Below are 109,904 nucleotides of genomic sequence, written 5' to 3'. Positions count from 1 at the left end.
GCCGACCGTCCTCAACATGCTCGGCGACCACTACGCCGAACACGGCGGCGAGACGACCGGCGACAACGACGTGCGGGTCGCCACCGCGGGCGCGGCGCCGCCGGAGGCGACGATCCGTACCGTCGAAGAGGAGTTCGGGTGGGATCTCAAACACGTGTACGGCGCCACCGAGACGGGCCCGCTCATCACCACCTCCGACGCGAAGCGCCACTTCGACGAGGGCGCCGACGACCGCTTCGCGGTGAAGAAGACCCAGGGGATCGGCTACCTCGGCACGGACGTGCGCGTCGTCGACGAGGACGGCGAGGACGTCGCCGCCGACGGCGAGACGATCGGCGAGATCGTCGTCCGCGGTAACCAGGTGATGGACCGCTACTGGAACAAGCCCGAGGCCACCGAGCAGGCGTTCTCCGAGCGGTTAGAGGGGTACTACCACATGGGCGACCTCGCCGTCGTCGACGAGGACGGGTTCGTCTCGATCCAGGACCGCAAGAAGGACATCATCATCTCCGGCGGGGAGAACATCTCCTCGATCGAGTTGGAGGACACCCTCTTCGAACACGACGTCGTCTCCGACGTGGCCGTCATCCCCGCCCCGGACGAGCGCTGGGGCGAGACCCCGAAGGCGTTCGTCGTCCCGGAGGGCGGCGACCCGAACGACGCGGCCGCGACGCCCGAGGCGCTCAAGGCGTTCGTCCGCGAGCGCGTCGCGGACTACAAGACGCCCGGCGAGGTGGAGTTCGTCGCGGAGCTCCCGACGACCGCGACCGGGAAGATCCAGAAGTACGAGCTGCGCGAGCGCGAGTGGGACGAGGAGGAGCGGATGGTCGGCGAGGGGTAGCGGTCGCTCGCCGCGGTCGGGAGGCGTTCGGCCCGGACTCAGTCCTCGCCTTCGTCGATTTCGTCCGTGTCGCCCGCCTCGGCGTCGTCCGCTCCGCTCGCCTCGGCGTCGTCCGCTCCGCTCGCCTCCTCGCCGCCGGAGTCGCTCAGGCGGTCGGTGTCGATGCTCACGCCCGGCGGCGTGACGACGAGGAAGCCCCGGAAGTGCATCAGCTCCCCGTCCATGTCCTTCACGTCGCGCGCGAAGGGGGCGGCGAGCTCGTTGAGGTCGCCGTCTATCGACAACACCAGGGTGTTCCCGTAGTCGACGCTGCGGACCCATTCCTCCGGGTCGGTCGTGCCGTCCAAGACGCCGAGGACGACGTCGCCCGCCGCCGCGAACGCCTCGTCCATCTTCGCCTCGGCGTCCCGCAGGTCGAGGTCCCAGTCGCTCATACGTGGGGGTCGACAGGCGGCGGCAAAAGCGTTCGGGAGCGGGGCGGCCTCGCCCCACACCGACCGCCGCCCGGTCGCGGAGCGGTTAAGTGCGCGCCGATCCCAGCAGACGATATGAAACGCACGCGGCGGTCCCTGCTCGCGAGCGCGGCGTCGGTCGGCGTCGTCGGCGCGGCGGGGTGTCTCGGCGGCGGGGGGACGACCCTCGACCTCAGCGGCGTGGAACTCGACACCGGCGAGTACGACTGCGACTTGACGGAGCCGTCGGACCCGGACCTCGACTACCGGCCGACCCTCGGAGACACGGACGCCGACGTGGTCGTTCAGGCGTTCGAGGACTTCACCTGCGGGCACTGCGCGAGCTACAAGCTCGACCACTTCCCGGTCATCCGCGACGAGTACATCGACCCCGGCGACATCCGGTACGAGCACTGGGACTTCCCGATCCCGGTCGACGAGACGTGGGCGGTCCCCGTCGCGAGCGCGGCCCGCGGCGTCGGCGCCCGGAACGGTGACGAGGCGTTCTTCGAGTTCGCCACGGCGGCCTACGAGTCGCAGCAGAGCTACAGCGGGGAGACGCTCGGCGCCGCCGCGGAGGCCGCCGGCGCGGACCCCTGTGCGGTGCTGTCCGACGCCCGGTTCGCGGCGTTCGGCCAGGCGTCGGCCGACGACCGGGCGGAGGGCGCGTCGATGGGCGTCGAGGGGACGCCGAGCATCTTCGTGAACGGCAGTCCCGTCGAAGAGGGCTACGGGGCCCAGTCGATCGCCGCCGCGATCGAGTCCGAACTCTGAGGTGCGGCCGACCGGCCGGAGAGCGCCGCGAGCGGCCCGTCTCCGAGTGGATCTTCCCAGAGCGTCGGTCTTTTGACCGTTCGACCCGTTTTATACGCAGATGAGCGACCCCGACCCCTCCCCCGCGACCGAGGCCGCCGCCGGCGACCGCTCGGTCGACGCGGACGCCGTCGGGGGCGACGCGGACGCCGCCGACCGCCGGCGGCTCGGCGCGGTCGTCCTCGCGGTGCTGATCTCGCAGGTCCTCCTCTACCCGGGCGTGCCCGACCTCGTCGTCGCGCTCGGGGCGCCCGCCGGCATCGACGCCGGGATGTGGTTCCTGGTCGCCGAGTGCGGCGCGTTCGTGTCGTTCGCGGTCGTCTGGGGCGCGCTCTCGGACGCGCTCGGGCGGCGGGTCCCGCTGATCGTCGTCGGGGCGCTCGGCGGCGCGGGGTCGTACGTCGCGCTCGCGTCGCTGCCGGCCCTGGGGCTCGGCTTCGGTGCCGCGCTCCTCGTCCGCGTCGTCGGAGGGGCCCTGACGATCGGGGCGTTCTCGCTGTCTATCACCCTCCTGATGGACTTACGGGGCGGCAACGGGCGCAACATGGGCGCCGCCGGGCTCGCGATCGGCCTCGGCGCGGCGGTCGGCTCGGTCGTCGGCGGTTGGCTCGCCGACCTCGGCGCGCTCTACCCGGTGTACGCCGGCGGGGCCGTGCTGGCCGCGGCGGGGCTGCTGTCGGCGACGGTCGACGACCGGGCCCCGACCGGCCGCGGCAGCGACGCGGGCGCGGCCGGCGACGGCGGGGATACGGCGGGCTTCGCCGACGTGCTCGCGCGCGCTCGCCGGACCCCGGGGCTCCTCGTCCCCCTCGCGTTCGGGTTCGTCGACCGGCTCACGGCCGGGTTCTTCGCGCTCGTCGGCGTGTACTACTTCCAGGACCCGGCGACGTTCGGCCTGTCGGCGACCGGCGCGGGCGCGACGCTCGCGCTCTTTTTCGTGCCGTTCGCCCTGCTACAGTCGCCGTTCGGCGCGCTCTCCGACCGGATCGGACGGTTCCTACCCGTGGTAGCCGGGTCGCTCGCGTACGGCGTCGTCACCGTCGGCGTCGGCGTCGCTCCGGTTTACCCGGCCGCGGCCGCGCTGATGGTCCTCGTCGGCGTCTGCGGGGCGCTGATGGCGCCGGCGACGATGGCGCTCGTCACGGACCTCGTCGAGCCGGAGGTCCGCGGCGCCGCCATGGGCCTGTTCAACGTCTTCGGGTCCCTCGGGTTCCTCGCGGGCTTTTTGATCGGCGGGAGCGCGACCGACGCGTTCGGGTACACCCCCGCGTTCCTGGCCGTCGGCGGCCTCGAACTCCTGATCGCGCTCGCGCTGCTCCCGGCCGTCCGGTCGATCGCGCCCGGCGCCGGAGCCCTCGGGCGCGTCGGCGCGGAGGGGTGAGCGACGACCGAGGGGCCGCGCCCTCGCCGCGGCGAGCCGAGTCCTTTTAACCGACTCGCCGCCTGCATGTTCGTAACCGATGGACCTCCTCGTCGTCGGCGCCGGTGAGATCGGGCGCTGGGCGGCCGACACCGTCGCGGCCGACGCCGCGCCCGTCGACGCGAGCGTCGCGTTCGCCGACCGCGACCCGACCGTCGCGGCCGACGCCGCGGCCGGGCGCGACGCCCGGACGGTCGAGGCCGACGGGGACTCCGTCCACGACGCCGTCTGCCTCGCGGTGCCGATGTCGGCGGTGCCGGCGGCGGTCGAGGCGTACGCGCCGCGCGCCGAGCGGGCGATCGTTGACGTCTCCGGCGAGATGACCGACGCGCTCGCGGCGATGCGCGAGCACGCTCCCGGCCTCGAACGCGCGAGCTACCACCCGCTGTTCGCGCCGCCGCGCGTCCCGGGCAACGTCGCGGTCGCCGTCGACGAGGCCGGCCCGGCGGTCGAGGCGTTCACCGCGTCGATCGAGGCCGGCGGCAACGAGGTCTTCGAGACGACCGCCGCGGAGCACGACGGCGCGATGGAGACCGTTCAGGCGGGCGCGCACGCGGCGGTGCTCGCGTGGCGGCTCGCCGCGGAGCCGGTCCGCGAGGAGTTCCACACCCCAGTGTCGGCCGCGCTCGACGACGTGGCCGACACCGTCACCGAGGGGTCGCCCGCGGTGTACGCCGAGATACAGCGCGCCTTCGACGGCGCCGAGGACGTGGCCGACGCGGCGGCGGCGATCGCGGACGCGGACGACGAGGCGTTCGCCGCCCTGTACGAGCGCGCCCGCGGCGACCGCGAGGGGAGAGAGCGGCTGGAGTGAGACGACGCGACGAGACACCAATGATCGACAGAACCGCGGTCCGGAACAACGCGAACTACCTGCGCAACGTCAGACCGATCGACCCCGAGGAGATCGCGGAGTACATCGAGGGGACGCCGCACCCGGCGGTCGTCCGCGAGACGCTCCGCGAGGAGGCGTTCGACCTCCGGCTCCGCGAGCGCGAGGACGGGGCGTTCGTCCCCGTCGAGGAGGCGCCCGTCGACCCGCCGGGCTGGGCGCCCGAATCGCTCCCGGACGAGTACTCGTTCGCCTTGGAGGACCTGCTGGTCCGCGAGTACGGCGCGAACTGGCACCGCGGGGAGTCGGGCGCCGAGCTCCGCGAGCGCGTCCGCCGGATGAAGACGGACTACCTCTACGAGAACGAGGTCGAGTACGACCGCGTCGCGGCGCTCGGCTACGCCGTTTACCACCTCCCGGCGTACTACGCGACGGTCGGGTACGTCCTCGACGACCTGACCGAGAACGGCCTGCTCGACCGCACGCTCCGCGTCCTCGACGTGGGCGCCGGCGTCGGCGGGCCCGCGCTCGGGCTTCACGACTACCTCCCGGACGACGCCGTCGTCGACTACCACGCGGTCGAGCCGAGCGCGGCGACGGAGGTCCTCGACCGGCTGCTGGAGGAGACCGGCCGGAACTTCCGCGCGACGGTCCACGAGACGACCGCCGAGTCGTTCCTCGGGCTCGAGGGGGGCGAAGAGCCCGCCCCGGCGACCGACGAGCCGTTCGACCTCGTGCTGTTCGGCAACGTCCTCTCGGAGCTCGCCGACCCCGCTGCGGTCGCGGGCGCCGCGGTCGACGCGCTCGCGCCCGAGGGCAGCGTCGTCGCGTTCGCGCCGGCCGACCGGAACACCGCGACCGGGCTCCGCCGGGTCGAGCGCGAGGTCGTCGCGTCCGGCGGCCACCCCGGTCGGGACGCCGAGATATACTCGCCGGCGCTCCGCCTGTGGCCCGACGCGGTCCCGACCGACCCGGGCTGGTCGTTCGACGTGGCCCCCGACCTCGCGGTCCCGCCGTTCCAGCGCCGGCTCGACGAGGCGGCGGCGCGCGGCGAGACCGACGAGCCGGGCGAGTTCGTCAACGTCGACGTACAGTTCGCTTACTCGATCCTCCGCCCCGACGGCCGTCGGCGCGTCGACGTCGAGGCGAGCGCGGAGCGGTGCGCGCGCATGGCCGAGTCGGAGCGGCACGTCACCGACCGGGTGAACCTGCTCGCGGTGAAGCTCAGCCACGACCTGAGCGAGGGAGACAACGCCGTCTACCGCGTCGGCGACGGCTCCCAGGCGACCGACCACTACCTCGTCTGTACCCGCGAGACCGCGCTGAACCGCGACCTCCGCGAGGCCGGCTACGGGTCCGTCGTCTTCGTCGAGAACGGGCTCGTCCTCTGGAACGAGGACGAGGGCGCGTACAACGTCGTCGTCGACGACGAGACGGTCGTGGACCTGGTCGCCCGCTGAGCCGGCGGAGGGCGTGGGGAACGGGCGCGCAGCTTCGTCACCGGGCGCCACGGGCGACCGTCTCCGGTGTAGACTTATCAACCCCCCCGTGTTATCGCTGTCAGATGGCGGTCGAAATCACCGAGGCGTTCGTCCGTATCGCCGGTACCTCCTCGGTAGCACAGGCGTTCGTCGGCGGCGTCATCATCGCGCTGCTGAACCTCGCCGGAGCGTCGCTGGTCCTCGTCTGGCGGAGCCCGTCCGAGCGAGCCCTCAACGGGATGCTCGGCTTCGCCGCCGGCGTCATGCTCGCCGCCGCGTTCACCAGCCTGATCATCCCCGGCGTCGAGGAGTACTCCGGCGGTAACCCGATCCCGACGCTTATCGGCGTCGGGGTCGGCGCTCTGTTTCTGGATCGGGCGGACGCGCTGATTCCCCACGCCCACTTCCTGCTGACCGGTTCTCGTCGCATGGACGCGGCGAACCCCGGAGAGACGCTACCGGTCAGCGACGACCGGGTAACCGGGGTGGTCCTGTTCGTCCTGGCCATCACGCTACACAACATGCCCGAGGGGCTCGCGGTCGGCGTCGGGTTCGGCGCGGCCGCCGGCGATCCGGCGCAACTCGGGAGCGCGCTGTCGCTGATGCTCGCGATCGGTATCCAGAACATCCCCGAGGGGCTGGCCGTCTCCGTCGCGGCGATTAACGCCGGCCTCGACCGCCGAATCTACGCCGCGTTCGCGGGGATACGCGCCGGTGTCGTCGAGATTCCGCTGGCGGTGCTCGGAGCCGTCGCCGTCGCGGCGGTCGCGCCCCTGTTGCCGTACGCGATGGGGTTCGCCGCGGGGGCGATGCTGTTCGTCATCTCCGACGAGATCATCCCCGAGACGCACCGAAGCGGCCACGAGCGCGTGGCGACCCTCGGACTCATGGTCGGCGTCATCACCATGTTGTACCTGGACATCTCGTTGGCGGCCTGACCGCGCCTCCGTTGAGGCCGTCCCCCCGGACGGCGCGTCCGTACCCGACGGACCGACTCCGGCGGACGCGACTCACCCGACCGGCTCGATCAACTCCGGCGCGTCGACCGCGGGGGAGTTCACCCGCGTCGACACCGGGTGCGCGGTCAGTTCGTCGCTCGGGTAGGGGTCGAGCAGGGCGGCGGCCTCGTCCGGATCCCCCCGGAGCCACGCCTCCTCCTCGCCCGGCTCCAGCATCACCGCCATCCGGTGGTGGAGGTCGGCGACGAGGTCGTTCGGCTCCGTCGTCACGATCGCGAACGTCTCAATCGGTCCGTCGTCGCTCTTCTCGTTCTCCCCTCCGCCCGACCCCCCGCCGAACGCGCCGAGCCCGGTCTGGGTCGTCTCCGGCGTCGGCGGCTCCCACCGCTCGTAGATGCCGGCCATCGCGAACGGCCGGTCGTCCTCGAAGGCGACGCGGTAGGGGGTCTTGCCCGACCCGCGGTCGCCGCCGACCCACTCGTAGAAGCCGTCCGCGGGGACGAGGCAGCGCCGGCGCTCGAAGGCGTCCGTGAAGCTCCGCTTCTCCCGCACCGTCTCCGCGCGGGCGTTGATGAGGTCGAACGACTCGTCGGCCCACGAGGGCGTCAGCCCCCACTCCATCCGCGTCGCCGCCGACGGGTCCGCGTCAGGGATGACGGGGAGCGACTGCCCGGGCGCGCAGTTGTAGCTGGGTTCGTGGTCGCCGAACGCCGCGCCGAACCTGTCTTCGAGGTCGGCGGCGGGGGTGAAGAGGGTGTAGCGGCCGCACATACGGATCGCTTGCCGCGAGACCACTTAATTCCGCGACGACCGGTCGGCCTCCGGCAGCAGGTCCCACCGGTCGGCGATGACCCCGTCGACGCCGGCCGCGACCAGTCGCTCGGCGTCCACCCGATCGGCCGCGGTCCACCCGTTCACGGCCAGCTCCGCCTCGTGCGCCCTCTCGACGAAGCCCGGTTCGGTCGCGAGGTCGATCGGCGGGTGGACCGCGACGCACCCGAGTTCCGTCGCCCGCTCGACCGCGCGCTCGGGGGCCGCGTCCGCGACGAGCAGCGCGCGGTCCGTCGCCGGGTCGCGGTCGCGCAGCGACGCCAGCGCCTCCGGGCGAAACGACGAGAACAGCACCTCGGTGTCGGTCCGCCGCGCGAGGGCGAGCGCGTCGAGCGCGGTCTCCGGCTCCTTGATTTCGACGTTGACGCCAATCCCCTCGGGGACGGCCGCGAGCGCCTCGCCGAGCCACGGGATCGGTTCGCCGGAGTCGAGCACCGTCAGTTCGCGCAGCGCCTTCCAGTCCGTGTCCGCGACGCGCCCGGAAGCGCCGGTCAGCCGGTCGAGGTCCGCGTCGTGGAAGACGACGAGCTCGCCGCTGGCGCACCGGCGCACGTCGACCTCGACGGCGTCGACGTGCGGCGCCGCGCGCTCGGCGGCCGCGACCGTGTTCTCCGGGTACTGGCCGGCGCAGCCACGGTGGCCGATCAGCGCGACGCCGTCGGGGCCCGCCCGCTTCATCGGGCCCCCCTCGGCGTATCGGTCGCCTCGTTCGATCGGTCGTTCACGGGCTCGCATCGGTACCGCGGCGTGTTAGCTCTTCGCTCGCGGTCGGCCGCGCGGCCGCTCCCGTCGGCTTTTTGCCCGCGCGCCGCTCGGGGACGGACATGCGCATCGAGAACAGCTTCATCCCCGTCGAGGGGGTGGGCGAGACGACCGAACGGCGCCTCTGGGAGCGAGGGGTCACGACGTGGGAGTCGTTCGACCCCGCCGTCGACGTGGCGGGCGTGGGCGCGACGACCGCCGACCGGATCGAGTCGTTCATCGCGGAGGCGCTCGCGCGGCTCGACGACGGGGACGCCGCCTACTTCGACCGGGCGTTCCCCTCGGGCGAGCGCTGGCGGCTCTACGAGAACTTCCGCGAGGAGACCTGCTTCTTCGACATCGAGACGACCGGGCTCGACGAGCGGCGCGACCGCGTGACGACCGTCAGCTTCCATCAGGGCGGCGAGACGACGACGCTCGTCGCGGGCGAGGACCTCACCGCGCGGCGCCTCCGCGAGCAGTTCGCGGACGCCAGCCTGCTCGCGACGTTCAACGGCGCGCGCTTCGACGTGCCCTTCCTGGAGACCTCCTTCGACGTCGAGATCGACACCCCCCACCTCGACCTGATGTACCCCGCGAAGCGGATCGGCCTCTCGGGCGGGCTGAAGCCCATCGAGAGGGAGATCGGGATCGACCGCGACCGCCCGGACATCTCCGGCCGGGACGCGGTCCGGCTCTGGCGCGAGTACGAGCGGGGGAGCGACCAGGCGCTGGAGACGCTCGTCTCGTACAACCGCGAGGACACCGTGAACCTTCGGACGCTCGCCGACACGGTCTGCGACCGCCTGGACGACGAGGTGTTCGTCACCGCCCCGGACGGAGACGGCGACTGAGAGGGACCCGATAGGTCGCGAACGGCGGGTATGGACCGTCGCGATGGGAGCCGCCGCCTCGGTCGACGCCGGCGGGGTCGACGCCGACGCGGTCGGAGCCGCCGAAGCGGTTACCGGCGCAGGACGATCCCGCCGTTGCCGACGACGACGGCGTCGCCGTCCACGTCGACCGCGTTCAGGTTCTCGCCGGTCGGCGTGTCGAGCGCGAACCGATCGTCGGCGGTGAGCTCCTGGACGACGCCGCCGCTCCCGACGACGTAGCCGGCCTCGCCGTCCGTCTCGACGTCGACGAGATCGGCGTCGCCGAGCGCGTCGGGCGTCCAGTTCGCGCCGTCGTACGTCAGCACGGCGCCGTTACCGCCGGAGACGGCGACGTCGTCGGGCGCGTCGCTGTCGAGGCCGTAGAACGTCACGTCGGCGTCCTCGATCCCGATGGCGTTCCAGGTGACGCCGTCGTCGGTGACGAACACGCGGCCGTTCGTGTCGACCGCGTGCCCGCTTCGGGGGCCGTGGAAGTCGATCGCGGGGAGCGCGGAGCCGCTGCCCGGCGTGACGTAGTCCCAGGTCCCCGCCGCGCCGTTCTCGAAGCTGTAGTAGATCTTCCCGGAGTCGCCGGCGACGTAGACGTTCGCCTCGCCGGCCCGCCCGGTGACGGCGACGGCGTTGTAGTTGTTCGTGTTGTCCATCGGCGCCGAGTGGTCCACGAGGGTGTCCGTCGCGGGGATGTACTCGCCGATGGCGCCGCTCGCGCCGACGAACCAGACGCGCTCGCCGTCGTCGGTGACGGCGGCCCCGTAGAGGTTGCTGCCGTTCCCGGTCGGGCCGCCGGCGCGAAGCGTCCGCCAGCCATCGGCCGCCGGCGCGGTGAGGACGCCGCCGCCGCCGACCGCGAAGCGGCCGGCGCTCGCCGACACCACGTCGTGGAGCGTGCTGTCGGTCTCGGTCGCCTCGACGGTCCAGTCGCTCTCCGCGGCCGCGGCGACACCCGTCACGCTTCCCGATGCGACGATCGCACCCAGTCCCGCCAGCGTCGCGCGGCGGGTCGCCGTCAGAGGTCGGCTCATGACGCACCCGAGGCTTTCGGTGCCTGTTGTAAGTGCCTTGTGTCAGTTTAGAACTGGCGTGAAATTAAATCGGATAAAACCGCGTTAAACGTCGATCGCCGCGGGGGTTCCGGCATAAACTGTCCGAAAAATACCTGCGGGAAAAGCGCCGCTTTCGTCGCTAAGAACCGCATTCTGAATTGCGTCCCCGGCGGGTAAAACACGTCCGGCGCAACGGGTCAGGAGTCGTCTGACTCGACCGTCCCGGGCGCCGCGACGGCGTCGGTGGTCACCGTCGCGGCCTCTTCGGCGTCCGCGGCGTCGGTCTGGGCTTCGGCGGCCGCCTCGTCCGGTACATCGGACTCGACCCCGTCGTCTTCGCTCGCCCGCTCCGCTTCTTGGATCAGCTTCATTTCGCCGCGCGCCCGGAGGGTGCCCTGGATCTCCGCGCCGTCGTACACCACGAGATCGCCCGCGGAGACGTCACCGAGGACGCGCGCGCCGCTCTCGACGGTCACGGTCCCGCCGCGGGTCGTCACGTCGCCGTGGATGATCGTGTCGGCGCCGACGGTGACGTCCTCGCGGGCGCGCAGCGAGCCGAACACCTCGTTGCGCTCGCCGACGCGGATCGACGCCGCGCGGAGGTTGCCGTGGAGGCGGCAGTCGTCGCCGACGGTGGCCGGCGTCGACACGCGCCACGCGTCGTCGGATATCTCGGCGTTCCGCGGGACCAACAGCGGATCCCGCACGTCGTCGCCGTCGGCGAGCGCCTCCGCCAGTTCGTCGGCGGCGTCGGTCTCGCCGACGCGCAGCAGCTGCGAGAGGACGATGAAGTAGAAGACGATCGTCGGCACCGGGTTGCGGATGACGATCCAGCCGTTGGCCTCGAACCCCTCCTCGACCGTCACGTCGTCGCCGATGTCGAGGTCGCCCGACACCATCAACCGGCCGGTGACGGTGACCCGCTCGCCGAGGTACGCGTCCTCGCCGACGAGCACGTTGCCGTCGACGGAACACCAAGTGTCGAGCCGGCAGTCGCCCTCGGCCTCGATGTCGTCGCCCACGCGCACGCGCTCGCCGATCGCGACGTTGCGGCCGCGGACGCCGAGCTCGACGGTCGACTGCCCGCCCACGAGCACGTCGCCGTCGACGACGACGTCGTGCTCCTCGACGGTCGTCTCCGAGGGGATCGCGAGCTCCTCGATCGGGCCGTCTCCTCGCAGCGACACACCGGGAGCAGTCGCCCCGAGCGTATAAACGGTGCGGGGCGTCGGACACGCGTCGGACGACGCGAGCGCCGCGCGGAATGTGAACGCCTCCCGCGGCGGCCCCCTGTCGCCGCGCTTTTCAGTGCGCCGTCGGTATCTCGCCCATGGGATTCGGATCGTACGACGAGAGCGAACAGACGGATCAGGACGTCGACACCGACGAGGACGACGCGGTGAACGTCCACGAGAACGACCACGACGGCGACGTCACCATCGAGGGCGACGCCGACACCGACGACCTCGTCGGCCGCCTCTCCGAGATGCGCGACGACGACGACTGAGTCCCCACCTCTCCTCAGCTGCGCTCCTTGGGCCGCGGGCGCGAGTCGTCGTCGCGGGTGTGCGTGTCGTTCGCACGCCCAGTTCGGATTTATGATCCTCCAGCTGCTTCGGTACCATATGGCACGGAACCGCAACCGAGTGGGTCGGGTCGGCCGCCGGACGCGCCGCGGTCGCCGGAACCGACGGCGACGCGGGGACCGGTCCGAGACTGCCGACACCGACCACGGCGACGAGGCCTCCACCGCGACGGTCGCGCTCGCGCGTCGACTCTGCGCGAGCGGGAACGGACAGGCGTGTGAGATGCTCGAACGACTCTGCGAGGCAGGCCACGACGCAGCCTGCGACGCCACCTGAGATCCGCGCGGCGCGCGGTCGATACCGGTGTCCCCGACGTGCGACGACCGCCTCCGGCGGTGCGCGTTCCTTATCACCTCGCGCGGAGTACTCTGAACCGATGAGCACGGACCTGACGTTCACGGACCGCGGGGTCGACGTCGTCTACGAGGGCACCGAGTTCGAGTTAGAGAAGACGCTGATCGAGGAGGCGACCGGGAAGTCGTACCGCGACGTCACGGACCACGAGGTGCTGACGATCGTCGCCGAGGATCCGGACCTGGACGGCGAGCCGGTCCGGATCGGCGACGTGCTGTAGCGGAGGCCGGCTGCTCGTTCGCCGGGCCTTCCTCTGACGACACCGAGTCGGTACCGCTTCGTCGAATCCGCTCTCGTTGTGTGATCTGACCTGCCCCTCGCGAGCGACGGTGCCAGTCTCGCCGATCGGAGTAAGAAATATATAACGTTAGATCGAACTAACACATAGAGGTGACAACCGAATGCGACCTCGCACGAAGTACCGCATCGGACGGGCCGTTCACATGCTCGTCACGGTGCTGACGCTCAACCTCGGACTGGCCCGGGAATCTGCTCCGATCATCGCCAGCGGCGCGGTGCTGTTCGTCGCGTTCTTCCCGGTGAGCCGGACGGTCGCCGACCGCGTCGGGTACACGCCGACCGACGAGCGCACCCGAGCGATCACGCGGACCGCCGCGAGCCGCGCCGCGATGCTGCTGTTCGGGGCCTCGCTCGCCGTCTTCCTCGTCGGGTCCGCGCTACAGGCGACGGGCGGGCTCGACGGTATCGCACAGACCGCCTACGCGCAGGCCCGCGTCGTGGTCGTCTGGGCCGCCGTCGCGATCTGCGTCTCCTCCGTCGCTCACGGGACACGGGCCTGGGTGCGGCGGCGGGGCGTGGAGGCGTAACCGTGGAGTTCGACACCCGCGTCCGCGAGCTCCGCGAGGAGGCCGGCCTGACGCAGGCCGAGCTGGCCGACCGCGTCGACGTGACTCGGCAGACGGTCCTCTACGTCGAGAAGGGCGAGTACAACCCCTCGCTGGAGCTGGCCTGGCGCATCGCACGTGAGTTCGACGCGCGCGTGGAAGACGTGTTCGACCTGCCCGACGAGCCGCGATCGTAGCGCCGCCGTCGCGCGGTCCGACCGGACGACTTTTTCCGACGCCCGCCGAAGCAAACGACATGGACATCGGATTCGATCTCGGAGTGAACGTCCCGTCCGGCGTGTTCGCGCTCCACGCCGTCATCGCCGTCGTGTTCCTGGGCCTCGCGGGCGTGAACGGCGCGAACGGCGAACTGATCGGGCTGGGACTCTACCTCGCGATGGCGGGTATGATCGGGCTCGTCGGCCTCATGGCCGGGCGGATCGTGGCGCGTCGCTGACCCGGGTCGACTCGCTTTCGTCGTCGGTGTCGGTCGCCTCGCCGGACGCGGCAGCAGAGTTTGGGGCCACAGGGACCTGAACCGCGGTCGTCGTCATGAGTCGGCGTCCTCCTCGCCGGTCCCGGCGATATCGAGGTCCGCGGTGTACTCCTCTCTACGTTCTGCGACTTCCGGTGCCGGTCCGCCTTGTGGTAGTAGCGCTTGAACGTGTCCGGGTCCGCGTCGGCGCGCTCGCTGACCACGCCGATCGGGAGCCCGCGGTCGCAGTGCCACGTGAGCGACCCCGTCCGGATGTGGTAAGACGCCCTCTGCCTCGAAGGAAACTATTTGATCGCTCGGAGAGAAATCCCGACCATGGCCCCCACTCTGCCGGACGATTTTGAAGAACGGTTCTGGCGTCGTCACTCCAATCCGAAGAGCGGCTGGAGTCGAACGGTCCTGCTGCCGGCGCTCCTCTTCGCTGTCTATCACCGAAAGTGGCGACTCGCGGGCGCCGCACTCCTGTTCACTGTGGCGAATCCGATCCTCTTCCCGCCGCCGGACGACGACGACGCGTGGATGACCCGCGTGGTGTTAGCCGAACGTTGGTGGACGCGCGAACAGAAGGCGGGCGTCTTCGACATCACGTACCCGAACTGGCTCAACCTGCTCAACGTCCCCGTCTCGGTGTACGCGTTCGTCGCCGCGTACCGCCGGCGCCCCTTCCGGGCCGGCCTCGCCGGCGCGCTCTCGATGGCGCTGAAGTTATGGTATGTTGGCGCGCTGGTCCGGCGGTACGACGCCCGTGACCGACCGGAGGAGCGATAGCGGTCGTTGGTCAGCGTCGACGACCGCGAGCGAGTAGCATCTGCTGCCCCTCGGTCACTCCTGCCGGTACGGGTCGGCCGCGACGTCGAGGCGGTACACGTCCTCGGCGGCGTCGAAGTCGCCGTCGAACGCGTAGCGGTAGCCCAGCCCCTCGACCTGCATGTACGCGACGATACAGGCGTCGACGAACGAGGATCGCTCGTGCTGCCGGAAGATGTCCTTCGCGGTCGCGAACGCGTCCGCCGTCAGCGATTCGACGTGGAGGCGCGTGCTCTCCTCCCCGGCTACGGACCTGTTTTTCCTCGAATACCTATTACTAAGAAGTGATACGTTAAAGTGGAGACCGCTATGGGGCCGGAGGGATTTGAACCCCCGATCGACTGATATCTCCGGTGCGCCTCGGAACTCCAGAGGGTCGTCAACACGACCGATGATCAGTCGGCCGCTCGGTATATCAGTCTGGAGTGTCGTCCCGGGCGCAAGCCTCTGGAGTCAGTCGCCATGCCTGGCTTGGCCACAGCCCCGCGTGATCTCGCATCAACAGTTTGCTGAAACGCAGATAAAGGGGTTTCGATCGAGAGCGATCGAGGGACGGCGGGGAGCTTCCGCTCCGGACGCCCTCGGCCCGTCCCGCCGCTCGTCGGGTGGGTCGGGTCGAGCGTTTCAGTCGCGGTCGTCGGCGCTCCAGTCGCAGTCCTGGCACTTGTAGCCGGTGACGAACTCCGTCACGCTCGGCATGTATCCGACCGAGATGACGTCGCCGCCGCAGTCCGGGCAGTCGCGGTCGGCGTCGGTGATCGACTCGGCCTCCAGCACCGGCTCCCCTTCGACCAGCTCTGCGAGCTTTTCAGGCGTCACCATCCGCCCCTGAACGACGCGGTTCGACATACCGGTCGTTCGGGGCCGAGTGCCTAAACCCCGGCGACACGCGCGGCGATCGGAGCGACGGGAGAAGCGCTCAGGCGGGCGGCCGTCCGCGGGCGGCTACCCGCCGGTCACAGCCACGGCGCGCGGGAGTCGTCGTCCGCGAACGGGTCCGCGCCGTCGTCGTCGGTCTCTCGCCCGTCGCCCCCGTTCGCGAGGACGGCGACGTCGTCGTCGACGATGGTCGATGGGCCCTCCGGCGGGGCGTCGAGCGGCGGATCGCTCGGGGCCTCCGCGTCCGACTCCCCGCCGACGTCGGCCGCGTCGCCCTCGTCCGACTCGGAGGGGTCGCTCGTCGGCGCGTCGTCGTCGGGCGCGTCGTCGCCGGCGACGCTCGCCTCGCCGTCCGCACTCGGGTCGTACGCGAACAGGGTCGTCACCGCCAGCACCGCGAGCGCGATGGGCGCGTCCGTCTGCATGAGGTCGAACGGGCCGAGCAGGATCGGTAGGGCGAGCACGCCCAGCGCGACCGCGGAGCCGAACCGGAACCGGTCGATGTCGACGCGGCCGCGGAGGTGCGGCGAGAGCAGCGCGATCGACAGCGCGAACGCCACGCCCACGGCGGCGGCCGCGGTGCCGTTGACCACGTACTCGGTCGAGGTCTCGACGGCGAATCCGGACGGGTCGAAGCTCGCGACGAGACCCAGACCGATGATGACGCCGGGGCTCGGCAGGAACTCGCCGACCTCCGAACTGGCGGTCTTGGCGGCGATGGTCAGGATGACGAGCCCCGCGAACCGCTCGAAGACGGACAGGTCGAGGAGCCCCTGGAGGGTCGGCGCGAGGGCGGCCTCGACGGCTGCGACCGGGATGATGACCGCGCCGATCAGCAGCACGGAGGTCGCCATCTCCCGCCGCGAGCCGTCCATCTCGGCGAGGATCACCGCGGCGGTCGCGGAGCCGCCGAAGATGAGGATGCCGGTCTCGACGACGCCGGTGGCAGATCCGAGGACGCCGGCGACGACGAGCGCGGGGAAGATACCGTCGACGAGCGGCAGGGCCATGACCGTCGCGAGCAGCTTCGTCGCGCTCCCGACCTGCTGTTCGAGCCGCAGGGCGACCGGGTGACGTGAGGTGCTCATTTAGGGACGATAGCCCTGACCGACGGGGTGGCGGTGGGACGCGTGCGACTCGCGATGGTCTGAGGACCAGCACGCGGAGTCCACGCCGCGAAGGGTCCGACGAGCCCATGTAAAGGATTTGCGCGGATTGCCGGCTGTAAAGCGGGCGCCGAGAGCGGCGTTCGGCTGGCCGGCGATGCGCGCGTTCACGGGACTGTCGGAGTCCATACCTAATATATGAGTTTTGGTCGCGTTAAAGGTTGTGTGAGACGTGTCCGCACGACACGATGATTCGACGGCGATGGTAGCGCTTCGATGACGATACGTCGACGTTCTCCGATCATCACCGATCATCTCTCGGTTCCCGAACTGCGGCCGTCGGGCGGACCGAACGATCGGGGTCACCGCCTCCGATCCGACCGCGGTCGCAGCCGAATCCGCCGAAATAGGCACGATTCTGTATATAACGTGGATTTGATTGTGAGCAACCACCACGTCCGTGCCGTCTCGCAACGCTTTTCATCGGGCGCTTGTGACGGATTATATGGCGACAGATTCTGGCCGGTTCTCGGCGAAGCTCGATGTTCCGGAAGCGCTGACGTTCGACGACGTGCTGCTCCGACCGAAGGAGAGCCGCGTCGAGCCCGACGACGCGGACCTCTCCACCCGCGTGTCGAAGAACGTCGAACTCACCGTTCCCGTCCTGTCTGCGGCGATGGACACCGTCACGGAGAGCGACCTCGCCATCGCGATGGCCCGAGAGGGGGGGCTCGGCGTCCTCCACCGCAACATGACCGTCGAGGAGACCGCCGCGGAGGTCGAGCGCGTCAAGCGCGCCCACGAGCTCGTCATCCGCCGTGAGAACGTCGTCACCGTCTCGCCCGACGACACCGTCCGCGAGGCCGACGCGGTGATGGAGCGGCAGGGCGTCTCGGGCGCGCCCGTCGTCGCCGAGGACGACACCGTCCTCGGGATCATCTCCGGCACCGACATCCGCCCGTACCTGGAGGTCGGCGAGGACGACGCCGTCCGCGAGGCGATGACCGACGAAGTCATCACCGCGCCGGAGGACGTGGACGCGCGAGAGGCGCTCGAACTGATGTACGACCACAAGATCGAGCGCGTCCCCATCGTCGACGGCGACGAGCGGCTCGTCGGCCTGGTGACGATGCAGGGAATCTTACAGCGCCGCGAACACGAGGAGGCCGCCCGCGACGAGCGCGGCCGCCTGCTCGCCGGCGTCGCCGTCGGCCCCTTTGAGGAGGAGCGCGCCGTCGCGGCCGACGAGGCCGGCGTCGACGTCATCTTCATCGACTGCGCCCACGCGCACAATCTCAACGTCTTGGACTCCGCGGAGGCGATCAAAGCGACCGTCGACGCCGACGTGGTCGTCGGCAACGTCGGGACGCGCGAGGCCGCCGAGGCGGCGGTCGACTTCGCCGACGGCCTGAAGGTGGGAATCGGCCCCGGGTCGATCTGTACCACGCGCGTCGTCAGCGGCGCGGGGATGCCGCAGATGACCGCGGTCGCGGAGGTCGCGGACGTCGCGGCCGAGCACGACGTGCCCGTCATCGCGGACGGGGGCATCCGCTACTCCGGCGACGCGATCAAGGCCATCGCGGCGGGCGCGGACGCGGTGATGCTCGGCTCGTACTTCGCCGGCACCGACGAGGCGCCCGGCCGCGTCATCACGATGCAGGGGAAGAAGTACAAGCAGTACCGCGGGATGGGCTCCGTCGGCGCCATGAAGTCGGGCGGCGGCGACCGCTACCTCAAGGAGGAGGACGAGGACGAGGAGTTCGTCCCGGAGGGCGTCGAGGCCGCGACGCCGTACAAGGGGAGCCTCGCCTCCGAGCTCCACCAGCTCACCGGCGGGATGCGCTCCGGGATGGGGTACGTCGGCGCCGCGACCGTCCCCGACCTCCACGAGCGCGCGGAGTTCGTCCGCGTCTCCTCGGCGGGACAGAGCGAGAGCCATCCGCACGACGTGATGATCACCGACGAGGCGCCCAACTACAGCCCGGGCGAGTAACCGCGGAGGCCGCGCGGCGGGCGAGACCGGCTCCGAGGCCGGACCGGACGGAGTCGCGACCGGCCGCGCCGCCGATCGACCCCAGCGTCGAAGAGGTATTTTAATATAGCCAGCGGCGAGACGAAACGTGTGAGCGAACACCCCCTCGCTCCCGTCACCCATGAGTGAGCAACCGCCGCTGGTCCTCGTGGTCGAGGACGAACCCGACTTGGCCGACCTGTACGCCGCCTGGCTCGGCGACGAGTACCGCGTCCGAACCGCGTACGGCGGCCGCGAGGCGCTCGATCAGCTCGACGAGGCCGACAACGAGGTCGACGCGATCCTCCTCGACCGCCGGATGCCCGGCCTCTCGGGCGACGAGGTCCTCACCGCCGTCCGCGACCGCGGCATCGACTGCCGGGTCGCGATGGTCACCGCCGTCGAGCCCGACTTCGACATCCTGGAGATGGGGTTCGACGACTACCTCGTCAAGCCCGTCACGAGCGACACGCTCCGCGAGACCGTCGAGGGGCTCCTGCGGCGCGGAGAGTACGACTCGGAGGTCCAGGAGCTGTTCTCGTTGACCTCGAAGAAAGCGATGCTGGAGTCCGAGAAGAGCGCCAACGACCTCGCCGACAACGAGGAGTACCAGCGCCTCACCGACCGGATCGAGGAGCTGCGCGAGCGGGCCGACGAGTCGCGCGACGCGGTCGCGAGCGACGACGAGGACTACGAGAAGCTCTTTCAGGACTTCGACGCCGACGCGTAACCCGCGGCGGCCGAGGGGGATTCCGCCGACTCTTTATCACCGGTCCCGCCGAACGAGCGGTACATGCGCGTCCGGGACCTGCCGCTGTCTCAGCCCGTCGTCGACCACTTCGCCGATCGGGGCGTGCGCGAGCTGTACCCGCCCCAGCGCGCGGCGGTCGACGCGGGCGTCTGCGAGGGGGCCGACGTCGTCGCGGCGGTACCGACCGCGTCGGGCAAGACGTTCGTCGCCCAGCTCGCGCTGTTGACGGCCGGCGGCCCCGGCCTGTACGTCTGTCCGCTCCGCGCGCTCGCCCGCGAGAAGTACGAGACGTTCGCGGCGCTGCCCGGCGTCGACGTGGGCATCTCCACCGGCGACTTCGACGCGACCGGCGAGGCGCTCGCCGGCAACGACGTGGTGGTCGCCACGAGCGAGAAGGTCGACTCCGCGATCCGCAACGGCGCCTCCTGGGTCGACGAGCTCGCCTGCGTCGTCGTCGACGAGGTCCACCTCCTCGGCGCGAAGCGGCGCGGCCCGACGCTCGAAGTGACGCTGGCGACCCTCCGCCGCCGGAACCCCGACCTTCAGACGGTGGCGCTGTCGGCGACCGTCGACAACCCCGACGCCATCGCGGACTGGCTCGACGCCGCCCTCGTCGAGTCCGAGTGGCGCCCGGTCGACCTGCGGACCGGCGTCGCGGTCGGCGGCGAGGTCGGGTTCGACGACGGCACGAGCCTCTCGGTCGACGTCGGCCCCGACGAGACCGCCGGCGACGGTGACGGCGGCGAGGCCCGGGACGGGGATGCCGACGACACCGACGACCCCGACGCGACCGAGGTCACCGCCGCGCTCGTCGCCGACGCGGTCGCGGACGGGGGCCAGTGCCTCGCGTTCGTCCGCTCCCGGCGCGAGGCGGTCGACCTCGCGGAGCGGCTCGCGGAGGAGGGCCTCGCCGCGGCGCTGGGCGTCGAGGACGCGGCCGCGGCGGCGGCCGAAGAGGCGACCGGCGTGGACGGCACCATGACCGGCCGACAGCTCGCGGACTGCCTGCGCGCCGGCGTCGCGTTCCACCACGCCGGGCTCCGCTCGGGCCACCGCGCGGTCGTCGAGTCGGCGTTCCGCGAGCGGGACGTGGCCTGTATCTGCGCCACGCCCACGCTGGCGGCCGGGGTCAACGTCCCCGCCCGCCGCGTCGTCGTCCGCGACCAGCGCCGCTACGGGGAGGGCGGCATGTCGTGGATCCCGACGCTCGAGGTCCACCAGATGTGCGGCCGCGCGGGCCGGCCGGGGCTCGACCCTCACGGCGAGGCGGTCCTCGTCGCCGACGCCGACACGCGCGAGGCGGTCCGCGAGCGCTACGTCGAGGGCGATCCTGAGGCCGTCGAGTCGCAGCTCGCCGACCCCGGCGCGCTCCGCACGCACGTCCTCGCCGCGGTAGCGACGGACTTCGCGGCGACCGAGACGGAGATCCTCGACGTGTTCGAGGGGACGTTCTACGCGCGGGAGACCGGGGCGGGCGGCCTCGCCGACGCGGTCGCCGTCGCGGTCGACGACCTCGTCTCGGCCGGGATGGTCGCCCGGGAGACGGGCGGCGTCGAGGACTACCGGCTCGTCGCGACGGCCGTCGGGGAGACGACCTCGAAGCAGTACGTCCGCCCTGAGACCGGCGAGCGGATCGTCGCCGGGCTCCGCGCCGCCGCCGACCTCCCGGAGGCGACCACGCTCACCGCCTTCGAGGTGATCTGCGACACGCCCGACATGCAGGACACCTACCTCGGCAACGCCGAGCGCGCCGACGTCTACCGGTTCGCGCGGCGGAACGCCGCCCGCCTCACCACGGACATGACCGACCCGGACGACTTCGAGGGGTGGCTGGAGTCGGTGAAGACGGCGCGGATCCTCGACGAGTGGATCGGCGGCGCGACGGTCGAGGAGCTCGTCGACCGCTACCGGATCGGTCCCGGCGACCTCGACTCGCGCGTCGAGCGCGCGGAGTGGCTGCTGAGCGCGGCCGAGGCCCTCGGAGAGACCATCGGGGTTCGCGTCCCGGCGGTGTCGCGGGCGCGGTCGCGCCTGTGAGTGCGGGACGATAACGAGACGACGACCCCCGTTCGGCGACGGCCCGGGGGAGTTCAGTCCGCCGACCCGACCGCGCGGTGGAAGGGAGTCCGCGCGATGGTCTGTCGCAGCTCCGCCAGCGAGTCGCGACCGACGCCGCTCGCGGCCGACATCACCGCGAACACCTCCTGTCTGGACACCTTCACGCCGGTCTCGGTGAGCGCGTCCTCCGGGCGGCTCCCCAGCTCGCGGAGGGTGCCGACCGCGAGCAGGTACGGGACGGTCCACGCCTCCATGGTGTTGCCGTTCGAGAGGGGCATCGTCTCCAAGTACGCCTGCGCGTCGTCGAGGAACGAGCGAGCGTAGTCGGCGGTGCGGTCGACGACGCGCGCGGACGACTCGCGGTTCTCGGGGTGGACGACCCGCTCCTGGTCGACGCCCTCCGCCTCCAGCCACTCGGCGGGGAGGTAGACGTTGTTCTCCTCGGTGTAGTCGTCGTACACGTCCTTCGAGACGTTCACTAACTGGAGGAGGAGGCCGAACTCCTCGGCGGTCTCCCGCAGCCGCTTCGCGCGCTCCTCGGCGACGTCGCCGCGGGTGAGCAGGTTCGTGATGAGGTTGCCGACCGTGCCGGCCGCGTAGTAGCAGTACTGCTCTAACTCGTCGCGGTCGTCGATGCGGAGCCCGCCCTCGGTGGCGTGGCGGTCGACGAACATCGCCATCCCATCGACCATCTCCAGCACCGGCGGGACGATGGCCGCCTGCGCCTCCGGGTCGAGCTCCTCGAACGTCGCGGCGATCGTGGGCGCCTCGGCGACGACGGTCCAGTCGTCGTCGCGCTCCGCGGGCAGCCACTCGTCGACCGTCTCGCGGAACTCGGCGATGTCGGTCTCGTCGTCCGGGTCGATCGCTCGCCGGTACGTCCGCAGCACGTGGCTCTGGGCGTCCGGCGGGATGTGCCCGGCGTCCTCGACCGTGTCGGCGACGCGACAGAGGAGGTATCCGACGCAGATCTGCGACGCCATCGGTTCCTCTAACACGTCGACCGTCAGCGCGAAGGTCCGCGAGACCCCCTGGACCGCCTCGTGACACCACGCGAGGTCGGCCTCGGCGGGGGCGTGTTCTCGTCCGCTCATTCAGTTGCCAGTGTTTACGGCACAACGCATAAAAACCCTCGTGGAACGGCGGCCGTGCGCCGATCGCCGCTCGGGGCGCCGAAACCGCACGACTCGGTCCCCGTCCGCGCCGACGAACCGCCGACCCGTGTACAACCGTGTGGAAACGGCTAAGTCCGCCCGGCCGAACGCTCCGACATGGAGTTCACGCTCACCGAAGAGCAGCGTCAGATCCGCGACACCGTCGCGGAGTTCGTCGACGAGGAGGTCGTCCCGCGCGCGGCCGAGATCGACGAGACAGACGAGTTCCCCGCGGACCTGGTCGAGGAGATGGCCGACCTCGGGCTGATGGGCATGCCGTTCCCCGTCGAGTACGAGGGCGCCGGCCTCGACTACCACAGCTACGCCATCGGGCTCGAAGAGATCTCCCGCGGCTCCGGCGGGCTCGGCACCGTCGTCGCGGCCCACACGTCGCTGGCCGGGAACATGCTCTACGAGTTCGGCGACGAGGCCCAGAAGGAGGAGTACCTCACCGCCCTGAACACCGCCGAGGACATCGGCGCGTTCGCGCTCTCGGAGGCCGAGGCCGGGTCGGACGTGCCCGCGATGTCGACGACCGCGGAGCGCGACGGGGACGGCTACCTCGTCAACGGCGGGAAGCTCTGGATCTCGAACGGCTCCGTCGCCGACACGGTCACGCTGTTCGCCAAGACCGATCCCGACGCGGGTCGGAAGGGCATCTCGTCGTTCATCGTGCGTCCGGAGGAGGACAACGGGTTCGTCTTCGAGGGGACGGAAGACAAGCTCGGCGACAAGGCGTGTCCGACCGCGGAGCTGCGGTTCGACGACATGTGGATCCCGGAGGAGCGCCGGCTCGGCGAGGAGGGCGAGGGGTTCGTCCACGCGCTGAAGACGCTCAACGGCGGGCGGATCACCATCGCCGCTCGGTCGGTCGGGATCGCGCGCGCCGCGCTCGACGAAGCGAAGTCGTACGCCCAGCAGCGTGAGCAGTTCGACCGCCCGATCAGCGACTTCCAGGCCATCCAGCACAAGCTCGCGGACATGGACACGAAGGCCCGCGCCGCGGAGCTGCTGATGCACGAGGCGGCCGACCTGAAGATGCGCGACGACGACTACATCAAGGAGGCCGCGCAGGCGAAGCTGTACGCCTCGGAGATCGCCCGCGAGGTCGCCAACGAGGGGATCCAAATCCACGGCGGCTACGGCTACACCAAGGACTTCCCCGCCGAGCGCTTCTACCGCGACGCGAAGCTCTCGGAGATCTACGAGGGGACGAGCGAAGTGCTGCGCAACACGATCGCCCAGCAGCTGCTCGACGAGTAGGACCGCGAATCGGTCCCGTCGGTCAGGTCCGCGAATCGGCGCCGTCGCCCTCGGGGTCGTCCCCATCACCCTCAGGATCGTCGCCGTTGGCGTCCCTCCGACCGACCTCCGTGTCGTCGCGGTCTCTTTTCCCATCCCCGTCGCGGTCGTCGTCCGCCTTCGTCCCGTCGCGACCGCCGTCCGCGTTCGGCCCGTGAGCCACGTCGGCGTCCGACGGGTTCTGGTCGACCGCGTACTCGCCGGTGTCGATGCGCTCCGCGGGCTCCGAGTAGTCGCGGTCGCTCGGCGAGAAGTCCGGGCGGACGACGCCGTCTTCGGGGACGTCGTGCGCGTCGCCGTCCGTCGTCTCGTCGGCGTCCGGTACCGCCGTCGTCGGGTCGGACGCCGCCTCGTCGACGTCCGCGTCGGGCCCGTCGGCGCCGGGCTCGGCGGGGCCGTCGATGCCCGCGTTGCGCTCGCCGGCGTCCCCGTCGAGGCCGCCGTCGCCGTCGCCGCTCTCGTCGGCGTCGACGTTTCCGTCGACCCACTCGAAGCGGTCGGTCCCGGCGCCGCGCCGCTCCGCGACGGCGGTCGCGAGGCGCTCGGTGAGCGTCTCCTCTAACGCCTCGGCCTCGGCCACCTCGAAGTCGACAGCGGCGGCGTCGCTGCCGGTCAGCGAACCGGTCCCCGCCGTGTCGGCGACGACCGTCGCGACGCCCCACCGGCGCTGGAACACGGTCCGGCTGTCGATCACGTTCTGGATCCGGTAGTACGGGACGACGGCGACGGTCCGGCTCCAGAAGCCGTTCCGCGTGAGCAGGTGGTCCTCGCCGACCCAGTAGCCGCGGTGCTTCCACTTCAGGTGCGCCGCGGGGGGCGCGACGAGGAGCAGCGCGGCGACCGCGTACCACGGCAGCGCCGCCGAGGCGTACCAGTTCACGCCGTACGCGATCCCCGTGAGGACGCCGACGATCAGCGCGTACCGGATGACGTACCGCCACCGGATCCGCTTCGGCGGCCGCTCGAACTCGGGGGTGCCGAACGACTCGATCTCGTGTGCGAGCCGGTAGACGCGGTCGGTCGCGGCGATCGGCACCGCGGACTGGTTGCCAGACTCCGCGCTCTGTCCGGGGGCGTACCCCGCGGTCTCGATCGAGAGGCTCGCGTAGCCGAGCGCGCGCTTGGCGGGGTTGTCCGTGATCCGCAGCGTCTGGACCTTCTCGGTCGGGATCGACCCGCTGTACCGCCGGAACAGTCCGCGCTCGTACCGGAGTTCGTCGCCGGCGCGCGAGAGCCGGAAGCCGTAGTAGTTCGAGAAGGCGACGCCCGCGCCGATGAGCCACGACGCGATGAACAGCGCCGCCACGCCGACGAACGCCGTCGCGGTGAGCGCGGCGGCCGACGTCTCCGGCAGGAAGCTCGACAGCACCGGGAACGACCCGGAGCTCAGGAACGCCAGGAGCCCGATCAGGCGCCCGTCGAACGAGAGCGCCCCGACAAGGGCCAGCTCGCCCGGCGTGATGGCGAACAGCTCCTCCTCGTCGGGTGCGAACGCGTCCTCGCGGCCGGCCTCGACCGCGTCGACGTCGGCCGCCGCTTCCTCTCCGGCCTCCTCGGGCCGCGCGCCTCCGGCCTTCCGGCGCTGGACCTCGCGCCGGAGCCGGGTCGCCTCGTCGGGCGTGACGAACCGGATCGACCCCTCGGTGCTGGAGCCGCCGGCGGTCTCTAAGTCGACCGCGGCGACGCCGATTGCGCGCTGGATCACGCTCCGGCTCACGTCGACGTTCTGGATCCGTCGGTACGGGATCTCTCGCTCGCGGCGGGAGATGACGCCGGAAGAGATGTCGAGCGTGTCCTCGGTGAGGACGTACTCGAACCGGCGGTAGTACGCGACCTCGTAGGCGAACATCGCGAGGAGGATGGCGGCCCCGCCGCCGACCGCGAGCGGGAGGCCGAACCCGCCGCTGTTCACGATCACGAACAGCGCGACGGCGGTTCCGGCCGCCTTCTGGAGCGCGCGGTACGGGACCGACTGCGGCGCCAGCTTCACACCGCGTCCTCCCCGTCGGCGCGGATGGCCAGCCGCTTCAGCTCCTCGCGGAGGTCGCTCGCGCCGTCCGGCGTCAGCCCGGGGATCCGCACGTCGGCGCCGCGCGACCCGGCGGTGTACACCACGCAGGAGGCGAGCCCGACGGTCCGCTCGATCGGCCCGCGACGCGAGTCGACGTGCTGGATGCGCACCAGCGGCACCGTCGTCCGTACCTGCGTGAGCACGCCGCGGTCGAGGTAGATGGCGTCCTCGCGGATCTCGTAGCTCCAGCGACGGTACCGGAGCAGCGCGTGTCCGACGGTCAGCGTCAGGACGACGGCGCCGACGGCGACCGGCGCCCATCGCGGGAGGTACTCGAGGTACGCGCCGCCGGCGAACGGGGCGGTCACGAGCGCCGAGAGCAGCACCGCGCGGAGGACCCACACGATCTGGATTCGGGGGTGGAGCGTCTGTGCCGTCATCGACGGTCCCCCGTCGCACGTCCGTGTGTCATGGGAGGCGATTGCGGGGCCCGACGTATAAGTCCGGTCGGAACCGCCCGGTGGAACTCGGCCCGACGACCATGCGAGAGGATCTCTTCCGAAGGCGATACTTGCCGAAACCGATATCACGGGCGACGGAGTCGTGCCGGCCATGGCCGACGACCCGTTCCAGAACATGCTCGCCCAGATGGACCGCGCCGAGGAGTACGCAGACGTGGACCACGGGGTGTTCGAGCGGCTCAAGCACCCGGAGCGCACGCTGAAGGTGACGCTCCCCGTGGAACTGGAGTCCGGCGAAGTCGAGGTGTTCGAGGGGTACCGCTGTCAGTTCGACAGCGCCCGCGGCCCGTTCAAGGGCGGCGTCCGGTTCCACCCGTCGGTCACCCAGCGCGAGGTCGAGGCGCTCGCCGGCTGGATGACGTGGAAGACGGCGCTCGTCGACCTCCCCTACGGCGGCGCGAAGGGCGGCGTGATCTGCGAGCCGAAGGACCTCACCGACCGCGACCTCGAACGGCTCACCCGGCGGTACACCGAGGGGATCCGCCGGATGATCGGCCCCGAGATCGACGTGCCCGCGCCCGACATGAACACGAACCCGCAGACGATGGCGTGGATGATGGACACCTACTCGATGTACGAGGGGTACTCCGTCCCCCAGGTCGTCACCGGGAAGCCGCTGGAGATCGGCGGGACGCCGGGCCGCGTGGAGGCGACCGGCCGCGGCGTCTCGCTCGTCACCGAGCGGCTCTTCGAGTACCTCGACCGCGACCTCTCCGACGCCTCCGTCGCCATCCAGGGGTTCGGCAACGTCGGGTCGAACGCGGCCCGGCTCCTCGACGAGGCCGGCGCCAACGTGGTCGCGACCTCGGACGTCTCCGCCGCGGCCTACGACCCGGACGGCCTCGACGTGGCGGCGCTCGGCGCGCACGTCGACGCCGGCGGCCTGATCGAGGAGTACGTCGCGGGCGAGTACCGGGGGAACGCGGACGGCTCGAGCTGGGACGACCCCGACCGGATCACCAACGCGGAGCTGCTCACCCTCGACGTCGACGTGCTCATCCCGGCCGCCGTCGAGGGCGTGATCACCGCCGACAACGTCGACGACCTCCGGGCCTCGGCGGTCGTCGAGGCCGCGAACGGGCCGACGACGGTCGCCGCCGACGAGGTCCTCACCGAGCGCGATATCCAGGTCGTCCCGGACATCCTCGCGAACGCGGGCGGCGTCATCGTCTCGTACCTGGAGTGGGTCCAGAACGCCCAGGAGTTCTCGTGGCCGCTGGAGACCGTCAACGCCGAGCTCGAGCGCCGCATCGGGAGCGCGTTCGACAAGACGATCGACCAGTACGACGAGAAGGATCTGCCCGACCTGCGGACCGCGGCGTACACGCTCGCCTTGGAGCGCACGGCGAAGGCGCACGAGTACCGCGGGCTCTTCCCGTAGCGAGTCGCGCGCGGCCGAGACGGACGCCCCGCGACCCTCAGACCCGGCGGATCCGGTCCGCGGCGACCGCGATCGGCTCGGCGTAGTGGAGCAGCGGCTCGCCGTCCGGTTCGTCGAACCCGTTGGCCGCGAACAGCGTGTTCGCTCGTGTCTCCGCCGCGGCCGGGCGCAGCGTCCACGGCTCGTGTTCGATCTCGCCGACGTACAGCCGCCCGCCGGAGCCGGCGGTGTAGAAGCGGTAGTTCTCCGTGAGGAACGCCGGCAGCGACCCCGGTTCCGGCGTGAACGCCTCGCCGGCCGGCGCGTACGTCGCGTCGAACCGCGCGTGCGGGGCGCCGTCGTGGACGCGCCGGCTCGCGAACCGCACGGCGCGGTCCGCGTCCGCGCCCCCGCCGCCGACCCCGTCCCACGCCCCCGGGCGTCGAACGTCCGTCTCGGCGCGGTAGTAGGGGAGCCGGAACAGCCCGCGGGCGACCGCCACGCCGAGCCGGTCGTCCGCGTCGAGGCTGTGGAAGTAGACGCCGGGCCCGTTCGGGCCCTCCACGTAGGTCCGGAGGTTGAGTTCGGGGAACGACAGGCCGACCGGCACCCCCCGCGGGCGGATGTCGTCCATCACGAACGGGACGACCCCGAGGTAGGCGTCGCCGTCGCGGGTCGCGACCGACAGCCCGTCGGGCAGCGCCGCGGCGACGGTCGACGGGTCGACGGCCCAGTGCGCGAACAGTCCGTCCCGCCACGTCATCTCCAGCCAGCGGCGTTCCAGCATATCCGATCGTAGGGGACGAACGGGCAAAACCCGCACGCCCCCGGCGCCCCGGGACTCCAGACCGACCACGCGGTCGGCCCGCGTCACTCCGCCGGCGCGTCCGGCTCCCCCGACGCGTGCGACCCGTCCGCCGCGTCCTCCCACTCCGGCGCGTCCTTCCACTCCCCGAGCCCGGACGGGTCGAGGTGGACGTGGACGTCCCCGACGTCCTCCAGCGCGCGGAGGCTCGTGACGAGCTCCGTCTCCACGTCGTGGGCCGCCCGGAGCGTCATCTCCCCGTCGACCTCCACGTGGACCTCGACCTCCAGGTCGGTCCCGTCGTAGTAGACGGTGAGGTCGTGGACCCCCTCGACGGCCGGGTGGTCGCGGAGCGCGGCGACGACGCGCTCGCGGTCGCCGGAGGGCGGCGCCGCCCCGACGAGGTACGTGACGTTCTCGCGGCCGATCTCGACACCCTGATACACGACGAGGAGGCTGACGAGCGCGCCGGCGACCGGGTCAAGGATCGGGACGTTCAGGAACACGCCGAACACGCCGACGAGCGCCGCGATCGTCGTGTAGATGTCGTTGAGGCAGTCGACGGCGAGCGCGTTGAGCGCGGTCGAGCCCAGGTCGGCGTTCACCAGCTCCGTGTACCGGTACAGGAGGTACATGTCGGCCATCGCGAAAAGCAGCGCGCCGACGAGGAGCGGGCTCGCCGTCACCTCGGCCGACCCGACCAGCCCGCGGACCGACTCGCGCAGCAGGAGCAGCCCGAGGATCGCGACCGTCGCGCCGACGAAAAGCGCCGTCAGCGGCTCGATCCGCTGGTGGCCGTGCGGGTGCGTCTCGTCCGCGCTCTCGTACCGCGAGCCCCCCCAGACGAACACGACCGCGCTCGCGACGAGGTCGGCGACCGAGTGGGCGGCGTCGGCGACCAGCGCGACGCTGCCGAACGCGAGCCCCGCCGCACCCTCGACCGCGATCTTCACGGCGTTGCCGGCGACGTTCACCGCCGCCGCCCGCTGGAACCGAGCGCGGTCGTCGTTCCCGAAGGGACTCAGCATAGACGCCGGTGCGCCCCCGACCCTGTTAAGCGTCCCGCGTCGCGCCGCCGCCGCCCGCCCGGGGCGCCGCCGCGACCGATCGGTCGTCGCGTCAGCGGCCGGATACTCCGTCGTAACGCCTAAGACCGAAACGCTCCTCGGTGACGGTAATGAATCACGAGTTTTTCGCCCGAGGTGGTCCCGGTGGGCGTCGAAATTAAGGAAACGGAGGTGAGCGACGAGGACTTCGAGGAGATGAAGGGGTTCGTTCGCGACTACCTCGCGGCCAGCGTCGAGAGCGAGGACGACGGCGGACGGATGCGCTGGTACCCCTGGCACTCCGCGTCGTACCGCTTCAACCACATCCTCAACGTCGTCGACCTCGCGACCGAGATCGCCGAGGCCGAGGGCGCCGACGTGGACGTCGTGCGGGTCGCGGCCGTCTTCCACGACGTCGCGAAGCTGGAGGCCGAACAGGACGTCCACGCGGAGGCCGGCGCGCGCGTCACCCGAGAGTACCTCCAGAGCCGCGGCAACTACCCCGAGTCGTTCATCGAAGAGGTGTGCGGCGCGGTCGTCGACCACTCGTACACGGGCGACCTCGACGACGTCCCCCTAGAGAGCCGGTGCCTGATCGAGGCCGACGTGCTCGACAAGGTCGGGGCCAACGGCGCCGTCCTCATGCTGTTGCGCATGGGGTACGAGTCGCGGACGCACATGGACGCCGCGAAGATGGTCGACCGCGTGCTCCAGCGCGCCCGCGACCACACCGACCGCGTCGTCTCCGACACCGCCGAGAGCATCGCGCACCAGCGGATCAAGCGCGTGAAGTGGCTCCGCGAGTGGCTCGAAGAGGAGGTCTCGCGGATGGACGCCGAGGGCGTTACGGACCGCTGAGAGCGGCTCCGGCCGCTATTCTCCCGCACCGCTCGCGTCGACGAGCGGGAGCATCGCCTCCAGGTAGCGGTCGATCCCGGCGCGCGAGCCCGCGACCCAGGAGCCGCCGTTCGCCGTCGCCCAGCGGAACATCCCGCCCGTCGCGAACGTCTGGAGCGTCACGGCCACCTCGGCGGCGTCGACGCGGTCGGGATCGCGCCCGGGTGAGTCGTCCGCGGTGCCCGGTGACCCGTCGTCGTCGGTCTCGGCCGCGGCCTCGCGGACGAGTCGTTCGAGATACTCGCCGAAGACGCGGTCGCTGCGGTCGAAGTGGTCGCGGTACGCCTCGTCGCTCGCGGCCTGCGCGCGGAGCTCCGTCATCACCGTGACGAACCGCTCGTCGGGGGCGTACGGGTCGTCGAGCGACGCGGGGTCGACGACCGCCGTGAGGTAGTCGTCGAGCTGCTCCCGGGCCGAGCGATCGAAGGCCTCGGGGGGCATCTCCGGCACCTCGTCGGCCGCGGCCGCCGCGGCGTCGTCCGCCGGCTCCGCGAGGGACCCGTCCGCGACGGACGCCTCGAACTGGTCGAGCAGGAAGCCGAGGAGGTCGAGCAGCAGGTCGTCTTTCCCGTCGTAGTGGTGGTACACGAGCGACGGGCTCTTGTCGAACTCGTCGCCGATCCGCTGGATCGTGACGTTCGCGTACCCGTGTTCGCAGAGCGCGCGGAACGCCGCGCCGAGGATGGCCTGCCGGGTGTTCGAGGGCTCCGCGAACGGGTCGTCCATACCCGACGTATTCGCCCCCGGTATATACAGCTCTTGATTGAACGTTCATTCAACACGCTTATGTCGCGGGGCTCGCTCGGGGACGTATGACTCGTTCCGACGCGTCACGGTACGACCGGCCGCTCCGCGCGGCCAGACCCTCGCGCGGCCCCGCCGGAGGGGACCGATGAGCCGACCGGCGCGACTCGCCACCGCCGCGCTCGCCCTCGCCGCGGCGAGCGCCCTCCTGGTCGGCGTCTCGCTCGCCGGCGCCGCGGCGCCGAGCGGGGGCGGATCGCCGGCGGACTCGGCCGCCCTGTCCGGGGCCCCGACCGCCGACGGCGTCGTCGCGCAGACGAGCGATCCGACCCCGCGACAGGTCCGCGGGTCGCCGGTGCTGGAGGTCTTCGCGTCGCAGCGAACGGTGCCGGCGGGCACGGAGTCCTCAATCACGCTCGACATCGTCAACACCGGCGAGATGGAGATCGGTAACCAGCTCGACTCCCGGGTGACGACCGCGCGCGGGCTCACCGTCGAGGTCGACGACGGCGGCGTGCCGATCGACGTCGAGGACGGCGAGATCCCGGTCGGCGACGTCTCGACCGCCGCGAGCCCGGTCGCCGTGCCGCTCGACGTGACCGTGCCCGAGGACGTGCCGGACGGGCGATACGAGGTGGAGGCGACCCTCCGTTACCGCTACACCTTCGAGATCATCCCAGAGTTCAACGACCACAAGGACCGCCGCGGCATCGACGACTTCGACGTCACCATCGTCGTCGACGACGGCGCGCGGTTCGCGGTCTTGGAGACCGACACCGACGCGCAGGTCGGCGGGGGCGGCGACGTGACCGTCACGCTGGCGAACGTCGGCGACGAGACCGCCCGCGACGCGGTCGTCTCCGGGAGCACGACCGCGCCCGGCGTCACCCTCGGGCAGGGCGGCGGACAGTCGTTCGTCGGCGACTGGGCGCCTGGCGAGAACCGGACGGTGACCTTCGACTCGACCGTCGGGCAGTCGTTCGCCGGCGGCGCCTACGCGCTCTCCTCGACAGTCGACTACCGCGACCCGAACGGCCTCGACGAGACGGCGGCGCCCGCCCGCGCCGGGGTCGTCCCGCTTCGCGAGCAGTCGTTCTCCTTAGACGACGTCTCCGGCACGCTCGAAGTCGGCTACTCCGGGACGGTCACCGGCACGATCACGAACGAGGGGCCGCGTACCGTCGAGAACGCGGTCTTGGTCGCCGACTCCGGGAGCAACCGCGTGAGCCTCGGCGAGAGCCGGTACGCGCTCCCGCGGATCCCGCCCGGGGAGTCGGCGGAGTTCACCTTCGACGCGGACGTGAGCGGGAGCGCCGACCCCGGGCCGCGGCAGTTCCGGTTCACCACGGAGTACGAGAGCGGCGACGCGACCCTCACGGCCGAGCAGACCCGGCGCGTCGAGGTCGCGCCGCGACAGCCCGAGTTCGAGTTAGCCGTCGAGAACGCGACCGTCCAGGCGGGCGACACCCGCCGGATCAACGCCACGATCACGAACCAGCGGCCCGAGACCCTCTCGTCGATCAACGCCGGACTCTACGCCGACAGCCCGTTGACGGCCGTCAACGACGAGGCGTTCGTCGACGAGCTCGAACCCGGCGAGTCCGCGCGGATCTGGTTCGAGGTGGCCGCCGCGGGGAGCGCGAGCGTCGAGGACCACCCGGTCGAGCTCGACTTCCGCTACGAGGACGCCCGCGGGAACGACCGCATCTCGGACATCACCCAGGTCCCGGTGACCGTGACCGAATCGGTCGACGACGGCGGGCCGCCGCTCGGCCTCGTCGCCGTCGCCGCCCTGCTCGTCGCCGCCGCGGTCGGCGGCGCCGTCTGGTACCGACGACGGTGATCGGATGAGCGGACGCACCACCGCGCCGGGTCGCCCGCCGAGGGGCCGCCCGCCGACCGACCGTGGGACAGCGGGGCACCGGTGACCGCGGCCGACCGGCTGATCGAGGAGATCGACCGCGTCGTCACGCAGCGGCCGCTGGCGGTCGTCGCGGTGTTCCTCGTCGTGACGGCCGGCTTTGCCGGCGGGCTGACGGGCATCGAGACCAGCGCCGGCGCGGACCAGTTCACGCAGGACATTCCCGCCCAGCGCGCGCTCGACGACATCGACGAGGAGTTCGAGACCTCGATCGGCGGCTCCGCGACGTCGGCGCAGGTGATCGTCTCAGACGACAACGTCCTCTCCCGCGACGCGCTCGTGCGGACCTTGGAGACGCAACACCGCCTGGAGTCGCGCTCGACGCTCCGGGTCGCGTCGACGTCGAGCCACGCGGACGCGGTCGCGCGGCGGTTGGACCCGAGCGCTTCGACCGCGGCCGAGCGGCGCGACGCCGTGACCGAGGCGACGCCCGCCGAACTGCGAACGGCCATCGCCGACGCCGACGCGACGGGCGCGATCGCGGCCCAGGTGTCGGTCGACTACAACCCCACCGCGCAGGCGGCCGACACCGCCATCGTCGGGATCACCTACGACCTGCCCGACGCGGCGACGACGGCGCGGGTGACCGAGCTACAGACCCGAAGCGTCGAGGTCGTCGACTCCGTTCCGGGTAACGAGGCGGGCGAGAACGTCATCCTCTTCGGGGACGGCGTCCTCCAGTCGGAGATCACGGCGCTGTTGACCGACACCGCGATCATCGTCTTCCCGGCGGCGCTGATCCTGATCGTCGGGTTCCTGATCTTCTCGTACCGCGACCCGTTCGACATGGCGATCGGGATCGCCGCGCTGCTCCTGTCGCTCCTCTGGACGTTCGGCTTCATGGGGTACGCCGGGATCCCGTTCTCGGACTCGCTCGTGACCGTGTTCCCGCTGTTGCTCGCGGTCGGGATCGACTTCGGGATCCACATCGTCAACCGCTACCGCGAGGAACGGGCGACGGGGACCGGCATCGAGGCGTCGATGCGGACCACCACCGACCAGCTGCTCATCGCCTTCCTGCTGGTGACGATCACCACGGTGTTCGGGCTCGTCTCCAACGTCGTGAGCCCGTTCGATCCGAACCGCGACTTCGGGATCGTGGCGGCCGCGGGGATCACGTTCACGCTCGTGATATTCGGCGTCTTCCTCCCCGCGGCGAAGGTGCTCGTCGACCGGCTGCGCGAGCGGTTCCCGATCCCGACGTTCGGGACGAGCGCCCTCGGCGCCGGCGGCTCGCGGCTCGCGCGCGTCCTCCACGTCGGCGTCGACCTCTCGCGGATCGCCCCGGTCGCGGTCGTCGCGCTCCTCCTCGTCGGCGGCGCGGTCGGCGGCGCCTACGGGACCGGCGTGAACACGGAGTTTTCCGAGGAGGCGTTCTTCCCGGACCAGGACCGGCTGGAGACGTACGCGGACCTCCCGGAGCCGTTCGCGCCGACGGAGTACACGTTCCTCGACGTGTTGACCCTCTTCGAGGAGGAGTTCGAGCAGGACTTCGTGGGGTCGGTGACGCTGTACATCGACCAGTCGATCAGGGACGACGACTCCCTGGAGCTGATCCACCGCACGACGCGGAACCCCCCGGACACCTTCGCGACGACCGACGAGCGCCGCGCGCAGGCGACGAGCGTCGTCACCGTGATCGGGGACCGCGCGTCGCGCGATCCCGAGTTCGCGGCGCTCGTCGAGCGCAACGACCGCCTCGGCAACGGCGTGCCCGACCGCAACGTCGACGAGGTGTACGACGCGCTCCTCGACTCCTCCGCGGACGGCCGAGCCCGCGGGTACGTCGCCGCCGACCGCGGCAGCGCGCGGATCGACTACACGATCCGACCCGGCGTCGACAACTCCGAGGCGGTCGCCGACGTGCGCGAGCTCGCCGAGCGCACGCCGCTCAACGCGGTTCCGACCGGATCCCTCGTGGTCAACGAGGCGGTGATCGACCTGCTGACGGAGTCGGCGATCCGCAGCCTGTTCGCCGCCTTCGGGCTCACGGCGCTGTTCTTGGCGCTCTCGTACGCCTACCTCGAAGGGAAGGCGGTCTACGGCTTCCTCAATCTGGTCCCCGTGCTCGTCACCGTCGGCCTGCTCGTCGGGTCGATGCGGCTGTTCGACATCCCGCTGACGCCGATCAACGCGCCGATCCTCTCCGTCTCCATCGGGCTCGGCGTCGACTACACCGTCCACTTCGTCCACCGGTTCGTCGACGAGTACAAGGCGGGCCTGCCGATAGACGAGGCGCTCGACGTCACCATCGCGGGGACGGGCGGCGCGCTCACCGGCAGCATGCTCACCACGGTCTCCGGGCTCGGCGTGCTGTGGCTCGCGGTCATCCCCCTGTTGCGCGACTTCGGCGTCCTGCTCGCGCTCGGCGTGTTCTACGCCTACCTCTGCTCGATCCTGCTCGTCCCCTCGCTCGTCGTCGTGTGGGACCGGTACGGATCGCTCGTCGGCCTCGGGCTCGACGACGGGCTCCGCGGCGCCGGCGCCGAGCGCTGACGCTGCGTACCACGCGACTTTCGACCGGACGGCAGAGACAGAAGAGACCGAGTCAGCCGACCACGCCGACGACCAGCTGGACCGTGACGAGGACGAGGAACGCGGCGCCGGTGGCCAGGGTGCCCGCGGCGACGCCGTGCGCGTTCCCGAGTCCGCGGCTCCGGGTCGCGAAGTAGGCGCCGAGGAAGACGAAGCCGACGAGCAGCAGCCCGACGGCCAGGAAGGCGACGTTCACCAGCGTCCCGGCGAGGCCCTCGGGGATCCCGAAGCTCCCGACGCCGAGGAGGATGCTCCCGCCGACGAGGACGGTGATGCCGACGAACGAGACCGCCCACACGACCGGCGTCCGGACCACGTCGCCGAGCGTCTCGACGACGGCCTCGTAGCGTCCGCCCGTCTCGTCGCGGCCGGGAGCGACTCGCTTCGCCCCGATTTCGGCGACCGCGACGAACGTGGCGACGACGAGGAGGCCCATCAGCCCCGTACTCAAGAGGGTGAGTGATGTCATGGATTTCCGTTGTTAGGGGCTCCGTTCGCGCGTACAAATACCCTTCGACGCGCCTTTGACGCGGGGTCTCCGCACCGATCGGTCCCCTCGACCGCGGCACCGTTCGACCGGTCGGCGGGGTCCCGCTCGGGGGGCGAAACGGACCCGTTCACTCCCTGATGGCCCGCCCCGCTACACAAGAGATAAGTGTACCATCGCTAAGGGTGGTACAAGAGCAGACAGACGAACATGATAGATCCAGTTATCCTACAACAAGGGGGCGACTGGCGCGCACAGGCGGAGGTCTTCGACGAGATCTTCTTCGTCTTCCTCGCGCTCGGCACCCTCGTCGGTACCATCGTCGTGGCGTACACGCTGTGGAACGTGTACAAGTACCGCGACGACGGGAACCGGTCGGACGAGGAGTTCGACGCGCCGGTCGTCGGCGAGCTCCCGACGGGACAGGGCGGTCCGAAAGCCAAGAAGCTCTTCCTCTCGTTCGGGTTGAGCGCGATCGTGGTCATCAGCCTCGTCGTGTACTCGTACGGGCTCCTCCTCTACGTTGAGGAAGGGCCGGACACCGATGAGGAAGGCGACATCGAGATCATGGTCGAAGGCTACCAGTACGGTTGGGAGTACGAGTATCCGAACGGGCACACCGAACGGGGTGAGCTGATCGTGCCCGCCGACCAGCGGATCGACATCAACGTGACGTCGAGGGACGTCTGGCACAACTTCGGATCGTCGGACTTACGCATAAAGACAGACGCCATTCCCGGGGACTACAACGATAACTGGTTCTCCGTGAGCTCGGCGGAGGTCGAGGCGCAAGGCGGCGAGGCGACGTACCCCGTCGAGTGCTTCGAACTGTGCGGCCCCGGTCACTCGCAGATGAAGGGTCAGATCACGGTCATTCCGCAAGACGAGTGGGAGGAGTGGTACGCTAACACCGGAAACAGCTCGGAGAGCGCCAGTATCGAGACCTCCGCGCACGAGTCCGGAGTACTCAGCGGGGTGAACGCATGAGCGAACTCCCGCCGACGACCTCGGTCAAGCGCTGGTTGGTCACGACCAACCACAAGGACATCGGTATCCTGTACACGATCACCGCGCTGTTCTTCCTGCTGTTCGGCGGCGTGATGGCGCTGCTCATCCGCCTCCAGCTGTGGGACCCGACGAGCCAGATCCTCTCGGGGTTGGCGTACAACGAGGCCGTCACCGCGCACGGGCTGATAATGGTGTTCTGGTTCCTCTCGCCGTTCGCGTTCGGGTTCGCGAACTACTTCGTGCCGCTCCAGATCGGCGCGGACGACCTCGCGTTCCCGCGGCTGAACGCCCTATCGTACTGGATGTACCTGTTCTCGGGCGTGCTGCTCGGGATCAGCTTCTTCCAGGGCGGCACGCTCACAGCCGGCTGGACGATGTACGCGCCGCTCAACGTGCCGATGTACACGCCCGGTATCGGGTCGACCGGCGCGATTCTCGCGCTCACGATGTTCATTATCGGCGTCACCGCGTCGACCGTGAACTTCCTCACGTCCATTCATCACTCCCGCGCCGAGGGGATGGGTATCATGGACATGCCGCTGTTCTCGTGGTCGATCCTCGCGACGGTGTGGATGATGCTGTTCGCGTTCGCGGCGCTGCTCGGTGCGCTGTTGATTCTCGGTTCCGATCGGGTGCTCGGGAGCGTCTACTTCTCCGCTACTGAGGGCGGTGCCCTGCTGTGGAGCCATCTTTGGTGGTTCTTCGGCCACCCGGAGGTGTATATCGTCTTCTTCCCGGCGCTCGGGGTCATGCTGGAACTGTTCCAGACGTTCTCCGGCCGCCGCCTCGTCGGTCGCAAGTGGGTCATCATCTCCATCTGCTTGATCGCCGTCCAGTCGTTCCTCGTGTGGATGCACCACATGTTCCTCACGACGATTAACCTGGAGATCAAGACGCTGATGATGGCGACGACGATCGGTATATCCCTCCCCTTCGACCTGATCGTCTTCTCGCTGATCTACACGCTGATCAAGGGGCGGATCCAGTTCACGACGCCGTTCCTGTTCGCGTTCGGGGCGCTGCTCCTGTTCATCCTCGGCGGTATCACCGGGGTCTTCCTCGGCGCAATCGTGCTCGACTACGAGTTCCGCGGCACCTACTGGGTGGTCGCGCACTTCCACTACGTGATGTTCGGCGGGGCGACGGCGCTCGTTGGCGCGATCTACTACTGGTTCCCGAAGGTGACCGGCAAGATGTACAACGAGTTCCTCGGGAAACTCCACTTCGTCACGTTCTTCCTCGGCTTCAACGCCGTCTACTTCTCGATGTTCCTCGCTTGGGAGACCCCGCGCCGGGTGTTCGAGTACAACCCCGAGTTCCAGATCTACCACCAGTTCGGGACGATCGGCGCGTTCGTGCTCGGACTCTCCTTCTTCATCATGTTCTACAACCTGGCGCAGTCCTACGTCTCCGGCGAGCCGGCCGGTGCCAACCCGTGGGACTACTCGCGGACGGCGGAGTGGGCGGTCTCCTCGCCCCCGCCGCTGGAGAACTGGCCGAACAGGCCGTCGTACGCCTCCGGAAAGCTGGAGTTCGTGAAAGACTACGTGCCGGACGGCGGGCCCGCGGTGAAGACGGACGAGGACGGTAACGTCGCCACCGACGGCGGCGACACCCACTCGTCGCACATCTCGAGCTACGCTCACTGGGACAAACATCCGAGTCACGCGAGCATCTGGCCGTTAGCACTGTCGCTCGCCCTCGGCGTCCTGCTGTTCGGCCTCTCCGGCTTCGCCAACTCCGTGACCGTCGAACTGGGCGAGACGGCGCTCCAGAGCGACGTCGTCATCTCCAACCTGCTTTACCCGACCGCGATCCTGGCCGGGATCGGCGGACTCCTATACACCGGCGTGAAGTGGGGGACGGAGGACTTCTACGCTCCGCCGACCGAGTTCGCCGAGCGGTGGCCGTTCAACGGCGTCGAGAAGGTGAAGCTGGGGATGTGGTTCTTCCTGGCGTCCGACGTGCTCGTCTTCGGCGCGCTGCTGTCTGCGGCCATCTTCATCCGGTACAACGCCGGCTGGATGACGTGGGAGCCGCTGACCGACCCGCTACCCGGACTGATCAACACCTTCGTGCTACTCACGTCCTCGTTCACCGTGATCTTAGCGCTGGTCGCGGCCCGCCGGAAGAGCCGGCAGGGCCTGCTGGCGTCGCTGGGGTCGACCATCCTGCTCGGGTTCGTCTTCATGGCGATCAAGATGTGGGAGTGGAACCACGAGGTCTTCGACAAGGGCGTGACCATCTCCGCGAACGCCCACGGCGACCCGATCCAGGCGTCGATCTACTACGTCACGACCGGGCTCCACGGGATCCACGTGCTGCTCGGTCTCGTGGTCGCTATCTTCCTGTTCGTCAGGGCGTACCAGGGTCACTACCTCGACGACGAGCGGCCGATCGAGTACTTCGGCCTCTACTGGCACTTCGTGGACATCGTCTGGGTGTTCGTGTTCCCGCTGTTCTACCTCTTCTGAGGCGGTTCGCGGCCCCGTTTTTTCGTCGTCACGCGTCGCCCTCACCGACCGGTTCGGCGCACCACTGACAGAAGTCGAACGTCGGGTCGGTCTCCCTTCCGCACTCGGGACAGCGGATCGTCTCGCCGGACTCCGGTTCCGCCTCGCCGCCCGCAACCTCCGCGGACGCGGCGCCGGGACCGGGTACCGTGTCCGGCGAGCCCGTCGCTCGGGACGCGTCGGAGTCCCGCTCTGACGTCCGGTTGTGTCGGACCGCCACGACGTACGCGTCGACCACGCTGGCGACCACGACCGCGGCGGCGGGCGCGACCTCCGAGACCGCCGGCGGGTCGCCCGCGAGCGCGCCCGAGATCGCTGACTCCGGGACGAACACGAACACCGCCGCGGCGACCGTCAGGTACCAGCCGAGCCCGCGGGCCCACCGGCGGAGGTACGCGTGACCCAGTCCCGAGACGACGAGCGCGAGCAATGCGGCGAGCCAGGGCCGCCGACGAGTGCGTTCCGACATGGGCGCCCGTACGACCTCCCGCCCCGAGAACCTACCTCTCTCGGAGCGTTTATGTTGCGGACGCGCCGAACTCCGGTATGTTCGGCGTTCCGCTCGGCGAGTTCCTCTCCGGGGCCGCGGTCGCGGTGTTCGGCGTCGGCACCTGGGGGATCGGCCTCGGCGTCGTGTACCTCCTCTACCGCCGGTGGCGCGGCGACGGCCCCCGCGGCGACGGCGACTGAGCCGGACGGCTCGAATTCCGGTTCGGCCACGCTTTTCACGTCGCTCGTCCGATCTAGCGTATGACAGACACGGCGCTCGTCGTCGGCGGCACGCGGTTCATCGGCCGACACACCGTCGCGGAGCTGCTCGCACACGACTACGAGGTCGCGATATTCAACCGCGGGAACCACGAGAACCCCTTCGCGGACGACGACCGGGTGACCCACGTCGAGGGCGACCGGAAAGACGAGACCGCGCTCCGGGCCGCGAAGCTGTCGGTCGAACCGGACGTCGTGATCGACTGCGTCGCGTACCACCCGGCCGACGTGGCGAGCGCGACCGACGTCTTCGCCGACGTCGACGGCTACGTCTACATCTCCTCGGGCTCCAGCTACGCCGCCGAGGAGATCCCCAAGCGGGAGGGCGAGACGCCGCTGGAGCCGTGTACCGACGCGCAGGCGGTCGACGACGGCCACGAGACGTACGGCAACCGGAAGGCTGAGGGCGACCGCGAGGTGTTCGCGGCCGCCGAGGCGGGCGTCAACGCGATGGCCGTCCGCCCGTGTATCGTCTACGGCCCGTACGACTACACCGAGCGGCTCGACTACTGGATCGACCGCGTGCTCACCCACGACCGCGTCGTCGTCCCCGGAGACGGACAGAACCTCTGGCACCGGGCGTACGTCGAGGACGTCGCGAGCGCGCTGCGGATCGTCGCCGAGCGCGGCGAACCGGGCGCGGCGTACAACGTCGGCGACCGGCGGGCGCTCACCCTGCGGGAGACGCTGGAGACCATCGCCGACGCGGCGGACACCGAGGTCGACGTCGTTCCCGCGAGCGCGGACGCGCTGGCGGCCGGCGGGCTCGACCCGGAGGAGTTCACCCTCTACCGCGAGTACCCGCACCTGCTCGACACGTGCGCGCTCGCCGATTTGGGCTGGGAGTCGACGCCGGTCGACGAGGCGATGTCGCGGACCGTCGAAGAGCACCGCGAGTCGGACCGCGACGGGAGCGAGTGGGACCCCGGCCGCGAGGCCGAGGAGCGCGTCATCGGCGTGAAGGAGACGCTCTGAGGCGGTCGCGCCGCTCCGGGCGGCGACGCCCCCTCAGTACGCCGCGTCCCACCGCGCGGGCTTCCGCCGGTTCCCGCAGTCGCGGCACTCCATCCGGTCCATCGTGTCGATGGCGATGTCCGTCCCCTCGCAGTTGCCACAGAGGTAGCCGTAGCGGCGCTCGTGGCCCGGGTCGACGTACGCGACGTAGAACGGGGCCTGTGAGCCGCGGTCGCTCTCGTCGAACGCGACGTGGACGGTCTCTCCGTCCTCCGTCTGGTACGTCGCCTCGGAGATGCCCCTGAGCCGCCCGACCTGCTTCCGGAACTCCCGTTCCGCGAACAGTTCGCCGCCGATGTCCACCTCGCGCTCGCCGGCGAGCTCGTACCCCTCGCGCTCGTAGAACTCCGTGCCCGCCTCGTTGTCGGCGAGGACGCGCGCCTCGATACGGTCGACGTCGGCCGAGCGGAGCGCCGACTCGACCCGCTCTAGCAGCGCCGAGCCGATGCCCGAGCCACGGTGGTCGGGGTGGACGTGGAGCCAGTCTATCTCGCCGACCCGCTCGCGGCGCCCGACGACGTAGCTCTCCGCGAACCCGACGACGACCCCGTCCACCACGGCGACCGGGAACACCGCGTCGTCGTCCTCGACGTCGTCGCCGAGGTCTCCGGCGTCGTACCACTCCTCGACGGCTTCGTCCAACAGCGCTTCGTCGACGGCGTGCCCGTACGACGCCACGAGCGACTCGCGGGCGACCGACCGGACCGCGTCGACGTCTTCGGCAGTTGCTTCGCGTAGGTCCATGCGTGTAGATACCACCCCGACTACTAAAAACTCGGTCGAGATTTCCGTCGCACGCAACGGGTCCCTCTATCCGGCGTGAGCCGCGCGAGTACCCGTTCTGCGCCGACCGCGCCGTCGGTGCGACCGCTGGCCGGCGCGCTCCGTCGACACGCCGCGTCAGACGCGCCACTTCTCTTCGGTGTAACACATCTCCTAGAACGCGTGTTCGAGCCGCGCGCTCCGCAGGAACGCCGCCCGCATCGCGTCGCGCTCGCCGGGGTACGCCTCGGCGTGCCGGTCCACGAGGTCGCGCATCCAGGCGACCGTCTCGCGGAAGGCGTCGCTCGTGTACTTCTCGATGAACGGGGTGTAGCGGTGCTCCTCGGTCGCGCGGTCGGCCATGTGGTCGGCGACGTCGAGGTAGCCCTGCCCGCACGGGTAGACGGCGGCGACGGTCTCCGCGATCGACCCCTCGTGGGCCGTCCGGACGAGGAAGTCGGTGTAGGCCGCGCAGGTCGGCGCCTTCTCGACCGCCTCCAGATCCGCGGCCGAGAGGCCGTAGTCTGCGGCGAACGAGCGGTGGAGGTCCATCTCGTCGTCGAGCGTGGCGTGCGCGGCCGCCGTCAGCCGCCGGGTCGTCTCCTCGTCGTCCGCCTTCGTCCCCGCGATCGCGAAGACGCGCGCGTAGTCGAGCAGGTACCGGTAGTCCTGTCTCACCCAGTGTCTGAACGCCGCCTCGTCCAGTTCCCCGTCCGCCAGTTCGACGACGAACGGGTGCTCCTTCTGTGCGTCCCAGATGTCCGATCCGGCCTCAAGGAGTCGATCGCTGAACGCCATCTCGTCCGAGAGTCCGTTTCGGACTGTGTTATAACTAACTAATATTAGCAAGTAATATCGTGCGGCGGCAACGAGAACGGCGGCATCGCTCCGCGGAAAGCGAGAGGTGTCGAGAGGAGGTTCGGGAAGGAGAGTCCGCGGCCGTCGCGGGGACGTTACGAGATGGAGTACGTCGCGGCCGCCATCAGCAGCATGGTGAGCGCGAGCGCGAGGCCCATCAGGTAGGTCAGCGAGCGGTTCTCCCACCGGAGGTGCTGGAAGTACGCGACGATGAGCAGCGTCTTGACCGTCGCGATCACCAGCGTCCCGGCGATCGCCGTCGTGTACGAGAACTCGATGAACGACGTCTCGAAGAGCGCGAAGTTCAGCGTCGCCGCGACGAGGAGGGCGACGTATATCGCCGAATACAGTTTCACGGAGTCGTGCGCCATCTTACGCCCCACTTCGTCCCTGCGCTTAAAGAATTAACCATCCGGGGGTCCCGGATCCCGAAACGCCTATCCGCGCGACGACCGGACCTGCGGTCGGTCGCAGCATACGACCGGTGCTCCCGTGACTCCGCTGGAACCGACGGACGACCTGCTCGAATCGCTGTACGTCGTCAACAAGGTCGCAAAGCAGTTCGCCGACGAGGCCACCGCGGCCTACGAGCGCGGCGACGTCACCGAGAGCAACGTCCGCTCGGCCCGCAAGGACGCCCTCTACCGGCTCAAGACCGCCGTGCTCTCCCGTGTGGTCGCGTACGACGCCGACGGGGTCACCGGCGAGTACCACGCCATCAACGGCGACGTGTGGCTGTTCCTCACGGTCGGCGACTGGCACTTCCACCAGCCGCCGCACGCGATCGGCGGCGACCTCACCGACGCGATCGCGGTCTCGAACTCCCGGGCGAACCCGATCGACGCCCCCTACGAGCGCGACGCCGCCGTGCGGCGCTCGGACCGCACGCTCGAAGAGGCGCTGTCGCGGCTCGCCGAGGTCGGCGCCAACGCCAACGACCACCTCGCGCGGCCGACGGTCACCAGCGAGCACGACCGGATCGTCGACGTCCGGTGGCCGTTCCTCTCTTGAGTTCCGCACGCCGCAGAAAAACCGCGTCTCTTCGGACCGCCTACCGGGCCCGCTTAGGCCTCGACGACTTCGATCGCGCCGAGCATCCCGTTCGCTTTGTGGGGCGTACACTGGTACAGCTGGATGCCCGTGTTGTCGAACGACTGCTCGAACGTGTATCCCTCCTCGGCGATGGTCTCCCCGTTGTCGAAGTCGGACTCGGACCCCTCGACCGAGGCCACGTTGTGTCCCCCACCGACGCCGGTCCACTCCCAGACGACGGTCGTGCTCGAGTCGATCCGGACCGCGGCGGGCGCGAAGGCGAACCCCACGTCGCCGGCGCCGACCTCGATGGTAATCTCGTCTTGGCCCGTGAGATCCGCCATGGTCCCGTCGTACATGCGGGCCTCCGACAGGTAGTCGTCGATCTCGCTCGGGACGTCTTCGATGACGTTCCCGCCGTCGCCGCCGTCGCCGCCGTCGCCGCCGTCGCCGCCGTCGCCGCCGCCGGAACAGCCGGCGAGCGTTCCGATTGTCAGCGCTGCGCCGGTTCCGGCGAGATACCGCCGTCTGGACAAGTTATCAGGCATCACCTAACGTAGGGTTTCGAGCCATACAAACCCCGCGATACGTTTCGATTTTCGGGAACGCACGACGGTGTGTGGCTCACGTATTCCCCCGCCGAATCGGGTCACGAAGCCCGGCTTTATCGCGCTCCGACGCTTCCCGAGAGACATGCGCGAAGACGCGCTGGCGACGCGGCTCGTCGAACACTACGAGGCGACGGGCGACGACCCGGCGATCCGCCTCGAAGAGCCGTACGACGCCGACGGGCGCGAGGGCGTCGTCGACCTGTTCGTCCGGACGCGGACGCCGGAGCCGGTCGACCGCGTGATCGAGCTCAAGGCGGACGCCGCGGTCCGCCGCGCCACCGGCGCGAACGAGGTCCTCCGACAGTACCGGCGGATGGAGCGGTACTTCCACGCCGACGAGCGCCACGCGCTGCGTCCCAAGCTCGGGCGGACCGAGCCGGGCGCCCGCTACCTGCTCTGCTTCGCGCCGACGCCCACCTGCGTCCATCACGTCGCGACGAACCGCACGCTGTACGGCTCCGTCGACCGGGATGCGTACGCCGGCGACGTGCCGGCGGTCCGCACCGTCGCGTTCCTGACGGGGCTGGAGGGCGACCCGGCCGACCTCGGCCTCGTGTCGGTCAACGGCGACGCGGCGTTCGGGTCGGCGCCGTTCGTGCGAGCGGTGCCGGACGGGTCGCGGCTCGCCGAGAGCTTACGCGGCGTCGACGACGACCTGATCGAGTTCCCCTGAGACGGCCGGCGGGCGGCTGAGGGCGGGAGACGGTCCCTTCAGAGGCCGAGTTCGCGCCCGATGACGACGTGTTGGATCTCGCTCGTCCCCTCGCCGATCTCCATCAGCTTCGCGTCGCGGTAGAAGCGCTGCGGCGCGAAGTCGGTGGTGTAGCCGTAGCCGCCGAGCGTCTGGACCGCCTCCTCGGCCACCTCGCGGGCGGCCTCGCTGGCGTCGAGCTTGGCGAGCGCCGACTCGCGCGTGACCGACTCGCCGGCGTCGTACTTCGACGCGGCCCGGTGGGTCAGCAGGCGGGCGCGCTCGATCTGCCGGTGCATGTGGACCACCTTGTCGCGGACGGCGTCGAACTTCGATATCGGCTTGCCGAACTGCTCGCGCTCGCCCGCGTACCCCTTCGCGGCCTCGTAGGCGCCCTGCGCGAGCCCGACCGAGAGCGCGGCGATGGAGATCCGCCCGCCGTCGAGCGTCTTCATCGTCTGCGTCCAGCCGTCGCCCTCCTCGCCGAGCAGCCGGTCCGCCGGGATCCGCACGTCGTCGAAGGCTATCTCGCAGGTCGGCGAGCTGTTCAGGCCCATCTTGTCCCAGACGGTCGTCACCTCGAACCCGTCGTCGGCGTCGGGGTCGACGATGAACGTCGAGATGCCGTCGTACCCGGCCTCGGGGTCCGTCACCGCCTTCACGAGGATCGAGTCGGCGACGTTCGCGTTCGTGATGAACTGCTTGGTGCCGTTCAGCACGTACTCGTCCGCGTCGGCGTCATACTCGGCGGTCGTGTCCATGTCGGAGGCGTCCGAGCCGCTGCCGGGCTCGGTGAGCGCCCACGCGCCGAGCCCCTCCCCCTCCGCGAGCGGGCGGAGCCACCGCTCCTTCTGTTCGTCGGTCCCGAACAGGTCGATCGGCTTCGCGCCCAGCGAGGTGTGGGCCGCGTACGAGAGCCCGATCCCGCCGGAGACGCGGCCGAGCTCCTCCGTGACCAGCGCGTACATCAGCTGATCGCCGCCGAGACCGCCGTACTCCTCCGAGACCGGGACGCCCATCATGTCCAGGTCCGCGAGCGACTCGAACACCTCCTCGGGGAAGCGGTGTTCGTCCTCGATCTCCTGTGCGATGGGCGCGATCTCCTCCTCGCAGAACTCCCGGACGGTGTCGCGTATCATCCGGTGCTCGCCGGGTACCTCGAAGTCCATGGGCAAGGATTGCGACCCGCGGGCATAAACGATGCGAACGACCGTGATAAACCGCGGCGCCGGACGGTCCGCGAGCCGACGACTTATGCCGCGTCGCCGCGTTCCGACGGTATGGAGTTTCGGGAGCTCGTCCGCGGTCGCGTCGACTGGCCCGACATCGAGCGGGTCGCGCGCGAGCTGGCGGCCCGGTACGACCGCGACGAGATGCGGGTGCGCTTCCTCGACGCCGACAACTGGCTGTCGACGCCGATGGTCGTCGACGAGGACCTCTTCGTGAAGGTGATCACGCGACAGAACACGCTCGTCCACGCGCTGTTCACCACCGGGCGGAATCTCGGCGCGTTCTCGGCCGGCACCGAGGGGTTCTTCGAGCGCCACGAGACGCCCTACGAGATGGCGCGCCACGAGCTGGAGGCGACCCGGCGCGTCCGCGAGCTCGGGGTCAACGCGCCCGAGCCGGTCGAGGCGTTCGAGGTCGGCGACCTCGGCGTGCTCGTGTTGGAGTACCTGCCCGAGTTCCGCACCTTAGGCGAACTCGACGCGGCGGCCGTCGCCGAGCTCGCCCCCGAGCTGTTCGAGACGCTCCGGGCCATCCACGACGCCGGCCTCGCGCACGGCGACCTCCGCGCCGAGAACGTCCTCGTCGCCGACGGCGAGCTCCACGTCATCGACGCGACCCGCGTGAGCGAGGACGGCCGCGAGGCGGCGCGCGCCTACGACCTCGCGAGCGCGCTGGCGGCGCTGGAGCCGCTGGTCGGCGCCGCCGAGACGGTCTCGGCCGCGCTGACGAGCTACTCGACGGACGAGCTCCTCGCGGCGCGGCGGTTCCTCGACTTCGTCGCGATCCGGCCGGACCACGACTTCGACGCCGCGGAGCTGACCGGCGAACTCGAAAAGCGGACGACGTGACCCGGAGCCGCGCGGCCGAACCGCTCCTGTAGCTCCAGGAGGTTGCCGGCGCGGTCGGAGTCGCGGATCGCGTCGAGGAGCGCCTCGACCTCGTCCGTGGTGTCCGCGAAGGCGGTGAACAGCCCGTTCACAGAGTCGGGCGCGTCGGCGTCGGTCCGCGGCGAGTTGTAGATGGCGTGCGCGAGCACCCCGCCGTCCGCCCTGCCCGTCGCCTCGATGGCCCAGCAGTTCGGATGCCACAGGTCGAGCGTCAGCCTGGTCCCGCCCCAGTCCTCCCGCCCCTCCGCGTCGGTCGTCGCCATTATCCGACACAGTTGGTAGCGCACCACAAAGACCCGGCCGCCCATGGTAGGGTGGGTTATTTGGACGTGCCGACGGTAACCGCCACATATGGCGCAGCCCTACCAGCACTACATCGACGGCGAGTGGGTCGACGGCGACGGGTCCGAGACCTTCGAGAGCGCGAACCCCGCGACGGGCGAGTCCTTAGGCGAGTTCCGACGCGGGACTCCCGAGGACGTCGAGCGCGCGGTCGACGCCGCGGACGCGGCGTTCGAGGAGTGGCGGGAGCTCTCGCGGATCCAGCGCGCGGAGTACCTGTGGGACGTCTACCACGAGCTCCGCGACCGGACGGACGAGCTCGGCGCGATCGTCTCGAAGGAGTGCGGCAAGGAGATCAGCGAGGGGAAAGCCGACGTGGTCGAGGCCGCGCACATGGTCGAGTGGGCCGCGGGCGACGCCCGCCACCCGAAGGGCGACATCGTCCCCTCGGAGATCCCCTCGAAGGACGCGTACATGCGCCGGAAGCCGCGCGGCGTCACCGGCTGTATCACGCCGTGGAACTTCCCGGTCGCGATCCCGTACTGGCACATGGCCATCGCGCTGGTCGAGGGGAACACCGTCGTGTTCAAGCCCGCCGAACAGACCCCGTGGTGCGCGCAGATCATCGCGGAGATGTTCGACGACGCCGGGATCCCGGACGGCGTGTTCAACATGGTCCAGGGGTTCGGCGACGCTGGTAACGCGATCGTCGAACACGAGGACGTCTCCACGGTGCTCTTCACCGGCTCCGCGGAGGTCGGCCACCACATCCAGGAGAAGCTCGGTGGCGTCGCCGGCAAGCGCGCGGCCTGCGAGATGGGCGGCAAGAACGCCGTCGTGGTCACCGAAGAGGCGGACCTCGACGTCGCGGTCCACTCCGCGGTGATGTCCTCGTTCAAGACGACGGGCCAGCGCTGCGTCTCCTCCGAGCGCCTGATCGTCCACACCGACGTGTACGACGAGTTCAAAGAGCGGTTCGTCGAGGTCGCGGAGTCGGTCGCGGTCGGCGACCCGCTCGACGAGGACACGTTCATGGGGCCGTTGATCGAGCCGGAGCACTTGGAGAAGGTCACCGAGTACAACGAGCTCGCCCGCGACGAGGACGTGAATGTCCTCGTCGACCGGACGGAACTCGACGCCGACGAGGTCCCCGACGGCCACGCGGACGGCAACTGGATCGGCCCGTTCGTCTACGAGGCGGACCCCGACGCCGACCTGCGGTGTACCCACGAGGAGGTGTTCGGGCCCCACGTCGCCCTGCTGGAGTACGAGGGCGGCGTCGAGCGCGCCGTGGAGATCCAGAACGACGTGGACTACGGGCTGGCCGGCGCGATCATCTCCGAAGACTACCGACAGATCAACTACTACCGCGACCGGGCCGAGCTGGGGCTGGCGTACGGGAACCTCCCGTGTATCGGCGCCGAGGTCCAGCTCCCCTTCGGCGGCGTGAAGAAGTCCGGTAACGGCTACCCCTCCGCCCGCGAGGCCATCGAGGCCGTCACCGACCGCACCGCGTGGACCCTGAACAACTCGAAGGAGATCGAGATGGCGCAGGGGCTCTCCGCGGACATCAAGACGACCGACGACTGACGAGCCGCGATCGGTTCCGCGGCCTCGTCGCTCGCACCGTTCTCATTCCGTCACGTCGCGGACCGCCGCGACCGTCTCTTCGGGGGTCTCGGCCGCGGCGAGCGCGCCGCGGGGCGCCAGCCGCTCCCGCGGTCGCCCGACCGGCTGCGGCTCGGCGACCGTCTCGATCAGGTCGGCCGCCCGCAGGAGCCGCTTTATCCGCGTGAACGTCGAGGGGCTCCCGAGCCCCGCGTCCTCGCAGGCCCGCCGGAGGGTGCGGTCGAGGACGCCCTCTCGCGCGCCGACCGCGTAGGCGCGGACGCGGGCCGCTTCCGGGTCGGGCCCGTCCGCGCTCGCGTCGCCCGAACCCCCCGGCGTGTCGCCCGCGCTGTCTACCGTATCGCCGGCGTCGTCCCCCGTGTCGCCCGCGCCGTCCGTCACGTCGAGCGCGCGGAGGACCGCCGCCGCGACCGACTCGTCGCACCGCGCGGCGATCCCCTCGTACACCCGCCGCCGACTGGGCGTCCGGAGCCCGTACGGCTCCGCCTCGGCGAACCGCGACCCGTACCGCTCGCGGAGCGAGGCGTCGTCGCCGACCGGGTACCACCCACCCGGTTCCGCGGCCGCCCCGGCGCGCTCGCTGCCGATCAGGGCGAATCCGGTCTCCTCGCCCGCCAGCACCGGGTTGGGCTGCGGCGCGTCGAGGACGCGGAGCTCGACGGCGTCGGCGTCGACGAGCGCCGCGAGCCGGCTCGCCGACCGGAACCCCGCCGTCGCGTCGTCGACCGCGCTCTCGCCCGCGAGCACCTTCAGCGTCGGGATCTCCGACGGGTCGGGGTCGTCCGCGCCCGTGTCGCCCGCGCCGCCCGACAGGTCCGCGACGCTCGGCTCGACGAGCGCCGGCGCGGCCTCGCGGTACCCCGCGACGACGGCGCGGAGCAGCCGCGGTCCGGGGTCGACGAGGACCGGGTCGGCGAACGCGCCGAGCCGGAGCGGCTCGGGGGTCGAGGGGAGCGCCGGGCCGGTCGGCATCAGGCCACCCTACGGCCGCGACGGATTAAGCGTGCGGGACGGAACGTTGGACGCGGCGGCACCGGCCGGGGCGTCGGATCGCCGCGTGCCGGCTCGCGCGCCTTTTTCACTCCGCGCCCGGAACCGTCTCGCGTGCCACCGCTCGACCTGTCGATCGGGCTCGGAACGTCCGGGCTCGACGACCCCGAGACCTGTACCGACACCGTCGCCGCGGCGCTGGACGCCGGCTACCGCCACGTCGACACCGCGCAGATGTACGACAACGAGGCCGCGGTCGGCGCGGGGATCGCCGCGAGCGACGTCGACCGCGACGACGTGGTCGTCGCCACGAAGGTCCACCCCGAGAACCTCGCCCCGGACGACGTGCGGGAGACGGCGCGCGAGAGCCTCGACCGCCTCGGACTCGACCGCGTCGACCTCCTGTACGTCCACTGGCCGATCCGCGCGTACGACGCCGAGGCGACGCTGCCGGCGTTCGACGACCTCCGCGACGCCGGCGTGACCGACCACGTCGGCGTCTCGAACTTCACCCCCGACCTGCTGCGCGAGGCGCGCGAGATCCTCGACGCGACGATCGCGGCCCACCAAGTTGAGTGCCACCCGCGGTTCCGCCAGCCGGAGCTGCGCGGGCTCGCTGCCGAGTTCGACCACCGCCTCGTCGGCTACTCCCCGCTCGGTCGGGGCGAGATCCTCGACGACCCGGAGGTCGCCGCGATCGCGGAGCGGAACGACTGCTCGCCCGCGGTCGTCGCGCTCGCGTGGGCGCTCGACCGCGGCGTCGCCCCGATCCCGAAGGCGCGCGGCGACCACGTGCGCGAGAACCTGCGCGCGCTCGACGTCGACCTGCCCGACGCCGACCTCGACGCCATCGACGCGCTCGACCCGGGCGAGCGACGGATCGACCCGGACGACGCGGCGTGGAACCGCTGAGGCGGGCGGCCGAACCCCCGCCGCGGTCAGACGGCGTCGAGCCGCGCCCGTAACTCGGCGTCCGCGCGCTCGATCAGGGCGTCGACCGGCTCGTCGAGGTACGTCGCCCACTGGTCGACGAACCCCGACCGCCCGAGCATCCTGACGACCTCGTAGACCGGGCGGCGCCGCTCGAACCCCGCCGGGAGCCCCCCGGCCCGCTCGCGATACCCCTCGCGGAGGGCGGCGGCGAACCGCTCCGGGCCGGTCGAATCGAAGCCGTTGAGCAGTTGGTCCTCGGCGCGGACGAGGTCCCGCGCCGGGTCGCCCACGTGAGACAGCTCCCAGTCGATCGCCGCCACCGCGTCGGCGTCGACGAAGAGGTTCGGCTTCGTGATGTCGCCGTGGAGCAGCGCGGCCGGCGCCTCGTCGAGCGTCTCCCGGTTCGCGCGGACGCAGTCGATCACCGCGTCGTAGTGGCTCGCGAGCCGCTCGCTGGTGCCGATCTCGCGTGTCCGCTCGACCGTCGCGAGCAGCACGTCGGACCACGGCGCGAACGCTATCGAGAGCCCGGTCGGCCCGTCGGGTCCCGCGGACGTTTCTTTCTCCGCGGTCGCCGCGCGCTCCGCCGCGCTCCCGCGCTCCGTCCCCGCGCCGACGATCTCCCCGTGGTCCGGGAACCGGTCGGCGTGGAGCGCGGCGAGCGCGGCCCCGACGCGGCGGAGCAGTCGCTCGCGCTCGTCGCCGCTCGCCGCCTCGTAGGCGTCCAACAGCCCGCGACCGGGCGCCGGCGCCGTCGCGAGGTACGCCGGGTTGCCGTCGGGCTCGGCCGCCAGCACCTCGGGAACCGCGAGTGGCCCGTGTTCGGCGACGTAGCGGAGCACGGCGCGCTCGCGGGCGAGTCGGCGGCTCTCGTCGGCCAGCGCGACCTTGAGGAACGCCCGGCCGCCGTCGGCGAAGACGACGCCAACCGTCTCGTTGGCGCCGTTCCACGAGGGGCCGACGCCCGTCAATCGGTCCACGGCCCGGTCCGGAAACGCCGCCGCGAGTGCCCGTTCGATCGGCTCTGACCCGGCACCGTTCATACCCTTTTTCCGTGCGGGGGCGTGTTAATATTTTTGTCAGGACGGCATTTGCCGTGGTGCGTGAGCGCTCGGAATACGTTTCAGAATCCTGTTACCGCGTGATTATCGACACGCTCATACGTGTTGGCGAACCAGAATAAGCTCGTGAAAGACGGGGTTTCGGGCGAGCGCATCGGGTTCGAGGTCGACGGGACGACGCTCACGGTCCGCGACGTGATCGAGGGCGAAGAGATGGAGTTCCGCGCCGACCGCGAGCCGGAGCTCTCGCCGGCGCTCTCGGCCCTGTTCCCCTCCCCGGTCGACAACGCCGTCAGCTTCGAGGCGACGTCGCTCGCCGTCCCGGCGTACACGTCGATCGTCGTTCGCGACGCCGAGGGCGAGTTCGTCGAGCGCCCGAACGATCCAACGGAATTCCCGCGGGGATCGTACTGTGTCGAGACCACGGGCGCAGTGAAGTCGACCCTCAGAGTCGAAGACGCGGAGCTGTCGGTCAGCGGCGTCGAGGGACCGGAATCGGTCGAGATATCGCTGGACCGTCCCGCGACCGTCTCCCTCGGCGTCCGCTCGCTCCATACCCGGCCGGAGGCGACGACCACCGTCCCGGACGACCCGGAAGCCCTCGCGGAGGCGGTGTCGGTGCTGGGATCGTCCATCAGAGAGTTTTCCGCGGAGCGGTCCTGGCCGACGCTTCGGGGGTACCCGCCCCGCATCCACCGAGGGGAGTCGCTCGAAATCCCGAGCCCGCTGACCGTCCCGGACACGGGCGTCGAGGTGGTCGTCCGACCGACGTACGCCGACGTGTACCGCCTCTCGACGCTCGCCTACTACCTCGGGGCCCGGATGACGATCGGCGAGGCGCCGGCCGTCCGGCTCGACAACGGGTACACGGAGCGGCTTCCCACCGACGGCCACCGGCTCGAAGAGCGGGCAGCGGACCTGCTTCGCACGTGGTTCTTCCTCGACACGCTCGTGCGGATCGACGGCTACACGATCTCCGACAGGGCGGAGTACGACCTGGTCGGCCCGCAACTGCCGTTTTACCCGCCGAACCTAGCCGATCTCCCGCTGAGCGAACGGCTGATAGAGTTCCTCGAGGTCGACGCGGAAACCGTTGAGCCGTACGCTCCCGAGTGGGCGGCGGAAGCGGTGCTTCGTCCCGGCCCCGAAGGGGCCGAGCTCCTGCCGCACCTGGCCAACATTCTCGCGCCGATTCGAGTCCGTGGCTCCGCCGAGGGGGTTCGCTCGGGAGATCCGGTCGGAGTCACGACGGCGGACCGGCCGACCGGCAGCCGATCGCTCTCCTCCTGCGAGGGCGACTCGGTTCCCGTCCCGGACTCGATACCGGAGTGGACCGCCGCGGCGCTCCCGGCGGCGTACGAACACGAGCTTCGGCGGACGCCCCCGGACGCCGGAGGCGCGAACGTCACCCTCCTCGTTCGGTCCGAAGAGCGAGCGCGGCGACTGCGCGAGGCGCTCACGAGCCCGTCGACGCCGGCCGGCGTCGGGTCGCTCTCGATTCTCGAAACGCCGACGACGGACTCAGTCGCGGACGCGCTGTCGGACCCGTCGATCGACCTGTTGTACTCCGATCTCTCCGTTCGCGAAGGCCTGCCGGTCGCGGACGACCTCCCTCGTTACCCGGCGGCCGACGACCGATCGGCTCCGGCCGTCAGCGTCTTCGAGGGAAGCTCACGTCCCGCCGTCGCCGTCGACACGGTCCGCCGCGGCGGCACCGGGGCCGCGGTGATCGACGGTCACATCCCGGCGGACCAGATTCGAACCGCGATCGAACTGCTCGCCGCGGAAGGCCTCCCGCTCGACACGGCCCTCGCGACGCTACGGCTTCCCAGTCACCCCCCGGTCCGCTTCGCGGGCAACTGCTCGACCAACGTGATGCCTCCGAACCCTCCGACGCCGAGGCTCATCTCCGTCGAGTCGGTCTCGGAGTCGCAACACCGAGTCACCTGGCGAACGGTGCTTTCCCCGGCTTCGTGGCTCGGGGCGGAGTATCAGATCGTCTACGACTGTTTCGACGAGAAGACCCGGCTCGTGGGACGCGACCCGACGGAGCGGCCGATTCTCTCCTCGGAAGTGGTGGCAGACTGGTCGACCGAGCCCGACACCACGCTGTTCCTCAACGGTCAGTTCGTGCCCCCGACAGTCGATCTCACCGTCGAGGACGTCGAAGCATCGGCTCAGAAGGCGCTCGCGACCGACGAGTCCGGCGCCGGCGATCCGACCGAACTCCGCAGCGAGTCCGAGTGACGCGACTGACGCTGCGCCGAGCGCCGCGAACCGAGTCCGCCTCGGCGACGCCGTCGCGGATCACGCCCGGCGACATTTTTTATCCCTCGGCCGACCAATCTCCGCGTATGCCCCAGATCCACCTCGACGAGGAGACGGTCGAGCGGCTCGACGCGCTCCGGGTCGACGACGAGGAGTACGACGAGATCGTGAGCGAACTGATCAACATCTACGAGGCGGAGGAGCTGACGCTGTTCCGCGGCAGCGACCTGAAGTAAGTCCGGCGTCGCCCCCGCGTCCCGGGCCGCCCCGCTACTCCTGATACGCGACGCGGACCTGTTCCCACTTGCCGACCTCCTCTAGGTGCGCCTGTAGCTCGTCGGCGTACTCCTGGACGAGCCGCTCGGCGGCCTCCAGTTCCTCGTCGGACGACCCGCCGCCACCGCCGAGCCCGAGCGCGCCCTTGATCGAGTCGACGACGCCGCCGCCGCCGCCGGAGCCGCCCGAGTCGCCCCCGGGGGCGCCGCCCATCCCCGCCATCTGCGACCGGAGGTTCTCCAGTTCGGGCATGATCGCGGGCAGGCTCGACGTGTCCGCGACGACGCGGGCGGCCTCCGGGTCGTCGGCGTTCTCGATCTCGAACTCCGTGGCCGTCATGATCAGTCCCCACTCCTGGCTGGAGAAGCGCGACGCCGCGACGCGCTCGTTGAACTGGTTGTCGACGGTCATCCGCTCGCCGACGATGGCGTCGGTCCACTCGCTCATACCCCCCGTTCGCCGGTCGCGGTGAAAAGTCCGTCCCCCCGCGGCGAGCGCCGGGTCCGCCCCCGTCCCGCTACCGCCGCAGGTCGTCGAACGCGCCCCCTGCGAGACCGGGACCCGTCGGGACCGCGATCCGGCCGCCCTCGACCGGACAGGGGTCCGGCGCCAGGTCACCGTCGAGCAGCGACGCGGTCGCGAGGCCGCAGGGCGACACGTCTGGGACCGCGGCCGCGACGTGGACGGCGGCCGTCCGGGCGACCACCGCGTCGATCGTGGTGGTGACGACCGGGTCGACGCCGGACTCTCGCGCCCGCAGCGCGGCCGCGAGCGCGCGATCCGGCCCGCCGAGCGCCATCGGCTTGAGCACGACCGCGTCGGCCGCGCCCGCGTCGAGCACCGCGCCGATCCCGCGGGCCGCGACCGACTCGTCGGCGGCGATCGGGACGCCGCCGCCGTCGTCTCTCCCGTCGTCGCCCTCGCCTCCGCCGTCGCTCCCGTCGCCGTCGGCCGGGTCGCCCCGGCGAAGCGCCGCCAGGCCGTCGAGGTCGTCCGCCGGGAGCGGCTGTTCGACGTACGCGAGGTCGAAGGCGGCCAGCGCGTCCAGCGCGCGGGACGCCGTCTCGCGGTCCCACGCGCCGTTCGCGTCGGCGCGGAGCGCGACCGCGTCGCCGACGGCCTCTCGGACGGCGCGGACGCGCTCGATGTCGGCGCCGACGCCGCGGGCGCCGACCTTCACCTTCAGGCAGTCGAACCCCGCCTCGACCGCGCGCCTCGCGTCGGCGGCGGTCTCCACCGGAGAGCCGTCTCCGACGGTCGCGTTGACCGGGACCGCGTCCGCGGGGGCGACCCCGGCGCCGGCCGTGTCCGCGAGGTGAGCGGCGAGGCGCCGTCCGCGCTCGCGGGCCGCGGCGTCGGCGACCGCGAGGGAGACGCCGTGGCGCGCGGCCGGCGTCGACGCCGCGTCCAGCGCCTCCGCGGGCGAGTCGACTTCGCTCCGGTCGCCGAGGCCGTCGAGCGCGGCCTCGCAGGCCTCCCGCGACTCCGTCCAGCCCGGGAGCGGCGTCGCCTCGCCGAGGCCGGCCGCGCCGTCCTCTGCCGTCTCTCGTTCAACGGTGACCACGAACCCCTCCCGGCGGCCGATCTCCCCGCGGGCGGTGCCGAGCGGTCCGGTCAGGTCGAGCGCGAACGGCCGGTGTCGAACGGTCCGGGCCGGCCCCCCGCCGCGCGGGTCGTCGTGGGTCACACCGCCAGTCCGACCGCGAACGCGACGGCGTACGCGGCGAGCAGTTTGCCGGTCGATTCGAGCGCGGGGTTGAGGGCCTCGCCGGAGGTCTCGGTCAACACGGTCCGCGCGACGGTCGCCGCCAGCGGGAGCGTGACGAGCGGGAGCAGCGTCGCGAGGCCGTCCCCGCGCGCGACGAACCACAGCGGGGCGAGGTACGCGAGGGCGAGCATCGCGAGGTACTCGCCGCGGGCGAACCGGTAGCCGAAGCGGACGGCGAGCGTGCGCTTGCCGGTCGAGGCGTCCTCCTCGCGGTCGCGGAGGTTGTTGACGACGAGAATGTTCGTCGACAGCGCGGCGATCGGGAGGCTCGCGACCGCGGCCCCGACGGTGACGGCCTCACCGGGCACCCCGACCGGGAACCACCCGGCGAGGAGCGCCGCGGCCTGGACGTAGTACGTCCCCGTCACGGCGATCACGCCGAAGAAGACGAACACGAAGAGGTCGCCGAGCCCGTGGTAGCCGAGCGGGTACGGGCCGCCGGTGTACGCGATCCCGGCCGCGACGGAGGCGAGTCCGATCACGAGGATCGGGACGCCGCCGACGGCGACGAGGTAGGTGCCGACGCCGATGGCGGCCGCGAAGGTGAGCCACATCGCCCGCTTCACCTCGGCCGGTTCGATGAGGCCGCTGGCGACGACGCGGGTGAACCCCTCGCGGTCGTCGGTGTCGGCGCCCTGGATCGCGTCGTAGTAGTCGTTCGCGAAGTTCGTCCCGACCTGGATCAGCGCCGCGCCGACGAGCGCCGCCAGCGCGGGCAGCGGGGCGAACACCCCGTCCGCGAGCGCCAAGCCGACGCCGACGATCACCGGCGCGGCCGCGGCCGGGAGCGTCTGCGGCCGGGCGGCGATCAGCCACGCCCGCCGGCGGGTGACCTCGGTGCTCATTACCCTCGGTTGGTGCGTGGCGTCCCTTAAGGTTGCCATCGCGGATCGCCGCCGCGCCCCCGCGGCCGCTCGCGGCGAGCGATACCGAGTGGCACACACCTATGCTCCCCGAGCGCGACCGGGCGCCATGGCCCGCGTTCCCTACGCCGAGGCGTCGGACGTGCCGGACGAGCACGAGGACCTCCTGGAGTCGTCGCTTCAGGGAAAACCGCTCCGCGTGTACCAGTCGGTCGGCAACAACCCCGAGGTGTTGGCGGGGCTGCGGTCGTTCCTCGGGTCGCTGTGGACCGACAGCGGCCTCACGGAGCGGGAGCGCGAGCTCGTCATCCTGGCGGTCGCGAGCGAGGTCGGCAACCGCTACGAGTGGCACCAACACGTCAACATCGCCCGTGGGGCTGGGGTCGACGACGACGCGATCGCAGCGCTCGGACGCGGTGACACCGGTCCCTTCGGCGACGGCGAGACGACCCTGATCGAGTACGCCCTCGCGGTCGTCCGCGGCGAGGTCGACGCGGTGGCGCACGACGAGGTCGCGGCGCTGTACGACGACGAGGCGATCGTCGGTATCGCCGCGACCGCGCGGGGGTACGACGCGCTCGGCGGGATGATCGACGCGTTCGACCTCGAACTGGAGCCCGGAACCGAGTTCCACGGGTGGGACCCCCGGTAACGACCGACAGGTTCGACAGGGTCCGGCCCGTATCGCGGGTATGACCGACACGGAGGCCGCGTCGGCGAACGGGATCGAGGCGCGGTACGAGGAGACGGACGGCGAACGACGGCTCACCTTCTCGCGGGACGGCCGCGAGGCGACCGTCGCGCAGAACGTCGAGGGGTACGCCATGCTGAAGGTCCGGCCCGGCCCCGACGGCGACGAGTTGGAGCGGTACTACGGGCTCGACATGGCGCTCGATCACGCCGCCGAACTCCTCGGCGTCGCCGTCCCCGACCTCCCGGTGCCGGACGCCGCCGCCGACATGGGGATGTAATCGCGGAGGAACTCGTTTCCTCAGTGGATGCTCTTCGCGGCCGAGACCGGACGCCGCGAGGACTCCGCAACATGATCCGGTACCCGGAACGCGAGCCGAACGCCTTCGAGCGGTCGAGCGACCGCGAGCGAACCGCGCGTCCGGGCGACAGCGCGAGCGACGCCGCGGTCTGTTCGCGTGTGAACCGTCGCCACTGATGAAAATAAATAACCATAGGGCATCATAGTCGTGGATGAATATTCTCAATAGCCATATCGGTTTATGAGCGGCACCGGTACGAGGAGTCACGATGGAGCGAAGACAGTTCTTGCGCGGTACCGGCGCGGCGATCGGCGGCTCGCTCGCCGCGGGCTGTGTCGGGGGCGGGAGCGGCTCGGGTACGGTGACGGTCGACTACGCGTACTACAACCCGGTCAGCCTCGTATTGCGCGAGAAGGGCTGGCTCGAGGCGACGTTCGCGGACACCGGCACCGACGTCGAGTGGGTGTTGAGCCTCGGCAGCAACCAGGCGAACGAGTACGCGCAGAGCGGCGAGGCCGACGTCTCCTCGACCGCCGGCATCGCGGCGCTGATGGCGCGCACGAACGGCGTGCCGATCACGACGCCGTACGTCTACTCGGAGCCGGAGTGGACGGCCCTCGTCACCTTCCGGGAGACCGGGATCGAGTCGGTCGCAGACCTGGAGGGGAAGCGGGTCGCCGCGACCCGCGGGACGGACCCGTACTTCTTCCTGCTCCAGGCGCTCGGTGACGCCGGGCTGAGCGAGGACGACGTCGAGGTCGTCAACCTCCAGCACCCGGAGGGGCAGTCCGCGCTGGTCCGGGGCGACGTGGACGCGTGGGCCGGGCTCGACCCGCACATGGCCGAGCTCGAGCTCGAACACGAGGGGGCCGAGCTGTTCTTCCGCGAGCCGCGGTACAACACCTACGGCTTCCTGAACTTCCTCGACGGGTTCCTCGCGGACCGCACGGAGCAGGCGCGCCGCGTCCTGGAAGCCTACGAGCGCGGCCGCCAGTGGGCGGTCGAGAACCCCGAGGCGACCGCGGGGATCCTCGCGGACGCCTCCGAGATGTCCGCGCCGGTCGCGGAGCGCGTGTTCACTCGGCGGACCGACCTCTCCGAGCCGATCCCGGGCGAACCGCACCGCGAACTGCTCTCTGACCTCTCGCCGGTCCTCGAACGCGAGGGGCTCGTGACCGACGACGCCGACCCGGCCGGGGCCGTCGACGAGCTGATCGACTCCGAGTTCGCGACCGAGGTCGCCTGAGATGGCCGCGGACACCCCTCACGAGTCCGAGGCCCGCCGCGGGTCGGACGGCGACGGGTCGGCCCGGAGCGCCGAGTCGCGCGGTCTCGGGCCGGTCCCGCTCTCCGCCGCGAGCCGGCTTCGGCCGCTGCTCGGCCTGCTCGTCCCCGCCGCGCTGGTCGTCGGCTGGCACGTCGCGGTCGCGACCGGGGTCTTCGCGGCCCACCAGCTGCCGGCGCCGCTGCGGGTGGCGGAGACGCTCCGGGGGATGGCCGCCTCCGGCGAGCTGTGGGGCCACGTCGCGATCACGGTTCAGCGCGTCGTTCTCGGCGCCGGCCTCGGAATCGCCGTCGGAATTCTGTTCGGGACCGCGACCGGGCTCTCGCGGACCGCGAGCGACCTCCTCGACCCGCTCTTACAGAGCCTCAAGAACATCCCGTCGCTGGCGTGGGTGCCGCTGTTCCTCCTCTGGTTCGGCATCGGCGAGACCGCGAAGGTGCTGCTCATCGCCGTCGGCGCGTTCTTCCCGGTGTACCTCAACCTCTCGACCGGTATCGCCGCGGTCGACGAGGAGCTGCTGGAAGTCGCCGAGGTGTACGACCTCGGCCGCCTCGAGTCGCTGCGGCGGGTCGTGTTCCCGGCCGCGCTCCCGGACCTGCTCGTCGGGGTCCGCGGCGGCGTCGGGCTGGCGTGGATGTTCGTGGTCGCCGCGGAGCTGATCGCGGCGAGCCAGGGGATCGGGTTCCTGCTGAGCGACGGGCGGACCCTCGCGCGGCCCGACGTCATCGTCGGGTCGATCCTGCTCTTCGCGTTCCTCGGCAACTGCTCGGACCTCGCGGTGAAGGGAGTGAGAGACCGTGTCGTCGGACGCTGACGCCGACCTCGCGCCGCCGACCGCCGACGCCGCGCCCCCGGACGCGGACCCCGTCCTCGCGGTCGACGGCCTCCGGGTGCGGTACGACGACACCGTCGCGCTCGACGGCGTCGACCTCGCGGTCGTGGACGGGGAGTTCGTCGCCGTCGTCGGCCCGTCGGGCTGCGGCAAGTCGACGCTGCTCCGCGTGCTCTCGGGGCTCGAAGCCGAGTTCGGCGGGCGCGTCACGGTCGACGGGACGGACGTGCGCGACGGCGGCAGCGACGCGGTCGGGATGGTGTTCCAGGAGCCGCGGCTGCTCGACTGGGCGGACGTGCGCGAGAACGTCGCCGTCGGGCTCCCGGCCGACGTGGACCCGGATACCGAGGCGGCCCGCGAGCGCGTCGACGACCTGATCGAGACGGTCGGGCTCGACGGGTTCGCCGAGAGCCGCCCGGGCGAACTCTCCGGCGGCATGGCCCAGCGCGTCGCGCTCGCGCGCGGCCTCGCCTACGACCCGTCCGTGCTGCTGCTCGACGAGCCCTTCTCCGCGCTCGACCGCCTGACGAAGGCCGACCAGCAGGACCACCTGCTCGACGTGTGGGCGGAGCGGGGAACGACCGTCGTCCTCGTCACCCACGACGTCGAGGAGGCCGTCTACCTCGCGGACCGCGTCGCCGTCCTCGGCGGCCAGCCCGGCACGGTCGAGTCGGTCGTCGACGTGGACATCGACCGCCCCCGCGATCGGGCGGACGCCGACTTGGTCGCGCTCCGGCGCGAGGTGACGGCGGCGCTCGGTCGGTGAGGGCGCACCGCAGCGATCCCTGACGCGCACCGGCGGCGCCGCACGCCGATCCGCGGCGCCGCGCGCTGCCCGCCGCCTTCCGTCGCCTCGTGCCACCGCGTGTCGCGACGCGCGTTCCCACCGCGCGCCGGTTGCGGAGCGAAAGAAACGAACGTCGATCCGGCTTATTAATCGGCTTCCGGATCGGAATACGTCCCCGATCACCGGTGTGTGTATAATCTCCTTAAGGTGTAATGATGCCGGCGCTGTCCTGCGGTTCTTTCGGTTCCCCTCGCGGCGCGCCGAACTGCCGGTCCGCTCCGATTTTGCGATCGTCCAAACCGTTAAGTAGCCGACCGTCTTGTCGTGAGTCGATGACAGACATCACGGAGGCTTCGTCGGACACCCCGGCGGATCGAGTTCTTCCAGGGCACGATAGCTTCTAACGTCGACATAGGTCCGGTACGGATCTTCGACACGACCCTGCGAGACGGAGAACAGTCACCACGGACGTCGTTCAGCTACGACGAGAAACGCCGCATAGCGGCGACGCTGGACGACATGAACACCCACGTCATCGAGGCGGGGTTCCCGGTCAACTCGGACGCGGAGTTCGAGGCCGTCAGCGACATCGCCGCCGCGACGGACACCACCGTCTGCGGGCTGGCGCGGGTCGTCGAGGGCGACATCGACGCCGCGCTCGACTCCGGCGTCGAGATGGTCCACGTGTTCGTCTCCACCAGCGACGTCCAGCTGGAGGACTCGATGCACGCGACCCGCGAGGAGGCGAAGGGGCGCGCGGTCGACGCCGTCGAGCAGGTGAAAGACGCCGGCGTCGAGTGTATGTTCTCGCCGATGGACGCCACTCGGACGGACCCGGAGTACCTGATCGACATCGTCGAGGCCGTCTCCGACGCCGGCACCGACTGGATCAACATCCCCGACACCTGCGGCGTCGGGATGCCGACCAGCTTCGGCGAGACGGTGAAGGCCGTCGTGGAGGCGACCGACGCCCGCGTCGACGTCCACACCCACGACGACTTCGGGATGGCGGCGGCGAACGCCGTGGCCGGCTTCGAGAACGGCGCCGAGCAGGCGCAGGTGTCGGTCAACGGGATCGGCGAGCGCGCCGGCAACGCCGCCTACGAGGAAGTCGTCATGGCCGTCGAGTCGGTGTACGGCGTCGACACGGGCATCGACACGACCCAGATCACCAAGTTGGCCCGGATCGTCGAGGAGGCCTCGGACATCCCGGTGCCGGCGAACAAGCCGATCACCGGGCGGAACGCGTTCGCCCACGAGTCCGGCATCCACGCCGCGGGCGTCATCGAGAACGCCGACACGTTCGAGACCGGCGTGATGACCCCGGAGATGGTGGGCGCGGAGCGCGAGTTCGTGCTGGGCAAACACACCGGCACGCACAGCGTGCGCAAGCACTTGGTGGAGGCCGGCTTCGACCCGACGGACAGCGAGGTCCGGAAGATAACCAAGCGGGTCAAGGAGTACGGCGCCGGCAAGCGGCAGGTGACCGCCGGCGACGTCGAGCGGTTCGCCGAGGAGGCGGGCGTCGCGCGCGAGGAGGAGGTCCGGGTCTGATGGACCCCGTCCCGACCGGAGCGCCCCCCGAGCGACCGCGAGGACGGTCGCGGGAGCACCCGACCGAGGGGCCGCGCGCCGCCCGGCGCCGCGTCCCCCGACAGGAATTTATACCCCGGCCGCGTTGCCTCGGGCGAGATGCGACGGCGTTCCACGGCCGCGGCGCGCGCGAGCGTCCCGGGAGCCGTCGCGCCGATCATCGTAGGGGTCTGACCCCCTACACTACCCCTTCCTCACCGACGCGACGCACCGCCGAACGCCGGCGGCCGGACCGTTCCCGAACCCCGGAGTGCCGCGCTCGACGGGTCGAGGCCGCCCCCGGCCGCCCCGCGTTCGCAGCGACCGACACGACAACCCGCCAGATGCAACACCGCACACCACCACGACAATGAGCGACACAGCAGCACAGCCGCGATCCGACGCCGACGAGTCGGACGACGGCGCGACCGAGGAACCGACCGACCCGGACGACGGACCGGCCGCGGGCGCCGTCTCGACCGGCGCCGAGTCGGTCGTCGCCGCCCTCGAGGCCGCGGGCGCGAAGACCGCCTTCGGCGTTCAGGGCGGCGCGATCATGCCCGTCTACGACGCCCTGTACGACTCGTCGATCCGGCACGTGACGATGGCCCACGAGCAGGGCGCGGCCCACGCCGCCGACGCGTACGGCGTCGTCGCCGGCGAGCCGGGCCTCTGTATGGCCACGTCCGGCCCGGGCGCGACGAACCTCGTCACGGGCATCGCCGACGCCGACATGGACTCCGACGCGATGGTCGCGCTGACCGGCCAGGTCCCGACGGAGTTCGTCGGGAACGACGCGTTCCAGGAGACGGACACGATCGGGGTCACCCGCCCCATCACGAAGCACAACTACTTCGCGGGCGGGGCCGACACCGTCGGCGACACCGTCGGCGAGGCGTTCGAGCTGTCGCGGGCCGGACGCCCGGGGCCGACCCTTGTCGACCTCCCGAAGGACGTGACGCAGGACGAGACCGATCGGACGCCCGGGCCGGCGACGCCGCCCGCGGGGACCGACCCCGACCCGAACGCCGACGCCGACGCGGTCGAGGCGGCCGCGCGCGCCATCGAGGCCGCCGAGCGTCCCCTCTGTCTGTTCGGCGGCGGCGTCATCAAGGCCGACGCGAGCGACGAGGCGCGGACGTTCGCCCGGAGCTACGGGATCCCCGTGACCACGACGATGCCGGGGATCGGGTCGTTCCCCGAGGACGACGACCTCTCGCTCTCGTGGGCGGGGATGCACGGCACCGGCTACGCGAACCTCGCGATCACTCACACCGACTGCCTGATCGCGGTCGGGACGCGGTTCGACGACCGCCTCACGGGCGGCATCGACACGTTCGCGCCCGAGGCCGAGGTGATCCACGTCGACATAGACCCCGCGGAGATCAGCAAGAACGTCCACGCCGACTACCCGCTGATCGGCGACGCCGGGCGCGTGTTGGACCAGCTGACGGCGGCGGTCCGCGAGGCGCCCGACGCCGCCGCGTGGCGCGAGCGTTGCGAGGAGTGGAAGGAGACGTACCCGCTCACGTACGCGACGCCGGACGACGAGCCGCTGAAGCCGCAGTTCGTCGTCGAGGCGTTCGACGAGGCGACCGACGACGACACCATCGTGACGACCGGCGTCGGGCAACACCAGATGTGGGCCTCGCAGTTCTGGACGTACACGGAGCCTCGCACGTGGGTCTCCTCGCACGGGCTCGGCACGATGGGGTACGGCGTGCCCGCCGCGGTCGGCGCGCGCGTCGCCGCCGACACGATGGGCGAGGAGGACCGCGACGTCGTCTGCTTCGACGGCGACGGCTCCTTCCTAATGACGATGCAGGAGCTGTCGGTCGCGGTCCGGGAGGAGCTAGACGTCACCATCGCGGTGCTGAACAACGAGTACATCGGCATGGTGCGGCAGTGGCAGGACGCCTTCTACGAGGGGCGCCACATGGCGTCCGACTACACGTGGATGCCCGAGTTCGACAAGCTCGCGGAGGCGTTCGGCGCCCTCGGGCTGCGCGTCGACGACTACGACGAGGTCGCGCCCGCGGTCGAGGAAGCGCTCGACTACGAGGGGCCGGCCGTGGTCGACTTCCACGTCGACCCCGGGGAGAACGTCCTGCCGATGGTGCCGAGCGGCGGCGCGAACGGGAAGTTCGCGGCCGCGGAGGACCAGCTATGAGCGGCGACTCCCCGTCCGCCGGCGCGCCGGAGGCCGACTCGCGGCCCCTCCCCGACGAGCAGCCCGGGCCGGACGAGCGCGACCACCCCGAGGGGCGCCGGAATCTGGAGGGGATCCGGATCGACCCGGTCGTCGAGGCCGAACACGAGTCGCGGCGCGCGGTCATCTCGGCGCTCGTCGAGGACGAGCCCGGCGTGCTCGCGCGCGTCTCCGGACTCGTCTCCCGCCGGCAGTTCAACATCGAGAGCCTGACGGTCGGGCCGACGACCGTCGACGGCCACTCGCGGATCACGATGGTCGTCGAGGAGACGGACCCCGGCATCGACCAGATCGAAAAGCAGATGGCGAAGCTGAAGCCGGTCATCTCGGTCGGCGAGGTCGCGGGCGACGCGGTCACCTCGGAGCTCGTCCTGCTGAAGGTCGAGGCCGACGACCCCGCCGCGGTCCACGCCGTCTCCGAGATGTACGACGGCCGGACGGTCGACGCCGGCCCGGACACGATCACGGTCGAGCTCACCGGCGACAAGGCGAGCGTCGACAGCGCGATAAGCGCCTTCGACCGGTTCGGCATCGTCGAGATCGCGCGGACGGGCCCGACCGCCCTCGCGCGCGGCGACACCCCCACGGCGCCAGGAGAGAAACCCGGAACGGCCGGCGAGCCGACGACGCACGACGACTGACACGCGGACCCACGCGGACACAACACGATACACATGACCGAAGACGACACGCAGACGTTCGACTCGACAGTATACTACGACGACGACGCGGACGAGGAGGCCATCGCGCACAAGACGGTGGCCGTCCTCGGCTACGGCTCGCAGGGCCACGCCCACGCGCAGAACCTCGCCGACAGCGGGGTCGACGTGATCGTCGGCCTCCGGGAGGACAGCTCCTCGCGGGCCGCCGCCGAGAGCGACGGGCTCCGCGTCGAGACCCCCGCCGACGCGGCCGCCGAGGCCGACGTGGTGAGCGTCCTCGTCCCCGACACCGTCCAGCCGGACGTGTACGAGAACGCGATCGAACCGAACCTCGACGCGGGCGACACGCTGCAGTTCGCGCACGGGTTCAACATCCACTACAACCAGATCCAGCCGCCGGAGGACGTCGACGTGACGATGGTCGCGCCCAAGTCGCCCGGCCACCTCGTGCGCCGGAACTACGAGAACGACCAGGGGACGCCCGGCCTGCTCGCGGTGTATCAGGACGCGACCGGCGACGCCCGCGACGAGGGGCTCGCGTACGCGGCCGCCATCGGCTGTACGCGCGCCGGCGTCGTCGAGACGACGTTCCGCGAGGAGACCGAGACCGACCTGTTCGGCGAGCAGGCCGTCCTCTGTGGCGGCGTCACCTCGCTCGTCAAGCAGGGGTACGAGACGCTCGTCGACGCGGGCTACTCCCCCGAGATGGCGTACTTCGAGTGCCTCAACGAGCTGAAGCTCATCGTCGACCTGATGTACGAGGGCGGGCTCGGCGAGATGTGGGACTCCGTCTCCGACACGGCGGAGTACGGCGGGCTCACGCAGGGCGACGCGGTCGTCGACGAGCACGCCCGCGAGAACATGGAGGCGGTCTTAGAGAAGGTCCAGAACGGGCAGTTCGCCCGCGAGTGGATCGCCGAGAACCAGGCCGGGCGGCCCTCCTACACGCAGCTCCGGACCGCGGAGAAGAACCACGACATCGAGGCCGTCGGCGACGAGCTGCGCGGCCTGTTCGCGTGGGAGGAGTCGGCCGACGAGGACGAGGAGGAGTCGGCAGAGGTGACCGCCTGATGAGCGAGGGGACGCTGTACGACAAGGTGTGGGACCGACACAAGGTCACCGAACTCCCGAACGGGCAGGACCAGCTGTTCATCGGGCTCCACCTCGTCCACGAGGTGACGAGCCCGCAGGCGTTCGGCATGCTGCGCGAGCGCGAGCTCGACGTCGCGTATCCCGACCGGACGTTCGCGACGACGGACCACATCGCGCCCACCGAGGCCGACAAGCGCGAGCGTCCCCTCGCCGACGACCAGGCCGAGGAGATGCTCTCCGCGCTCGAACGCAACGTGAGCGACAGCGGGATCACGTTCTTCGGCTTCGAGTCCGGCAAGCAGGGGATCACCCACGTCGTCGCCCCGGAACTCGGGCTCTCCCAGCCCGGGATGACCGTCGCCTGCGGCGACAGCCACACCGCGACCCACGGCGCGTTCGGCTCCATCGGCGTCGGCATCGGGACGAGCCAGATCCGCGACGTGCTCGCGACCGGCTGTATCGCCGCGGACAAGCAGAAGGTCCGCCGGGTCGACGTCGAGGGCGAGCTCGGCGAGGGCGTCTACGCGAAGGACGTGATCCTGAAAGTGATCCAGGACCTCGGCGTCGACGGCGGCGTCGGGCACGTGTACGAGTACGGCGGCCCCGCCATCGAGGCGCTCGACATGGAGGGCCGGCTCGCGGTGTGTAACATGTCCATCGAGGGCGGCGCCCGCGCCGGCTACATCAACCCGGACGAGACCACCTACGAGTACCTGAAGGGCCGCGAGTACGTCCCCGAGGGCGAGGCGTTCGAGGAGCGCAAGGCGTACTGGGAGTCGATCGCCTCCGACGACGACGCCGAGTACGACGACGCGGTCACGGTCGACGCCGACGGGCTCGACCCGCTCGTCACCTGGGGGATCAACCCCGGACAGGTGATCGAGATCTCGGAGCCGGTCCCGCACCCGGACGACTTCGAGGCCCGGACCGACCGCGAGGCCGCGGCGCAGGCGCTCGACCACATGGAGATCGAGCCCGGCCAGTCGATGCTCGGCTACGACGTCGACGTGGCGTTCCTCGGCACCTGTACCAACGGCCGCCTCTCCGACTTCGAGGAGGCGGCGAAGATCCTGGAGGGGAACACGGTCGACGAGGACGTCCGCGCGCTGGCCGTCCCCGGCTCCGAGACCGTCCGCCAGCAGTGCGAGGAGCGCGGCATCGACCAGACGTTCATCGAGGCCGGCTTCCAGTGGCGCCGCGCCGGCTGTTCGATGTGCCTGGCGATGAACGACGACGCCCTGGAGGGCGACGAGGTGTGCGCCTCCTCGTCGAACCGGAACTTCATCGGGCGGCAGGGGTCGAAGGACGGCCGCACCGTCCTGATGAGCCCCGCGATGGTCGCCGCCGCGGCCGTCGAGGGCGAGGTCGCCGACGCGCGCGAGTACCTCGACGACGGGCCGACCGGGGGCGCCGGCGGCGTCGAGGAGGTGGCCGACTGATGAGCGCGAACGACGCGGACGACTTCCGTCGCACGACGGAGTCGCGCGACGACGCCTTCGCCATCGGTCTCACCGGGGGTGAGACGCGATGAGCGAAGACCAGCACATCACCGAGGTGTCCGGCACGGGGGTCCCGATCCCCGGCGACGACGTCGACACCGACCAGATCCTGCCGGCGAAGTTCATGAAGGAGGTCACGTTCGACAACATGGCGGACTACCTCTTCTACGACGCCCGGCGGGACGACGACGGCGAGTTCAACGACCACCCCCTCAACCGCTTCGAGGGGGCGTCGATCGCGGTCGTCAACTCCAACTTCGGCTGCGGCTCCTCCCGGGAGCACGCGCCGCAGGCGATGATGCGGTGGGGGATCGACGGCGTCGTCGGCGAGTCGTACGCGGAGATCTTCCGCGACAACTGCAAGTCGCTGGGCATCCCGGCGGTCACGACGGACCACGAGACGGTCGTCGAACTCCAGGAGTGGATCGAGGCGAACCCCGACGGCGACATCGACGTGGACGTCGAAAACGAGACCGTCACCTACGGCGACACCGTCATCGACGTCGACGTCGACGACGCGATGCGCGAGGCCTTGGTCGAGGGGATCTGGGACACGACCGCGCTGATGTACTCGAACCGGAGCAAGGTCGACGAGACGGTCGCCGACCTGCCGTACGTCGAGGGGGACGACTGACCGGATGCCCGACGAGATAGTCGTCATCGAGGGCGACGGCATCGGCCGCGAGGTCGTGCCGGCCGCCGTCGAGGTGCTGGAGTCGCTCGACGTCGAGTTCGAGTTCGTCGCCGCCGACGCTGGCGACGCGACGAAGGCGGCGACCGGCGAGGCGCTCCCCGCCGAGACGTACGACCGCGTCGCCGGCGCGGACGCGACGCTGTTCGGCGCGGCCGGCGAGACGGCCGCCGACGTCATCCTCCCGCTGCGCGAGGCGGTCGACTCGTTCGTCAACGTCCGGCCCGCGAAGGCGTTCCCGGGCGTCGACGCGCTCCGCCCGGAGACGGACGTGGTGTTCCTCCGCGAAAACACCGAGGGCGTGTACTCGGGCCACGAGGACCGGCTCTCCGACGACCTCTCGACGCTGACGCGGGTCGTCACCTCGTCGGCGTCCCGGGAGCTGGCCGAGTACGCCTGCGAGTTCGTCCGCGACGGGCGCGGCCCCGCGGGCGACCCCGACGAGGGGTTCACGGTCGCGCACAAGGCGAACGTGATGCGCGAGACCGACGGCCGGTTCCGCGAGGAGGTGCTTGACGTGGCCGCCGAGCGCGGCGTCGACGCGGACGAGGAGCTGATGGACGCGTTCGCGACGAAGCTCCCGCTCGACCCGAGCGGGTACGGCGTGGTCGTCTGTCCGAACCTCGCGGGCGACGTGCTCTCCGACTTGGCCGCGGGCCTCGTCGGCGGGCTGGGCCTGCTCCCCTCGGCGAACGTCGGCCACGACAACGCGCTGTTCGAGCCGGTCCACGGGACCGCGCCCGACATCGCCGGCGAGGGGGTCGCGAACCCCACGGCGGCGATCCTCTCGGCGGCCATGCTCCTGGAGTACCTCGGGCACGTCGAGGAGGGCCGGCGGGTGCGCGACGCGGTGGAGGGCGTCCTCTCCGACGGGCCTCGAACCGGCGACCTCGGCGGGTCGGCGACGACCGACGAGGTCACCGCGGCGGTCGTCGACCGCCTGTAAGGCGCGTTTCGCCGCCGATCGGTCCGGCTTCAGCGCTCGCGCCGCCGCGGGCGAACCACAAGACAAGAAACCCTGCGGCCCATCCGGCCGGATATGAGCAACTACGAAGTCGCGATGGAAGCCGCCTGGTTGGTCCGTGACGTCGAGGAGACCGACGACGCCATCGGCGTCGCGGTCAGCGAGGCCGGTAAGCGACTCAACGAGACGGACAAGCAGTACGTCGAGGTCGAGCCCGGCGTCACCGGCTGTCCGGCCTGCGGCGAGCCGTTCGACGCCGCGTTCCTCGCGGCCAACACGGCCCTCGTGGGACTCCTCTTGGAGATCGACATCTTCAACGCCGACAGCGAGGAGCACGCCGAGCGGATCGCGAAAAGCGAGGTCGGCGGCGCGCTCCGGGACGTGCCCCTCGAAGTCATCGACGTCTTCGAGACGGAGGCGGACGAGGACGAGGACGCGCCGGAGCGGTAAACGCGAGCGCGAGATCGGTCGGTGCCGAAAGCTTTTCTAATAACCTCGGGTAATTTAGCGGTATGGAACTGCCGACGCCCCAAGACCTCCGCGAGCGCCGGACCGCGCTGGAGCTGACCCAGAGCGAGCTCGCCGACGCCGCGGACGTCTCCCAGCCCCTCATCGCGCGGATCGAAGGCGGCGACGTCGACCCGCGGCTCTCGACGCTGCGCCGGATCGTCAACGCCCTCCAGGAGGCGGAAGGCGAGGTCGTCCGCGCGGCCGACCTGATGAACGAGACGGTGATCAGCGTCGCGCCGGACGACGCGGTGAGCGGGGCGGTCGAGCTGATGGAGGCGGAGGCGTACTCGCAGCTCCCCGTCCTCCAGAACGGCGTGCCCGTCGGGTCGATCAGCCAGGGCGACGTCGTCCACGCCGGCGAGAACGTCGGCGACCACCCCGTCAGCGAAGTGATGAGCGAGTCGTTCCCGACGGTCGCGCCGTCGGCGACCGTCGACGAGGTCCGGAACCTCCTCGACCACTACAAGGCCGTGATGGTCACCGACGGCGGCGAGACCGTCGGGATCATCACCGAGGCCGACATCGCCGCGCAGCTGTCGTAAGGCCCCGACCCGCGGCCGCGTTCACGACTCCAGACGCGGGGCCGCGCTCACTCCTCCCGGCGCTCGGAGAGCCGCTCCCAGATCTCCGTACAGCCCGCGCCGTCTTCCACGTCGTCGAGGTGTCCCCGGTCCGGTTCCTCCTCGTCGCCGTCGCGCTCGTCGTCCCGTCGGGAGCCGCCGCTTCCGTCTCCTCCCGTCTCGTCGTCCGCGGCGCCCCCGTCGGTCATCGTCATGAACTACGCCGACGGCGGTGATAAGGCGTCATTCGGCGGCACGCGACGCCGCCGCTCCGGGGCGGCCGCAACGCTCGCCGGTACCTCGGACGCGACCGTTCAGAGCTCCAGCCCGCGGATCGCGACCGTCGCCTCTCCGTTCCGGGCGTCGACTCCGGCCTCGACGCGGCCGATCACGCGGCCGTCCGTCTCCGCCGCCAGCGACTCCGCCGCGTCCGGCTCGACGGCGGCGACGAAGCCGGTCCCCATGTTGAACGTGCGGTGCATCTCCTCGTCGGAGACGTTCCCCTCGCGCCGAACGAACTCGAAGACGGGTTGGGGGTCGAACGCGTCCTCGACGACGTAGCGGCGGTCGCCGAGGCGTTCGAGGTTCGTCCAGCCGCCGCCGGTCACGTGGGCCGCGCCGCGCACGCCGTGGGCGCGCATCGGGTCGAGGAGGTCGGTGTAGACGGCGGTCGGTTCGAGCAGCGCCTCGCCGAGCGTCTCGTAGCCGTCGAACGGGCAGGGGTCGGCGTACTCGTGGCCGCGCGTCACGGCTTCTCGGGCGAGCGTGAGCCCGTTCGAGTGGATTCCCGACGAGCGCCAGCCGACCAGGGCGTCGCCCGGCTCCGCTCGCCCGTCGAACACGCTGTCCTTCGCGGCGAGGCCGGCGCAGGTGCCCGCCAGGTCGAGCCCGCTGACCACCTCCGGCATCACGGCCGTCTCGCCGCCGACGAGTTCGATGTCGGCGAGGTCGGCGCCGCGGGCAAGCCCCTCGCCGACCTGCTCGGCGAAGCGCTCGTCAGGCTCGTCGACCGCGAGGTAGTCGACGAACGCGACGGGGCGGACGCCGGCCGCGACGAGGTCGTTGACGTTCATCGCGACGCAGTCGATGCCGACCGTCGAGTAGTCGCCGAGCGCCTCCGCGACGAGCAGCTTCGTCCCGACGCCGTCGGTCGCCAGCGCGAGGTAGCGGTCGCCGATGTCGAGCAGGCCGGCGTACTCGCTCCCGGAGCCCTCCGCCTCGGTGTCCGCGCCGACCGCGCCGATCAGCGCCGCGGTCGCGGCCTCGCTCGCGTCGATGTCGACGCCCGCGTCCGCGTAGGTGAGTTCGTCGTCGGCGTCCGGTCCCCCGTCGTCGCTCCCGTCGCCCTCGGTCATGTCTGTGGGGGCACGCCCGCGGAGCAAAAACGCACCGTTCCGCTGGGCCCGTCGCGGGCCGGTCGCGTCGCCCGTCAGAACGGCCCGCCGAACCCGAGGCCGAGGACGAAGACGAGCCCGAACGCGAGCAGCGCGGAGGGGACGAAGACGGCGGCCCACACCGGCTTGCTCCACGACAGCACCGTTTTCCCGTCGAGCGGGCCGTACGGGACGAGGTTGAACGCCGCGAGGAACGCGTTGATCGCGATGCCGCGCGCGCCGAGGACCGTGACGATCTCGCTCCCGACGATCCCGCCGAGCGCGAACAGCGGGAAGAAGACGGCCATCAGCCCGAGGTTCACGACCGGCCCGGCCAGCGCGATGTGGCCGTGCTCGCGGGGCGTCAGCCGGCCGCGGTGGTGGACGGCGCCCGGCGCGGCGAAGATGAACCCGAGGAGCGAGCTCATCACGGCGAGGAACAGCATGCTGTTGTCCGCGCGGAACTCCGCGACCTGGTCGTAGTGGACGGCGACGACCTTGTGCGCGACCTCGTGGAGGAGGAAGGCGACCCCGGCCGTCGAGAGGGCGACGAACAGCGGCGGGACCACGCCCGCCGCGAGGATGCGGCCGATCCCGCCCGAGCCGCCGACGAAGAATAGCATGAACGCCACGCCGAGGGCGAGCCACGCGACGAGCAGGTCGCGGAGCTCGGTCCCGCTGAAGTACAGGCCGGCGATCCGGCGCCCGGAGACCGCGCTCCCGCCGCTCATGCGATCCCCCCCACGGCGCCGCGGACGAGGTCCGCGCCGTTTATCGCCCCCTCGACGAGCAGCCGGCCGACGTCTTCGACGCCGCCGACCTCGGCGCCGAACATCGCCGGGATGACGTACGCCGCGAACAGGAAGCTGGCGACGATGCTCCCGACGTTCGTCATCGCGACGACGACGATGAGCCGGAACAGCGGCACGTCGAGCATCGCGGAGACCAGCTCGGCGGCCGACCGCGTCTCGTCGGCGAGCAGGTCGTTGAGCGCGCCGATGTCGGCGACGTTGACCGTCAGGCTGCGCAGCTCGACGTAGCCGGTGAACCAGCCGGGCGCGAGCAGCGGGTTGATCGAGGTCAGCCACGCGACCGCGCCGCCGACGCCGGCCGAGAGCCAGCGCGCGCCCGCGACCTTCGCGAACGCGAACGCGAAGACGCCGTTGATCAGGAACCACGCGCCGAACAGGCGGAGCAGGAAGGCGTTCCCGGCCCCGCCCAGCGCGAGCAGGAGGAAGAAGCCGACGAAGCCGACGGTGATCGCGTAGCCGATCGCCTTCTTCCACGGGAGCCCGCGCCCGGACTCCTGGCCGACCAGGCTCTCCATCGGCGGGAGCGTCGCGGGGTCGGCGAGGTAGCCCTCAATTCCCGCCTGATGGCCGGCGCCGACGACGGCCACCACGTCGTGGCCCGCCTCGCGGAGCGCGACGAGCCGGTGGGCGATGAACGCGTCGCGCTCGTCGATGAGCGCCTCCGCGCCGCCCGGGGAGAACTGCCGGAACTCCTCCATCATCATCGTCACCACGTCCGTGTCGGTGAGGTCGGCCTCGTCGAGCTCCTCGATCCCGCCGGCATCGGGGTCGACCTCGCCGCCGGCGAACGCGCCGACCGCAAGCGCGAGGACGGCCCCGACGACGAGCCCGAGGCCGATCCCGATCCCGAAGCCGCCGATGGCGGCCACGGGGAACCCGCCGAGGTACGTCGAGACGAGGCCGTTCGCGACGCCGGTGACCCCGGCCGCGACGCCGGCGGCCAGCCCGGTGCCGGCCGCGGCGTAGAGCCGCTGGTCCGGCGAGAGCGCGAGCGTACCGACCTGATCGACGGCGATGCCGACGACGAGCGCGACGAGGACGCCCGCGGCGACGCTCGTCAGCACCCCGGTCGTGATCCCGACGGCGCCGCCGAAGAGCCCGATCGCCGGGCCCGCGAGGATCCCGACCATGAGCCCGCCGATCACCCCGGCGACGCGGGGGTCGCTGACGCCGAACGCCAGCCCGCCCACGAGCCGGAGCTTCTCGGGTATCGTCATGCGCGCCCAGAACCGTTGGATCGTCGTCTGGATGTCGCGGTCGACCAAGGCGACGTCGATGCCGAGCGACTCGGCGACGTCGACGGCGGCCTTCATGTCGGCGCCCGGCTCGATGTCGAACCGCTCGCCCAGCTGCGTCTGGACGTACGAGAGCATCCAGTACGCTAGGAACTGGAACACGGTGTTCCCCTTCAGCAGGTCGCCGGCGTCGAGGTCGTCCGGGGTCTCGCCGTTGAGCTGCCGGTAGCGCCCCTCGTCGAGTTCGACGGCGACGACATCGGGCCGCTCCCGCTCTATCGTCTCCTCGACCTCGTCGACGGAGCGCTCCGACACGTGCGCGGTCCCGACGACCGTGACGCTCCCCTCGCCGCCGGAGCGCGCGCGTCGCGTCGCCCCCTCCACGTCGCCGCCGTCGGCCCGCGGGGACCGGTCGGTCGACGGGGGCGCGTCGCCGCTCCCCCGTGACGTCTCTGTCATCACCCGTCGTACTCGGTCGCCGCGTTTAGGGTTTGTGAGTCGATCGCGGGATCCGCCCCGCGAGCGCCGACTCGTCCCCGACGATCCAACAAGTTTGTATCCTCACGCGCCCCATGAGAGCGTATGTCTCGGCTGTTGCCCTCCCTGCCGGACGCGACTCCCGAGGAGCGCGAACCCCGGGTCGTCGGCGTCGACGACGACGAGGCCGACGACCTCATCGCCGCTCTCGGCTCCGAGACGGCGCGGGCCATCCTCTCGACGCTCCACGACCGCCCGGCGACGAAGTCGGAGATCGCCGACGAGGTCGACACCTCGCTCCAGAACGTCCAGTACCACCTCTCGCGGCTCGACGAGGCCGACCTCGTCGACGTGGTCGACACCGCCTACTCGGAGAAGGGCCGCGAGATGGACGTGTACGCCGCTGCGGACGAGCCGCTCGTGCTGTTCGCGGGGGGGTCCGAGGAGTCGACCGGGATCAAGACCGCGCTCATGCGGCTGCTCGGCGGCTACGGGGTCATCGGGCTCGCGGCGGTCGCGGTCCAGCGCCTGCTCGCGGTCGGCTCGCTCGGCTCGCAGTTCACCGCCCGCTCCGGCGGCGGCGACGTGGGAACCGCCACCGCGGACGGCGGCGACGGCGGCGGTCCGACGGTCGAGAGCGTCCCGGACCAGAACACCGCCGCGGAGGGAGCCGACGGCGCGGTCGAGCTCGTCGGCGACCCGGTCGCGCAGTACGCCGTCTCGCTCGTCGAGCCGGGGGCCGTGTTCTTCCTCGGGGCCGCGCTCGTGTTCACGCTCGCGTGGGCGTACTGGTACCGCGCGTCGAACTGAGGCCGCGCGTGGGACAGCTATTCAAGCCGCCGCCACCACGTTCCCGTATGGAACACGAAGCCGAGGTCGTCGGGGTCGGTGCGGGCTCGGCGCCGAGCGGCGACGTCCCGGCGGTGATCCTCTCGGCGCGCGGCGAGTACGTCCCGATATTCGTCAGCGGCGACCAGGCACGGTCGATCGGAATGGCGCTGGAGGGCGAACCGTTCGACCGACCGCTCACGCACGACCTCCTCGTGGACATCCTCACGGAGTTCGGGGGCGCGATCGACCGCGTCCGCGTCGACGACCTCCGCGACGGCACCTTCTACGCGAAGGTCGACGCCGAGCGCTACGACGACGGCGAGCCGGAGCGGTTCGTCTTCGACGCCCGCCCGTCGGACGCGCTCGCGCTGGCGGTCCGCGTCGACTGTCCGATCGTCGTCACCGACGAGGTGATAGACGAGGCCGGTCGGCCGCCGGACTCGATCCGGTTCGACGACGACGGACCCTCCGAGGAGCGGTAGCGTACTCGCGCCGCGTCCGCCGGCCGCCGCCCGTGCCGGAAGCCGGCCGTTCAAGTCGCCGGCCCTCCCACGACTGGCATGGACGAGACGGCCACGCTCGCCTCTTCGCACACCGAGATGACGGAGATGCTGCTCCCGAACGACACGAACAACCTGGGCCGAGCGCTCGGGGGCGCCGTGTTGCACTGGATGGACATCTGCGGCGCCATCGCCGGCATGCGCTTCGCGAACCGGCAGGTGGTCACCGCCTCGATGGACCACGTCGACTTCATCGCGCCCATCGAGATGGGCGAGGTCGCCATCGTCGAGGGGTACGTGTTCAACACCGGCCGGACGAGCGTCGACGTGAAGGTCGACGTGCGCGCCGAGAATCCCCGCACGGACGAGACGCGACGGACGACGACCTCCTACTTCACGTTCGTCGCGCTCAACGACGACGGGCGCCCCACGCCGGTCCCAGACCTGGACTGTCCCACCGAGGACGAGGCGGCCCTCCGCGACGACGCCATGGAGGGGCGCGAGGAGCAGCTCCGGCAGGTGGTCGACCGGTACGACCTCTGAGGGGAGCCGCCCGGCGCCTCACTCCGCGGAGCCGTCGACCACGTCGACGGTCGCGTTCGGGTCCCCGGACGACGCGACCGCGGCCTCGTGCGCCGTCAGCGCGCGCTCCGCGAGGGCGTCGAGCGCCTCGGGGCCGGCCAGGTGAGCCCCGCAGCCGCAGTCGGAGGCGCCGAACCCGTCGATCGGCCCGGGCGGCAGGCGCTCGGCGACCGCGCATTCGACGTCGACGCCGACGCTCCGCACGACGCGGTCGATCCGCGCCGCCGGGTGACTGAGAAGGTAGTCGACGTGCCAGTGTTGGGTCTCGCTGTCGCCGCGCGCGGTCCGGCGGTGCCTGTCGACCCGCGAGAATCCGCCAGCGCCCAGCGCGCTCCCCGTGTAGGCGTACGCGCCCGCCGGGAGCCGGTGGTCGCCGAGCGCCCCCGCCGTCACCGTCGCGTCCGCAGCGAGGCCGACGACGAGCGTGTAGCTGCCGCCGGTCGCGTCGCTCATCGGTCGCTCCCCGTCGCGGTCGCTGTCGGCGCCCCGGTCACGACAGCGCGGCCGGCGCCTCCGAGGCGGCCGTCCGGAGCGATCCCACCAGGTCGCCCGCCTCCTCGTCGAGGCGGTAGGTGTCGTGGAAGTCGTCCGGGTCGCGGGCGCGCCCCGACAGCGTCCCGACCACGTCGGCGATGCGGTCGTAGTTGTCGCGGACCAGCCCGCCGACGATCCCGGGGGTGCCCGCGCGGTCGGCCAGCTCCTCCGCGGCCGAGCGGCCGGCGTACACGCGGCGCTCTGCGGGGTCGACGAGCACCATCGCGAACGGCCGGGAGCCGAACTGCGCGTCGAGGAACGGCCCGACTGGGTCGGCCTCCCACGGGACCGCGACCACGCCGTCGAGCCGGCGCAGCGCGACCGCCGCGACCGAGCAGTACGGGCAGTCGCCGTCGAAGATCAACACCGGCGCGTCCGCGCCGGCCGGGTCGGTAGACATACGAAAACGTAGGGACTCGACCGGCTTAAGCGGCCGGTCGGGCGAACTCGTTCGGGCGCCGAGCGGCGCCGACTCCGCTCAGTGCGAGTGGCCGAGCGCGTCTTCGAGCGACTGCCCGAAGCGCTCCTCGAACAGCTCCGCGGCGGTCTCCTCCATCTCCGCGATGTCCTCGGGCACGTCGCCCTCGCTGTGGTGGACGATGACGTGTGCCTGCTGGGCCATCGCCTGGACGACCACGTCGGAGACGACGGCGGTCGAGGGCTCGCCCTGCTCGCTGAGCACGTCGACGAGGCCGGCGGGCAGTTCGAACGACTCTTCCTCACCGTCGGGGCCGGTGACCGTGTAGGTCTCGGTGTCTCCCATGGACGTGCCTGGCGGCCGGGACATAAGGGTCTGTGGAAACCGGACGCGAACCGGCTCACGCGACGGGAACGTCGGCCGCTCGCCGTCAGCCGTGCGCCGACACGGGCGTTCCGGAGGTCCCGGCGACGAGGACGCTCGCGAGGTACACCGCGATGGCCGTGACGACGATCGATCCCCCGGAGGGCAGCCCGAATCCGACCGAGATCGCGAAGCCGCCCAGCACCGACAGCTGTCCGAAGATCACGCCGAGGTACATCGTCTCGCGGAAGCTCCGCGCGACCTGCGAGGCGGCCGCGACGGGGACGACCAGCATTGCGGCGACGAGGATGACGCCGAGCACCTGCATCGCGCCGACGACGACGACCGCGGTCAGCACCACCAGCAGGGTGTTGTAGCCGGTGACGTTCAGCTGGGCGACCCGCGCGGCCTGCTCGTCGAAGGTGATGAAGAGGAGCTGTTTGTACGCCAGCGCCACGCCCGCGACGACCGCGAGCGAGAGCGCGCCCATCAGGCGCGCGCCCTCCGGCGTGACGACCGCGAGGTTCCCGAACAGGTACCCCTGAATGTTGACGCCCGTGAGCCCGTCGCCGTAGCTGATGATCAGCGTGCCGACCGCGAAGCTCCCGCTGAGCATGATCGCGATGGGCACGTCGCCGTAGGCGTCGGTGCGCTCCGTGAGCCACTGGACCGCGAGCGCGCCGAGGACGCCGACCGCGAGCGCGACGAGCAGCAGCGACCCGTTCCACCCGGTCGAGGAGGTGACGAGGATGCCGACCGCGACGCCCGCGAACGCGGTGTGCGCGAGCGTCTCGCCGATCAGCGCCATCTCGCGGTGGACGAGGAACGACCCGACGAGCGGGGCGACGATCCCGACGAGCACCCCCACCGCCATCGACTGCCACATGACCGGGTGCCGGAACACGTTGGTGCCGAGCGCGGCGTCCATCCCCCGACCGACCGAGCGGAACGCGGCGTACAGCTCGCTCGCGACCGGGAGGTCCTGCGCCCAGTAGAGCAGGAGGAACCCGAGCATCCCGACCGCGACGACGGCCGTGATCCCGACGCCCGCGAGCTCGGCGGTCCGGCGTCGGCCCCGACCGCGGGAGGCCGCGTCGCGCGCGGAGCTCTCGCCGTCCGCCGCCGCGGACTCTCCGCTCATCAGTGGTGGTGGTGGACGACCTGTCCGGTCGTGCCGTACGCCTCGGCGAGGGCGTCGCTCTCGACGAACGACTCGGTGTCGCCGTGGTGGTACAGCTCGGTGTTGACGCAGGCGATGCGGTTCGCGCGGTCGGTGACGACGCCGATGTCGTGCTCGATGAGGATGATCGTTATCCCGTCGCCGTTGAGCTCGTCGAGGAGCGCGTAGAAGGCGTCGCGCGACTCGGCGTCGACGCCGACGGTCGGCTCGTCGAGCGCGAGCAGGTCCGCGTCGCTCGCCAGGGCGCGAGCGATGTACGCCCGCTGCTTCTGGCCGCCGGACAGCTCCGAGACGAGCCGGTCCGTCAGGTCACCGATGCCGACCGTTTCGATGGCGTCCGCGACGGCGGCGCGGTCGGCCGCCGAGAGCCGGCCCCGCCCGGCGTGCGCGAACCGGCCCATGGTGACGCACTCGCGGACGGTGACCGGCATCGCGCCGCCCCGGCTGGTCGCCTTCTGAGAGACGTAGCCGATCCGGCCGCCGTCGTCGAACTCCTCGACGGGGCGACCGAACAGCTCGACCGACCCCGCGTCGGGCTCGTGGAGCCCGAGCATGAGGTGGAGGAGCGTGGTCTTCCCGGAGCCGTTCGGCCCGACGAGCCCGAGGAACTCCCCCTCTTCGACGGTGAGAGAGACGTCTCTCACGGCGACGGTGTCGCCGTAGGCGAACGTCACGCCGTCGAGGTCGACGATTGCGCTCACTGCGTGTGCCGGACCTGGGTCGGCCGCACGTTTAGCTCTTTTACTCCGCCGCCGGCGCCGTCGGCGGGCCGCGCCGCGGGCGGAGCGAGCGGCGACCGGGTCACTGCGCGCCGAACGCCCGCTCGAAGGCGGGGACGTTGATCTCGGTCATCTGGTCGACGTACCCGTAGCCGGCGTCGTTCCACTCCCGCGTCGTCCCCCCGGCGGGCGTGACGGGGACCGCCTCCGTCGCGTCGCTGTTCTCCACGATCGACTCGGCGAGCCGGGGCGACTGGAAGCGGTCGTACAGCACGACCTCGATCCCCTCGCTGTCGACGATGTCGATCGTGTCGGCGATCTCGGACTGCGTCGGCTCGTTCTGCGGCGAGACCCCGACCGGCGAGTGGAGCCGGAAGCCGTAGCGCGCCTCCAGGTACTGGAAGGAGTTGTGGCCCGCCAACACCGCCACGTCGCGCTCGGCGCGCTCGGCGATCGACTCGAACGCGTCGTCGATCGCGCCGAGTTCCTCGGCGTACGCCTCGGCGTTGGCGGCGTACGCCTCGGCGTGCTCCGGGTCCGCCTCGCCGAGCCCCGCGGCGATCGTCTCGACCATCTCGGCCGCGAGGACCGGGTCGACCCAGACGTGCGGGTCGTGCCGGGTCTCGCCGCCGTGGTCGTGGCCCTCGTGGTCGTCGCCCTCGTGGTCGTCGCCCTCGTGGGTGCCGCCTTCCCCGTCGTGGTCCTCGCCGTCGTGATTGCCGCCCTCTCCGCCGTGGCTGTGGTCCCATTCGAGCAGATCGCCCTCCAGTCCGTCGAGCACGTCGACCACGGCGACGGAGTCGTAGTCGCTCTCCAGCGTCGCCGCGAGGTCCTGCGCCCACGAGAACTCCGGGCTGTCGAGGTAGACGAAGGCGTCCGTCGCGGCGACCTCGGCGGCGAGCGTTCCGTCCGGCGTCCACCCGTGGCCGAGCTGACCCACGTCGACAGGGTCCTCGAACGTCGCGTTCTCGCCCGCGACCTCGTTGGCCCAGTCGTTGAGGGTGAAGAAGGCGGCGTAGCCCGAGTCGAACCCCTCGGCGCCGCCGGTTCCCCCGCCCGAGCATCCCGCCAGCGACGCCGCCGAGCCCGCGACCGCGAGCCCGGCGCCGCGCCGCAGCACCGACCGTCGTGAGTGAGTCATACCGATCCGTATCGCAGATTAATAGAAAAAGGTTATTATTTCACAAGACATAGTTAATAACTCAGTCGCCGAGAGCGCGCTCGCTTAACAACGCGCCGGCGGCTCCGCGCGCCGGGAACGTCGCTACTCACTCCGTGAGGTCGACGACGGTCGCGTCCGCGAGGTCGGCGAGCGCGTCCGGACCGATCGCGAACACAGCGCTGGGCGTCCCGGCGGCGGCGTAGACGGTGTCGTACTCGGCCAACGTCGGGTCGAAGACGGTCGGGAGCGCGGCGTCGTGCCCGATGGGCGGGACGCCGCCGATGCTCCACCCGACGACCTCGCGGACCCGCTCCGGGTCGCCCATCTCGGCGGCGTCGGCCTCGAAGAAGTCGGCGACCGCGTCGAGGTCCAGTCGGTTCGCGCCGCTCGTGATCGCCGCGACGTGCGCCCCCTCTCGGTCGCCGCCGACGAGGGAGACGACGATGGTCGACGCGACGGCGCCCGTCTCGCAGCCGACGGCGTCGGCCGCGGCGGCCGCCGTCTCCGTGCCCGCGTCGAACTCCAGCACGTCGACGTCGACGTCGACGCCGTGCCGCTCCGCCGCCAGTTCTTCAAACTCCGCCGCGCGTGGATGCATGCGATCCGAGCCGCGGCCCGCCCGTATCAACCCCGCGGAGGCGGTGAAGTTACGTCGCGAGCCGGCGGTCCGGTCAGCGGGTCCGCAGCTCGTCTTTGTCCTTGATCACGCGGGCGTCGCCCTCGCCCGAGGTGACCTCGTTGACGAGGTCGTAGAGGTCGTTCTGGAGGCCGGCCGGGAAGGTGAGCACGCCGACCCACGATCCGTCGTTCTGCCACTCCTCGCGTTCGAGGTCGCCGAACTCGCGGATCTGCGCCTGGCCGGACCCGGCGTAGTCGGCCGGGAGCTGGACCGCCATCGTCACCTCCTCGAACCGGATCGGGATCACCGGCCGCAGCGCGTCGAGCGCGTCGTCGACCTGGTTCTCTACGGGCTCCATCGGGTCGATCTGGAACCCGGCCTCCTCCAGGGCGCGCTCGATCCGCTCGGGCGGGTGCGGGGAGTCGTCCATCTGCGGGTTCACGGCGTTGCGCGTGATGGTGGTCACCAGCTGGTTGTGCTTGCGCTCCTGCATCTCCGCGCGCTGCTCGGCGGTGATCTGGATCTCGCCGCGCTCGACGACCTCCGGGATGATCTCCAGCGGGTCCGTGGTGCCGAAGACGGTCTCTAGGTCCTCCTCGGCCGGGCGGTCGCCCCGCGAGGCGTTCTCGAAGACGTCCTCCGCGGCGATGACCTCCTCTAAGTCGTCGTCGAACTCGCCGCGCTTGATCGCGAGGGCGGCGTCGGGGTCGATCAGGACCTCGAACCGCTCCCCGTGTGACTCCAGTCGGGCCGTCACGGCCTCGTCGAGCGATATCATACCGAACGCTACCACCCCCGCGGGCAAAAAGCCTCCCGCCGTCGCCGACCGCCGCGCCGCGTCGTCGCGTCCGCCCTCCGGTCACCGCCCCGGTCGTCGCGTCGTCGCTCCCCCGACTACCCGCCCGCGGAGGGCCGCTCGTCGTCCCAGTCCGCGCGGCACGACGCCGAACAGAAGTGTCGGTGGACGGCGTCGCCGCCGTCGACCCACGTGACCGTTCGGTGTCCGGTCCCCAGCGCCGGCTCGCCGCACGTCGCGCAGGTCGGCGCGGACTCCTCGTCGACGTCCTCCTCGAGCTCCGAGGTCGGATCCACCATACCTCCCCGTACGCCCGGGGACACTTGAACCCGCGAAGGGCGGCAGTTCTGGCCACGGCGGCCGCCGCCGCCCCGGCGGTCCCTCGCTCGGGGCCGCGCGATCGCTACCGCCGCGTCCGGGCGTCGCGGTCCGTCGCCCTGCGAGACGGGTGCCTGACCGTTATCTCTCGGTCGGCGCTCGGGCCGACGACGGTCCGCTCGCGCCCGTCCGGCCACCGCACGTCGACGCGCAGCGGCTCCGCGCCGCCGAGCCCGAAGTGCGCGACCGGCTCCGTCTGACAGAGGCAGCCGCCCCCGGCGTCGACCGTCCGCCGCTGGACGCCCTCGGTCGTCTCCAGGGTGGCGACGGCGCCGCGCGCGGGGGCGCCGTGTCGCGTCGTCGGGCGCACGCGCAGCCACCCGGCGTCGGGCGCCTCGGGGACGCCGTAGGCGGTCACGGGCTGGGCGGCGACCTCGCCGTGGACGACGAGCAGTTCCAGCGCGCCGTCGCCGTCGAGGTCGGCCGCCACCGCGCCGGTGCCGAACCCGTCCGGCTCCGCGGCGGGCCCGAGGTCCGCAGGCTCCCACCGGGGCGGCCCGCCGGACCGGTCCACGCGCTCGAACAGCCGGTTCTCCGCGCCGCAGACGTTGAAGAAGAGCTCCTCGCGGCCGTCGTTGTCGAAGTCCGCGGCGACGACCGTCCGGACGGGGCCCACGTCGCGGAGCGCGTCGGGGGCCACGTCGTCGTAGCCGCCGTCGGGCGAACAGCGGAGCAGCCGGCTCGGCGCCGACTCGTTGCCGACCGCGAGCGCGAACGTCCCGCCCTCGTCGACGACCGCCGCGCCCCGCGTGTCGCCGCCGGGGTCCGAGAGGTCGGGCCCGCCGTCCGTCCGGTCGTAGTGCCCGTCCCGGTTGCTGAACAGCCGGTTCGGTCCCCCCTCGACCCCCGCGAAGAGGTCGCCCTCGCGCGAGCGGTACGGGACCGCGAGCAGCGACCGGCAGCCCCCGTCGACCTCCAGGCCGACCGCCTCGGCCATGTCGGTCACCTCGCCGTCGTCGCCGAGTTCGTAGAACGCGAGCGGGGCGGCGTACCCGGAGACGGCGACCCCGTAGCGACCGGTCCCCAGCCGGTCGAGCGCCGCGACGGACCGCCCGGCGCGCACGTCGATGCGGTCGGCGTTCACCTCGCGCGCGAACACGTCCGTCCAGCGGTACCTGTCGGCCTCCAGGCGACTCAAGAGCAGGTCGGGGTCGCCGCCGTCGACGCCGCGCGCGCAGTTGTGGACGTACACCTCCTCGCACCCGTCGGCGTCGAGGTCGGACGCGCACACCCCCATCCCGTGGCGGGTCCCGTCGGCGACGATGCCGCAGGCGGTGTCGGAAAAGCGGCCGCCCTCGCGGGCGTACAGCCGGTTCGGCTCGCCGTAGCCGGCCACGAAGACGAGCGGCCCGTCGCGGCCGGGCGTCACCGCGACGCCGTACCCGCGCATCGGGCGCCCGTCGTCGACGAGCGCGGACCGCTCCGTGAACATGGCCGCCCGTCACCGCTCCGAGAATATGAACGCACGGGTTGGATACGACCGGTCGCCGGCGGGAGGAAATCCTCGATCGGCCTACAGGTTGCGCTCGATGTACCGGTTTATCCGCGAGACGCGGTCCGCGTCGAACGTCCAGAGGCCGCGCCAGACGCGCGGTTCCGTCTCGACCGCGAGCAGCCCGACGCCCCCCTCGACCCCTCGAACGAGGTCGCTTTCCGGATCGCTCCGCGCGGGGTGCGGTCCCTCCGGGGGCCGGTACACCACGAACCAGCTGTCGGTGAAGTCGGGGTCGTTCCCGGCGTGGATCACCGCGGCGAGGTCCTGCGGGAGTTCGTCGGGCACGCCGTAGAGGTGCGTGTCGACGCCGGTGTCGGCGACGCGCTCGTACACGTCCCGCGTGCCGACCTCGTCGTCGATGCGCGAGAGCCGCTGGAACGACGACCGGAGGGTCCCGTCGCCCGCGGTCCAAGCGACCCGCTCGATGAACCGCGAGATGGTGATGAGCAGCAGCTTCTGTCGGTTCGACTCGGGGTACCCGCGGAGCGTGAACGTCGCGTCGTCGAGGCCGCTTATCACCGAGGGAAGCTCCACGTCGGCGAGCGACCGGCTGCCGGTGATGTACAGGTCGGAGTTGACGAACAGCACGGCGTCGCCGAGCTCGCCGAGCGTCGAGCCGGCGACCACCTCGTCGCCCTCCATGAGCAGCACGAGGTTCTCGATATCGGAGGGGTCGCCGCCGTCGAACGGCACGTCCTCGTGGCGGCGGAGCACCTCGACGTCGAGCGACGGGACGGCGTCGCCCTCCCCGTCGATGACGGCGTTCGTCGCCAGTTCTCGCGCCGTGAGACCGCCCGTCCGATCGAGCCGCGGGGCTCCGGCGCCGTCGGTCAGCCGGTCGTCGTCCCCGGCGCCGCCCGCGTCGGGGTCGTCCGGACCTTCGACCACACGGCCCTCCACGACCCGCACTGCGTCGTCGCCGAACGTGTCCACGAGCATGTTCAAGATGGGATCCGGGTCGCTTCGGTTGACGACGACCACGGACCGCTCGGGACCGTCGAAGCGATCGAGAAACTGTTCGAGCGTCACGTACCCCCTCTGAGGGGGTTCCCCGCATAAGGATTCCCACGCGGTTATCGGCGCTGAGAACGCGCGCGCCGGCGACGAGACGCGGCGCGAGCGCGGTCCGCGGAGGCGCCGTCTCGGCGGCGTTTACCCCCGGTCATGGACGGCCCCGCCTACGCGCCGAGCGCGTCCTCGAGCAGCTGCAGGGGGTGCTCGATCTCGTAGCCGGTGCCGTGCTCCATCTGCATCGCGCAGGTCGGACACTCCGTCATGCCGACCTCGCCCTCGGCGTCCTCCATGTGCTCGAACATCTCCGCGCCGATCTCCATCGACTTCTCGTACTTCTCTTCCTTCCAGCCGTACGTCCCGGAGATCCCCGAACAGGAGTCGCCCACGTCCTCCATCCGAACGCCGTCGACGCCGCGGAACGTCTCGACCGCCTGCCGGGAGAGCCCCTGGTTGCGCGCGTGACACGGCGCGTGGTACGCGAACGCGCGCTCGTCGTCGAGCCCGCCGGCCGCGTCGAGTTCGCCCTCCAGGTCCTCGTGGATCCGGAGGTACTCCAGCGCCTCAAAGGTGTGCTCGGCGAGGTCCTCGATCCCGTGGAGGTCGAACAGCTCGGGGTACTCCTGGCGCAGCGACATCGAACAGGAGGTACACGAGGCGATCACGTCCGCGCCCTCGCCGATGGCCTCGACGAGGTTCTCGACGTTCGTCTCGGCGTGGCGCCGGGCGTCCTTCAGCATCCCGTTCGCGAACATCGGCGTGCCCGAGCACTTCTGGGGCGGCACCATGACCTCGTAGCCGAAGTGCTCGTAGACGCGGACCATGGCCTTCCCGACCTCGGGGGTGTTGTAGTTGGAGTAACAGCCGTGGAAGTAGGCCACGCGCTTGTCGGGATTTTCGACCTGCGCGCCACCGCGCGCCTTCCACCACTCGCGGAACGTCTCCGTGGCGAACTCGGGGAAGTCGCGCTCCTTGGGGATCCCCATCACCTTCTCCATCGCCCACCGGGCGGGCCCGAAGTTCATCGCGAACGACGCCGTCCGCGGGAACATGCTCGCGAGGCTCGCCGACGTGCGGTAGTTGGCCAAGATTCGGTTCCGAACGTACTCCATCGAGAGCTTCTCCATCTGTCGCTCTACGAACTGCCCGCGCGCCTCGTTGTGCATCTGCGAGAGCGGCACCCCGGAGGGGCAGGCGTCGTCACAGCGCATGCAGTTCGAACAGGAGGTGATCGACTCGTCGATGTCGTGGTCGTCCTTCCGCTTGAGCCGCCACTGCTCCGGGCCCTGGAACTTCGGCCCGGGGAACTCGTCGTCGACCTCCGCCACCGGACAGGAGGTGTCGCAGCTCGTGCACTTGTAACAGGAGTCGGCCCCCTCGCGGAGGTCGAGGTCGCCGCCGGGGAACACGTCCACCGGGTCGTACGCGTCCGGGTCGAGCTCGGTCGAGTCGCTGCCGCCCGACGCGCTCTCGACGCCGCCGTCGGTGGCGGCGCGCTCCGCGGCGCCGGCCGCGTCCGCGGCCGCCCCCGCGCCGTCGTCCGGGACCTCCCCCTCGTCAGGGACGAATATCGACGGCTGCTCGTCGCGGCCCGCCTCGGGGACGCCCGGGCTCGGCTCCCCGCAGCCGCAGTTCCCGCACCCGGCGCGCCCGCGGCCCCCGCCGCGTCCGCCGCTCGGTTCGGTCGTCCCGTTCGCGTCCCCCCCGTCGCCGTCGTCCGCCGTGTCTCGTGTCATTGGCTCGCCTCCGTCGCCGCCTGCCGCCCGGCCGCGAGGCCGGTCGCGAGCGACACCCCGCTCGCGGACTTCTCTCGCGCCGCGTCCGCGCCGCCGACGACGCCGCCGGCCGCGAACACGTTCTCGTACTGCGCCTCCCCGTCGGCGTCCGTGGGCCGACACCGCTCGTCGGGCCGGACGCCGAACCGCGCGTACGGCTGGTCGCCGAACGCGTCGTCGACGAACCACTCGTACCGGTCGTCCGGCTGGTCGACGTACAGGTCGAAGACGGGCTCGCGGACGCCCTCGCGGTCGGAGTCGAGCCCCTTCCCGACGAGCCCCCCGGTCGCCAGCACGAACGCGTCGGCGCCGTACGGCGCCGTCCGACCCTTCCGGTCGACCGCGACCGACTCGACCCGCCCGTCGCTCGCGGACTCGACGCCGACGACGGGGTTGCCGGTCTCGAACCGCACGCCCTCGGCGTCGAGCGCGTCGAACAGGCGGTCCTCCAGACGGAGTCCCGGGAGACTCGGCGGTCCCATCGGGACCTCGAACACGTCGGCGCCGAGCCGGTCGGCGAGCTCCGCGCGCACCTCGTCGCCCCGGTCGTCGCCGAGGAACGCCGGGAAGCCGACGCGCTCGACGCGGTCCACGCCGCCGTCCGCGTCGACCACGTCGTGGAGGTGCGGCGCGACCGCCTTCGCCAGCGCCTCGCGGGCCGGGACGCCGTCGATGTCCTCGTCGTGGTCGAGCGCCTTCGCGAGCCGGGTGATCTTCGCGTCGGCGCGGAACGCCTCCGCGAACTCGACCTCCGCGCCGGCCGCGTCGAACGGGACGCCCGCCGCCTCCAAGCGCCCGGCGAAGGCGCGCGCGTCGTACTCGGTCAGCGACCGGAACCCGACGATCAGCATCGGCCGCTCGTCGCTCGCGAGCCCGGCCTCGGCCGCGGCCGGGTACCGCGCGGTCGGCTTCACCGCGCCGCCGAACGTCGGGACGAGCGCGTTGCGGTCGGTGTGACCCCCGCGGTACGCGTCGCCCGCGAGGTCGTCGAACAGGGCGAGCCCGTCGCGGAGCGCGTCCGCGCCGACCACCCGGTACGGGTGCGACTCCGGCAGCCGCTCGATCCCCTCGAACGGGTCGGCGAGCGGCCCCTCCGGGTCCGGCCACTCGTCGCGGTCGAGCTCGCGGCCCGCGGTCGGCGGCCCGTCGCGGAGCGGCTTCGCCGGCTCGGTCGCCGGGACGTAGCCGAGCGCGTCGATCAGCCCGGAGGCCTGCCGCAGCGTGCTCGCCTTGTGGGAGACGAGCCGCACGTCCGCGCCCTCGCGGGCGGCCGACACCGCCGCCGTGACCGCGGCGAGCCCGCCGCCGATCACGAGCACGTCGCTGTTGATCGCCATCAGCGACCTCCGTCGGTGGCCGCGTCGTCGCTCGCGCGGCCGCCATCGGTCGCCGCGTCGTCATCTGCGCGGCCGCCATCGGTCGCCGCGTCGTCATCTGCGCGGCCACCGTCCGCCGCGGCGGTTCCGGTCTCCCCGTCGGAATCGCCCGGGCTCGGCGCCCCCGCGCCCGCGTCGAACGCGCCGAAGTCGACCTCCTCGTCGAGGTTCGCGGGATCGCCGTCGCGGTTCATCGTGGTCGCGTGGAGCATGTGGTTCAACATCGCCTGCGAGAGCTGCTCGCCCCACAGCGCGTGGCGCTGGCCCTTCCAGCGCTCCTGGTACAGCTCGTCCTCGGCGTCCCGCACGACCGACTCGGGGTACTCCTCGGCGAGCTCCGCGGCGATCCGGTGGGTACAGAAGCCGCCCTGGCAGTTCCCCATCGAGGCGCGGGTGCGGAGGCGGACCGCGTTGAGGTCGGAGCCGGCCTCGCCGACCGCGTCCCGGACCTCCGCGCGGGTGACGCTCTCGCAGTTACAGACGATCGGGTTCGGGTCGTACTCGTCGAGCACGTCGTCGGCCCGGGAGCCGAGCCGCTGGCCCGAGCGGCGCGCGACCGGCGAGCGCAGGCCGAACTCGTCCATCAGCTCCTCCATGCCGGCCTCGCTCTCCGAGCCCGGGAGCGGCGCGTCGGCGGTGTCGCAGGTCGCCTCGTGGCCGAGCGTCTCGCACACGTGGTCGGAGATGGACTCGGCCATCATCCGGTAGGTGGTGAGCTTCCCGCCGACGATGGTCGTCATGCCGGGGAGGTCGTCGCGGTCGCCGTGGTCCAAGAGGAAGTAGTCGCGCGTGATGTCGGTCGGGTCCTCGGTGCCCGTTCCCGGAGGCTCGTAGAGCGGGCGAACGCCCCAGAAGGAGCGGAGCGTCCGCGCGTCCCTGAGCTCCGGCACCAGCTCCGAGAGCGTCTCGATCATCAGGTCGACCTCCCACTCCTCCTCGGGGTAGTCCTCCGGATCGTCCACCTCCTCGTCGGTCGTGCCGAGGATACAGGCGGTCTCGTGGGGGACGATGATGTCGGCGTCGCCCTTCGGCCGGCAGCGGTTGATCACGGTGTCGACCTGCCGGGTGTTCATCACGGTCATCACGCCCTTCGAGGGGCGGACCTCCACGTCGACGCCGGCCATCTCGCCGACGTTGCCCGCCCACGCGCCCGTGGCGTTAACGACGTGGCGCGCGCGGATCTCCTCGGTCGTCCCCGGCTCGCGGTGGACGCGCTTGCCCGGCCCGGTCTCGTGTTCGATCTCGACGCCGACGACTTCCTCGTCTTCGACGAGCACGTCCGTCACCGGGGCGTGGGTCTCGATCCGCGCGCCGTGCTCGCGGGCGTCCGCGGCGTTCGACACGCACAGCCGGAAGGGGTCGACCGCGCCGTCCGGCAGGGCGATCGCCTTCTCCACGTCGCGCGCGAGGTACGGCTCGCGGCGCCGCGCCTCCTCTCCGTCGATCACCTCGACCGGGATGTCACACGCCTTACACCCCTCCAGCTTCTCCTGGAAGTACTCCTCGGAGTCCTCGGGCCGCTTGACGAACATCCCGCCCGTCTCCTCGACGCAGTGGGCCGCGATGTCGCGGAGGACCCTGTTCTCCTCGATACACTCCTTCGCGCTCTTCTGGTCGGAGACCGCGTACCGGCCCCCGCTGTGAAGGAGTCCGTGCATCCGTCCGGTCGTGCCGTGCGTCAGGTTCCCCTTCTCGACGAGGACCGTGTCGAGTCCGCGCCGCGCCAGGTCCCTGACGACGCCGCACCCCGTCGAGCCCCCACCGACGACCACGACGTCCACTTGGCTGTCCATGCGAGGCCCTTGGACCACGTCCACTTTACTTTACCTCCCGGTGGGCCCTAATAGTAACTATCAGGGTCATTCAAGTACTGTAGTCGCTGACGCAGTCGACGGATTTATGTATTGAACTTTTTCACTCGCGTCGGAACCGGGATTTCAACAGGAAGATTATTATGGTAGTACATTATGTTCACGATCGGCGTGGTAGCTTCCGTGAAGATATGCCGCGGCGCGTCTCGCGACCGTCTCGGGTCGGCTCCGGACGGGCCTGACCGATCGGTCGCGCGCCGCGGCGGCGGACGCGGGCCCGAACTCTCCTTCGACGGCGAGGGAGAGCGGGTCATCGCCGCGCACGGACCAGCGCCACAGGAGGGATCCACAACATGACACAGTACGTCGGTGCGATAGACCAGGGGACGACCGGAACTCGATTCATGGTGTTCGACCACGAGGGCCAGGTCGTCGCGAACGCCTACGAACAGCACGAACAGATCTACCCGAACCCGGGCTGGGTCGAACACGACCCGATAGAGATCTGGGAGAACACCCAGCAGGTCGTCCTCGACGGCCTCGCGGACGCGGACCTCGACGCCGACCAGCTCGACGCCATCGGCATCACCAACCAGCGCGAGACGACGATCGTCTGGGACAAGGACTCCGGGAAGCCGGTCCACAACGCCCTCGTCTGGCAGGACCGCCGGACGACCGACCGCGTCGAGGAGCTCCAAGAGGCGGACAAGGTCGAGGAGATCCGCGAGAAGACCGGCCTCGAGGCCGACGCGTACTTCTCCGCGACGAAGACGGAGTGGATCCTCGACAACGCCGAGCCGCTGAAGATGCAGAGCTCGCGCGGCGGCGACCTGCGCGACCGCGCCCGCGCCGGCGAACTCGTGATGGGCACCATCGACTCGTGGCTCATCTACAACCTGACGGGCAACCACATCACTGACGTCACCAACGCCTCCCGGACGATGCTGTACAACATCCGGGACCTGGAGTGGGACGACGAGCTGCTCGACGAGTTCGGCGTGCCGAAGGAGATGGTGCCCGAGGTGCGGCCGTCCTCCGACGAGGACTACTACGGCCACACCGACCCGGACGGCTTCCTCGGCGAGGAGGTCCCGGTCGCCGGGGCGCTGGGCGACCAGCAGGCCGCGCTGTTCGGGCAGACCTGCTTCGACGAGGGCGACGCGAAGAACACCTACGGCACCGGCTCGTTCTACCTGATGAACACCGGCACCGACGCCGTCGAGTCCGACCACGGGCTGCTGACGACGATCGGGTTCCAGATGTCCGGCGAGCCCGTCCAGTACGCGCTCGAAGGGTCCATCTTCATCACCGGCGCCGCCATCGAGTGGCTCGAGGATGTCGACCTGATCAACAACGCGGCCCAGACCGCGGAGCTGGCACGGTCGGTCGACTCGACCGACGGCGTCTACATGGTCCCGGCGTTCACGGGGCTCGGCGCCCCGCACTGGGACGGTCGCGCTCGCGGCACCATCGTCGGAATGACGCGCGGGACGAGCAAGGAGCACATCGTGCGGGCGACGCTCGAATCGATCGCCTACCAGACCCGCGACATCGCCGAGGCCATGGAGGCCGACTCCGGCGTGGAGACGACGAGCCTCCGCGTCGACGGCGGCGCGGTCAAGAACAACTTCCTCTGTCAGCTCCAGTCCGACATCATCCAGACGGAGATCGCGCGACCGGAGGTCGACGAGACAACCGCCCTCGGCTCGGCGTACGCCGCCGGGCTCGCGGTCGGCTACTGGGACACCGTCGACGAGCTCCGCGACAACTGGCAGATCGACCGCGAGTTCACCCCGGAGAAGTCGCAGGACGAGGTCGACAAGCTGTACAGCCGCTGGGACGACGCGGTCGAACGCTCGAAGAACTGGGCGATAGACGAGGAGGACGAGTAGATGGGCGTCGAACTGCTCCCGGAGTTGGCCGTCGCGGCCGACACCGTGCTACAGGTCGGCTACGAGCCGGGCGCGCCGACCGACGTGATCGAGAGCCTCACCGACCCGACCATCCTGCTCGGCGCGCTCGCCGGCGGGGCGTTCGGCGCGGCGCTGGGCGCGCTGCCGGCGTTCATCTTCACCGGGTTCCTCGTCATCGGCGGCTCGCTCGGGGGTGGCGGATTCGGCGTCGACGTCGGTTTCGGCCCGGTGTTCGGCCCGCACATCTCGTTCGCGGGCGGCGCCGCCGCGGCCGCGTACGCGGCCGACAAGGGCTACATGGAGTCCGGGTTCGACTACCACAACGCGAAGGACATCGGTTTCGCGCTGGGGAGTAAACCGGACGTCCTCGCCGTGGGGGCCGTCTTCGGCGTCTTCGGCGTCCTCATCGAACAGATCTCCCGACAGCTCGCGCTCCCGGTCGACCCGATCCCGGTGAGCATCGTCATCAGCGCGCTCGTGGTCCGCGCCGTCTTCGGCTACAGCATCGTCGGCAAGGTCAGCGACAAGGCCGACGGCTACTTCGACATGGGGCCGTTCGAGCGCGAGGAGATGCGCGAGCCCGGCGAGGTCAAAGGCGACGGCGGGAAGGCCAGCGAGGACCGCCTCGCCGTCGAGCCGTGGCTGCCAAACATGTACAAGTGGTCGCACGTCGCCGCGATCGGCTTCTTCACCGGACTCGGCGCGGGCGTCATCACGTACAACATGATCAGCGGCGGGCACGGCCTCATCGCCGTGTTCGCCGGCTTCGGGATCAGCGCGGCGTCGCTGCTGTTCCTGAACCTCGGCGTCGACCGCATCCCGGTCACCCACCACATGACGCTCGCGGGGGCGACCGCGTTCCTCGCGACGTGGCAGGAGGGAATCCTGATGCTCACGGACCTGTCGGCCGGAGACCTGACCGCGCCCCTGGCGTTCGGCGCCGCGCCCGCGCTGCTCTTCGGCGCCCTGTTCGGCGTGTTCGCGGCGCTCGCCGGCGAGGCGTCACAGCGGGTGTTCTACGCGCACGGCGACACCCACCTCGACCCGCCGGCGGCCGCCATCGTCGTCTGGACGCTGACGATCGGCCTGCTGGTCATCGCGGGGCTGCTCAACTGGGGCGTCTGGATCCCCGGCACGGGAATCTAACGCGACCTCACACCCGGCAGCACTTTTTAACATGGAACCTCGCTCACCCGCGGTCGCTCGGAATCGGTCGACGAGCGGCACGCACGATACCACGGCCGAGCGCGCACGTCACTCAGTCGGGGAGCAGCACCGAGAGCCCGAGGAACCCGACGACGCCGACGGCCGCCGCGGCGACGGCGATCGGGACGACCTCGACGCCGAGGGAACGGCCCACGAGCGCGGTCGCGCCGGCCGCGGCGAGCGCGACGCCGGTCGCGCCGTGGTGGAAGCTCCCCGCGGAGGGCTGGTCGGCGATCGTCACCGCGTCGTCGTCGACGAAGGCGCGGACGCCCGCCCAGACGGACGCGAAGCGGACGCCGATCCCGAACGCGGCCGCGGCGATCGAGACGAACTCGATGTCGCCGATCGCGAGCATCCCGGCCCCGAACGCGGCCGCCGTCGACAGGACCGCGACGACCTTGCTCCTGTTGTCGACCGTGTGCAGCGTCTCGACGGCCGCCTCGTTCGACATACCCGTCGTAGTCCGCCCGACGGTCGTATAGGTTTCCATCGCCCCGACTTCGACCGTCGCCCGCGGAGGACCGCGGCGCCGCCCGCCCGCCCGACGGGACGCGGTCGCGAGCCGAACGCGGGGCGTTTAACTGCCCCGGCCGAGACGACGTGGTATGCTAGACCGGATCGGGCTGGACCGGCGGGACCGACGGAACCTCCTCGTCGTGATGGGAGCCGTGGCAGTCGTGACGGCGCTCGTCTCCGAGGGGACGCCCGCGGTCCGGCTGGCGGTCGGCGCGATCGCCGGCGTCATCAGCGGGGTCGTCTTCGTCGTCTCGACGGTCGTCATCAACCGGTACAAGCCCGCCCACTGGTAGGCGGCTCAGGCGAGCGAAGCGGTCCGCCCCGAGGGCCGTCGTCCGGTCCCGATTCGGGGCCGTTTTGTTCGACTATCCCGGAGGGTCGACCGTGAACATCGACGACCGGATCGAGCGGCGGCTCGGCTACGACGCCGGCATGAGCGTCCTCGCCGACTTCGAAGCCGTGTCTCCGGTCAGACACGTCGACTCGCCGGTCGGCCGCGGGCCGGCCATAGAGCGGCTCCTCGACGTGTTCGAACCCGCCTTCTCCGGGTCGCTCCCGCCGAGCGTCTACGTGTACGGACCGAAGGGGAGCGGCAAGTCGGCGGTCGTCTCCGCGCTGTTCGACCGACTCGCGAGCCACAGCGGCCCGCGCCGGGCGATCCAGACGACTACGCGGGCGGTCGAGCCGACGATTCCCGGGTTTGTGTACGTCGACGCGCGGAACGCCTCGACCCGGTTCCGACTGTACCACGCGATGCTGGCCGCGATGAGCGACGAACACGTCCCCGACCACGGGATCGGTACCGAGGACCTGGCCGACTCGCTGCGCGACGCGATGCGCACTGGGCCCGACCTAGTCGTCGCGGTCGACCACACGAACGAGGCCGAGACGCCGACCGCGGCGACGCTCGTCGACTGGCTCACCGACGTGGGCGAGCAGCTCACGCCGGCCTGTATCGGCCGCGACCCACCGGACGCGGTCGACTGGGAGCCGGAGACCACCGTCGAGTTCGCGAAGTACCGCCGGCACGTGCTCGTCGAGCTGCTGACGAGCCGGTGTTCGACCGGGCTCGGCCGCGACGCGCTCAGCCACGACCAGATCCGCGAGATAGTCGAGTGGGCCGCGGGCGACGCCCACGACGCGCTCGCCGCCGTGATGGGCGCGGCGGTCAACGCGGAGCGGGCCGGCGCGTCCACGGTCAGAGCGGGCGACGTCGACGCCGGCACCGACGGGGTCCCGCGCCCCTGCGTGGCGCTGGGTCGCGTCCTCGCGCTGCCCGAGAGCCGCCAGCGGCTCCTCTACGCGCTCGCCGGGCTCACGGAGGAGGAGCGGTCGACCGTGGGGATGGCGACGGAGGCCATCGCGGGGCGCCCCGGGGTCGACCTGTCGGCGTCGACGGTGCGGCGCGTCCTCTACGAGCTGGCCGACGCCGGCCTGCTCGAACGGGTCACCGTCCACCGGAGCGACGGCAAGGGCCGGCCGCCGAGCCGGCTCGTGCCGCTGTTCCCGACGGTTGTCTTCCGCGAGCTGTTCGACCGCCCCGTCCGGACCGGGTAGCGCCGCGCGACCCCTCGACCGCGCTCCGCGCTCGCCTCGGGCGGGCGCCCCGCGTGCGGACGGCGCGCGGCCGACCCGACCGCGCTTCGTTCGAACGGAAGACAGTTGTCGCCGAGCCGCCGACTCGGGGTATGGTCCCGCCACTCGCGCTCGACATCGACGGCACGCTGACGACGCCGGACCACCGGATCGACCCGCGGGCCTTCGAACTGCTGCCCGACTGGGACGCCCCGATAGTCTTCGCCACCGGGAAGGCGTTCCCGTACCCGGTCGCGCTCGCGCACTTCCTCGGCCGCGAGGAGACGGTGATCGCGGAGAACGGCGGCGTCGCGTACGTCGACGGCGAGACGACGGTCGTCGGCGACCCGGACGCGGCGCGGGCCGTCGTTGAGGCGTTCCGCGAGCGCGGCGGCGAGGTCGGGTGGGGGGACGGCGACACGGTGAACCGCTGGCGCGAGACGGAGGTGGCGTGCTCGCCCGACGCCGACGAGGCGCTCCTGCGGGAGGTCGCCGCGGCCGTCGACGACGTGGAGGTCGTCGACACCGGCTACGCCTATCACGTGAAGTCGACGGGCGTGAGCAAGGGGCGGGCGCTCGGCGTCGTCACCGACGCGCTCGGGCTCGCCGCCGACGAGTTCGTCGCGGTCGGCGACAGCGAGAACGACGTCTCGACGTTCGAGGTCGCCGGCGAGTCGTACGCCGTCGCCAACGCGGACGACGCGGCCCGCGAGGCCGCCGACGAGGTGGTCTCGGAGGGGTTCATGGACGGGACGGCCTCGGTGCTCGACCGACTGCGCGAGCGCGCGGAGTAGTCGCGGTCACTCCTCGTAGGGGTACCGCGCCGTCGCGCCGCACTCCGTACAGCGGACGACCACGCGGCCGGGCCGCGTCCGGACGCGGCTCGTCTTCCCGGGGCGGAGGTAGACGGCGCAGTCGTCGCAGGCGCGCCTAGAGAGTTCGCTGGGAACGCCGCAGCGGTTCCGCTCGGCGATCCGGCGGGCGCGGGCGACGTACTCGCGGGCGCGGTCGTACTCGTCGTCGACGACCGCCTCGCGCGCGAGGGCGAACAGCCGCTCGATCCGCTCCGCCGGGATGCCCATGTCACGGAGGGCGGCGCGCGGCGGCAAAGAGGTTGTTATCCGAGGTGACCACGGCGCCGCGGCGCCGCGACGCCCCGGTCGGCCGGTCCGAGACGGCGCGACGGTCGCGACCCGCACGCTTTTTTATCGGTCCACTCCAACTGAGAGGTATGAAGGAATCCCTGATGGACGTGATCTGCTGTCCGCTCGACAAGGCGACCCTCGAACTCGACGCCGACGAGGCGGACGACGAGGAGGTGCTCGCGGGGACGCTCACCTGTACGGAGTGCGGCGAGACGTACCCCATCGAGGACGGGATCCCGAACCTCCTGCCGCCGGACATGCGCGAAGAGGCGGCGGCGTAGCGGACCCGACCGTCCGCCCGCGCTCCGGCGATCGGCCGCCGCGTCTCCGGGAACATCTCGGTCGTGTGAATCTTTTTTTAGTGCGGGGTCGTGGTCCCACTCGTGCCGACACTCGACGTCGAACTGAACGGGGAGGCGGTCCACGACATCGACGCGCCGGACTCGTTCGTCACCGACGGACCGTTCCCGGTCGTGCTCGAGAACAGCGGGCGCTCGACGCACGTCCACCTCCACTTCGACGACGACCTCGACCGGGCGGCCGCGCTCGACGACGGCAACCACTTCGTCGCCGACGAGGCCACCCGCCGCGTCCACGTCTCGACGGCCGACGTCGACGAACCGGTCCGCGGCAAACTGAAGATCGTCACCGGCTACGGCTCGAACACGGCGTACGTCGACGTTCGGATCGACCCGTCGCCCGAGACCCCGAGCGAGTCGGTCGCGGTCGACGAGACCTTCTCGGCGCCCCCGGAGCGGCACCCGGAGATTCCGCCCGGGCAGCGCGCGGTGAACGCGCTCGACCGCCTCGTCAGGAGCGGCGGGGTCGCGGGCGCGGTCTTCGGGCTCGTCGCGGTCGGCGCCGCGGTCGCGGTCGCGGTCGCCGTCGACAGCGCCCTCGTCTGGCTCGCGGTCGGGCTCGCGCTGATGATCGCGTTCGGCGCGGCGCTGCTCGCCGTGACGTGAGGCGACGGGGAGCGGTTCCCCGAGACCGCCGCCGCCGACTCGCACCTCCGTCTCGGTCGGGATCCGCGCGCTTTTAACCGTCCCGGCGGAACGAATCGCCATGAGCTTCGAGAAGGAGGACGAGGTCGTGCTCCACGACAAACACAGCGAGTACGACGGCGAGACGGGGAAGATCACGCAGGTGATGGAGACGATGTTCGGCGACGCGACGTACACGGTCAGCTTCGAGGACGGCCAGGAGACGGGCGTCCCGGAGGACGCGCTCGACGCTGTCGAGAGCGAGGAGTAACGCCGCCTCCACCCGTACCGCATGCCGAAAGTCCCCTTCCATTACGTCGACCTCCGCGCGTTCTCGTACGCCACGGAGGACGTCAAACGCGTCGAGCAGGCGCTCCGCTCGCTCCTGCCCGAGGACGTCGAACTCGACCGCGTCGAGAACGCGGGCCACCACGGGCACCGGATCGTCGTGCTCTCGGCCCGGGTCGAGCGGGCCGACGAGATGCGCCACGTCCTCGACCGGCTCTCCGAGCTGGAGGACCTCGACCGCGTCCTCGACGAGCTCGACGAGCGGGTCGACGACAACTGCGCGCTGTTCCTCCGCGTCGACAAGCAGGCGGCGTTCCGCGGCGACGTCAGGCTCGGCCCGGGGGTCACCGTCCGGACGAAGGTCGAAGCGTACCCGGCGAAAAAGGAGAAGGCGGTCGCGAACGCCCGCGAGACCCTCTCGCGGCTGGCGGACGACGACGGCGACTGACCGCTCCGCACCCCGCGCCCGCACCCATCCGGTCGCGTGCCCGGCCCGCACCCGCGGCGTGACTTTTTCACCCGCCCCGTCGATATCCGGCCATGAGCGATCCGTTCGTGGTCGTCGGGGCCGACGCGGCGGGGTTGAGTGCGGCCAGTAAGTTCCGACGCGAGGCGCCCGACCGCGAGGTCGTCGTCTTCGAGAAGGGCCGGTGGATATCGTACGCCTACTGCGGGATGCCGTACTTCATCGCGGGCTACGTCGACCGCATGTCGGACCTCCTGTCGCTGTCGCCGAGCGAGGTCGACGAGCGGGGGATCGACCTCCGGCGAGGCCGCGAGGTCGTCGCCGTCGACCCGGACGCGAAGCGCGTGACGGTCGAGACGTCCGACGGCGACCGCTTCGAGCGGGCGTACGGCGACCTGCTCGTCGCCACCGGCGCGCGCGCGACCACCGGTCCCTTCGACGTACGCGGCGTCGACGGCGCGTTCACGCTACACAACATGGACGCGGCCGCCGCCATCGACGCCTACGTCTCCGAGCCGGACGCCTACGACGCGGCCCGCGCAGACGTGAGCGCCGTCGACCGCGAGCGCGTCGACCGCAACGCCGCGATGCCGGCCCCCGAGACCGCCGCGGTCGTCGGCGGCGGGTACGTCGGCGTCGAGGTCGCCGAGGCCCTCACCGAGCGCGGGCTGGACGTCCACGTGTTCCACCGCTCGGGCCACCTCCTCTCGCCGTTCGGGGAGACCGTCGGGAACCGCGTCGAGGCGGCGCTCGAAGCCGAGGGCGTGACCGTCCACACCGACGCCCCGGTCGACGCGCTCGTCGGCGACGGCCGGATCGAGGCGATCGAAGTCGGACGCGGCGGCGGCGAGGCCTCCGAGCGAGTCCCCGTCGACATGGCGGTCGTCGGCGTCGGGATCCGGCCGAACACCGACCTGCTCGCCGGCACCGGGGTCGACCTCGGGCCCGGCGAAGCGGTTCGCGTCGACGATCACGGCCGCACCAGCCTTCCGGACGTGTACGCCGCGGGCGACTGCGCGACCGCGCGCCACGCGGTGACCGGCGAGCCGGACTGGGTCCCGCTCGGCCTCACCGCGAACCGCGCCGGGCGCGCGATCGGGGCGACGGTCGCCGGCGACCCGACGCCGGTCGGCGACATCGCGGGTACGGCGGCGGTGAAGGCGTTCGACGCCGAGGCCGCTCGCGTCGGAATCTTGGACCGCGACGAGGCCGAGGCCGCCGGGTTCGACCCGGTGAGCGAGACGGTGACCGCGGGGTCGCGCTCCGGCTACTATCCCGGCGCGGCCGAGACGGACGTGACGCTCGTCGCCGACCGCGACACGGGACGGCTGCTCGGCGGGAGCATCGTCGGTACCGACCGCGCGGCGGTCCGGATCGACACGCTCGCGACCGCCATCGAGGCGGACATGACGGTCCCGAAGATCGAGCGGCTCGACCTCGCGTACGCGCCGCCGTTCAGCCCGGTGTGGGACCCGATACTCGTCGCCGCGAAGGTGTTGAACGGGACGCTCGACGACTGAGACGGGGGGATTCCGTCCCCTACCGCGACGCGGCGATGCGCGAGAAGACGTACCCGACGACCGTCGACGCGGCGCCGACCGCGACCGCGACCGCGACGGCGAGCGCGAGCGGGGCGGTGAACGCGGCGGCGGCCGGGCCGCCGGCGGTGAACGGGAGGACGTACGGCTCCGGGCCGAGTCCCCGGAGGAACGTCCCCGCGAACGGGCCGTACGTCAGCAGGATCGCCGGGAACGCGCCGCCCCCGGTCGCCGCGAACGCGACCGCGGCGACCGCCGTCACCGCGGCCAGGGCCCCGACGACCGCCGGGTCGCCGACGCCGACCGCGGCCGTCGCGTCGAAGGCCGCGTACGACAGCGCGAAGCCGACCGCGCTCCACACCGTCGCCCGCTCGAAGCCGGTCTCGCCGAGGGCGATCCGGCGCAGCGCCGCGCGTCGGGACGCGGCCGCGTCCGCCTCGCTCGCGTCGCTGTCGGTCATTCCGGACGCGTCGCGCCCCGCCCCTCTCGGTCGGGGGTGAGGTTGCCGTGTTCGTCGATCTCGCCCGCGACGACCCGCGTCGAGGAGATGCGCTCGCCGTCCTCCGCCGCCACGTGATCGACGACGACCAGGTCGAGCGGGTCGCGGCCGTGCTCGGCGCGGATCTCGTTGATCCGCTCGCCGCCCGCCTTCGTCTCGGGGGAGACGATCAACGCGTCGAACTCCGGTTCGACCGCGATGCCGGTCGGCTCCGTCAGCTCGCGGATCTCGTAGTCGCGGCCGTGCGCCTCGGCGCGCGGGGCCAGCTCCGCTTCGAGGTCGCGCTCGCGCCGGTCGTAGGGGCGGACGTACCGCTCGACGTGTCGGGTCTCGGGCGCCAGCTCGTCGGAGGTGAGCCCGACGGTGACGTCACCCAGCTCGAACGCCCGTTCGAACAGCTTGCGGTGGCCGTCGTGAACGGGATCGAACGTACCCCCCAGCGCGACGTTCATGCCTCTCCGTTACGCGGGTCGAACTTAAATGGTCCCGAACCGCCGTCGGCGGCTCAGTTCGACGGCTCGTCGCCGCCGTCGTCCGCGTCCGCTTCGCCGTCGCCGACGGGCTCGCCGTCGCCGTCCACGGATATCTGGACGGGCTCGGTGTCGCCGTCGGGCGACTCGCCGCCGAGCCGCCGGTCGAGGTTGAAGACGGCGTTCAGCTCCGCCTGGACGTCGCCGACGACCCCGCGGACGAGGTCGCTCGGCGCGATGGCCTCGTACTCGTAGGGGTTGTTGCCCGCGCCCTCGGCCTTCCGCTTGTCGCGCTCGACGGTGCCCTCGTCGTGGAGCTCGGCGAGCGCCTCGCGGACGGTGCTCGGGTACAGGCCGGTGCCGTCGGCGACCTCGTCGCTCGTGCTGTGCGGGTTGTCGCGGAGGTAGACGTAGATGCGCGCCCGCGTCTCGGTGTCGAGCAGCCACGCGAGCAGGTCGACCACGTTGTCGTCGAACCCCTTCACCGCCCTGTCGGCGCCCTCGCCGAGGCGCTCTTTCGTCTTCCGCAGCTCCTCCCGGGTCCGCTCCGTCGGAGACTCCTCCGCGTCGTCTCCCGGTTCGGAGGGTGAATCGTTCGCGGTCATGACAGAGAGTGGGAGCTACGCGGGCAAAAGGGTTTCTCGTCGCTTTCGTTCCGACGGAACGCCGAGAACGCGCCTCGGGGCTTTCGGCCTCGGTGTCAGGGGTTGAGGACGGTGTCAGGGGGCGACGACGAGGTCCGCGCGCAGCGCGTCGGCGCCCGACTCCTCGCGGATCCGGCGCTGGCGCGCGGCGCCGCTCTCGGCCTCGTACACCTCCCGGATGCCGTCGATCCCGAGCCGGTCGCACTCGGCGTCGACCACCTCGCCCAGCGGGGTCGTCCCCTCGCCGTCGCGGTCGACGAACGCGGCGTCGTGTCCGTGCCGGATGGCGCGCCACTTGTTCTCGTCGAGCAGTTCCCTGCGCAGCGACGGGGGCGACTCGCCGTCCTCGTACCGCTCGGCGTAGTCGACGACCAGCGCCCGGACGTACTCGGCGAGCGCGAGGGTCACCTCGGGGTCGCGCTGGGCGTCCGGCGCCCGCACCTCGACCGTGCCGTGGCCGGTGTGGGGGCGCACGTCGAACCACAGCTCGCCGCGGTCCGCGATGGAGTCGGTCTCGACCATCCGGCGCTCGTACCGCCGGAACGCGTCGAAGTCGTCGAACGCCGACGGGATGCCGGTGTTCGGGAGGTTCTCAAACACCTTCGCGCGGGCCGAGGCCAGCCCGGTGTCGAACCCGTTCCAGAACGGGGAGTTCGCCGACAGCGCGAGCAGCACGGGACAGTGCCACCGCAAGCGGTTCGCGACCCAGACGGCCTTGTCCGCGTCGTCGACGCCGACGTGGACGTGGAGCCCCGCGGTCGTGTTCCGGTGTTGCGGGTACTGAATGCGGTCCAGTTGGGCCTGGTACCGGGGCTTCTTCACGTGGTCGAGCTCGCGCCACTTCGCCGCCGGGTGGAGGCCGGCGGCCGCGATCCGATACCCGTCGGCGGCGGCGTGGTCGACGAGCGCCTCGCGGACGGTCGCGAGCGCGTCCGCGGCGTCCGCGGGGTCCGCCATCGTCTCGGTCTGGGCCTCTATCGTGCACTCGAACAGCTCGTGGTCGAACCCCTCCGGCACCGCAGCCGGCGGGTCGCGACCGTACACGAGGTCGTCGGTCCCGGACGTCGGGCGGCCCTCGGCATCGACGATGTAGAACTCCTCCTCGATGCCGAGCGTCCCCATCCGGGAGAACGCGTCCCGCGAACCGAGTTCCATTACCGCCTCGTACCGGTCGCGCGCTCTTATAAGGATTGGAAGACGGAAGACGCGGCGGCGGTCCGGACGCGCGCTCAGAAGCGACCGCACAGTCCGGACACGCCCCACAAGACACTTGCTGCGTCGAGCGCCGTTCACAGACATGAGCCGACGCCGGTTCGTCGCCGGACTCCTCTCCGCCGGCGCGGCCGCGCTGGCCGGCTGTGCCGGCGACCGCGACGGCGAGTGGGACCCGACGATCGACGGCGAAGAGCCGACGATTCCGCGCGGGGGCGAGGCGACCGTCACGGTCGAGGCCACCGACGCGGGCGGCTTCTCTTTTCGCCCCCCGCCGGGCGGCATCACCCTCGGGCTGAGCGCCTCGGAGCGGGAGGTCACCCCGTCGCCGGACTCGGGGGCGGACTCCTATCCGCCACGGTGGTTCTGGTCCGGACGTACCAGCGTGACTGTCAGGGTCCCGATCGCTGTCGGCGAGTCCACCGAGCCGGGCGAGTATCAGTACGGAGTAACCGTTTACCCGGACGCGGACTCCGAGCGAAGCGTCCGCGAATCCTTCCCGATCACCGTCGCCGACGGGTGATCCGGCGTCTCCCCCGGCCTCGTCGATCGGTGGCGGCATCGGTAGGGCCGGCCGTACCGCTCCCTGCGAACCGGTGTCGAAAAAGCGGCCCGACAGCACCCCGACTCGATCGAAAACGAGTCGGCGGCGCGCGTTCACACGCCGTACTCCGGTTCCCCTCGCGCCGCGTCGCCCCCGTTCAGCCGAGGACGTAGCGGAGCTTCGGGAACCGCTCGACGAGCGCCTGCCCCCCGACCTCGATCCGCTCGATGTAGGCGTCCAGTCCGAGGACGCGACCCGCGCCGAACGCGGCGACTGTGAGGAACACCATCGCGTACACCAGCGTCGAGTCGAACAGCGCGAGCTCCTCGCCGCTCCACCCGCCGAGGTAGAACAGCAGCATCTGGATCGCGCCGCCGAGCGCGGCCAGGCGGACGAACGCGCCCGCGATGAGCGCCGCGCCGATGAGCACCTGCGTGACCGGAACGATCACGTTGACGACCTCCATGAGCGCCGGACTCGACGCCATCGCCCCGTACAGCCCGCTGACCGGGCTCGCCGGGTTGACGTTCGCGAGGTAGCCCGCGGCGTCGAACGGCCACTCGGAGACCTTCCCGAGGCCGGCGAACAGGATCATCCCGCCGATGGTCGCCCGGAGCAGGACGATGAACAGCGCCGACAGCGAGTGCGCCTTCCCCGACAGGGTGATGCCGCCGATCTCGCCGCCGAACTCGTTCGTGGTTTTGGTGGACATAGTGTCTCTCCTCGGTTACCGATACGCCGAATTCCAGTATAAATCGGCGAGCGCGTTCCCCCGCGGCGAGACGGATCCGGGCCGTTCCCCGCATCGGTGGGGTCTTTACTAACTCCGTGCCGAACGCTATCGGCCCCGGGCGCTCTCCGACCCGCTCACCACGCCTCGCCGCTCGCGAGGTCCAGGTCGCCGTCGCCCTTCTCCGAGGGACAGATGTCGGCGAGCACGCAGTCGGCGCAGTCGGGGTTGATCGCGGTACACGTCGCGCGGCCGTGGTCGATCATGAGGTGCGTGAACTGCTGCCAGTCGCTCTCGGGGACCACGTCGAGCAGGTCCCGTTCGATCGCTTCCGGACGCTCCTCCTCGGTGATCCCCAGCCGCCGCGTGAGCCGCTGGACGTGGGTGTCGACGACGATGCCCTCGACGACGTCGTGGCCGTGTTGGAGGACGACGTTGGCGGTCTTGCGGCCCACCCCCGCGAGATCGGTCAGCTCCGACATCGTGTCCGGCACCTCGCCGCCGTGCTCCTCGGCGATGTCCGCGCACGCCGAGCGGATGTACTTCGCCTTGTTGTTGTAGTAGGTGATCGAGTTTATCGCCTCCGCGAGTTCCTCCTGGGGCGCGCTCGCGTACTCCTCGGGCGTCTCGTACGTCTCGAACAGGTCGGCGCACACCGAGTTCACGCGCTCGTCGGTACACTGGGCGGAGAGGATCACGGCGATGAGCAGCTCCAGCCGGTTCGAGTAGTTGAGCGAGATGGTCGAGTCCGGGTACTCCTCGTAGAGCCGGTCGAGGACTTCCGCGACCTGCTCCTCCCGCGGGTCGAGTGGCGTTCCCATACCGATCCCCTCCGCCCGGGCGACATTGAACGATCCGACTCCGCCCCCCGTTCGCGGGGGGAGGCGTCGCTCGGCCGCCCCGTCTCGACCGAGTAGTAAGACAGTTACCACCCGGCGCGCTGGTTGGCGTATGGACGTACTCGACGTCGCGGCGCGCGCGACCGAGACGGGGCCCGTGTGCGACGCCTGTCTCGGCCGGCTCGTCGCCGACCGGAGCTTCGGGCTGTCGAACGCCGACCGCGGCTCGGCGCTCCGGGTGTCGCTCGCGCTGCGCGACGACGAGGACCACGAGGCGGTCGACACCGCGGACTGCTGGGTGTGCGAGGGGCGCTGCGCGGAGTTCGACGACTGGGCCGCCCGCGCCGCCGAGGCGGTCGAGGGGATCGAGTTCGACACGTACAACGTGGGCACGCGCCCGCCGCCGCTGATCGAGGAGAACGAGGCCCTGCTCCGCGCCGACGCCGGCCTCGACGAGGACGCGGGCGAGCCGTTCAAGTCGGAGTTCAACCGCGAGGTCGGCAAGCGGGTCGGGCGGACCACGGGCGCCGAGGTCTCCTTTGACCGCCCGGACGTCCAGTTCACGATCGACCTGGCCGAGGACGCCATCGACGCGAAGGTGAACTCCACGTTCGTCTACGGCCGGTACCGGAAGCTAGAGCGCGACATCCCCCAGACCGAGTGGCCCTGCCGCGAGTGTAAGGGGTCCGGGCGACAGGGCGCCGACCCCTGCGACCACTGCGGCGGCTCCGGCTACCTCTACGACGACAGCGTCGAGGAGTACACCGCGCCGATCGTCGAGGACGTGATGGACGGGACCGAGGCGACGTTCCACGGCGCGGGCCGCGAGGACGTCGACGCCCTCATGCTCGGCACCGGCCGCCCGTTCGTGATCGAGGTCGAGGAGCCGCGCCGGCGCCGGGTCGACACCGACCGCCTCCAGTCGGACATCAACGCGTTCGCCGACGGCGCGGTCGAGGTCGAGGGCCTCCGGCTCGCGACCTACGAGATGGTCGAGCGCGTGAAGGAGCACGACGCCGGGAAGCGGTACCGCGCGCAGGTGGCGTTCGACGCCGACGTCGACGCCGACGCGCTCGCCGACGCGGTCGCGGAGCTGGAGGGAGCGACCGTCGAGCAGTACACGCCGAACCGCGTCGACCACCGCCGCGCGAGCATCACCCGCGAGCGCGACGTGTACGAGGCGACCGCCGAACTCGGCGGCCCGCGGCGCGCGACCGTCGAGATCGGCGGCGAGGGCGGGCTCTACATCAAGGAGCTGATCTCCGGCGACGAGGGACGCACCGAGCCGAGCCTCGCCGGCCTGCTCGGCGTCGGGGCCGAGGTGACGGCGCTCGACGTGCTCGCGGTGGAGGGTGAAGACGAGCCGTTCGAGGACGAGGCGTTCTTCCGGGAGTAGCGCGCCCGCATCCAGGGTCTCCTCGTCCCGGGTCCGGCCCCGCAGCGCACCGCCTCGGACCGCGACGGTCTCGGAACCAACGGGATTTATCTGACGAGCGTCAGACGTTCGCACATGAACGGGAGCGACGCCGACGGCGGAAACGCCCGCGAGGGCGGGACGCGAAACGGCGGGGCCCGCGGCGGGTCGGGCGGTTCGGCCGGGACCGGGGGCGCCGACCACGCGGGCGAGCCCGCGGTCGGCGACCCCGTCATCCGACCCGCGGTCGACGAGGCCGGCGGGGTCCCGGCCGCCGCCGCCGTGTCGCTGAACGGCGCCGACCGCGCGGACCGCCCCGACCGGGTCTCCTCGGTCCTCGTCGCCGTCGGCCCCGGCCCGCACTCGGGCGCGACCGTCGACGTGGCGCGGGAGATCGCCGCCGCGACCGACGCGTGGCTCGAACTGTTCCACGTCGTCCCCTCGGACGCGGCGCTGGCCGACGCCGGCCCGGACGAGGACGCCTCCGGAACGGTCGTCGACGCAGGCGACGCGGACGACACCGACTACGCCGCGGCCGGCGAGCGGCTCCTCGACGCTGCCGAGGACAGGCTCGGCGGGTTCGACCGCGCGGACCGATGGCTCGTTGAGGACCGGACCGCGGCGGGCGCCATCGTCGAGCAGTCCGCGTACTACGACCTCGTCGTCGTCGGCGCGCCGACCACCGGGACGGTCGGCCGCTTCGTCTTCGGCTCCACGACCGACACCGTCATCGGCGACGCGGAGGTCCCCGTCGTCGTCGTCGAAGCCGACGGGTCGCGGGCGCTCGACCCGGCGTAGGGACCGGCCCGTGCCGCCGTCGCTTCTCCGCTCTCGGCCGCCGCTCCCCGCGTTCTTCCGCGTTCTCGAACCACGGTACCGCTTCCCGTCGCGGCGACAGCGTTAAATTAGTGTACATACTTGTACATCACAACGCGGAATACTACATCGGTGGACACAATGAATCTCAACGACACGGTCGAGCGCGTGACGGGCGGGGAGGATCTGACCGTAGCCGAGGCGCGCGAGGCCGCGCGGCTGGTCTTCGAGGAGGCGACGGACGCCCAGATCGGGGCGTTGCTCGCCGCGCTCCGGACGAAGGGCGAGACGGAGGCCGAGATCGCCGGCTTCGCGCGGGGGATGCGCGACGCGGCGCGCACGATCGAGCCCGACCGCGACCCGCTCGTCGACACCTGCGGCACCGGCGGCGACGACTACGACACGATCAACGTGTCGACGACCGCCGCCATCGTCGCCGCGGGGGCCGGGGTGCCGATCGCGAAGCACGGCAACTACTCCGTCTCTTCCTCGTCGGGAAGCGCGGACGTGCTGGAGGTCGCGGGCGCCGACGTGGAGGCCGAACCGCCCGCCGTCGAGGCGGCGATCGAGGCGGACGGGATCGGCTTCATGCTCGCGCCGGTCTTCCACCCGGCGATGAAGGCCGTCATCGGCCCGCGCAAGGAGCTGGGCATGCGGACGATCTTCAACGTCCTCGGGCCGCTCACGAACCCCGCCGGCGCCGACGCGCAGGTGCTCGGCGTCTACGATCCCGACCTCGTGCCCGTCATCGCGCGCTCGCTCGCGCACATGCGCGTCGAGCGCGCCCTCGTCGTCCACGGCGCCGGCATGGACGAGATCGGGATCCACGACGAGACAGTCGCCGCTGAGGTCGACGGCGAGGCGGTGACGGAGCTCACGATCGCGCCGGAGGACCTCGGGCTCGACCGCGCCCCGATCGACGCGGTCGCGGGCGGAAGCCCCGAAGAGAACGCCGCGGACCTGCGCGGGATCGTCGACGGCTCCGTCACGGGCCCGAAGCGCGACCTGATACTGGCGAACGCGGGCGCGGCGATCTACGTCGCCGGCGAGGCCGACACGCTCGCGGCGGGCGTCGAGCGGGCTGCCGAGGCGATCGACTCCGGCGCGGCCGCCGAGAAGTTCGCGGCGCTCTGCGGCGACGGCGAGCCGGCCGACGGCGGGCTCGGGGCGACCGCGGAGGACGACGACTGATGGCCCGGGTGAAGATCTGCGGGCTGACCGACGAGGCCGACCTCCGCGCCGCGGTCGACGCGGGCGCCGACGCGGTCGGCGTGATCACGGAGGTGCCGGTCGACTCGCCGCGCGAGGTCGACCCGGCGACGGCGGCCGAGCTGCTCGCCGCCGTGCCCCCGTTCGTCACCGCGACGCTCGTGACGATGCCCGACTCCGCCGAGCGCGCGGTTGAGCTCGCCCGGACGGTCGCCCCCGACGCGATCCAGCTCCACGGCGAGTGGACGCTCGACGAGCTGCGGTACGTCCGCGCGGAGACGGAACGGAAGGTGCTGCTCACGGTCGACGCCGACGAGCCGGCCCGCGCTGAGGAGCTGGACGGCGCGGTCGACGCGCTGGTCGTCGACTCCACCGACGACTCGGGCGCGGGCGGCACCGGCGAGACGCACGACTGGCGCGCGACCGGCGACCTCGCCGCCCGGCTCACGACCCCGGTCGTGCTGGCGGGCGGGCTCACGGCCGACAACGTCGCCGAGGCGGTCCGCGTCGCCGACCCCTTCGCGGTCGACGTCGCCTCCGGCGTCGAGATCGAGGGCGGACGGAAGGACCACAACGCGGTCGCCCGCTTCGTCGCGAACGCGGGCCGGGAGATGGAGCTGGCATGAGCGACGCGCCCCCGCTTGACCGGACGAAAGCCGAGTTCGTCGACCTCGCGGCCGACGCCCAGCGGCCGGTCGTGGTCCGCGCGTCGGCCGCGCTCGACGCGGACGTGACCCCGCTGGGCGCGTACGCGACCCTCGTCGGCGAGGGGCCGTACGGCTTCCTGCTCGAGTCCGGCGAGAAGGTCGCCTCCAGCGACCCGGACGGCGCGTTTACCGCGGACGGCAAGGCGGACAGGCACGCCCGCTACTCGTTCGTCGGTTACGACCCGGAGGCGATCGTCTCGGTCCACCCCGACCGCACCGAGGTGACCGAGCTGGGGCCGGCCGCCGACTTCGTCGGCGCGGACGGGGACGCGGCCGACGGCGACCTCGGGCCCGCCGCGGGCGACGCGGTCGACCGCGTCCGCGCGGCGTTCCCGGACGCGAGCCTGCGCGGCTTCCCGGACACCGACCGGCAGATCCTCTCGGGCGGCTTCGTCGGGTTCCTCGCGTACGAGGCGGTGTACGACCTCTGGTTGGAGGAGGTCGGCGTCGAGCGCCCCGAGACGGAGTTCCCCGACGCCGAGTTCGCGCTCACGACGCGGACCGTGGTCTTCGACGAGCGGGAGGGCGGCGCCGAGCTGGTGTTCACGCCGGTGATCGGCGTCGACGACGACCCCGCCGCCGTCTACGACGACCTCGTCGCGGAGGCCGAGCGGGTCGCGGCCGAACTGCGCGAGGCCGCGCCGCCCGACCCGGACGGG

General features: G+C 71.3%; 118 protein-coding genes, 1 tRNA gene and 2 pseudogenes (2 of these 121 only partly in view). 67 read left to right on the top strand and 54 right to left on the bottom strand.

Annotated features, from left to right (window positions below; genetic code table 11):
* On the top strand, positions 1-841 hold the 3' portion of the coding sequence (locus AMR74_RS11645) for a long-chain-fatty-acid--CoA ligase (protein ID WP_053772227.1). Its footprint begins 776 nt before the window's first position; the window shows 841 of its 1,617 coding nt (coding positions 777-1,617); the start codon falls outside the window, past its left edge; its stop codon occupies positions 839-841.
* 38 nt (positions 842-879) lie between these two features.
* On the opposite strand, the gene AMR74_RS11640 is transcribed toward AMR74_RS11645, so the two are convergent.
* Complete coding sequence (locus AMR74_RS11640; protein WP_053772226.1) at positions 880-1,275, bottom strand: DUF5779 family protein; 396 nt, start codon at positions 1,273-1,275, stop codon at positions 880-882.
* 114 nt (positions 1,276-1,389) lie between these two features.
* Here AMR74_RS11640 and AMR74_RS11635 point away from each other — a divergent pair, with 114 nt between their 5' ends.
* The 5 genes from AMR74_RS11635 to AMR74_RS11615 all read left to right on the top strand — a co-directional run bounded on the left by AMR74_RS11635 (position 1,390) and on the right by AMR74_RS11615 (position 6,777).
* A complete protein-coding gene (locus tag AMR74_RS11635) occupies positions 1,390-2,067 on the top strand; it encodes a DsbA family protein (RefSeq protein WP_053772225.1) in 678 nt (225 codons plus the stop codon).
* 100 nt (positions 2,068-2,167) lie between these two features.
* Entirely contained in the window at positions 2,168-3,487 is a 1,320-nt protein-coding gene (locus AMR74_RS11630; protein WP_053772224.1) for an MFS transporter, read from the top strand.
* Between the two features lie 79 nt (positions 3,488-3,566).
* On the top strand, positions 3,567-4,340 hold the full coding sequence (locus tag AMR74_RS11625; RefSeq protein WP_053772223.1) for a prephenate dehydrogenase: 774 nt from the start codon (positions 3,567-3,569) through the stop codon (positions 4,338-4,340).
* A 20-nt stretch (positions 4,341-4,360) separates the two neighbouring features.
* Positions 4,361-5,818, top strand: coding sequence for a small ribosomal subunit Rsm22 family protein (locus AMR74_RS11620; RefSeq protein WP_053772222.1), 1,458 nt, complete (start codon positions 4,361-4,363; stop codon positions 5,816-5,818).
* A gap of 104 nt (positions 5,819-5,922) precedes the next feature.
* Positions 5,923-6,777, top strand: a complete 855-nt coding sequence (locus AMR74_RS11615) for a ZIP family metal transporter (protein WP_053772221.1) — start codon at positions 5,923-5,925, stop codon at positions 6,775-6,777.
* A 72-nt stretch (positions 6,778-6,849) separates the two neighbouring features.
* On the opposite strand, the gene AMR74_RS11610 is transcribed toward AMR74_RS11615, so the two are convergent.
* Both AMR74_RS11610 and AMR74_RS11605 read right to left on the bottom strand, forming a co-directional pair.
* The gene (locus AMR74_RS11610; protein WP_053772220.1) at positions 6,850-7,569 is read right to left on the bottom strand and encodes an SOS response-associated peptidase; all 720 of its coding nucleotides are present in this window, start codon (positions 7,567-7,569) and stop codon (positions 6,850-6,852) included.
* A 24-nt stretch (positions 7,570-7,593) separates the two neighbouring features.
* Positions 7,594-8,307 carry a glycerophosphodiester phosphodiesterase gene (locus AMR74_RS11605; protein ID WP_053772219.1) on the bottom strand — a complete coding sequence of 238 codons (714 nt, stop codon included), beginning with the start codon at positions 8,305-8,307 and terminating at the stop codon, positions 7,594-7,596.
* 146 nt (positions 8,308-8,453) lie between these two features.
* Between AMR74_RS11605 and AMR74_RS11600 the strand changes: the two genes are divergently transcribed.
* Positions 8,454-9,224 (top strand): ribonuclease H-like domain-containing protein, encoded by a 771-nt coding sequence (locus tag AMR74_RS11600; RefSeq protein WP_053772218.1) that lies wholly within the window; start codon positions 8,454-8,456, stop codon positions 9,222-9,224.
* 110 nt (positions 9,225-9,334) lie between these two features.
* Here AMR74_RS11600 and AMR74_RS11595 read toward each other — a convergent pair whose 3' ends face one another.
* The gene (locus AMR74_RS11595) at positions 9,335-10,216 is read right to left on the bottom strand and encodes a hypothetical protein (RefSeq protein ID WP_205625955.1); all 882 of its coding nucleotides are present in this window, start codon (positions 10,214-10,216) and stop codon (positions 9,335-9,337) included.
* Positions 10,217-10,506: 290 nt separating this feature from the next.
* Complete coding sequence (locus AMR74_RS11590; protein WP_053772216.1) at positions 10,507-11,496, bottom strand: polymer-forming cytoskeletal protein; 990 nt, start codon at positions 11,494-11,496, stop codon at positions 10,507-10,509.
* 143 nt (positions 11,497-11,639) lie between these two features.
* Here AMR74_RS11590 and AMR74_RS11585 point away from each other — a divergent pair, with 143 nt between their 5' ends.
* The 7 genes from AMR74_RS11585 to AMR74_RS11555 all read left to right on the top strand — a co-directional run bounded on the left by AMR74_RS11585 (position 11,640) and on the right by AMR74_RS11555 (position 14,358).
* Positions 11,640-11,816 carry a DUF5786 family protein gene (locus AMR74_RS11585; RefSeq protein ID WP_053772215.1) on the top strand — a complete coding sequence of 59 codons (177 nt, stop codon included), beginning with the start codon at positions 11,640-11,642 and terminating at the stop codon, positions 11,814-11,816.
* Positions 11,817-11,934: 118 nt separating this feature from the next.
* Positions 11,935-12,171 (top strand): hypothetical protein, encoded by a 237-nt coding sequence (locus AMR74_RS11580; protein WP_053772214.1) that lies wholly within the window; start codon positions 11,935-11,937, stop codon positions 12,169-12,171.
* Positions 12,172-12,271: 100 nt separating this feature from the next.
* Positions 12,272-12,469: a DUF5800 family protein gene (locus AMR74_RS11575; RefSeq protein ID WP_004598428.1), complete on the top strand. Its 198-nt coding sequence runs from the start codon at positions 12,272-12,274 to the stop codon at positions 12,467-12,469.
* A 181-nt stretch (positions 12,470-12,650) separates the two neighbouring features.
* On the top strand, positions 12,651-13,076 hold the full coding sequence (locus AMR74_RS11570) for a hypothetical protein (protein WP_233561587.1): 426 nt from the start codon (positions 12,651-12,653) through the stop codon (positions 13,074-13,076).
* A 2-nt stretch (positions 13,077-13,078) separates the two neighbouring features.
* The gene (locus AMR74_RS11565) at positions 13,079-13,291 is read left to right on the top strand and encodes a helix-turn-helix transcriptional regulator (RefSeq protein WP_053772212.1); all 213 of its coding nucleotides are present in this window, start codon (positions 13,079-13,081) and stop codon (positions 13,289-13,291) included.
* 59 nt (positions 13,292-13,350) lie between these two features.
* On the top strand, positions 13,351-13,551 hold the full coding sequence (locus AMR74_RS11560) for a hypothetical protein (protein WP_053772211.1): 201 nt from the start codon (positions 13,351-13,353) through the stop codon (positions 13,549-13,551).
* 354 nt (positions 13,552-13,905) lie between these two features.
* Positions 13,906-14,358: a DUF6653 family protein gene (locus AMR74_RS11555; RefSeq protein ID WP_053772210.1), complete on the top strand. Its 453-nt coding sequence runs from the start codon at positions 13,906-13,908 to the stop codon at positions 14,356-14,358.
* A gap of 54 nt (positions 14,359-14,412) precedes the next feature.
* On the opposite strand, the pseudogene AMR74_RS11550 reads toward AMR74_RS11555, so the two are convergent.
* The 4 genes and pseudogenes from AMR74_RS11550 to AMR74_RS11535 form a co-directional block, all read right to left on the bottom strand.
* A pseudogene (locus AMR74_RS11550) lies at positions 14,413-14,664 on the bottom strand (hypothetical protein); the annotation flags it as partial.
* A gap of 43 nt (positions 14,665-14,707) precedes the next feature.
* Positions 14,708-14,882 (bottom strand) — tRNA-Trp (locus tag AMR74_RS11545).
* Positions 14,883-15,021: 139 nt separating this feature from the next.
* A complete protein-coding gene (locus tag AMR74_RS11540; RefSeq protein WP_053772209.1) occupies positions 15,022-15,246 on the bottom strand; it encodes a DUF5795 family protein in 225 nt (74 codons plus the stop codon).
* Between the two features lie 107 nt (positions 15,247-15,353).
* On the bottom strand, positions 15,354-16,364 hold the full coding sequence (locus AMR74_RS11535) for a DUF5794 domain-containing protein (protein WP_053772208.1): 1,011 nt from the start codon (positions 16,362-16,364) through the stop codon (positions 15,354-15,356).
* Positions 16,365-16,887: 523 nt separating this feature from the next.
* Here AMR74_RS11535 and guaB point away from each other — a divergent pair.
* The 3 genes from guaB (at position 16,888) to AMR74_RS11520 (ending at position 21,181) form a co-directional block, all read left to right on the top strand.
* Positions 16,888-18,375 carry an IMP dehydrogenase gene (gene guaB / locus AMR74_RS11530; protein WP_053772207.1) on the top strand — a complete coding sequence of 496 codons (1,488 nt, stop codon included), beginning with the start codon at positions 16,888-16,890 and terminating at the stop codon, positions 18,373-18,375.
* 160 nt (positions 18,376-18,535) lie between these two features.
* Positions 18,536-19,123 (top strand): HalX domain-containing protein, encoded by a 588-nt coding sequence (locus AMR74_RS11525; RefSeq protein ID WP_053772206.1) that lies wholly within the window; start codon positions 18,536-18,538, stop codon positions 19,121-19,123.
* Positions 19,124-19,186: 63 nt separating this feature from the next.
* Complete coding sequence (locus AMR74_RS11520; protein WP_053772205.1) at positions 19,187-21,181, top strand: DEAD/DEAH box helicase; 1,995 nt, start codon at positions 19,187-19,189, stop codon at positions 21,179-21,181.
* A 53-nt stretch (positions 21,182-21,234) separates the two neighbouring features.
* Here the strand turns inward: AMR74_RS11520 and AMR74_RS11515 are convergent, their stop codons facing one another.
* Positions 21,235-22,296 (bottom strand): phytoene/squalene synthase family protein, encoded by a 1,062-nt coding sequence (locus AMR74_RS11515; protein WP_053772204.1) that lies wholly within the window; start codon positions 22,294-22,296, stop codon positions 21,235-21,237.
* A gap of 177 nt (positions 22,297-22,473) precedes the next feature.
* Between AMR74_RS11515 and AMR74_RS11510 the strand changes: the two genes are divergently transcribed.
* The gene (locus AMR74_RS11510; protein ID WP_053772203.1) at positions 22,474-23,619 is read left to right on the top strand and encodes an acyl-CoA dehydrogenase family protein; all 1,146 of its coding nucleotides are present in this window, start codon (positions 22,474-22,476) and stop codon (positions 23,617-23,619) included.
* 22 nt (positions 23,620-23,641) lie between these two features.
* Here AMR74_RS11510 and AMR74_RS11505 read toward each other — a convergent pair whose 3' ends face one another.
* Together AMR74_RS11505 and AMR74_RS11500 are read right to left on the bottom strand one after the other, a co-directional pair.
* A complete protein-coding gene (locus tag AMR74_RS11505; RefSeq protein ID WP_053772202.1) occupies positions 23,642-25,648 on the bottom strand; it encodes a PH domain-containing protein in 2,007 nt (668 codons plus the stop codon).
* Entirely contained in the window at positions 25,645-26,109 is a 465-nt protein-coding gene (locus AMR74_RS11500; RefSeq protein WP_053772201.1) for a PH domain-containing protein, read from the bottom strand. Before AMR74_RS11500 ends, AMR74_RS11505 begins: the two co-directional genes overlap by 4 nt.
* Positions 26,110-26,281: 172 nt before the next feature.
* On the opposite strand from AMR74_RS11500, the gene AMR74_RS11495 reads away from it, so the two are divergent.
* On the top strand, positions 26,282-27,571 hold the full coding sequence (locus AMR74_RS11495; protein ID WP_053772200.1) for a Glu/Leu/Phe/Val family dehydrogenase: 1,290 nt from the start codon (positions 26,282-26,284) through the stop codon (positions 27,569-27,571).
* Between the two features lie 37 nt (positions 27,572-27,608).
* On the opposite strand, the gene AMR74_RS11490 is transcribed toward AMR74_RS11495, so the two are convergent.
* Complete coding sequence (locus AMR74_RS11490) at positions 27,609-28,337, bottom strand: YqjF family protein (RefSeq protein ID WP_053772199.1); 729 nt, start codon at positions 28,335-28,337, stop codon at positions 27,609-27,611.
* An 83-nt stretch (positions 28,338-28,420) separates the two neighbouring features.
* Positions 28,421-29,383 (bottom strand): cation diffusion facilitator family transporter, encoded by a 963-nt coding sequence (locus tag AMR74_RS11485; protein WP_053772198.1) that lies wholly within the window; start codon positions 29,381-29,383, stop codon positions 28,421-28,423.
* 174 nt (positions 29,384-29,557) lie between these two features.
* Between AMR74_RS11485 and AMR74_RS11480 the strand changes: the two genes are divergently transcribed.
* Complete coding sequence (locus AMR74_RS11480) at positions 29,558-30,259, top strand: HD domain-containing protein (protein WP_053772197.1); 702 nt, start codon at positions 29,558-29,560, stop codon at positions 30,257-30,259.
* 15 nt (positions 30,260-30,274) lie between these two features.
* Here AMR74_RS11480 and AMR74_RS11475 read toward each other — a convergent pair whose 3' ends face one another.
* Complete coding sequence (locus AMR74_RS11475; RefSeq protein ID WP_053772196.1) at positions 30,275-31,024, bottom strand: TetR/AcrR family transcriptional regulator; 750 nt, start codon at positions 31,022-31,024, stop codon at positions 30,275-30,277.
* A 166-nt stretch (positions 31,025-31,190) separates the two neighbouring features.
* On the opposite strand from AMR74_RS11475, the gene AMR74_RS11470 reads away from it, so the two are divergent.
* Positions 31,191-32,885, top strand: a complete 1,695-nt coding sequence (locus AMR74_RS11470) for a COG1361 S-layer family protein (protein ID WP_053772195.1) — start codon at positions 31,191-31,193, stop codon at positions 32,883-32,885.
* Positions 32,886-32,966: 81 nt separating this feature from the next.
* Positions 32,967-35,459: an efflux RND transporter permease subunit gene (locus AMR74_RS11465; protein WP_053772194.1), complete on the top strand. Its 2,493-nt coding sequence runs from the start codon at positions 32,967-32,969 to the stop codon at positions 35,457-35,459.
* A 52-nt stretch (positions 35,460-35,511) separates the two neighbouring features.
* Here AMR74_RS11465 and AMR74_RS11460 read toward each other — a convergent pair whose 3' ends face one another.
* Complete coding sequence (locus AMR74_RS11460) at positions 35,512-35,934, bottom strand: hypothetical protein (RefSeq protein WP_053772193.1); 423 nt, start codon at positions 35,932-35,934, stop codon at positions 35,512-35,514.
* Between the two features lie 261 nt (positions 35,935-36,195).
* Here AMR74_RS11460 and coxB point away from each other — a divergent pair, with 261 nt between their 5' ends.
* Positions 36,196-36,972, top strand: coding sequence for a cytochrome c oxidase subunit II (gene coxB, locus AMR74_RS11455; protein WP_053772192.1), 777 nt, complete (start codon positions 36,196-36,198; stop codon positions 36,970-36,972).
* Positions 36,969-39,467 (top strand): cbb3-type cytochrome c oxidase subunit I, encoded by a 2,499-nt coding sequence (locus tag AMR74_RS11450; protein WP_053772191.1) that lies wholly within the window; start codon positions 36,969-36,971, stop codon positions 39,465-39,467. The genes coxB and AMR74_RS11450 overlap by 4 nt, the downstream gene beginning before the upstream one ends.
* A gap of 28 nt (positions 39,468-39,495) precedes the next feature.
* Here the strand turns inward: AMR74_RS11450 and AMR74_RS11445 are convergent, their stop codons facing one another.
* Positions 39,496-39,975, bottom strand: coding sequence for a zinc ribbon domain-containing protein (locus tag AMR74_RS11445; RefSeq protein ID WP_053772190.1), 480 nt, complete (start codon positions 39,973-39,975; stop codon positions 39,496-39,498).
* Positions 39,976-40,052: 77 nt separating this feature from the next.
* Here AMR74_RS11445 and AMR74_RS19135 point away from each other — a divergent pair, with 77 nt between their 5' ends.
* Together AMR74_RS19135 and AMR74_RS11440 are read left to right on the top strand one after the other, a co-directional pair.
* On the top strand, positions 40,053-40,196 hold the full coding sequence (locus AMR74_RS19135; RefSeq protein ID WP_167551911.1) for a hypothetical protein: 144 nt from the start codon (positions 40,053-40,055) through the stop codon (positions 40,194-40,196).
* A gap of 60 nt (positions 40,197-40,256) precedes the next feature.
* Entirely contained in the window at positions 40,257-41,249 is a 993-nt protein-coding gene (locus AMR74_RS11440; protein WP_053772189.1) for an NAD-dependent epimerase/dehydratase family protein, read from the top strand.
* A gap of 33 nt (positions 41,250-41,282) precedes the next feature.
* Here the strand turns inward: AMR74_RS11440 and AMR74_RS11435 are convergent, their stop codons facing one another.
* From AMR74_RS11435 to AMR74_RS11425, 3 genes are all read right to left on the bottom strand, one after another.
* On the bottom strand, positions 41,283-42,032 hold the full coding sequence (locus tag AMR74_RS11435; RefSeq protein WP_053772188.1) for a GNAT family N-acetyltransferase: 750 nt from the start codon (positions 42,030-42,032) through the stop codon (positions 41,283-41,285).
* A 192-nt stretch (positions 42,033-42,224) separates the two neighbouring features.
* A complete protein-coding gene (tenA, locus tag AMR74_RS11430; protein ID WP_053772187.1) occupies positions 42,225-42,848 on the bottom strand; it encodes a thiaminase II in 624 nt (207 codons plus the stop codon).
* Positions 42,849-43,003: 155 nt separating this feature from the next.
* A complete protein-coding gene (locus AMR74_RS11425) occupies positions 43,004-43,279 on the bottom strand; it encodes a cytochrome C oxidase subunit IV family protein (protein ID WP_053772186.1) in 276 nt (91 codons plus the stop codon).
* Positions 43,280-43,400: 121 nt separating this feature from the next.
* Here AMR74_RS11425 and AMR74_RS11420 point away from each other — a divergent pair, with 121 nt between their 5' ends.
* Positions 43,401-43,919 (top strand): hypothetical protein, encoded by a 519-nt coding sequence (locus tag AMR74_RS11420; protein WP_053772185.1) that lies wholly within the window; start codon positions 43,401-43,403, stop codon positions 43,917-43,919.
* 53 nt (positions 43,920-43,972) lie between these two features.
* Here the strand turns inward: AMR74_RS11420 and AMR74_RS11415 are convergent, their stop codons facing one another.
* Positions 43,973-44,488: a halocyanin domain-containing protein gene (locus tag AMR74_RS11415; protein ID WP_053772184.1), complete on the bottom strand. Its 516-nt coding sequence runs from the start codon at positions 44,486-44,488 to the stop codon at positions 43,973-43,975.
* 145 nt (positions 44,489-44,633) lie between these two features.
* Between AMR74_RS11415 and AMR74_RS11410 the strand changes: the two genes are divergently transcribed.
* The gene (locus AMR74_RS11410; RefSeq protein WP_053772183.1) at positions 44,634-45,224 is read left to right on the top strand and encodes a hypothetical protein; all 591 of its coding nucleotides are present in this window, start codon (positions 44,634-44,636) and stop codon (positions 45,222-45,224) included.
* A 38-nt stretch (positions 45,225-45,262) separates the two neighbouring features.
* Here the strand turns inward: AMR74_RS11410 and AMR74_RS11405 are convergent, their stop codons facing one another.
* Positions 45,263-46,411 (bottom strand): acyl-CoA dehydrogenase family protein, encoded by a 1,149-nt coding sequence (locus AMR74_RS11405; protein WP_053772182.1) that lies wholly within the window; start codon positions 46,409-46,411, stop codon positions 45,263-45,265.
* Positions 46,412-46,522: 111 nt separating this feature from the next.
* On the opposite strand from AMR74_RS11405, the gene AMR74_RS11400 reads away from it, so the two are divergent.
* Positions 46,523-47,320 carry an RIO1 family regulatory kinase/ATPase domain-containing protein gene (locus AMR74_RS11400; protein WP_053772181.1) on the top strand — a complete coding sequence of 266 codons (798 nt, stop codon included), beginning with the start codon at positions 46,523-46,525 and terminating at the stop codon, positions 47,318-47,320.
* Here AMR74_RS11400 and AMR74_RS11395 read toward each other — a convergent pair.
* A pseudogene (locus AMR74_RS11395) lies at positions 47,308-47,622 on the bottom strand (helix-turn-helix domain-containing protein); the annotation flags it as partial. The gene AMR74_RS11400 and the pseudogene AMR74_RS11395 overlap by 13 nt on opposite strands.
* Positions 47,623-47,710: 88 nt before the next feature.
* On the opposite strand from AMR74_RS11395, the gene AMR74_RS11390 reads away from it, so the two are divergent.
* The gene (locus AMR74_RS11390) at positions 47,711-49,231 is read left to right on the top strand and encodes an aldehyde dehydrogenase family protein (protein WP_053772180.1); all 1,521 of its coding nucleotides are present in this window, start codon (positions 47,711-47,713) and stop codon (positions 49,229-49,231) included.
* Between the two features lie 42 nt (positions 49,232-49,273).
* On the opposite strand, the gene AMR74_RS11385 is transcribed toward AMR74_RS11390, so the two are convergent.
* Positions 49,274-50,242: a transcriptional regulator TbsP domain-containing protein gene (locus AMR74_RS11385; protein WP_053772179.1), complete on the bottom strand. Its 969-nt coding sequence runs from the start codon at positions 50,240-50,242 to the stop codon at positions 49,274-49,276.
* A gap of 132 nt (positions 50,243-50,374) precedes the next feature.
* Here AMR74_RS11385 and AMR74_RS11380 point away from each other — a divergent pair, with 132 nt between their 5' ends.
* Positions 50,375-51,172 (top strand): aldo/keto reductase, encoded by a 798-nt coding sequence (locus tag AMR74_RS11380; RefSeq protein ID WP_053772178.1) that lies wholly within the window; start codon positions 50,375-50,377, stop codon positions 51,170-51,172.
* A gap of 26 nt (positions 51,173-51,198) precedes the next feature.
* Here the strand turns inward: AMR74_RS11380 and AMR74_RS11375 are convergent, their stop codons facing one another.
* The gene (locus AMR74_RS11375) at positions 51,199-52,236 is read right to left on the bottom strand and encodes a phosphotransferase family protein (protein ID WP_053772177.1); all 1,038 of its coding nucleotides are present in this window, start codon (positions 52,234-52,236) and stop codon (positions 51,199-51,201) included.
* A 144-nt stretch (positions 52,237-52,380) separates the two neighbouring features.
* On the opposite strand from AMR74_RS11375, the gene AMR74_RS11370 reads away from it, so the two are divergent.
* Together AMR74_RS11370 and AMR74_RS19130 are read left to right on the top strand one after the other, a co-directional pair.
* A complete protein-coding gene (locus AMR74_RS11370) occupies positions 52,381-54,501 on the top strand; it encodes a hypothetical protein (protein ID WP_053772371.1) in 2,121 nt (706 codons plus the stop codon).
* 107 nt (positions 54,502-54,608) lie between these two features.
* Positions 54,609-54,758, top strand: a complete 150-nt coding sequence (locus tag AMR74_RS19130) for a DUF7557 family protein (RefSeq protein WP_167551910.1) — start codon at positions 54,609-54,611, stop codon at positions 54,756-54,758.
* A gap of 34 nt (positions 54,759-54,792) precedes the next feature.
* Here the strand turns inward: AMR74_RS19130 and AMR74_RS11365 are convergent, their stop codons facing one another.
* The 3 genes from AMR74_RS11365 to AMR74_RS11355 form a co-directional block, all read right to left on the bottom strand.
* On the bottom strand, positions 54,793-55,245 hold the full coding sequence (locus AMR74_RS11365) for a DUF5799 family protein (protein ID WP_053772176.1): 453 nt from the start codon (positions 55,243-55,245) through the stop codon (positions 54,793-54,795).
* Between the two features lie 70 nt (positions 55,246-55,315).
* Positions 55,316-56,485: a mandelate racemase/muconate lactonizing enzyme family protein gene (locus tag AMR74_RS11360; RefSeq protein ID WP_053772175.1), complete on the bottom strand. Its 1,170-nt coding sequence runs from the start codon at positions 56,483-56,485 to the stop codon at positions 55,316-55,318.
* Positions 56,482-57,411 carry a 1,4-dihydroxy-2-naphthoate polyprenyltransferase gene (locus AMR74_RS11355; RefSeq protein WP_053772174.1) on the bottom strand — a complete coding sequence of 310 codons (930 nt, stop codon included), beginning with the start codon at positions 57,409-57,411 and terminating at the stop codon, positions 56,482-56,484. The genes AMR74_RS11360 and AMR74_RS11355 overlap by 4 nt, the downstream gene beginning before the upstream one ends.
* 127 nt (positions 57,412-57,538) lie before the next feature.
* Between AMR74_RS11355 and AMR74_RS11350 the strand changes: the two genes are divergently transcribed.
* From AMR74_RS11350 to AMR74_RS11285, 15 genes are all read left to right on the top strand, one after another.
* A complete protein-coding gene (locus AMR74_RS11350) occupies positions 57,539-58,081 on the top strand; it encodes a carboxymuconolactone decarboxylase family protein (protein ID WP_053772173.1) in 543 nt (180 codons plus the stop codon).
* 40 nt (positions 58,082-58,121) lie between these two features.
* Positions 58,122-58,400 carry a DUF7111 family protein gene (locus AMR74_RS11345; RefSeq protein WP_053772172.1) on the top strand — a complete coding sequence of 93 codons (279 nt, stop codon included), beginning with the start codon at positions 58,122-58,124 and terminating at the stop codon, positions 58,398-58,400.
* Between the two features lie 71 nt (positions 58,401-58,471).
* The gene (locus AMR74_RS19820) at positions 58,472-58,597 is read left to right on the top strand and encodes a hypothetical protein (RefSeq protein WP_255510278.1); all 126 of its coding nucleotides are present in this window, start codon (positions 58,472-58,474) and stop codon (positions 58,595-58,597) included.
* 92 nt (positions 58,598-58,689) lie between these two features.
* Entirely contained in the window at positions 58,690-59,667 is a 978-nt protein-coding gene (locus AMR74_RS11340; RefSeq protein WP_053772171.1) for an aliphatic sulfonate ABC transporter substrate-binding protein, read from the top strand.
* Position 59,668: 1 nt separating this feature from the next.
* Positions 59,669-60,520: an ABC transporter permease gene (locus AMR74_RS11335; protein WP_053772170.1), complete on the top strand. Its 852-nt coding sequence runs from the start codon at positions 59,669-59,671 to the stop codon at positions 60,518-60,520.
* Entirely contained in the window at positions 60,504-61,304 is an 801-nt protein-coding gene (locus tag AMR74_RS11330) for an ABC transporter ATP-binding protein (RefSeq protein ID WP_053772169.1), read from the top strand. Before AMR74_RS11335 ends, AMR74_RS11330 begins: the two co-directional genes overlap by 17 nt.
* Positions 61,305-61,697: 393 nt before the next feature.
* Positions 61,698-62,879 carry a LeuA family protein gene (locus AMR74_RS11325; RefSeq protein ID WP_449272040.1) on the top strand — a complete coding sequence of 394 codons (1,182 nt, stop codon included), beginning with the start codon at positions 61,698-61,700 and terminating at the stop codon, positions 62,877-62,879.
* Between the two features lie 388 nt (positions 62,880-63,267).
* Entirely contained in the window at positions 63,268-65,067 is a 1,800-nt protein-coding gene (gene ilvB, locus AMR74_RS11320; protein WP_053772167.1) for a biosynthetic-type acetolactate synthase large subunit, read from the top strand.
* On the top strand, positions 65,064-65,747 hold the full coding sequence (gene ilvN / locus AMR74_RS11315) for an acetolactate synthase small subunit (protein WP_053772166.1): 684 nt from the start codon (positions 65,064-65,066) through the stop codon (positions 65,745-65,747). Before ilvB ends, ilvN begins: the two co-directional genes overlap by 4 nt.
* A 33-nt stretch (positions 65,748-65,780) precedes the next feature.
* A complete protein-coding gene (ilvC, locus tag AMR74_RS11310) occupies positions 65,781-66,839 on the top strand; it encodes a ketol-acid reductoisomerase (protein WP_053772165.1) in 1,059 nt (352 codons plus the stop codon).
* Positions 66,839-68,299 (top strand): 3-isopropylmalate dehydratase large subunit, encoded by a 1,461-nt coding sequence (leuC, locus tag AMR74_RS11305; protein ID WP_053772164.1) that lies wholly within the window; start codon positions 66,839-66,841, stop codon positions 68,297-68,299. The genes ilvC and leuC overlap by 1 nt, the downstream gene beginning before the upstream one ends.
* A gap of 88 nt (positions 68,300-68,387) precedes the next feature.
* Positions 68,388-68,993, top strand: coding sequence for a 3-isopropylmalate dehydratase small subunit (gene leuD / locus AMR74_RS11300; RefSeq protein ID WP_053772163.1), 606 nt, complete (start codon positions 68,388-68,390; stop codon positions 68,991-68,993).
* A 4-nt stretch (positions 68,994-68,997) separates the two neighbouring features.
* A complete protein-coding gene (locus AMR74_RS11295) occupies positions 68,998-69,996 on the top strand; it encodes an isocitrate/isopropylmalate family dehydrogenase (RefSeq protein ID WP_053772162.1) in 999 nt (332 codons plus the stop codon).
* Between the two features lie 93 nt (positions 69,997-70,089).
* On the top strand, positions 70,090-70,464 hold the full coding sequence (locus AMR74_RS11290; protein WP_053772161.1) for a DUF555 domain-containing protein: 375 nt from the start codon (positions 70,090-70,092) through the stop codon (positions 70,462-70,464).
* Between the two features lie 62 nt (positions 70,465-70,526).
* Positions 70,527-71,066 (top strand): CBS domain-containing protein, encoded by a 540-nt coding sequence (locus AMR74_RS11285; protein WP_006628588.1) that lies wholly within the window; start codon positions 70,527-70,529, stop codon positions 71,064-71,066.
* Between the two features lie 47 nt (positions 71,067-71,113).
* On the opposite strand, the gene AMR74_RS11280 is transcribed toward AMR74_RS11285, so the two are convergent.
* From AMR74_RS11280 to AMR74_RS11265, 4 genes are all read right to left on the bottom strand, one after another.
* Entirely contained in the window at positions 71,114-71,293 is a 180-nt protein-coding gene (locus tag AMR74_RS11280) for a hypothetical protein (RefSeq protein WP_053772160.1), read from the bottom strand.
* Positions 71,294-71,398: 105 nt separating this feature from the next.
* Positions 71,399-72,439 carry a phosphoribosylformylglycinamidine cyclo-ligase gene (gene purM / locus AMR74_RS11275; RefSeq protein WP_053772159.1) on the bottom strand — a complete coding sequence of 347 codons (1,041 nt, stop codon included), beginning with the start codon at positions 72,437-72,439 and terminating at the stop codon, positions 71,399-71,401.
* A 74-nt stretch (positions 72,440-72,513) separates the two neighbouring features.
* On the bottom strand, positions 72,514-73,188 hold the full coding sequence (locus AMR74_RS11270) for a metalloprotease (protein WP_053772158.1): 675 nt from the start codon (positions 73,186-73,188) through the stop codon (positions 72,514-72,516).
* On the bottom strand, positions 73,185-74,963 hold the full coding sequence (locus AMR74_RS11265; protein WP_053772157.1) for a TraB/GumN family protein: 1,779 nt from the start codon (positions 74,961-74,963) through the stop codon (positions 73,185-73,187). The genes AMR74_RS11270 and AMR74_RS11265 overlap by 4 nt, the downstream gene beginning before the upstream one ends.
* Before the next feature lie 123 nt (positions 74,964-75,086).
* Between AMR74_RS11265 and AMR74_RS11260 the strand changes: the two genes are divergently transcribed.
* The 3 genes from AMR74_RS11260 to AMR74_RS11250 all read left to right on the top strand — a co-directional run bounded on the left by AMR74_RS11260 (position 75,087) and on the right by AMR74_RS11250 (position 76,855).
* Positions 75,087-75,791, top strand: coding sequence for an ArsR/SmtB family transcription factor (locus AMR74_RS11260; protein WP_053772156.1), 705 nt, complete (start codon positions 75,087-75,089; stop codon positions 75,789-75,791).
* Positions 75,792-75,838: 47 nt separating this feature from the next.
* On the top strand, positions 75,839-76,294 hold the full coding sequence (locus AMR74_RS11255) for a bifunctional nuclease family protein (RefSeq protein WP_053772155.1): 456 nt from the start codon (positions 75,839-75,841) through the stop codon (positions 76,292-76,294).
* A 78-nt stretch (positions 76,295-76,372) separates the two neighbouring features.
* Complete coding sequence (locus AMR74_RS11250) at positions 76,373-76,855, top strand: acyl-CoA thioesterase (RefSeq protein ID WP_053772154.1); 483 nt, start codon at positions 76,373-76,375, stop codon at positions 76,853-76,855.
* A gap of 18 nt (positions 76,856-76,873) precedes the next feature.
* Here AMR74_RS11250 and AMR74_RS11245 read toward each other — a convergent pair whose 3' ends face one another.
* The 14 genes from AMR74_RS11245 to glpA all read right to left on the bottom strand — a co-directional run bounded on the left by AMR74_RS11245 (position 76,874) and on the right by glpA (position 90,513).
* Complete coding sequence (locus tag AMR74_RS11245) at positions 76,874-77,347, bottom strand: GIY-YIG nuclease family protein (RefSeq protein ID WP_053772153.1); 474 nt, start codon at positions 77,345-77,347, stop codon at positions 76,874-76,876.
* Between the two features lie 37 nt (positions 77,348-77,384).
* Positions 77,385-77,828 carry a hypothetical protein gene (locus AMR74_RS11240; protein WP_053772152.1) on the bottom strand — a complete coding sequence of 148 codons (444 nt, stop codon included), beginning with the start codon at positions 77,826-77,828 and terminating at the stop codon, positions 77,385-77,387.
* Positions 77,829-77,906: 78 nt separating this feature from the next.
* Entirely contained in the window at positions 77,907-78,191 is a 285-nt protein-coding gene (locus tag AMR74_RS11235) for a DUF7545 family protein (protein WP_053772151.1), read from the bottom strand.
* Between the two features lie 85 nt (positions 78,192-78,276).
* Positions 78,277-79,350, bottom strand: a complete 1,074-nt coding sequence (locus tag AMR74_RS11230; protein ID WP_053772150.1) for a metal ABC transporter permease — start codon at positions 79,348-79,350, stop codon at positions 78,277-78,279.
* Positions 79,350-80,090, bottom strand: coding sequence for a metal ABC transporter ATP-binding protein (locus tag AMR74_RS11225; RefSeq protein WP_053772149.1), 741 nt, complete (start codon positions 80,088-80,090; stop codon positions 79,350-79,352). The genes AMR74_RS11230 and AMR74_RS11225 overlap by 1 nt, the downstream gene beginning before the upstream one ends.
* A 100-nt stretch (positions 80,091-80,190) precedes the next feature.
* Positions 80,191-81,249 (bottom strand): metal ABC transporter substrate-binding protein, encoded by a 1,059-nt coding sequence (locus tag AMR74_RS11220; RefSeq protein ID WP_053772148.1) that lies wholly within the window; start codon positions 81,247-81,249, stop codon positions 80,191-80,193.
* 127 nt (positions 81,250-81,376) lie between these two features.
* Positions 81,377-81,868 carry a YbaK/EbsC family protein gene (locus AMR74_RS11215; protein WP_053772147.1) on the bottom strand — a complete coding sequence of 164 codons (492 nt, stop codon included), beginning with the start codon at positions 81,866-81,868 and terminating at the stop codon, positions 81,377-81,379.
* Between the two features lie 73 nt (positions 81,869-81,941).
* A complete protein-coding gene (locus AMR74_RS11210) occupies positions 81,942-82,667 on the bottom strand; it encodes a ribosome assembly factor SBDS (protein ID WP_053772146.1) in 726 nt (241 codons plus the stop codon).
* Positions 82,668-82,783: 116 nt separating this feature from the next.
* Positions 82,784-82,984, bottom strand: a complete 201-nt coding sequence (locus AMR74_RS11205) for a DUF7576 family protein (protein ID WP_053772145.1) — start codon at positions 82,982-82,984, stop codon at positions 82,784-82,786.
* 104 nt (positions 82,985-83,088) lie between these two features.
* Positions 83,089-84,495, bottom strand: a complete 1,407-nt coding sequence (locus tag AMR74_RS11200; protein WP_053772144.1) for a CRTAC1 family protein — start codon at positions 84,493-84,495, stop codon at positions 83,089-83,091.
* Between the two features lie 81 nt (positions 84,496-84,576).
* The gene (locus AMR74_RS11195) at positions 84,577-85,587 is read right to left on the bottom strand and encodes a hypothetical protein (protein ID WP_053772143.1); all 1,011 of its coding nucleotides are present in this window, start codon (positions 85,585-85,587) and stop codon (positions 84,577-84,579) included.
* A gap of 149 nt (positions 85,588-85,736) precedes the next feature.
* Positions 85,737-87,305: an anaerobic glycerol-3-phosphate dehydrogenase subunit C gene (locus AMR74_RS11190; RefSeq protein WP_053772142.1), complete on the bottom strand. Its 1,569-nt coding sequence runs from the start codon at positions 87,303-87,305 to the stop codon at positions 85,737-85,739.
* Complete coding sequence (gene glpB, locus AMR74_RS11185; RefSeq protein ID WP_053772141.1) at positions 87,302-88,681, bottom strand: glycerol-3-phosphate dehydrogenase subunit GlpB; 1,380 nt, start codon at positions 88,679-88,681, stop codon at positions 87,302-87,304. The genes AMR74_RS11190 and glpB overlap by 4 nt, the downstream gene beginning before the upstream one ends.
* On the bottom strand, positions 88,681-90,513 hold the full coding sequence (gene glpA / locus AMR74_RS11180; RefSeq protein WP_053772140.1) for an anaerobic glycerol-3-phosphate dehydrogenase subunit GlpA: 1,833 nt from the start codon (positions 90,511-90,513) through the stop codon (positions 88,681-88,683). Before glpA ends, glpB begins: the two co-directional genes overlap by 1 nt.
* Positions 90,514-90,884: 371 nt before the next feature.
* On the opposite strand from glpA, the gene glpK reads away from it, so the two are divergent.
* Both glpK and AMR74_RS11170 read left to right on the top strand, forming a co-directional pair.
* Positions 90,885-92,423 carry a glycerol kinase GlpK gene (gene glpK / locus AMR74_RS11175; RefSeq protein ID WP_053772139.1) on the top strand — a complete coding sequence of 513 codons (1,539 nt, stop codon included), beginning with the start codon at positions 90,885-90,887 and terminating at the stop codon, positions 92,421-92,423.
* Complete coding sequence (locus AMR74_RS11170; RefSeq protein WP_077152306.1) at positions 92,424-93,590, top strand: hypothetical protein; 1,167 nt, start codon at positions 92,424-92,426, stop codon at positions 93,588-93,590. It abuts the gene before it with no gap.
* A gap of 112 nt (positions 93,591-93,702) precedes the next feature.
* Here AMR74_RS11170 and AMR74_RS11165 read toward each other — a convergent pair whose 3' ends face one another.
* On the bottom strand, positions 93,703-94,101 hold the full coding sequence (locus tag AMR74_RS11165; protein ID WP_053772138.1) for a hypothetical protein: 399 nt from the start codon (positions 94,099-94,101) through the stop codon (positions 93,703-93,705).
* A 154-nt stretch (positions 94,102-94,255) separates the two neighbouring features.
* Between AMR74_RS11165 and AMR74_RS11160 the strand changes: the two genes are divergently transcribed.
* From AMR74_RS11160 to AMR74_RS11150, 3 genes are all read left to right on the top strand, one after another.
* On the top strand, positions 94,256-94,459 hold the full coding sequence (locus tag AMR74_RS11160; protein ID WP_053772137.1) for a hypothetical protein: 204 nt from the start codon (positions 94,256-94,258) through the stop codon (positions 94,457-94,459).
* A gap of 91 nt (positions 94,460-94,550) precedes the next feature.
* Positions 94,551-95,723, top strand: coding sequence for a Cdc6/Cdc18 family protein (locus AMR74_RS11155; RefSeq protein WP_053772136.1), 1,173 nt, complete (start codon positions 94,551-94,553; stop codon positions 95,721-95,723).
* A gap of 131 nt (positions 95,724-95,854) precedes the next feature.
* Positions 95,855-96,535, top strand: coding sequence for an HAD-IIB family hydrolase (locus tag AMR74_RS11150; RefSeq protein ID WP_053772135.1), 681 nt, complete (start codon positions 95,855-95,857; stop codon positions 96,533-96,535).
* Positions 96,536-96,541: 6 nt separating this feature from the next.
* On the opposite strand, the gene AMR74_RS11145 is transcribed toward AMR74_RS11150, so the two are convergent.
* The gene (locus tag AMR74_RS11145) at positions 96,542-96,823 is read right to left on the bottom strand and encodes a ribonuclease P protein component 4 (protein ID WP_053772134.1); all 282 of its coding nucleotides are present in this window, start codon (positions 96,821-96,823) and stop codon (positions 96,542-96,544) included.
* Between the two features lie 149 nt (positions 96,824-96,972).
* Between AMR74_RS11145 and AMR74_RS11140 the strand changes: the two genes are divergently transcribed.
* The 5 genes from AMR74_RS11140 to AMR74_RS11120 all read left to right on the top strand — a co-directional run bounded on the left by AMR74_RS11140 (position 96,973) and on the right by AMR74_RS11120 (position 100,143).
* Complete coding sequence (locus AMR74_RS11140) at positions 96,973-97,167, top strand: methytransferase partner Trm112 (RefSeq protein ID WP_199236359.1); 195 nt, start codon at positions 96,973-96,975, stop codon at positions 97,165-97,167.
* Between the two features lie 102 nt (positions 97,168-97,269).
* Positions 97,270-97,851, top strand: a complete 582-nt coding sequence (locus AMR74_RS11135) for a DUF7524 family protein (protein ID WP_205625954.1) — start codon at positions 97,270-97,272, stop codon at positions 97,849-97,851.
* Between the two features lie 100 nt (positions 97,852-97,951).
* Positions 97,952-98,140: a hypothetical protein gene (locus AMR74_RS11130; RefSeq protein ID WP_017342881.1), complete on the top strand. Its 189-nt coding sequence runs from the start codon at positions 97,952-97,954 to the stop codon at positions 98,138-98,140.
* A gap of 21 nt (positions 98,141-98,161) precedes the next feature.
* Positions 98,162-98,605, top strand: coding sequence for an RNA-binding protein (locus AMR74_RS11125; protein WP_053772132.1), 444 nt, complete (start codon positions 98,162-98,164; stop codon positions 98,603-98,605).
* Between the two features lie 92 nt (positions 98,606-98,697).
* Complete coding sequence (locus AMR74_RS11120) at positions 98,698-100,143, top strand: FAD-dependent oxidoreductase (protein WP_053772131.1); 1,446 nt, start codon at positions 98,698-98,700, stop codon at positions 100,141-100,143.
* Between the two features lie 19 nt (positions 100,144-100,162).
* Here AMR74_RS11120 and AMR74_RS11115 read toward each other — a convergent pair whose 3' ends face one another.
* From AMR74_RS11115 to AMR74_RS11100, 4 genes are all read right to left on the bottom strand, one after another.
* Entirely contained in the window at positions 100,163-100,621 is a 459-nt protein-coding gene (locus AMR74_RS11115) for a hypothetical protein (RefSeq protein ID WP_053772130.1), read from the bottom strand.
* The gene (locus tag AMR74_RS11110; RefSeq protein ID WP_053772129.1) at positions 100,618-101,112 is read right to left on the bottom strand and encodes a phosphopantetheine adenylyltransferase; all 495 of its coding nucleotides are present in this window, start codon (positions 101,110-101,112) and stop codon (positions 100,618-100,620) included. Before AMR74_RS11110 ends, AMR74_RS11115 begins: the two co-directional genes overlap by 4 nt.
* A gap of 53 nt (positions 101,113-101,165) precedes the next feature.
* Positions 101,166-101,735, bottom strand: a complete 570-nt coding sequence (locus tag AMR74_RS11105) for a winged helix-turn-helix domain-containing protein (protein WP_053772128.1) — start codon at positions 101,733-101,735, stop codon at positions 101,166-101,168.
* 114 nt (positions 101,736-101,849) lie between these two features.
* The gene (locus AMR74_RS11100; protein ID WP_053772127.1) at positions 101,850-102,929 is read right to left on the bottom strand and encodes a glutamate--cysteine ligase; all 1,080 of its coding nucleotides are present in this window, start codon (positions 102,927-102,929) and stop codon (positions 101,850-101,852) included.
* A gap of 142 nt (positions 102,930-103,071) precedes the next feature.
* Between AMR74_RS11100 and AMR74_RS11095 the strand changes: the two genes are divergently transcribed.
* A complete protein-coding gene (locus tag AMR74_RS11095; RefSeq protein ID WP_053772126.1) occupies positions 103,072-103,509 on the top strand; it encodes a hypothetical protein in 438 nt (145 codons plus the stop codon).
* A gap of 178 nt (positions 103,510-103,687) precedes the next feature.
* Here AMR74_RS11095 and AMR74_RS11090 read toward each other — a convergent pair whose 3' ends face one another.
* Positions 103,688-104,242 (bottom strand): DoxX family protein, encoded by a 555-nt coding sequence (locus AMR74_RS11090; protein ID WP_053772125.1) that lies wholly within the window; start codon positions 104,240-104,242, stop codon positions 103,688-103,690.
* A 155-nt stretch (positions 104,243-104,397) separates the two neighbouring features.
* Positions 104,398-105,081, bottom strand: coding sequence for an endonuclease III (gene nth / locus AMR74_RS11085; protein WP_053772124.1), 684 nt, complete (start codon positions 105,079-105,081; stop codon positions 104,398-104,400).
* Positions 105,082-105,211: 130 nt separating this feature from the next.
* On the opposite strand from nth, the gene AMR74_RS11080 reads away from it, so the two are divergent.
* The 5 genes from AMR74_RS11080 to trpE all read left to right on the top strand — a co-directional run.
* Positions 105,212-106,495 carry a tRNA pseudouridine(54/55) synthase Pus10 gene (locus AMR74_RS11080; RefSeq protein WP_053772123.1) on the top strand — a complete coding sequence of 428 codons (1,284 nt, stop codon included), beginning with the start codon at positions 105,212-105,214 and terminating at the stop codon, positions 106,493-106,495.
* A gap of 114 nt (positions 106,496-106,609) precedes the next feature.
* Entirely contained in the window at positions 106,610-107,311 is a 702-nt protein-coding gene (locus AMR74_RS11075) for a universal stress protein (protein WP_053772122.1), read from the top strand.
* A 159-nt stretch (positions 107,312-107,470) separates the two neighbouring features.
* Positions 107,471-108,520, top strand: a complete 1,050-nt coding sequence (gene trpD / locus AMR74_RS11070) for an anthranilate phosphoribosyltransferase (protein WP_053772121.1) — start codon at positions 107,471-107,473, stop codon at positions 108,518-108,520.
* Positions 108,520-109,164 carry a phosphoribosylanthranilate isomerase gene (locus AMR74_RS11065; RefSeq protein WP_053772120.1) on the top strand — a complete coding sequence of 215 codons (645 nt, stop codon included), beginning with the start codon at positions 108,520-108,522 and terminating at the stop codon, positions 109,162-109,164. The genes trpD and AMR74_RS11065 overlap by 1 nt, the downstream gene beginning before the upstream one ends.
* A protein-coding gene (gene trpE, locus AMR74_RS11060; protein ID WP_053772119.1) for an anthranilate synthase component I crosses the window boundary here: on the top strand, positions 109,161-109,904 show its 5' portion. Its footprint extends 933 nt past the window's final position; 744 of the gene's 1,677 nt are visible here — the first part of the coding sequence; the start codon lies at positions 109,161-109,163; its stop codon lies off the right edge, out of view. Before AMR74_RS11065 ends, trpE begins: the two co-directional genes overlap by 4 nt.

Source organism: Halorubrum tropicale (assembly GCF_001280455.1).
Classification (GTDB): Archaea; Halobacteriota; Halobacteria; order Halobacteriales; family Haloferacaceae; genus Halorubrum; species Halorubrum tropicale.
The sequence above is the reverse complement of the archived record's forward strand: the minus strand, read 5'-3'. Positions and strand labels throughout refer to the sequence as shown.

Coding starts and splice junctions, on each gene's coding strand:
- AMR74_RS11640 (WP_053772226.1), bottom strand. CDS start 1,275: ATGAGCGACTGGGACCTCGACCTGCGGGACGCCGAGGCGAAGATGGAC.
- AMR74_RS11635 (WP_053772225.1), top strand. CDS start 1,390: ATGAAACGCACGCGGCGGTCCCTGCTCGCGAGCGCGGCGTCGGTCGGC.
- AMR74_RS11630 (WP_053772224.1), top strand. CDS start 2,168: ATGAGCGACCCCGACCCCTCCCCCGCGACCGAGGCCGCCGCCGGCGAC.
- AMR74_RS11625 (WP_053772223.1), top strand. CDS start 3,567: ATGGACCTCCTCGTCGTCGGCGCCGGTGAGATCGGGCGCTGGGCGGCC.
- AMR74_RS11620 (WP_053772222.1), top strand. CDS start 4,361: ATGATCGACAGAACCGCGGTCCGGAACAACGCGAACTACCTGCGCAAC.
- AMR74_RS11615 (WP_053772221.1), top strand. CDS start 5,923: ATGGCGGTCGAAATCACCGAGGCGTTCGTCCGTATCGCCGGTACCTCC.
- AMR74_RS11610 (WP_053772220.1), bottom strand. CDS start 7,569: ATGTGCGGCCGCTACACCCTCTTCACCCCCGCCGCCGACCTCGAAGAC.
- AMR74_RS11605 (WP_053772219.1), bottom strand. CDS start 8,307: ATGAAGCGGGCGGGCCCCGACGGCGTCGCGCTGATCGGCCACCGTGGC.
- AMR74_RS11600 (WP_053772218.1), top strand. CDS start 8,454: ATGCGCATCGAGAACAGCTTCATCCCCGTCGAGGGGGTGGGCGAGACG.
- AMR74_RS11585 (WP_053772215.1), top strand. CDS start 11,640: ATGGGATTCGGATCGTACGACGAGAGCGAACAGACGGATCAGGACGTC.
- AMR74_RS11580 (WP_053772214.1), top strand. CDS start 11,935: ATGGCACGGAACCGCAACCGAGTGGGTCGGGTCGGCCGCCGGACGCGC.
- AMR74_RS11575 (WP_004598428.1), top strand. CDS start 12,272: ATGAGCACGGACCTGACGTTCACGGACCGCGGGGTCGACGTCGTCTAC.
- AMR74_RS11570 (WP_233561587.1), top strand. CDS start 12,651: ATGCGACCTCGCACGAAGTACCGCATCGGACGGGCCGTTCACATGCTC.
- AMR74_RS11560 (WP_053772211.1), top strand. CDS start 13,351: ATGGACATCGGATTCGATCTCGGAGTGAACGTCCCGTCCGGCGTGTTC.
- AMR74_RS11555 (WP_053772210.1), top strand. CDS start 13,906: ATGGCCCCCACTCTGCCGGACGATTTTGAAGAACGGTTCTGGCGTCGT.
- AMR74_RS11540 (WP_053772209.1), bottom strand. CDS start 15,246: ATGTCGAACCGCGTCGTTCAGGGGCGGATGGTGACGCCTGAAAAGCTC.
- AMR74_RS11535 (WP_053772208.1), bottom strand. CDS start 16,364: ATGAGCACCTCACGTCACCCGGTCGCCCTGCGGCTCGAACAGCAGGTC.
- guaB (WP_053772207.1), top strand. CDS start 16,888: ATGGCGACAGATTCTGGCCGGTTCTCGGCGAAGCTCGATGTTCCGGAA.
- AMR74_RS11525 (WP_053772206.1), top strand. CDS start 18,536: ATGAGTGAGCAACCGCCGCTGGTCCTCGTGGTCGAGGACGAACCCGAC.
- AMR74_RS11520 (WP_053772205.1), top strand. CDS start 19,187: ATGCGCGTCCGGGACCTGCCGCTGTCTCAGCCCGTCGTCGACCACTTC.
- AMR74_RS11515 (WP_053772204.1), bottom strand. CDS start 22,296: ATGAGCGGACGAGAACACGCCCCCGCCGAGGCCGACCTCGCGTGGTGT.
- AMR74_RS11510 (WP_053772203.1), top strand. CDS start 22,474: ATGGAGTTCACGCTCACCGAAGAGCAGCGTCAGATCCGCGACACCGTC.
- AMR74_RS11500 (WP_053772201.1), bottom strand. CDS start 26,109: ATGACGGCACAGACGCTCCACCCCCGAATCCAGATCGTGTGGGTCCTC.
- AMR74_RS11495 (WP_053772200.1), top strand. CDS start 26,282: ATGGCCGACGACCCGTTCCAGAACATGCTCGCCCAGATGGACCGCGCC.
- AMR74_RS11490 (WP_053772199.1), bottom strand. CDS start 28,337: ATGCTGGAACGCCGCTGGCTGGAGATGACGTGGCGGGACGGACTGTTC.
- AMR74_RS11485 (WP_053772198.1), bottom strand. CDS start 29,383: ATGCTGAGTCCCTTCGGGAACGACGACCGCGCTCGGTTCCAGCGGGCG.
- AMR74_RS11475 (WP_053772196.1), bottom strand. CDS start 31,024: ATGGACGACCCGTTCGCGGAGCCCTCGAACACCCGGCAGGCCATCCTC.
- AMR74_RS11470 (WP_053772195.1), top strand. CDS start 31,191: ATGAGCCGACCGGCGCGACTCGCCACCGCCGCGCTCGCCCTCGCCGCG.
- AMR74_RS11460 (WP_053772193.1), bottom strand. CDS start 35,934: ATGGGCCTCCTCGTCGTCGCCACGTTCGTCGCGGTCGCCGAAATCGGG.
- coxB (WP_053772192.1), top strand. CDS start 36,196: ATGATAGATCCAGTTATCCTACAACAAGGGGGCGACTGGCGCGCACAG.
- AMR74_RS11450 (WP_053772191.1), top strand. CDS start 36,969: ATGAGCGAACTCCCGCCGACGACCTCGGTCAAGCGCTGGTTGGTCACG.
- AMR74_RS11445 (WP_053772190.1), bottom strand. CDS start 39,975: ATGTCGGAACGCACTCGTCGGCGGCCCTGGCTCGCCGCATTGCTCGCG.
- AMR74_RS19135 (WP_167551911.1), top strand. CDS start 40,053: ATGTTCGGCGTTCCGCTCGGCGAGTTCCTCTCCGGGGCCGCGGTCGCG.
- AMR74_RS11440 (WP_053772189.1), top strand. CDS start 40,257: ATGACAGACACGGCGCTCGTCGTCGGCGGCACGCGGTTCATCGGCCGA.
- AMR74_RS11435 (WP_053772188.1), bottom strand. CDS start 42,032: ATGGACCTACGCGAAGCAACTGCCGAAGACGTCGACGCGGTCCGGTCG.
- tenA (WP_053772187.1), bottom strand. CDS start 42,848: ATGGCGTTCAGCGATCGACTCCTTGAGGCCGGATCGGACATCTGGGAC.
- AMR74_RS11425 (WP_053772186.1), bottom strand. CDS start 43,279: ATGGCGCACGACTCCGTGAAACTGTATTCGGCGATATACGTCGCCCTC.
- AMR74_RS11415 (WP_053772184.1), bottom strand. CDS start 44,488: ATGCCTGATAACTTGTCCAGACGGCGGTATCTCGCCGGAACCGGCGCA.
- AMR74_RS11410 (WP_053772183.1), top strand. CDS start 44,634: ATGCGCGAAGACGCGCTGGCGACGCGGCTCGTCGAACACTACGAGGCG.
- AMR74_RS11405 (WP_053772182.1), bottom strand. CDS start 46,411: ATGGACTTCGAGGTACCCGGCGAGCACCGGATGATACGCGACACCGTC.
- AMR74_RS11400 (WP_053772181.1), top strand. CDS start 46,523: ATGGAGTTTCGGGAGCTCGTCCGCGGTCGCGTCGACTGGCCCGACATC.
- AMR74_RS11390 (WP_053772180.1), top strand. CDS start 47,711: ATGGCGCAGCCCTACCAGCACTACATCGACGGCGAGTGGGTCGACGGC.
- AMR74_RS11385 (WP_053772179.1), bottom strand. CDS start 50,242: ATGCCGACCGGCCCGGCGCTCCCCTCGACCCCCGAGCCGCTCCGGCTC.
- AMR74_RS11375 (WP_053772177.1), bottom strand. CDS start 52,236: ATGAACGGTGCCGGGTCAGAGCCGATCGAACGGGCACTCGCGGCGGCG.
- AMR74_RS19130 (WP_167551910.1), top strand. CDS start 54,609: ATGCCCCAGATCCACCTCGACGAGGAGACGGTCGAGCGGCTCGACGCG.
- AMR74_RS11365 (WP_053772176.1), bottom strand. CDS start 55,245: ATGAGCGAGTGGACCGACGCCATCGTCGGCGAGCGGATGACCGTCGAC.
- AMR74_RS11355 (WP_053772174.1), bottom strand. CDS start 57,411: ATGAGCACCGAGGTCACCCGCCGGCGGGCGTGGCTGATCGCCGCCCGG.
- AMR74_RS11350 (WP_053772173.1), top strand. CDS start 57,539: ATGGCCCGCGTTCCCTACGCCGAGGCGTCGGACGTGCCGGACGAGCAC.
- AMR74_RS11345 (WP_053772172.1), top strand. CDS start 58,122: ATGACCGACACGGAGGCCGCGTCGGCGAACGGGATCGAGGCGCGGTAC.
- AMR74_RS19820 (WP_255510278.1), top strand. CDS start 58,472: ATGATCCGGTACCCGGAACGCGAGCCGAACGCCTTCGAGCGGTCGAGC.
- AMR74_RS11340 (WP_053772171.1), top strand. CDS start 58,690: ATGGAGCGAAGACAGTTCTTGCGCGGTACCGGCGCGGCGATCGGCGGC.
- AMR74_RS11335 (WP_053772170.1), top strand. CDS start 59,669: ATGGCCGCGGACACCCCTCACGAGTCCGAGGCCCGCCGCGGGTCGGAC.
- ilvB (WP_053772167.1), top strand. CDS start 63,268: ATGAGCGACACAGCAGCACAGCCGCGATCCGACGCCGACGAGTCGGAC.
- ilvN (WP_053772166.1), top strand. CDS start 65,064: ATGAGCGGCGACTCCCCGTCCGCCGGCGCGCCGGAGGCCGACTCGCGG.
- ilvC (WP_053772165.1), top strand. CDS start 65,781: ATGACCGAAGACGACACGCAGACGTTCGACTCGACAGTATACTACGAC.
- leuC (WP_053772164.1), top strand. CDS start 66,839: ATGAGCGAGGGGACGCTGTACGACAAGGTGTGGGACCGACACAAGGTC.
- leuD (WP_053772163.1), top strand. CDS start 68,388: ATGAGCGAAGACCAGCACATCACCGAGGTGTCCGGCACGGGGGTCCCG.
- AMR74_RS11295 (WP_053772162.1), top strand. CDS start 68,998: ATGCCCGACGAGATAGTCGTCATCGAGGGCGACGGCATCGGCCGCGAG.
- AMR74_RS11290 (WP_053772161.1), top strand. CDS start 70,090: ATGAGCAACTACGAAGTCGCGATGGAAGCCGCCTGGTTGGTCCGTGAC.
- AMR74_RS11285 (WP_006628588.1), top strand. CDS start 70,527: ATGGAACTGCCGACGCCCCAAGACCTCCGCGAGCGCCGGACCGCGCTG.
- AMR74_RS11280 (WP_053772160.1), bottom strand. CDS start 71,293: ATGACCGACGGGGGCGCCGCGGACGACGAGACGGGAGGAGACGGAAGC.
- purM (WP_053772159.1), bottom strand. CDS start 72,439: ATGACCGAGGGCGACGGGAGCGACGACGGGGGACCGGACGCCGACGAC.
- AMR74_RS11270 (WP_053772158.1), bottom strand. CDS start 73,188: ATGAGCGGCGGGAGCGCGGTCTCCGGGCGCCGGATCGCCGGCCTGTAC.
- AMR74_RS11265 (WP_053772157.1), bottom strand. CDS start 74,963: ATGACAGAGACGTCACGGGGGAGCGGCGACGCGCCCCCGTCGACCGAC.
- AMR74_RS11260 (WP_053772156.1), top strand. CDS start 75,087: ATGTCTCGGCTGTTGCCCTCCCTGCCGGACGCGACTCCCGAGGAGCGC.
- AMR74_RS11255 (WP_053772155.1), top strand. CDS start 75,839: ATGGAACACGAAGCCGAGGTCGTCGGGGTCGGTGCGGGCTCGGCGCCG.
- AMR74_RS11250 (WP_053772154.1), top strand. CDS start 76,373: ATGGACGAGACGGCCACGCTCGCCTCTTCGCACACCGAGATGACGGAG.
- AMR74_RS11245 (WP_053772153.1), bottom strand. CDS start 77,347: ATGAGCGACGCGACCGGCGGCAGCTACACGCTCGTCGTCGGCCTCGCT.
- AMR74_RS11240 (WP_053772152.1), bottom strand. CDS start 77,828: ATGTCTACCGACCCGGCCGGCGCGGACGCGCCGGTGTTGATCTTCGAC.
- AMR74_RS11235 (WP_053772151.1), bottom strand. CDS start 78,191: ATGGGAGACACCGAGACCTACACGGTCACCGGCCCCGACGGTGAGGAA.
- AMR74_RS11230 (WP_053772150.1), bottom strand. CDS start 79,350: ATGAGCGGAGAGTCCGCGGCGGCGGACGGCGAGAGCTCCGCGCGCGAC.
- AMR74_RS11220 (WP_053772148.1), bottom strand. CDS start 81,249: ATGACTCACTCACGACGGTCGGTGCTGCGGCGCGGCGCCGGGCTCGCG.
- AMR74_RS11215 (WP_053772147.1), bottom strand. CDS start 81,868: ATGCATCCACGCGCGGCGGAGTTTGAAGAACTGGCGGCGGAGCGGCAC.
- AMR74_RS11210 (WP_053772146.1), bottom strand. CDS start 82,667: ATGATATCGCTCGACGAGGCCGTGACGGCCCGACTGGAGTCACACGGG.
- AMR74_RS11205 (WP_053772145.1), bottom strand. CDS start 82,984: ATGGTGGATCCGACCTCGGAGCTCGAGGAGGACGTCGACGAGGAGTCC.
- AMR74_RS11200 (WP_053772144.1), bottom strand. CDS start 84,495: ATGTTCACGGAGCGGTCCGCGCTCGTCGACGACGGGCGCCCGATGCGC.
- AMR74_RS11190 (WP_053772142.1), bottom strand. CDS start 87,305: ATGACACGAGACACGGCGGACGACGGCGACGGGGGGGACGCGAACGGG.
- glpB (WP_053772141.1), bottom strand. CDS start 88,681: ATGGCGATCAACAGCGACGTGCTCGTGATCGGCGGCGGGCTCGCCGCG.
- glpA (WP_053772140.1), bottom strand. CDS start 90,513: ATGGACAGCCAAGTGGACGTCGTGGTCGTCGGTGGGGGCTCGACGGGG.
- glpK (WP_053772139.1), top strand. CDS start 90,885: ATGACACAGTACGTCGGTGCGATAGACCAGGGGACGACCGGAACTCGA.
- AMR74_RS11170 (WP_077152306.1), top strand. CDS start 92,424: ATGGGCGTCGAACTGCTCCCGGAGTTGGCCGTCGCGGCCGACACCGTG.
- AMR74_RS11165 (WP_053772138.1), bottom strand. CDS start 94,101: ATGTCGAACGAGGCGGCCGTCGAGACGCTGCACACGGTCGACAACAGG.
- AMR74_RS11160 (WP_053772137.1), top strand. CDS start 94,256: ATGCTAGACCGGATCGGGCTGGACCGGCGGGACCGACGGAACCTCCTC.
- AMR74_RS11150 (WP_053772135.1), top strand. CDS start 95,855: ATGGTCCCGCCACTCGCGCTCGACATCGACGGCACGCTGACGACGCCG.
- AMR74_RS11145 (WP_053772134.1), bottom strand. CDS start 96,823: ATGGGCATCCCGGCGGAGCGGATCGAGCGGCTGTTCGCCCTCGCGCGC.
- AMR74_RS11140 (WP_199236359.1), top strand. CDS start 96,973: ATGAAGGAATCCCTGATGGACGTGATCTGCTGTCCGCTCGACAAGGCG.
- AMR74_RS11130 (WP_017342881.1), top strand. CDS start 97,952: ATGAGCTTCGAGAAGGAGGACGAGGTCGTGCTCCACGACAAACACAGC.
- AMR74_RS11125 (WP_053772132.1), top strand. CDS start 98,162: ATGCCGAAAGTCCCCTTCCATTACGTCGACCTCCGCGCGTTCTCGTAC.
- AMR74_RS11120 (WP_053772131.1), top strand. CDS start 98,698: ATGAGCGATCCGTTCGTGGTCGTCGGGGCCGACGCGGCGGGGTTGAGT.
- AMR74_RS11115 (WP_053772130.1), bottom strand. CDS start 100,621: ATGACCGACAGCGACGCGAGCGAGGCGGACGCGGCCGCGTCCCGACGC.
- AMR74_RS11110 (WP_053772129.1), bottom strand. CDS start 101,112: ATGAACGTCGCGCTGGGGGGTACGTTCGATCCCGTTCACGACGGCCAC.
- AMR74_RS11105 (WP_053772128.1), bottom strand. CDS start 101,735: ATGACCGCGAACGATTCACCCTCCGAACCGGGAGACGACGCGGAGGAG.
- AMR74_RS11100 (WP_053772127.1), bottom strand. CDS start 102,929: ATGGAACTCGGTTCGCGGGACGCGTTCTCCCGGATGGGGACGCTCGGC.
- AMR74_RS11095 (WP_053772126.1), top strand. CDS start 103,072: ATGAGCCGACGCCGGTTCGTCGCCGGACTCCTCTCCGCCGGCGCGGCC.
- AMR74_RS11090 (WP_053772125.1), bottom strand. CDS start 104,242: ATGTCCACCAAAACCACGAACGAGTTCGGCGGCGAGATCGGCGGCATC.
- nth (WP_053772124.1), bottom strand. CDS start 105,081: ATGGGAACGCCACTCGACCCGCGGGAGGAGCAGGTCGCGGAAGTCCTC.
- AMR74_RS11080 (WP_053772123.1), top strand. CDS start 105,212: ATGGACGTACTCGACGTCGCGGCGCGCGCGACCGAGACGGGGCCCGTG.
- AMR74_RS11075 (WP_053772122.1), top strand. CDS start 106,610: ATGAACGGGAGCGACGCCGACGGCGGAAACGCCCGCGAGGGCGGGACG.
- trpD (WP_053772121.1), top strand. CDS start 107,471: ATGAATCTCAACGACACGGTCGAGCGCGTGACGGGCGGGGAGGATCTG.
- AMR74_RS11065 (WP_053772120.1), top strand. CDS start 108,520: ATGGCCCGGGTGAAGATCTGCGGGCTGACCGACGAGGCCGACCTCCGC.